The organism is Streptomyces olindensis, from assembly GCF_040645895.1.
Lineage (GTDB): Bacteria > Actinomycetota > Actinomycetes > Streptomycetales > Streptomycetaceae > Streptomyces > Streptomyces olindensis.
Genome location: NZ_JBEYZD010000020.1, coordinates 1 through 111,233, shown reverse-complemented (window position 1 = coordinate 111,233; position 111,233 = coordinate 1). Strand labels below are relative to the sequence as shown.

Below are 111,233 nucleotides of genomic sequence, written 5' to 3'. Positions count from 1 at the left end.
ATCGGTTCCAACGCCGAGGTGACCAGGATGACGCCGTCCGAGGCGCGGGCCCGGAGGTTGCGCATCCATTCGCGGGCGTCGCCCGACCGTCCGTGGATGGCCGACACCACCGTGCCGACCCCGGCGGCGTGCGCGACCTCCTCCACCCCGCGGATGATCTCCACGGCCCAGGGGCTGTCCAGGTTGTTGAAGACCAGGTCGAGCAGGGCGGCGCGGGTGCCGGAGGACGCGGGGCGCTTGCGGTAGCCGTGCCGGCGCAGCAGGTCCTCGACCCGGGCCCGGGTCTGCGGCGACACGTCCGACCGGCCGTTGACGACGCGGGACACGGTCGGGACGGACACGCCGGCCTGCCGGGCGATCTCCGTGATCGTGACCCTGCCCTCCGCGTCGGCCTCACGTGCTGCCACTTGCCCCACCTTCCGTCGACGGTGACCGCGAAGCTTCCAGGAGTCTTCCGGAAAACGGGCACCCGTGGGAAGGCGCACGAGCGGTGAACGGGGCGTCGCGGGCGATGACGGGGAGTGACGGTGCCCGGACACGCGTCGGGGCCGGTGCGCAGGAGGTCCTGCGGCCGGCCCCTCATGTCTGCGGGCGGAGCGTCAGCGTCACCCCGCCCACGGCCCTCAGGCCGCCGTGACCACCTGGCTGTCGGCCGGCGGGCGGTGCGGGGCGATGATCCGGCCGTCCGGCAGGAGCTCACCGGTGTCCTCGAAGAGCACCACGCCGTTGCACAGCAGGCTCCACCCCTGCTCCGGGTGGTGCGCCACGAGGCGGGCGGATTCCCGGTCGGCGGAGTCGGCGGAAGGGCACGGTGTCTGGTGCTGGCACATGGTGGGGATCTCTCGGTCTGTCGTCGTGGATGAGGTGACTGAGTCTGCTGTCGTGTTCGTTCCGCGGCTGGAAGTCTCGTTCATGGCCGCCCCCCGTGATAAGTCGTCGGAACCCAGTGTTGCCCCACGGGCGTCGATCCGCAGGGATTTCGCAGCACCGCTACTCACTGGTTCAGGACGCGTCACCCGCGCGGACGGTTCATCCCAACTGGACTGTCTCTTCGGGTGGTTCTCGGTGGCCGGATGGGGCTAGTCCAGTCGGGGTGACCACCTCATCGGGCTCGTACGAGCTATTAGGTGCTCTTTCGAGCGAGAAATAAGACGGCCCCGCCGCCGGGAATTCCGGCGGCGGGGCGCAGGGGGACTTCGCGACGTTTCAGGCGGGTGAGCCGAGCAGGCGCGTGGGAGTCGCCCGGTGGGTCAGCACCGGGAGGAGTTCGGCGACGCGGTGCGGGCGGTGGGCCGCGATGCCGGGAGGCGCGGGGGCCAGCGGGACGAGCAGGTCGGTGGCGGCGGGGTGGCCGACGGCGCCGTCGGCGGTGCAGTCCTCGTGCAGCCAGAGCGTCAGCATGTACAGGCCGGGCACCGACAGCAGGCGGGGCTGGTAGGGCTGCGCCATCGTCTCGGCCTGGCGCAGGGCGCGCTCGGTCGAGGTGATGTACGGGCCCTCGAAGAAGTGGGAGAAGGCCCAGCCGTCGGCGGTCAGCATGGTCTCCGCCGCGGCCAGGGCACGGTCGCCGCAGCGGATCAGGAAGCGCCACCCGGCCAGCCGCGTGACCGGCACGCCCTCGGCCGTGACCGCGTCGAGGACGTGGACGGGCAGGGGCAGCTCGGGCGTGGCGGGCCCCTGGGCGCCGAGCAGGGCGGGAGTTCGGGCTTCGCGGACCGCGGTGGGAGAGGAGAGCGCAGTCAGGACGGAACGGAGTGCGGGCGCGGGAGCCGGGGGGACATGCAGCGGCATGGTGGGTCGCCTCTCATTCAAAGGCACGGTGGCGCGAGGGCGGGGGCGGACGGCGCTGTCTGCTCACGGGAGGTCAGAGAGGCAGGGGCCGGGGTCTTGAGAACGAGAGGGGGGTGGAGTCCGCCGTACATCGCCTTGACGGCATGACCCATCGACCGTGGGCGCCAACCTTCTGCCTTGTTCGCGGAGTTTATACGACACGGGTTCAGACTGTGTTTCGTCTAGCCGTTTCCGGTGAGTAGAACAAGGGTACATTCGGTCGGCGATACGCGAGAATTATCCCGATTCCATGCGGGGGTGTGTGGCGGTGACCTCGGCGCATGTCCGCGACCCGGTCGGCCCATTCTCGTCGGCGTTTTTCACGAGTGTCCGCACCACCCGAAACCGGTGCCTCGCTTCATGTCGAGGGAATGTGCCACCGGTCACACATGACCAGCGTAGCGGCCGACGGGCCCGTCCGGGACGTTATCGATCGCTTTCGCTGGGCATCCTCCACCTGACCGGGACCCCGGCGGCCGGGTCTTCGGCCCGCATCATCCGAGGAGGGACGCATCGATGGGGGAGAAGGTCGTGGCAGGCCGGTTCGACCTGTCCGATCGCCAGCGCTACCGCGACAAGCTCCGCCGGTGCCTGACGGGCTTGGAGCGACTCCTGGCGGAGAAGCGGTTCGATCGCCCGAAGAACCTCATGGGGCTGGAGATCGAATTGAATCTCGCGGGCGCCGACGGCCTGCCGAAAATGTTGAATGGGCAAGTCCTGGAACGCATCGCGAGCCGCGACTTCCAAACAGAACTCGCCATGTTCAACCTGGAAGTCAACATTCCTCCACATCGGCTGGGTGGCCGGGTATTCGATCGGCTCGCGGAGGAACTCCGTACGTCACTGGCATATGCCGACCGAAAAGCCGGTGAAGTCGACGCGGGAATCGTGATGATCGGCATTCTGCCGACGCTCGACCGTGACGACCTGGTGTCGTCGAACCTCTCCGACGTCGACCGGTACACCCTCCTCAACGACCAGATCGTGGCCGCCCGCGGTGAGGAGTTCACCCTCGACATCGCCGGCGTGGAGCACCTCTCCTGCACCTCGAAGTCCATCGCCCCGGAGGCCGCCTGCACCTCCGTGCAGCTGCACCTCCAGGTCACCCCGGCCCGGTTCGCCGACGTGTGGAACGCGGCCCAGGCGGTCGCCGCCGCGCAGATCGCCGTCGGCGCCAACTCGCCCTTCCTGTTCGGCCGCGAGCTGTGGCGCGAGTCGCGGCCCCCGCTCTTCCAGCAGTCCACCGACACCCGCCCGCCCGAACTCCAGGCCCAGGGCGTCCGGCCCCGCACCTGGTTCGGGGAGCGCTGGGTGACCTCGGCGTACGACCTCTTCGAGGAGAACCTGCGCTACTACCCGGCGCTGCTGCCGATCTGCGACGACGAGGACCCGATCGAGGTGCTCGACCGGGGCGGCACCCCGACGCTCGCCGAGCTCGTGCTGCACAACGGCACGATCTACCGCTGGAACCGCCCGGTCTACGGCATCGCCGACGGCGTCCCGCACCTGCGCGTGGAGAACCGCGTCCTGCCCGCCGGGCCCACCGTCACCGACGTCATCGCCAACGCGGCGTTCTACTACGGCGTCGTCCGCGCCCTCGCCGAGGAGGCCAGGCCGGTCTGGACCCGGCTGCCGTTCGAGGCGGCGGCCGCCAACTTCGACGCCGCGTGCAAGGACGGCATCGACGCCCGCTTCACCTGGCCCCGGCGCGGCCGGTACGGCGGCACCGTCCAGGTCGACGCGGTGAACCTGATCCGCGACGAACTCCTCCCGCTCGCCGAGGCCGGACTGGACGCCTGGGGCGTCGAGCCCGCCGACCGCGACCTGTACCTGGGCGTGATCGAGGAACGCTGCCGGCGCAGGGTGAACGGGGCGAGCTGGCAGGCCGCCACCTTCCACAAGGCCCTGGACACGGGCCTCACCAGGGAAGAGGCGCTGGCTGCCACGACCCGGCGCTACCGCGAGCTGATGCACAAGGGGGATCCGGTGCACAGCTGGCCGGTGGGGCTGCCGGAGCCGGTGTCGCTGGGCTGAGGCCCCTGTGGGACGGCCGGCCGCTGCCGCCATACTGATCCAACACGTCGGTGAAGTGGAGGCAGGTGTGCAGGCGGAGGCGAGCCCGGCGGGCGATCCCATTCCCCAGCAGGGGCTCTCACGGCGGATGCTCCGCAACGAGACGCTGCTCGTCCTCGCGCTGTCGCTGGGGGCGAGCGGGGTGTCCGCGCTGATCAGCTTCATCGGATCGGTCACCAAGCCGGGCGGGCTCAAGGACCAGGCGGCCACGATGAACGCCTCGGCCGCGCCCGGTCGCCCCTGGCTCGACCTGGCCTGGCAGCTCTTCGGCATCGCCACGGCGCTGGTGCCCGTCCTGCTCGTCGCGCACTTCCTGCTGCGCGAGGGCGCGAGCCTGCGCACCCTCGGCTTCGACCGCACCCGCCCCTGGCCCGACCTCGGCCGGGGAGCGGCGATCGCGGCGGTCATCGGCAGCACGGGCATCGCCTTCTACCTGGCGGCCCGCGGCCTCGGCTTCAACCTCACCGTGGTGCCCGAGGCGCTGCCCGGCGTGTGGTGGAAGTACCCGGTGCTGATCCTCTCGGCGATCCAGAACGCCGTACTGGAGGAAGTGATCGTCGTCGGCTACCTGCTGCGCCGCATGGGGCAGCTGGGCTGGACGCCGACGGCCGCGCTGGTGGGCAGCTCCGTACTGCGCGGCTCGTACCACCTCTACCAGGGCATCGGCGGCTTCATCGGCAACATGGTCATGGGCGTCGTCTTCGTCTACCTCTACCGCCGCTGGGGCCGCGTCGGCCCGCTCGTGGTGGCCCACTCGCTGCTCGACATCGGGGCGTTCGTGGGCTACGCGCTGCTGGCGGGCAAGGTGGGGTGGCTGCCGACGGCCTGACGCGACAGGGGTGGGCGTACGGACGAGACAGGGCGAGGGGCGTACGGCGGTGTCGTACGCCCCTGCGTCCGTTCTCAGGCGAGCAGCTCGCCCTCGATGACCGTGACCGCCCTGCCGGCCAGCAGGGTGCGGTCGCCGCGCAGCTCCGTGCGGACACGGCCGGAGCGGGACGAGGCCTGGAGACCGGTGAGCCCGGGGCGCCCCAGGCGCTCGGACCAGAACGGGGCGAGGGCGGTGTGGGCGCTGCCGGTCACCGGGTCCTCGTCGATGCCGACGTTCGGGAAGAAGCAGCGGGAGACGAAGTCGTAGCCCCGGGCCGGGTCCTCGGCGCGGGCGGTGGCGATGACGCCGCGCTCGGAGTGGGCGGCGAGGGCCTTCAGGTCGGGGCGCAGGGCGTGCACCGTCTTCTCGTCGGCGACCTCGACCAGCAGGTCGCCGACGTTCGGGCCGGTGTCGAGGACCGTCAGCGGTTCGGTGCCCAGGGCCTCGGCGAGGCCGGCGGGCGGGTCGACCGGGGTGAGCGGGGCGGTCGGGAAGTCCAGCGTGACGGAGCCGTCGGCGGCGGGCGTGGCGACGAGGACGCCGCTGCGGGTGGCGAAGCGCACCGGGCCCTCGTGGACGCCGGTGGTGTGCAGGACGTGGGCGGTGGCCAGGGTCGCGTGGCCGCACATCGCGACCTCGGTGGCCGGGGTGAACCAGCGCAGGGCCCAGTCGGCCTCGCCGCCCTCGGGGAGGGGGTGGGCGAAGGCCGTCTCGGCGTGGTTGACCTCCAGGGCGACGTTCTGCAGCCAGGTGTCGTCCGGGAAGGCGTCCGCGCCGTTCAGGAGGAGGACACCGGCCGGGTTGCCGGAGAAGGGGCGATCGGTGAAGGCGTCGACGATTCGGATCCGCATGCCCCGACGCTAGGGGCTCCACGGAGCCGTGAACCAAGGCCAATTCACGAGTGCTGGCCCGATTCCGCCCGCGTCAGCCCTGTTCCGGCGTCCCGATGACGAGGCCGATCGCGGAGGCGACGTCGTCGGCGACATAGGTGGGGCGGTAGGCGTCCTGGGTCCAGGCGCGTCCGTCCGCCACCCACACGCTCTGGAGCCCGAGCGCGCCGGCGCCCGCGATGTCGGCGTGGGGGGAATCCCCGATGACCCACGCGCCCGGGAGGGGGACACCGACGGCATCGGCGGCCGCCCGGAAGATCTCCGGGGCCGGCTTCTTGTGGCCGACGGCTTCGGAGACGACCCAGCCCCGGACGAGTCGGTCGAGCCCGGTGACGCGGATCTTCGCTTCCTGCTGGGTGACACGGCCGTTGGTGACGATGACGCACGTCCAGCCGCCCGCCCGGGCCGCGCCCAGTGCCTCACGGGTGGCGGGCGCCAGGACGACGTACTCGGCGGCGCCGCGGTCGAGGAAGGCACGGATCGCCGCGGCGGGCACCTTGTCGCCGTACCGGTCGGTCAGGGCCTCGGCCACGTCCTGTCGCGGGGTGTAGCCGCTCGCGTCGATCTCCATCACCGGTGCCAGGTCGGAGGCGGGCAGGCCGTGTTCGGCGAGGAAGGCGGCGACGGCGGTGCGGAAGGCCGCGTCACGGTCGACGAGGGTGTTGTCGAGGTCGAGCAGCAGCAACGGCATGACCGGCAGTACATCACGGACGGGAAGGGCCTTGTCACGCGAACTGTTCCGATATATCGTTGAAGCATCGCGACAGATCAACGATGGAATGGAGAGTGGTTGCGATGCGTACCCATGGTTTCGAGCACGGACACGGCCACGGTGGACCGCGGCACGGTCGGGGCGGCTTCGAGGGGCTGCGGGCGGCCTTCGGTCCCTTCGGCCCGGGCGGCCCCGGCTGGGGCGGGCCCGGTGGTCCCGGCTTCGGTCCGGGCCCCTGGGGTGGACGAGGGCGCGGTGGGCCCAGGGGAAGGGCGCGGCGCGGTGACGTACGGGCCTCGATCCTGGCCCTGCTGAAGGACCGGCCGATGCACGGCTACGAGATGATCCAGGAGATCGCCGAGCGCAGCGGCGGGGCGTGGAAGCCCAGCCCCGGCTCGGTGTACCCGACCCTCCAGTTGCTGGAGGACGAAGGCCTGATCGCGAGTGAGTCCGAGGGCGGCAAGAAGCTGTTCTCGCTCACCGAGGCGGGCCGTGCCGCGGCCGACGAGGGGCCCGAGGCGCCCTGGGAGGAGGCCTCCCGGGGGGTCGACTGGGAGGCCCTCGGCGAGATCCGCCAGGCCGGCTTCGGTCTGATGGAGGCCTTCGGCCAGGTCTGGAAGACCGGCAGCAAGGAGCAGCGGGAGAAGGCGCTCGGCGTCATCAACGAAGCGCGCAAGAAGCTGTACCTGATCCTCGCCGACGAGGACTGAGGGTCCGGCTGCCGGACGCACGGGCGCCCCTCGGAGTGATCCGGGGGGCGCTCCGGCGTTCTCGGGCGTCAGGCGTCAGGCGTCAGGCGTCAGGCGTCAGGCGTCAGGCGTCAAGCGTCAGGTATCAGGCGTTAGGTGTCAGGCGTCAGGTCACGAGCCCGTCCAGCCTGCGCAGCGACTCCTCGAGGGCCGCCGTGGCCGAGTCCTTGAGTTTGCCCGCCATCAGGGACACCGTCGCGCCCGTGAACGTGCCGTCGATCCGGACCCTCGTCGCGTCGCCCTCGGGGGTGAGCGTGTACCGCGTCGTCACGGTCACGGCCATCGGGCCCTTGCCGCGGATGGCGAGGACCCGGGCCGGTTCCAGCTCCTCGACGGTCCAGTCCACCTCGGCCGGGAAGTTCATCAGCCGCATGGTCTCCCGGAAGGTCGCGCCCACTTCGAGGGGCTCGGGGCCGCCCGACGGGAAACCGGTGTGGGTCGTGTTCCACTCGCCGTACCCGGACCAGTCCGTGAGCCGGGCCCACACCTTCTCGGCCGGCGCCCCGATGCGTGACTCCGCGCTGACTTCGGTCATGCGACCACCTCTTCGAGTCGGGCTGGATGTCGCGGAACGTAGCCGGGGCGGCCGCAATGTTCAATGCTGACGAACTGTCAGAACCGGTGCGTCCTCCGTACGAAACAGCCTGATGTCCTCCGCAAGGAGGAGATTCCGGTCGGCGGAGTCCACTTCCCGTGGGACGCGAAGATGCTCCGCTCCGAGGATGACCCGGGCGCGCGGGACTGATGGGGTAGGGGATGTGCAACCCCGTATCCCCCGGCAGTCGGCCCATGAGCACGGCGTCCACCGCGCAGAGCACGATGCCGGGCTCAGTGACGAGCTGGCCTCGATGGTCGCCGGTGCCCGCCGCAGGGCGGTCCGGGACGGGGACCGGCAGATCGACACGGCCCATCTGCTCCACTCGCTGCTGGAGTCCGACCCCGAGGTGCGCGCCGCCCTCGGTGACGGACCGCGCATCGCGCGACTGCTCGGCTACCTCGTCCAGCGCAGCATCGGCTACGGCCTGCGCTGGCAGAGCGGTGTCGAGGACTCCGGCGCCGTCCCCGTGGTCACGGAGGCCACGGGCTTCTCGCCGCTGGCCGCGGCGTCGATGAAGTACGCCCGCGCACGCGCCGTGCGGCACGGCGGACCGGCCCGCGGTGCCGACCTGCTCGCGGCGATCGTCGTCGACCCGCAGGCGCGGGCGGTCGAGGTGCTCGAACGCGCCGGGATCGACGCGCACGAGGTGCTCGCCCGGCTCGACCGGCGCTCCGGCCGGCCCCAGGAGTGCGTCGGCGGCGGCGAAACCGCCCTGTGACCGGCCACTGTGTCCCGTCCAGGCAGTGAGACAGGTGCCAAAGGGGGTGACGCTCCTGTCGGGGCCTGACATCATGTGCCGGTGCGTACGTCTGACAGCAGTCCGAGCAGGCGCGGCAAGGGCGTGGGGCTCGGCCTCGCGATCCTGTCCGCGGTCGCCTTCGGCGGATCCGGGGTCGCCGCCAAACCGCTGATCGAGGCCGGCCTGGACCCGCTGCACGTGGTGTGGCTGAGGGTGGCCGGGGCGGCCCTGGTGATGCTGCCGCTCGCCGTCCGCCACCGCGCGCTGCTGCGCCGCCGCCCCGGACTGCTCGCCGGATTCGGCCTGCTGGCCGTCGCCGGTGTCCAGGCCTGCTACTTCGCCGCGCTCTCCCGCATCCCCGTCGGCGTGGCCCTGCTCATCGAGTACCTGGCTCCCGCCCTCGTGCTCGGCTGGGTACGGTTCGTGCAGCGGCGGCCCGTGACGCGTGCGGCGGCCGTCGGCGTCGTGCTCGCCGTCGGCGGACTCGCGTGTGTCGTCGAGGTGTGGTCGGGCCTCGGCTTCGATGCCCTGGGGCTGCTGCTCGCGCTCGGCGCGGCCTGCTGCCAGGTCGGCTACTTCGTCCTGTCCGACCAGGGCAGCGACGCCGGCGAGGAGGCGCCCGACCCGCTCGGCGTGATCGCCTACGGCCTGCTCGTCGGCGCGGGCGTGCTGACCGTCGTCGCCCGGCCCTGGACCATGGACTGGTCGGTCCTCAAGGGGACCGCGCACCTGGACGGCACGCCCGTCGCGGCCGTCGTCCTGCTGGCGTGGATCGTCCTCGTCGCCACGGTCGTCGCGTACGTCACCGGCGTGCTCGCCGTGCGCCGGCTCTCCCCGCAGGTCGCCGGAGTGGTGGCCTGCCTCGAAGCGGTCATCGCCACCGTCCTGGCCTGGGTCCTGCTCGGCGAACACCTGTCGGCGCCGCAGATCGCCGGTGGCGTGATCGTGCTGCTGGGCGCGTTCATCGCGCAGTCCTCGACGCCCGCGAAGGGCTCCGACCGGCCGGTGGCCGGCGGCGGCCCGGAAAGGGAATTGTCGACCCCCGGAACGACCGCATAGGGTGCCGATCATGCCTTCGAACGCGCTCGTTCTTCCGCCTCCGGCCGCCTGAGGCGGGCCCTCCGGAAACCGCGCCCGGCGCTGTCGTCGCCGGGCCGAACGGTGCTGCCCGCAGACGAAGTCCGTGGCCCCCGCTGATCCCTGCTGATCCGGGGCCCTTCCCGAACTTCCGCGCACCCGCCGACGCCTTCGGGCGCGGTACGTCGTGCGCGTCTGCGGAGAGAACACGTGTCGAACACCGCCTCCGGCCTGCCCATCGGGCGAGGCCTCCTCTGTCTGATCGTCGCCGGTGCCGCCTGGGGCACCGCGGGCGCGGCCGCCTCCCTGGTCTACCAGGCCAGTGACCTCGGGCCGATCGCCCTGTCCTTCTGGCGCTGCGCCGCCGGTCTGGTCCTGCTGCTCGGCGTGCGCCTGCTGCGGTCACGCGCCGGCGGCCCCGCCCGCGAGCCGTTCCGCCGCAGGGCGCTGCGCGCCGGGGTCACCGGGCTGGGCCTCGCCGTCTTCCAGACCGCCTACTTCGCGGCCGTCTCGGCCACCGGCCTCGCCGTGGCCACCGTCGTCACGCTGGGCGCCGGGCCCGTGCTCATCGCGCTCGGCGCGCGACTGACGCTGGCCGAACGTCTGGGCCGGGGCGGGGCGGTCGCTGTCCTGGGCGCCCTCGCCGGGCTCGCCGTGCTCGTCCTCGGCGGCGGGGGGACGGCGGTACGCCCCTCGGGCGTGCTGCTGGCGCTGCTGTCCGCGGCCGGGTACAGCGCGATGACGCTGCTCACTCGGCGCTGGGGGCGCGACGGCGGGGCCGACGCCTCCCGTACGTCCGTCGAGGCGTTCGCCGTCACGAGCCTGTGCCTGTTGCCGTTCGCGCTGGCCGAGGGGATCCTGCCGCACACCGGGGAACCGGTCCGGCTCCTGGTCCTGCTGGCGTACGTCGCCGCTGTCCCGACCGCCCTCGCCTACAGCCTCTACTTCGCGGGGGCGGCCGTCGTACGGTCCGCCACCGTCTCGGTGATCATGCTGCTGGAGCCGGTGAGTGCGGCGGTGCTGGCCGTCGTACTGCTCGGTGAGCGGCTGACGGTGGCGACGGTGGCCGGAACCCTGTTGCTGCTGGGGTCGGTGGCGGGACTCGCCGTGGGGGAGGCGCGGACGCCCAGGGCGCGGGTGGTGCGCGTACGACGGCGGCCGCGGGCTGTCGTCGGCTGGTCGCGCAGTTCCCCGCGCCCGTAAGGGGCCCAGAGGGCCCAGAGGGCCCAGAGGGCCTAGAGGGCCTAGGGGTCACCTGCCCTGGAGGTAGTCGGGAAGGGCCGTGTCCGCGGCCAGAGCGGGGTCGGGGACCGGGGTGCCGTAGGTCTTCCGGACCGGCACGACTCCGGCCCAGTGCGGAAGGGCGAGGTCCTCCGGCTCGTCGTTGACACCGCCGGTGCGCAGCTTGGCGGAGACCTCGTCCAGGTCCAGGCGGAGCACGGCCGTGGCGGCCAGTTCCTTCTTGTTGGCCGGCCGGGAGTCGGCGGCACGGCCCGGTACGACGTGGTCGACCAGCGCGTCCAGGGCCTGCCGCTTCTCCTCGGGGTCCGTCACGTCACGGGCGACGCCGTGCACCACCACCGAGCGGTAGTTGATCGAGTGGTGGAAGGCGGAGCGGGCCAGGACCAGACCGTCGACGTGCGTGACGGTCAGGCAGACCGGCAGGCCCGGGTCGGCCCCGCCGGCCGCCCGCAGCGGGCGCGAGCCCGTCGAGCCGTGCACGTAGAGCCGCTCGCCGACCCGGGCGTACAGCGTGGGCAGCACCACCGGCGCGCCGTCGCGGACGAAGCCGAGGTGGCAGACGTAGGCCTCGTCGAGTATCGCGTGCACCAGCTCCCTGTCGTACGAGGCCCGGTCCGGCGAGCGCGTGGGGACGGTGCGGTCGGTCGGCGTATAGGCGGTGGCGGGCTGCGACGGCGTCCGCGTGCTCCCCTGCATAGCGCTCTCCATTGCACTAGTGCATAATTGGCTTTGTGCTAGGAGAGTATCCGATCAGTGGGCGTCGCGCAGCGGACATTTCCGCGAGCATCGAGCGGGCGGTGGGCGCCGGTGAGCTGCGGCCGGGTCAACTGCTGCCACCGATGCGGGAGTTGGCGGAGCATCTGGGAGTGAATCCGAACACGGTCGCGGCCGCGTACCGGACCCTGCGCGAGCGCGGGGTCATCGAGACCGCAGGCCGGCGCGGCAGTCGCGTGCGGCCGGCGCCGGCGACGACCGGGCGGGACCACATCCGGGTGGACGTCCCCGAAGGCGTGCGTGACGTGGCGAACGGCAACCCGGACCCGGCGCTGCTGCCGCCGCTCGCGGGCGCGTTCGCGGCGGCCGCCGCCGAGGGCGACCGGGCGCCCGTGATGTACGGGGAGACTCCGGTGGAGCCGCAGCTGGCGCGGATCGCCCGCGCCGGTCTCGACGCCGACGGGGTGCCGGACGGGCCGCTCGCCGTGGTCTCCGGGGCGCTCGACGCCGTCGAGCGGGTGCTGGCGGCCCATCTCAAGCCCGGCGACACCGTCGCGGTGGAGGACCCCGGCTGGGGCCGCACCCTGGACCTCGTGCCGGCGCTCGGCCTGCGGACCGTCCCCGTCGGCGTCGACGACGAGGGCCCGTACGCCGAGGACCTGCGCCGGGCGCTGGCGGCCGGGGCACGCGCCGTGATCGTCACGGACCGGGCGCAGAACCCGACCGGTGCCGCGGTGAGCGCCGCACGCGCGCGTGCCCTGCGGTCCGTGCTCCGCGAGCACCCGGATGCCCTGCTGATCGAGGACGACCACGGCCACGGCATCGTCGACGTGCCGCTGCACCCGCTGGCCGGGGCGACCCGGCACTGGGCCTTCGTCCGCTCGGCCGCCAAGGCCTACGGACCCGATCTGCGCCTCGCCCTGCTCACAGGGGACGCGGTCACCGTCGACCGGGTCCGCGGCCGGCAGCGCCTCGGGCCCGGCTGGGTGAGCCGGCTGACGCAGCGGGCCCTGGTGCGGCTGTGGGCCGACGGCGCGGTGGACACGGCCGAGGTGGCGGCGGCGTACGGGCGGCGCCGGGACGCGCTGATCGGCGCGCTCGAACGGCGCGGTGTCGCGGCGCACGGACGCAGCGGCATGAACGTCTGGGTGCCCGTGCCGGACGAGACCGGTGCCGTCGCCCGGCTGCTGCACGCCGGCTGGGCCGTCGCCCCCGGCGCCCGCTTCCGCATGAGCGCGCCGCCCGGCATCCGCGTCACCGTCTCGACGCTCACCGAGGGCGAGACCGAGGCGCTGGCCGACGCGATCGCCTCGGCCCTCGGCCCGGCCCCGGCGCGCGGTTACGTCTGAGGTGACCGCCGGGGCTTCGGCCGCACCTGCGTGAGCGCCGCCCCCGTCAGCACGATCACCGCGCCGACCGGTGTCGACCAGGTGAGCGACTCGCCGAGGAGCGCGACGCCCGCGGCCGTGGCGATGACCGGGATGAAGTACGTGACCATCTGCGCGGTCGTCGGGCCGACCTCGGCGACCAGGCCGTACTGGAGGAGCACGGCGAGACCCGTGCCCAGGGCGCCCAGGGCGGCGATCGCCAGCAGCGGCACGACGGACACCCGGGTGGGCAGGGTCGTGAACAGCGGTGTGACGACGGCCAGCTGGACCGTCGCGAGCAGCAGCTGCGCGCCGGTCATGGACAGGTGCGAACCGCCGGTGCCGGCCAGGGTGCGGCGGACGTAGATCCAGCCGACGGGGTAGCTGAGGGACGCGAGCAGGGCCAGCGCCGTGCCCGTGGCGTCCAGGCCGTGGAAGCCCTGCCAGGCGCCCAGCACCGTGAGCACCCCGAGGAAGCCCAGCCCGAGCCCGGCGACCCGCACCCGCGTCGGGCGGTCCTCCGACAGGGCGACCAGGGACAGCGCCATGCCCCACAGCGGCGAGGTCGCGTTGCAGATGCCCGCCAGCGTGGACGGGATGGTCAGCTCGGCGTAGGCGAACAGCGAGAACGGCAGGGCGTTGAGCAGGAACGCGGCGACCGTCAGATGCCCCCAGGTGCGCGCCCCGCGCGGCAGTCGCTCACGGCGCACCGCCATCGCGGCGGCCAGCACCGCCGTGCCGAACACCAGGCGGCCGAGCGTGACCTGGAACGGCGCGTACCCCTCGGTGCCCACCTTGATGAGCAGGAAGCTGAAGCCCCAGATCAGCGAGAGGGCGGCGAACCGGAGCCGCCAGTCGAGGCGGGGCCGGGGGCGGTCGGGTGAGGCGGGGGTGATCCGGCCGGAGGTGATGGTGGCGGTGCTCATGGACGCCACCATGCTGGAGAAGAACCTCGTAGCACAATCGAGATTTCGCACCCGGTATTGCGTAGCATTGCTTACGTGTTGAATCTGGAGCGCCTGCGCACCCTCGACGCCCTGGCCCGGCACGGCTCGGTCAGCGGCGCCGCCGAGGGGCTGCACATCACGACGTCCGCCGTCTCGCAGCAGATGTCCAAGCTGGAGCGGGAGGTGGGCCAGCAGCTCCTCGCCAAGAACGGCCGGGGCGTGCGGCTCACCGACGCCGGGCGGCTGCTCGCCGAGCACGCCGCGCGCATCCTCTCCCAGGTCGAGCTCGCCCAGTCCGACCTGGAGGCGCAGCGCGGTCAGGTCGTCGGCGAGCTCAGACTGTCGGCGTTCCCGACGGCCGCGCGCGGGCTGTTCCCGCACGCGCTGTCCGCCCTGCGCGAGGCGCACCCGGCGCTCCGGCTGCGCTCCTGCGAGCTGGAACCGGAGGACGGCATCGCCGGGGTCGTGCGCGGTGACCTCGACCTCGCCGTGGTGCTCGACTGGTACAACAAGCCGATGGCGCTGCCCGACGGCCTGGTCAAGGCGTCGATCCTGGACGACCCGGCCGAGGTCGCGATGCCGGTGGACCACCGGCTGGCCGGGCGCGACGAAGTGGACCTCACCGAGTTCGCCGAGGACGAGTGGATCACCTGGGGCGAGGGCGAGTTCTGCCACGAGTGGCTCATGTTCACGCTCCGCTCCAAGGGCGTCGAGCCGATCGTCGGCCACCGCGCCGCCGAGAACCACACGCAGCTCGCGCTGGTCGCCGCGGGGCTCGGGGTGTGCATCGCCCCGCTGCTCGGCCGCCATCCCGTGCCGGCCGGAGTCGTGACCGTCCCCCTCACGCAGCGGGTGCGGCGGCACGTCTACGTCGTCTGGCGCGCGGACGCGGACCGCCGCCCGTCGATCCGGGCAGCGGTGAGGGCCCTGCGGGCGGCGGGGGAGAGCGTGGGCTGAGGCCCTGGGACGACAGTGGACCTCCGGGCCGCCGCCTCCTGGCGGGAGACGGCCTCCCGGTTGTCGCCGGGCGAGACGGCCTCCCGGTTGTCGCCGGGCGAGACGGCCTCTCGACCATCGCCGGGCGGGACGGCCTCCCGGCCGCGACCGGACGGCAGTCGGCCTTCCGGTCGCCGCCTCCCGGCTGCTCCCGGCGAGGGAGAGCGTGGGCTGATGCCCCTGAGCGACAGCCGGCCTCCTGGGGCCCCCGGCCTCCCGGCGGCCCCCGGCCTTCCGGTGACCCCCGGTTTCCAGGGGCCCCGGCCTCCCGACGGCCCCTGGCCTCCGGTTGCCTCGGCTTGCCGGTTGCCGCGGCTTCCGGTGCCCCGGCCTTCCGGCGACCCCTGGCCTCCGGTTGCCCCGGCTTCTCGACGACCCTCGGCTTCCGGCCGCCCCGACCTCCCGTCACCCCCAGCCGCCTGCCGGACCACCCAGCGGGAGAGGCTCTCCGGGCCTACTGTGCCCCGAGCTTGCGGAAGTCCCAGGAGACGATCTTCTGTGGTGTCAGCCGTACCCAGGCGTGCCGGCCGTCGTGCGGCATCTCCTCCAGGCCGAAGTTCTTCCGGGCGAACAGCGTCTCCGGCACGTCGAGTTCGGCGCGCAGTTCGCCCGTGCGCGGGATCTCGCCCACGAACTCGACGGTGCCCGACAGCTCGGCACCGCGCAGCTCGTCGTACTCCTCGCCGGTGTCGACCACGATCGCCACGCGCGGGTCGCGCCGCAGGTCGGTCCACCGCTTGCTGCGCACGACCGAGTACAGCCACATCGAGGTGCCGTCCCAGGCGAACCACAGAGTGCTCACGTGCGGAGCGCCGCCCGTCGAGACCGTGGCGACCCGGCAGGTGCGCTGCGTGGTCAGGAAATCGTCCAGCTCGCCCGGCGTCATCATGATCTTCCGGCCCCGGCGCTGCTGCGTGACGGTCATGCTCCCCCTCTTTCTTCTCCCACGTCGTGTCAGAGGAGATCCTCTGACATCACGTCAGAAAAGAATGGGTTCTCTTCCGTCCGTGCGCAACGCTTCCGTCCGTGCGCGCAGGTGGCTACGCTCGCCCGCCCGGCCGCCGGCGCGCAGGGGGAAGCCATGCCCTCACACGAAGAGCTCAGCGAACTCCTCGATCCGGACACCACCGTGCTGCTCACCGTCGAGTGCCAGGAGGGCGTCGTCGGGAAGGACAGCGCACTGCCCGAACTCGCCGAAGAGGCGCGCTCCAGCGGGATGCTGGCCCGCGTGGCCCGCCTCGTGGCCGCCGCCCACCGGGGCGGTGTCCAGGTCGTGCACGCCGTCGCCGAGCGCCGGCCCGACGGCCGCGGTTCCAGCCGCAACGCCCGTCTCTTCCGCGCCGCCGCACGCCTGCCCGTCCAGCAGCTGACCGGCACACCGGCGGTGCGGGTCGCCGCCCCGATCGAGGTCGCCGAGGAGGACCTCGTGGTACGGCGCCTGCACGGGCTGTCGCCCCTCCAGGGCACCGACGTCGACCCGCTGCTGCGCAACCTGGGCTGCCGCACGCTGATCGTCACCGGCGTCTCGGCCAACGTGGCGATACCCAACGCCGTGTTCGACGCCGTGAACCACGGCTACACCGTCGTCGTTCCGGCCGACGCCATCGCGGGGGTGCCCTCCGACTACACCCCCGCGATCATCCGCCACACCCTCGCGTTGGTCGCCACGGTCGCGACCACGGACGAGGTGCTGGCGTGCCTGACGCGTCCGCGTGACGAGCTCAGGCGAGCGTGATCGAGTCCCCGTCGACGGTGATCTTCATCTCGGGCAGCGGCTTGGTCGCCGGACCGCTCTTCACGCTGCCGTCGGTGATCGAGAAGTTGCTGTTGTGGCAGGGGCAGTTGATGACGCCGTCGGCGATGCTCTTCACCGCGCAGCCCTGGTGGGTGCAGGTGGCCGAGAACGCCTTGAACTCGCCCGCGGTCGGCTGCGTCACGACCACCTTCTGCTCGGCGAAGACCTTGCCGCCGCCCTCGGGGATGTCCGCGGTCGACGCGAGTGCGTTGCCGGCGGCGTCACCCCCGCCGCTCGACGGGGTGCTGCCCGCCCCCTGGTCGCCCTGGGCGGTGCCGGAGGAGTCGGCGGAGCCGGACGACCCGTCGTCCGAGCCTCCGCACGCGGTCAGCGCGACGGCGAGACCCGCCGCTCCGGCCGCCGCCACGACGGTACGGCGGGCGGGACCCGATGCGGGCTGGAGCGATGCGCTGGTCATACTGGCTTTCCCTTCGGGAGGGTTTCGATGATCTGCCGGGAGGTACGGTCCCGGCGGACCGCCTGTTCAGACGGTGTCGAAATCCTGACCCGTCCCGAGGCGGCTGTGCACCAAACCTCGCTGTCGGTTCGCTGTCGGTTTCCCGCCCACCGCAGCGGTGCCGGTGCGGAAGCCGGCCGACGCGTCAGTAACCTGGGGCGATGCTCAAGGAAGTGATCGCGACCCGGTTCATCGCGCCCCTGCGCGAGGGCGGTTCGCTGCCGGGTCTGGTCGAGGCCGACGACTTCGGCACGTACGTCCTGAAGTTCACCGGCGCGGGGCAGGGCCGCAAGACCCTCGTCGCCGAGGTGGTCTGCGGGGAACTGGCCCGCCGGCTGGGACTGCGCGTGCCGCGCCTGGTCACGGTCGAGCTCGACGCGGAGCTGGGACTCGGCGAGCCCGACGAGCAGGTCCAGGGCCTGCTCAGGTCCAGCGGCGGCACCAACCTCGGCATGGACTTCCTCTCCGGCGCGCTCGGCTTCGACCCGCTCGCCTTCCGGGTGAGCCCCGAGGAGGCCGGGCGGATCGTCTGGTTCGACGCGCTGGTCAACAACGTCGACCGGTCCTGGCGCAACCCCAACCTGCTGATGTGGCGGGGCGAGCTGTGGCTCGTCGACCACGGCGCGACCATGATCTGGCACCACAACTGGCGTGGCGCGCAGGCCTCGGCGGTCCGCCCCTACGACGCCTCCGACCACGCGCTGGCGCCCTTCGCGCCCGACATCGCCGCCGCGGCGGCCGAGCTGGCACCCCGGATCACCGAGCAGCTCCTCGCCGACGTCACCGCCCGGATCCCCGAGGCCTGGCTGACGGACGAGCCCGGCTTCGACACCGCGGACGACCTGAGGCAGGCCTACGCGCGGCCGCTGCTCGCCCGGGCCGCCGTCATCCACGACCGCATCCAGGGGATCAAGTGAGCGACCGGCACATCATCAAGGGCGGCCCCCGGGACCGCCAGATCTACGAGTACGCCCTCCTGCGCGTGGTCCCGCGCGTCGAGCGCGGCGAGTGCATCAACGCCGGGGTGCTCCTCTACTGCCGCGCCGAGGCCTACGTCGGCGCGCGCACCCACCTGGACGAGACACGCCTGCTGGCCCTCGACCCGCGGGCGGACGTGGCCGGCGTCCGGGCGGCCCTCGGTGCCGTGGAGCGGCTCTGCGCGGGCGGCACCGCGGCCGGCCAGGCCGCGGCCGACGACCCCGGACGCCGCTTCCGCTGGCTGGTCGCCCCCCGCTCCACGATCGTCCAGCCCGGCCCCGTCCACACCGGCCTGACGAGAAATCCGGCGGCGGAGACGGAGAGGCTGCTGGACCTCCTGGTGCGATAGCCGCCACGGGCCCTACTCGGCCCGTCAGCGCCGACGGCGCCTGAGCATGTGACCGACCATGAGGGAGGCGCCCGCAGTGAACGCCAGGCCCAGGGCTACGTCCCAATCGCTTGGCCCAGAGGCCGTCGCGCCTCCCGCCCCGCCGCGGACTCCTCGGGACGGGGTCGTGGTGGGCCCGGTGGTCATACCCGGTGCGCTGGACGTGGGCGTCGGGGTGACGGACGCGGACGGCCGGGCGGAGATCGTGGGGGAGATGACGCCCGCGCCACGGCGCGGCAGCGCCTCACAGGCGATTCCGCCGTCCGGGCCCTGGTCCTCGTCCAGCCGATTCGGGTCCCGTGGATCCGCCTCGAACACCGCCTGAGCGTCCTCTTGGAAGGCGAAATCGCGGCAGTCCCTGTCGGGCTGGGCATGAGCTGGGTAGGCCAAGGGCACAATCGCGGCGATCGCGAAGAGCGTGCCGATGACTCCGGTGAGACGGCGCATGGTGCGCCTCCTTTCCGGCCACGAGTGGCTCACGCTCCGACGGTAGGTAGGGGTGGGCGGCGGCCACCTGCGGTCCTGGGCCGTTCGGGTGTGTTCCTCACTGCCTGGCCGGGCAGTCGGCGCGGGTGATGGATCACATGGCCGAGCAGGCCGTTGACACCGCGTGCCAGGGCTTCTAGCGTCACACCCACTGAAGGTACTAAGCGGTCGCTCACCTGAGGAGAAGCAGCCATGTCCACCACTGAGCAGCGGGTCGCCGTCGTCACCGGTGCCGCGCGCGGCATCGGCGCCGCCACCGCCGTACGTCTGGCCGCCGAGGGCCGCGCGGTCGCCGTGCTCGACCTCGACGAAGCCGCCTGCAAGGACACAGTCGAGAAGATCACCGCCGCCGGTGGCAAGGCCGTCGCGGTCGGCTGCGACGTCTCGGACGAGGGGCAGGTCGAGGCGGCCGTCGCGCGGATCGTCGAGGAGCTCGGCGCGCCGACGATCCTGGTCAACAACGCGGGCGTGCTGCGCGACAACCTGCTGTTCAAAATGAGCGTCTCCGACTGGGACACCGTCATGAACGTGCACCTGCGCGGCGCCTTCCTGATGTCCAAGGCCTGCCAGAAGCACATGGTGGACGCGGGCTTCGGCCGGATCGTCAACCTCTCGTCCTCCTCGGCGCTCGGCAACCGCGGTCAGGTGAACTACTCGGCCGCCAAGGCGGGCCTCCAGGGCTTCACCAAGACGCTCGCCAAGGAGCTCGGCAAGTTCGGCGTCACCGCCAACGCCGTCGCCCCGGGCTTCATCGCCACCGAGATGACCAAGGCCACCGCCGACCGCGTCGGCATGGGCTTCGAGGACTTCAAGGCCGCCGCCGCCACGCAGATCCCGGTGGCCCGCGTCGGTGAGCCGGAGGACATCGCCAACGCCATCGCCTTCTTCACGGGCGAGGCGGCCGGGTTCGTCTCCGGCCAGGTGCTGTACGTGGCCGGCGGACCGCTCGACTAAAGGACGAAGAACATGACTTCCGTGGAACTCTCCGGCAAGGTCGCCCTCGTCACGGGCGCCAGCCGCGGCATCGGCTACGGCGTCGCCGAGGCGCTGGTCGCGCGCGGCGACCGCGTCGTGATCACCGGCCGCAACGAGGACGCCCTCAAGGAGGCCGTCGAGCAGCTCGGCGCCGACCGCGCGATCCACGTCGCCGGCAAGGCGCACGACGAGGCCCACCAGGCCGTCGCCGTCGAGCGCGCGATGGAGGCCTTCGGCCGCATCGACTTCCTGGTCAACAACGCGGGCACCAACCCGGTGTTCGGGCCGATCGCCGACCTCGACCTGAACGTCGCGCGCAAGGTCTTCGAGACCAACGTCGTCTCGGCGCTCGGCTTCGCCCAGAAGACCTGGCACGCCTGGCAGAAGGACAACGGCGGCGCGATCGTCAACATCGCCTCCGTCGCCGGCCTGTCGCCCTCGCCGTTCATCGGGGCGTACGGCATCAGCAAGGCGGCGATGATCAACCTGACCGTGCAGCTCGCCCACGAGTTCGCGCCCAAGGTGCGGGTCAACGCCATCGCCCCGGCGGTCGTGAAGACCAAGTTCGCCCAGGCCCTGTACGAGGGCCGGGAGGAGGAGGCCGCGGCGGCCTACCCGCTCGGCCGGCTCGGCGTGCCCTCCGACATCGGCGGCGCGGCCGCGTTCCTCACCTCCGAGCAGTCCGACTGGGTCACCGGCCAGACGCTCGTCGTGGACGGCGGCATCTTCCTCAACGCCGGCACCGGCTGACACCGGCGTACGGACCACGTGACACGGGCGCTCCTCCACGCGAGGGGCGCCCGTGCCGGCGTAAAGGCATCGCAAAGGGCTATGACAACGTAGTCAAAGGTTTATCGATCAAGGAGTCATGTCCGGGGGAGGGTCAGCGGCCACGGCACTGCGGTATGGTCTGCCGACCCTTGGTATGGCAGATCGAGGAGCGTGCGCGTGTTCAACCGGAACCGATGCCTGCGGCGGGTGGCGGCCATCGCGTCCATATCGTCCCTGATGACCGGGTGCGGAGTGCTGTCGTCCGACACCCCGGAGGACGAAGGGCCGATCGTCGTCGGCACCACCAGTGCGCCCAGTACGCTCGATCCTGCCGCCTCCTGGGACAGCTCCTGGGAGCTGTTCCGCAACATCTACCAGACGCTCCTGAGCTATCCGACCGGCGCGACCGAGCCCCAGCCGGACGCCGCCGAGAGCTGCGGCTTCAGCGACTCCTCGAACCAGGTCTACCGCTGCGAACTGCGCGAGGGCCTGAAGTTCTCCAACGGGGACGCGCTCGACGCCCGGGCCGTCAAGTACTCGTTCGACCGGATCCGCGAGATCAAGGTCAACGGCGGCCCCGCCGGTCTGCTGGGCAGCCTCGAACGGGTCCAGGCGCCGAACGACCGCGAGGTGATCTTCCACCTCAACAAGCCCGACGCCACGTTCCCCTTCGTGCTCGCCACGCCCGCCATGTCGATCGTCTCCCCGGAGGCCTACCCGGAGGGGTCCCTGCGCGAGGGCGAGGACGTCGTCGGCTCCGGGCCCTACCGGCTCGAGTCCTACGATGACGGCAAGGAGGCCGTCCTCGTCCGCAACGACTCCTACAAGGGCTACGCGGAGCGCCGGAACGACGCGGTGACCATCCGCTACTTCCAGGACTCGGCCACCATGGTCAAGGCCCTGCGCGACCGGCGGATCGACGTCACCTACCGCGGTCTGGCCGCCGGCGACGTCGTCGACCTCCAGAGCAAGACCTCCAAGGAGGAGGAGATCCAGCTCGTCGAGGGCACCGGCACCGACATCAACTACCTGGTGTTCAACCCGAAGGACTCCTGGGCCAACAAGAAGGCCGTGCGCCAGGCCATCGCCCAGGTCGTCGACCGGGCCGCGATCGCCCACAAGGTCTACAAGGACACCGTCGACCCGCTGTACTCCATGGTCCCCAAGGGCCTCACCGGCCACACCACGGGCTTCTTCGACGACTACGGCGACCCGGACGTGGCCAAGGCCCGCAAGATCCTCACCGAGGCCGGCATCAACCAGAGGGTCCCGCTCACCTTCTGGTACACCAGCGACCGCTACGGCTCCGAGACCGCCGCGGAGTTCAAGGAGCTGGAGCGCCAGCTGGAGGACTCGGGCCTGTTCACGATCACCCTCAAGAGCCGCCCCTGGAAGACCTACGTCGAGGGCTACCAGAACGGTGAGTACCCGGTGTTCGGGCGTGGCTGGTTCCCCGACTTCCCGGACGCCGAGAACTTCATCGCGCCGTTCGTCGGTGAGCAGAACGCCCTCGGCACGCCCTACCCGGCCCCCGAGATCACCGGCGAGCTGCTGCCCCGGTCGCGCCGGGAGAGCGACCGCGCGAGCGTGGAGAGGGAGTTCGAGGAGGCCCAGCGGATCCTCGTGGACGACGCGCGGCTGCTGCCGCTGTGGCAGGGCCGGCAGTACGTGGCGGCCAGCCGGGACGTCTCGGGCGCCGAGCGGGCCCTGGACCCGTCGACGATCATGATGCTGTGGGAGCTGCACCGCAAGACCGCCTGGTAGGCAGCGGCGGACGTCCGGCTTCCCGGGGCGCGTTGTCAGTGGTCGCCTGTAGGTTCTGAGGCCTGAAGTGACCGCACATCGTGAGGACGTTGACGTGACCGACATCGCCATGCTGCCCGAGTCCTGGCGCGGGGTTCTGGGTGACGAGCTGCAGCAGCCCTACTTCAAGGAGCTGACGGAGTTCGTCGAGGAGGAGCGGGCGAACGGTCCCGTCCACCCGCCGCGCGAGGAGGTCTTCGCGGCGCTGGACGCCACGCCGTTCGAGGAGGTCAAGGTTCTGATCCTCGGCCAGGACCCGTACCACGGCGAGGGCCAGGGACACGGCCTGTGCTTCTCGGTCCGGCCCGGCGTGCGCGTCCCCCCGTCCCTGCGCAACATCTACAAGGAGATGCACGAGGAGCTGGGCACCCCGATCCCGGACAACGGCTACCTGATGCCCTGGGCGCGCCAGGGCGTGCTGCTGCTCAACGCGGTGCTCACGGTCCGCGGCGGTGAGGCCAACTCGCACAAGAACCGGGGCTGGGAGAGGTTCACCGACGCGGTGATCCGCGCGGTGGCCGGGCGGCCGGACCCGGCGGTGTTCGTGCTGTGGGGGAACTACGCGCAGAAGAAGCTCCCGCTGATCGACGAGTCGCGGCACGCGGTGGTCAAGGGCGCGCACCCCTCGCCCCTGTCGGCGAAGAAGTTCTTCGGCTCCCGGCCGTTCACGCAGATCAACGCGGCGGTGGCGGCGCAGGGGCACGAGCCGATCGACTGGACGATCCCGGACCTGGGCTGACGCGACGCCCGGCGGCCGGTGCGTTCGGGCACCGGCCGTACGTCCCCGAACAGCCCGGTGGCGCGCGGAGCGGCCTGAGCCGGATCGCCCCCGCCTGCGGTTAGCGTCGGGGCAACAGCGGGCGAGGGCGCGGAGGGCGTGGTGGTCGAGCGACAGGGGCAGGCGGCGCCGGACGCCGTGCTCACGCGGATCGGGCAGGTCGTGATGCTGCACCACGCTGGGGACCGGGAGGAGGCCCGGCACCGGTTCCTGGACCTGTGGGCGGAGATCGGGGAGCACGGCGACCCGCTGCACCGCTGCACCCTCGCCCACTACCTGGCCGACACCCAGGACGACCCGGCGGACGAACTGGCCTGGGACCTGCGCGCGCTGACGGCGGCGGAGGAGATCACCGAGGACGGGCTCGCCGCCCGGGAAGGGACGGTCGCGGTGCGCGCCCTCTACCCCTCCCTGCACGTGAGCCTGGCGGCCGACTACGCCGGGCTCGGCGACCGCGACGCCGCCCGTACCCATCTGCGGCGGGCCAGGGGAGCGGCCGCCGCCCTCACCGACGACCGTTACGCGGCGGGCGTGTGGGCGGCCATCCGGCGGCTGGAGTCCCGGCTGGGCGAAGGCGGAGGGGAGACCGGCGGAGGGCCGTGGGGGAGGCCGCCGAGGCAGCGGCCCTGACGGAGGCCGCCCAGGCAGCGGCCCTGACGGAGCCGGTCACCGCCCGTAGGTGTCCTGGCAGATGGTGGCCTCCGGGCTGTCGGCCCGCCATCCCCCGTAGCGTCGGCCCAGCGCGCACACGTCCGTGCCGCCCGGGACGTTCCGGTGGACGTCCTGCCGTACCGACTCCGAGACGTCGGGGAGGCCGGGGCGTGGCCGCTGCGGGCCGCGCGGGGCCGGCTCCGGGTGGTCCGGGCGTTCCGGGCGGGCGGGGCGCGGACGGACGTCGCGGGTGCCGGCCGGCGGCCGGTCCTGTGGCGGCGTGTCCGCCGCCGGGGTGGTGAGGCGGGACGCGGAGGGGGCCGGCCGGGGGCGGCGGGACTCCTCGATGAGCTGCAGGGCCTCGCGCGCCGGCGACTGCACGATCTGCGTCTCCGTCCCCCCTGTCTGCTGCGGCGCCGACGGCCGGGGCGGTCCCGTCGGCGGCCCGGGGACGGGGCGATGCTGGACCGTCACACACCCGGAGAGGGCCGAGACGGCCACGGTCACCAGGAGCGTCGCGGTGGTGGTCGTTCGATGCACCCGCGCCACTCTGGTCCGTCCGGGCCGGGGCGGTACGGCGGACGGGCGGAGGATGCCCCGCACGGGTGATGTCCCGCCCCGTACGGAGGGCCTCGATGGGTCGGGGGTGACGTCAGTCGCCGGTCGAGCCGTCGATGCGCTCGCGGATCAGGTCGGCATGGCCGTTGTGCCGGGCGTACTCCTCGATCATGTGGGTGTAGATCCAGCGCAGGTTGAACTTTTCGCCGGTGCGCCGGTGCGCGCCCTCGGAGAGGTCGTCCAGGCCGAAGCGGGCCGCGATGCTCCGGGCGGCCCCGATCTCGGACTGCCAGGCGCGGTACGCCTCCTGGTAGGTGTCCGCGTCGGTCAGGTGGAACTCGCCGTCGCGGTCCTCGTCGCTCCAGTAGAGGGGCGCCGCGTCCTCGTTCGCCAGCACCCTGCGGAACCAGCTCCGCTCCACGTCCGCCATGTGCCGCACCAGGCCCATGAGGGACAGGTCGGAGGGCTCCACCGCGGCGGACCTGAGCTGCTCGTCGCTCAGGCCCTCGCACTTCCAGGCGAGGGTCTGCCGGTGGAACTCCAGCCAGCCCTCCAGCATGGTGCGTTCGTCGGCGGTGGTGGCGGGCATGTGGCGTTCGGTCGTCATGGACACAATCCTTTCCGAACATCCCCGGCCGGACCACGGGTTTTCGAAGGCCGGGCCCGCGCTGTTCCCGCGGAGCTCCGACGGCATCGCCGACCGGTGTCCGCCGCAGCCCCCGTATGCTTCCGAGCAGACCCCGGCAGGCAACCGCTAGAGGAGCGCACCACGTGAAGGTCGGCTGCATCGGACTCGGTGACATCGCGCAGAAGGCCTACCTTCCGGTCCTCGCCTTCAAGCCGGGGGTCGAGCTGCACCTGCAGACCCGCACCCCCGAAACGCTCGACCGGGTCGCCGACGGGCTCCACCTCCCGCCGGAGCGGCGGCACACCACCCTCGACTCCCTCCTCTCGGCCGGCCTCGACGCCGCCTTCGTGCACGCGCCCACCCTCGTCCACCCGGAGATCGTGACGCGGCTGCTCGAGGCGGGCGTCCCGACGTACGTCGACAAGCCGCTCGCCTACGAACTCGACGACTCGGCGCGGCTGGTGGCACTCGCCGAGGAACGCGACGTGAGCCTGGCCGTCGGCTTCAACCGGCGCTTCGCCCCCGGCTACACGCAGTGCGCCGACCATCCGCGCGAGCTGATCCTGATGCAGAAGAACCGCATCGGGCTGCCGGAGGAACCGCGCGCGATGATCCTCGACGACTTCATCCACGTCGTCGACACCCTGCGGTTCCTGGCGCCCGGCGAGGTCGACGACGTCACCGTGCGCGCCCGCGTCCGGGACGGCCTGCTGCACCACATCGTGCTCCAGCTCTCCGGGGACGGCTTCACCGCGCTCGGCGTGATGAACCGGCTCAGCGGTTCGGCCGAGGAGATCCTGGAGGTGTCCGGGCAGGACACCAAGCGGCAGGTCGTCAACCTCGCCGAGGTGATCGACCACAAGGGCCAGCCGACCGTGCGGCGGCGCGGGGACTGGGTGCCGGTGGCCCGGCAGCGCGGGATCGAGCAGGCGGTGCTGGCGTTCCTGGACGCCGTGCGGGCGGGCAAGGTGCTCAGCGCCCGGGACGCGCTGGAGACCCATGAGCTGTGCGAGCGGGTCGTACGCGCGGTGCGGGAGCGGACCGCCTGAGCCGCAGGGTCCGTACGCCCTCGCCGGCGGCCCAGGCGGCGAGGATCAGCAGGGCCGCGTGCACGGTCCAGTCGCCGAGGCGGACGTAGGGCGTGGTGCCGTGGGCGAGGGGGATCTCGTAGACCTGCGCGGCGGACGTGTCCGTCCCGAGCCACGGGCCGACGCGCTGCCCGCTCGGGCCGTAGACCGCGGAGACGCCCGTGAGCGTCGAGTGCACCATCGGGCGGCCGGTCTCGGCGGCGCGCAGCGCGGCGAGCGTGGCGTGCTGCTCGGGCGCCCAGCTGCCCTGGAACGTGGACGTCGACGACTGGCCGATCAGCACGTCGACGCCCTCCTTGGTGAGGTGGCGGGTCATGTCGGGGAAGGCGGTCTCGAAGCACACCATGGGGCCGGTGCGCAGGCCGCTGCCGCCCACGTTCATCACGACCGGCTGGGAGCCGCGGCGGCGGTCCTCGCCGGCGGCCTTGCCGACCGACGTGGCCCAGCCGAGCAGGGAGCGGGCCGGGACGTACTCGCCGAAGGGCACGAGCCGCATCTTGTCGTAGCGCTGACCGGTCAGGCCGTCCGGCCCCACCAGGACGGAGCTCTTGTAGATGCCGGGCTTGTCGGAGCGCCGGGCGTCGACGTTGACCAGGATGTCGGCGTTCGTCGCGCGGGACAGGTCCGCGAGCCGCCGGGCGAGGTCGGGGCGGTCCCCGAGGTCGAAACCGACGCTGCTCTCCCCCCAGACGATCAGGTCGACGTCCTGGCCGGCGAGCCGCCGGGTGAGCTGCTCCTCGCGTGCGAACCGGCGGTCCGCGCTGTCCGCGCCGCCGATGACGCCGGGCTGGACGACGGCGATCCTGACCCGGCCGTCGACGGCGGGGCGGGGCGCGAGCGTCCAGGCGGCGGAGGTGGCGACGGCCGTGACGGCGAGACCGGCCACGGCGGGCACGCGGGCCCGGGGGACCGCGACGAGGACGGCGACCGCGACGTTGAGGGCCACCAGCAGGAAACTGAGCAGCCACACCCCGCCGACGGAGGCGAGCCGCAGCGCCGGTTCGACCTGCCACTGACTGCTGCCGAGCATGCCCCAGGGCCCGCCCAGGCCCTGCCAGGAGCGGATCAGCTCGACGGCCAGCCAGCCCGACGGGAGCACCACGAGGGCGGCCGCGACCCGGCTCCGCGAGGGCACCCCGGCCAGCAGACGGCGCACCAGCCAGCCCCAGGGGCCCCACAGCGCTCCGAGCAGCGCGGCGATGACGAACGTGAACACGTGCAGGAACGGCATCAGCCAGTGGTGCATGGCCAGCATGAAGCCGAAGCCGCCGCACCAGCCCTCGTACAGCGCCCGTTTCCCGCTCGGGGCCGTCCGCAGCAGCAGGAGCCACGGCACCAGGGCGACGTAGGCCCACCACCACAGGGACGGGGCGGGGAAGGCAAGGACGGGCAGGGCGCCCGCGACCGCCGCGGCGGCCGAGCGCCGCCAGGGGGAGGCGAGCCAGTGGCCGAGCGTCTTCATAGGCGCCTCCTACCCGCGGATGCCTCCAGTGTGCGTCCTGCGGACGATCTAGGACAGAGGACGCCGGGTCAGTTGACCACAGGTGCCGCCCGCCGCTCGGGAAGGCGTCGCCACTTCTCCCGGACGACCACCTCGCTCAGCCGCCAGCCGGCGTCCGTGCGCAGCAGGGCGAAGGCGTACCGGCCGCCGCACACGAAGTCGGGCGCGGGCCCTTCGGTGGCCATGGGGTTGACGTAGTCGGCCTGGACCTGGGCGGTGTCGCCGGTGTCGTGCTCCCAGACTCCGAACCGGACCCGCCGGTTGACGATCAGGTGCTGCCGCATCGGGAACAGCCGCATGCTCTCGGCGAGCCAGGCGGCGACGGCCCCGGCCTCCCCCTCGATGCCGCCCGCCGACCGGTAGTCCGCCCGCCCCTCGGGGGTGAACAGCCCCCGGTAGGCCTCCCAGTCCCCGTCGTCGACCGCCACCGCGTAGTCGGTGATCAGTCCGTCGACGGCGAGCCGGTCCCTCACGGTGGCGAGCTCCACGCGCTGCGTCATCGGCTCAGTGTTGGGCATGGGAGGGGCCGAGTGAAGAGCCGTGCGGTGATATTCGGTGGCCGTCGAGGGGCTCCGGGGCCGAGCCTGTCCCTCGTGAACGATCAGAACGAACCGAGATTCCGGGTCCGCGCCCGCCACACCGAGTCCACGCTCACCGTGTACCAGGCCTACCGCCCGGGGATCGGCGGCCCCGCGGCCCGCGACGGCCGCTTCCCGTCGACCTGGAAGCGGGAGCGCATGACGTGGATCAAGCCGTCGTTCCTGTGGATGATGTACCGCTGCGGCTGGGGCACGAAGGAGGGCCAGGAGACGGTCCTGGCGATCGAGATCACCCGCGAGGGCTTCCACTGGGCGCTGCGCAACGCCTGCCTGTCCCACCATGTGCCCGCCCTGCACGGCGACCGGGCCGACTGGCAGCGGCAGTTGAGGCGGGCGCCGGCCCGGGTGCAGTGGGATCCGGAGCGGAATCTGCGTCTCGAACCGCTGCCGCACCGCTCGCTCCAGCTGGGGCTCGCGGGGGAGGCGGCGGCCCGGTACGCGGACGAGTGGATCGTGGGGATCGAGGACGTCACGCCGCTCGCGGCGGAGGTGCACCGTCGCGTGCGGGCGGGTGAACTCGACGCGGCCGCCGGGCTGTTGCCCGAGGAGCGGCCGTATCCGGTCGACGACGAGGTGCTGGCGCGCCTGCGCGCCTGACGGCCGGAATGGCGGCTGCTGAGGGCCGGGGCGGTGGCCGCCGGCTGAGGGTCGGAGCGGCGGCCGCCGGGGGTTGCCGGTCAGGCCGCCTTGACGACGCCGCCGCGGATCGCGGCGGCCCACTCGACGACCAGCAGTTCGTACTCCGCGCGCTCCTCGGCGGACAGGGTGCCGCCCGTGCGCTGCCAGAGCGCACGGATCTCCTCGTTCACCTCGGCAGCGGACCGCACGGAACCAGGGGTCACGGAATCGGGGGACATGCGGACAAGCCTAGGCGCAGCCACTGACAGGCCGCTACCGGACGGCTACCGGATCGCTATGCGGTTGGTCACGAGATGCGGGTCACACGGGCCGCGTCAGTGCGCCGGCTCCCCGGCGTGCGGGCTGAGTTCCCCCATGCCGACCAGGGCGATGATGACGATGCCGAGCGCGATGCGGTACCAGACGAACGGCATGAAGCTCTTGGTCGAGATGAACTTCATGAACCACGCGATCACGGCGTACCCGACGCCGAAGGCGATGACCGTGGCGAAGATCGTCGGGCCCCAGGAGACGTGGCCGCCCTCCGTCGCGTCCTTGAGCTCGAACAGGCCGGAGGCGAGCACCGCGGGGATGGCGAGCAGGAAGGAGTAGCGGGCCGCGGCCTCGCGCCTGTAGCCCATGAACAGGCCGCCGCTGATGGTGGCGCCGGAGCGGGAGACGCCCGGGATGAGCGCCATGGCCTGGCAGAGGCCGTAGATCAGGCCGTCGCGGACGCCCAGGTCCTCCAGGGCCTTGCGCTGCTTGGGCGCGCGGTGCTTGCCGCCGCTCTCGTCGCGTGCCGCGAGCCGGTCGGCGATGCCCAGGACGATGCCCATGCCGATCAGCATCGTCGCGGTGATCCGCAGGTCACGGAAGGGCCCCTCGATCTGGTCCTTCAGCGTCACGCCGAGCACACCGATCGGGATCGAGCCGACGATGACGAGCCAGCCCATCCGCGCGTCGGGGTCGCTGCGCAGCGCCTTGTTCGTGAGCGAGCGCGTCCAGGCCGAGATGATCCGTCCGATGTCCTTGCGGAAGTAGATCAGCACGGCGGCCTCGGTGCCGATCTGCGTGATCGCCGTGAAGGCCGCGCCCGGGTCCTCCCAGCCCGAGAAGGCCGCCGTCAGGCGCAGGTGCGCGCTCGAGGAGACGGGGAGGAACTCGGTCAGCCCCTGGACGAGTCCGAGGATGAGTGATTCGAACCAAGACATGAGGTAGCGGAGTCCAAGTGCCGATCGTGGGACGGACGACGGGCGCACCGGGCCGCCGTCGTGGGGAACGGGGGATCATGTGTGCCGAGGGGGAAGCGTAGCGCCCCTCGGCGGCCGCCCCGACACAGGGGTTTGGAAGCGGCCACGCGGCAGTGGGGATCAGGCCGCCGTCGGTCCGGTGACCGTCCAGCCGGGCGCCTGGGGGCGGGCCGTGAGGTCCTCGTGGCGCACCTCGTCGCCACAGGCCCGGCAGGTGACGGCCGGGGCGAGCGGCCTGCCGCAGGAGTGCTCCACGACCATCGGGCGGTCGCCGTCCGCGCGGAGGTGGCGGTCCCCCCAGGCCATGAGGGTCAGCAGCACCGGCTCCAGCTCCAGGCCCGCCCGCGTGGGCAGGTACTCGAAGCGCTGCGGGCGCTCGCTGTAGGGCCGCTTGGTCAGGATCCCGGCGTCCACGAGCCGGCGCAGCCGCGTGGCGAGGATGTCGCGCGGAGCGCCGATGTTGCGCACCAGCTGGTCGAACCGGCCGTTGCCGAGGCACACCTCCCGCAGCACGAGCAGGGAGTACTTCTCCCCGACGAGCGCGAGGGTGTCGGCGATGGAGCAGGGGCGCGGGTCTTTGCTGGCGGCCATGGCGCCCAGTCTAGGAGAGGGTTGGATTTTCCAACTCTGCGGGATACCGTGAGTTCGGATTTCCTACTCACCAGTAGTCGTGGAGGCCCGCACATGCGTGACGCAGTGATCGTCGAAGCCGTACGCACCCCGATCGGCAAGGGCAAGCCGGGCGGCGCCCTCGCGCACGTCCACCCCGTGGAGCTGCTCGCCCACACCCTGCGCACGCTGGTCGAGCGCTCCGGCGTCGACCCGGCGCTGATCGACGACGTCATCGGCGGCACCGTCGACCAGGTCGGCGAGCAGGCCATGAACACCACCCGCTACGCCGTCCTGTCCGCGGGCTTCCCGGAGTCGGTGCCCGCGACCACCGTGGACCGCCAGTGCGGCTCCTCCCAGCAGGCCGTGCACTTCGCGGCCCAGGGCGTCCTCTCGGGCGCGTACGACCTCGTCGTGGCCTGTGGAGTGGAGTCGATGAGCCGGGTGCCGATGTGGTCGAACGTCCCGGAAGGCAAGGACCCCTTCGGGCCCGGGGTGGCCGGGCGCTACCCGGAGGGGCTCGTTCCGCAGGGCGTCAGTGCCGAGTTGATCGCCGCCAAGTGGTCGATCGGCCGCGAGCGGATGGACGCCTTCGCGGTCTCCTCGCACCACAAAGCCGCCGCGGCCTGGGAGGCGGGGCACTTCGACGCCGAGGTCGCGCCCCTGGAGGGCGTCACGCGCGACGAGTGCGTCCGCCCGGGCAGCACCACGGAGGTCCTCGCCGGGCTCAAGCCCGCCTACTACGACCCCGCCTTCGCCGAGCGCTTCCCGCAGATCGAGTGGAACGTCACGCCCGGCAACGCCAGCCCGATCAACGACGGCGCCTCGGCGGTGCTCATCACGTCGAGCGAGACGGCGGCCCGGCTCGGCCTGCGCCCGCTCGCCCGGCTGCACAGCTTCGCCGTCACCGGCTCCGACCCGCTGCTGATGCTCACGGGTGTCGTCCCGGCGACCGAGAAGGTGCTGCGCCGGGCGTCACTGACCCTCGACGACATCGACCTGTTCGAGGTCAACGAGGCGTTCTCCAGCGTCGTCCTGGCCTGGCAGCAGGAGACCGGCGCCGACCTCGGCCGGGTCAACGTGCACGGCGGCGCCATCGCCCTCGGCCATCCGCTGGGCGCGAGCGGCACCCGGCTGACGACGACGCTCGTGCACGCCATGCGGGAACGGGGCGCCCGGTACGCGCTCCAGACCATGTGCGAGGCCGGCGGGCTCGCCAACGCCATGGTCCTGGAACGGGTGTGAGCGGGGGCGGACGTCACGGTTCGTGAGCGAGGGGGAGCGAGGGGCGGGCGTATCGGCTCGGGGGCGAGGGACGGATGTAACGGTTCGTCAGAGCCCGCGCAGCCGGTGCCGCTTGCGCCAGGCCACCACCACGCCCGCCAGCGCCGGCAGGGCGATGCAGGCCAGGGCGATCAGGAAGGCCGGTGACGTCGGCGTCGAGGCACGGGCGCCGGCGACCACGTAGGCAGCGGTGTTCGGGATCGAACCGAGGCCGGTGGCCAGCAGGAAGGGCAGCAGGCCCATGCGGGAGACGGCAGCGCAGTAGTTCGCGGCCCAGAACGGCACCCCGGGGAACAGCCGCACCGCCAGCATCGAGCGGAAGCCGTGCCGGCTGAGCTGACCGTCCGCGGCCTTCAGCCAGCGCCCGCGCAGCAGCGGCCGCAGGGCCTCCTGGCCCAGCGCCCGGCCCAGGCAGAAGGCGATCCCGGCGCCGAGCACCGTGCCGGCCAGACTGACGCCGAGGCCCACCTGTGAACCGAACAGCGCACCCGCCGCCAGATTCAGCAGCGGCCTCGGCACGAACGCCACCGTGCACACGCCGTACGCCACCGCGAACACCGCCGCCGCCGCGGCTCCACCGAGCTGCGGCGGCCAGCCCTGGGTCAGCAGCCGCTGCGGCTCGAACAGCAGCACGCCGCACGCGCCCGCGGCGAGCAGGGCGACGAGCAGCGACAGCCGCGACCACGGGGAGAGCAGAACTCTCGTGCAGCGGGCGGTGAAACCGGTGGGTGGAACGGGCGAGGCGGTCGTTGCCGGGGAAGCGGCGACGGCGAGCTCCGCGGTGGCGGCCCGGGGAGAGGCCGTGGCGGTGCCCCCAGAGCGGGTGGTGGCATCGAGCATCCGGTGACACTAACCGACAAATGTGTGTGATCGCCGTATGGTTCGTCTCACGAGCGTCACAGGAACCCGGCCGCAGGCTTGTACGCAGGCCGGACGAAAACCATTCGACGCCGGGTAAAGCGTCGGCAATGATCGACGTCATGTTCCGGCACGCCTTCGCCCTCGCAGCATCCGTGGTCACGGATGCCCCGAAGGCTGCCGTCGTCGTTCTCACGGCCGTCGCGGACGGCGCCCGAAGCTGACCCTCTCCGGTTCGTCCGGCGGACCCCGCAAGGGGAGGGTCGGGCAGTTCCTCGGGGTCCCACTTCTTCTTCGCCACCAGACGCTTCGAGGTACAGCCATGTCCAAGACGGCCTATGTCCGTACGAAACCGCACCTCAACATCGGCACGATGGGTCATGTCGACCACGGCAAGACCACCCTGACCGCCGCCATCACCAAGGTCCTCGCCGACCGCGGCACCGGCGCGTTCGTGCCGTTCGACCGGATCGACCGGGCGCCCGAGGAGGCGGCCCGGGGCATCACCATCAACATCGCGCACGTCGAGTACGAGACCGACACCCGGCACTACGCGCACGTCGACATGCCGGGCCATGCCGACTACGTCAAGAACATGGTCACCGGCGCCGCGCAGCTGGACGGGGCGATCCTCGTCGTCTCCGCGCTCGACGGGATCATGCCGCAGACCGCCGAACACGTCCTGCTCGCCCGGCAGGTGGGCGTCGACCACATCGTGGTCGCCCTCAACAAGGCCGACGCGGGCGACGAGGAGCTGACCGACCTGGTCGAGCTGGAGGTGCGCGACCTGCTCACCGCGCACGGCTACGGCGGCGACTCCGTACCCGTCGTGCGCGTCTCCGGGCTGAAGGCGCTGGAGGGGGACCCGCGGTGGACGGCGTCGGTCGAGGCGCTGCTCGACGCGGTGGACACGTACGTGCCGATGCCGGAGCGGTATCTGGACGCGCCGTTCCTGCTGCCGGTGGAGAACGTGCTGACCATCACCGGACGGGGGACCGTGGTCACCGGCGCGGTGGAGCGGGGCGTGGTGCGGGTCGGGGACAAGGTCGAGGTGCTCGGGGCCTGCGTCGAGACGGTGGTCACGGGTCTTGAGACCTTCGGCAAGCCGATGGAGGAGGCGCAGGCCGGGGACAACGTGGCGTTGCTGCTGCGGGGCGTTCCCCGGGACGCCGTCCGGCGGGGGCACGTGGTGGCCGCGCCGGGGAGCGTCGTGCCCAGTCGTCGCTTCACCGCGCAGGTGTACGTGCTCTCCGCGCGTGAGGGCGGTCGTACGACGGCCGTCTCCACCGGGTACCGGCCGCAGTTCTACATCCGTACGGCGGATGTGGTGGGGGTCGTCGACCTCGGGGAGGCCGCTGTCGCGCGGCCCGGGGACACCGTCGTCATGACCGTGGAGCTGGGGCGGGACGTGCCGCTGGAGGCGGGGCTCGGGTTCGCCATCCGTGAGGGTGGCAGGACCGTGGGGGCGGGGACCGTGACCGCCGTCGTGTGAGCGTGGTTCGTCGCGTGGGGGACTGCGGGCCGTCTGTGGCCGGTCGCGCAGTTCCCCGCGCCCCTCCGGGGCGTCGCCCTACCGCACAATGGAGAAGTGAGCGAGCCCATCCCCGTGACCCGCGTCGTCGATCACGGCACCGCCAAGCTGATGCCCGACATCGACCGGGAACGCGCCTGGCTGCTCACCGTCGACGGGGCGCCGCAGTCGTACGTCGACCTGGACGATCCCACGCATCTGGAGTTCGAGTACGCGCGGCGGCTCGGGCACGTGCTGGACGTGCTGGCGGAGCCGGGGGTCGCGCTGGACGTGGTGCATCTCGGGGGCGGGGCGCTCACCCTGCCCCGGTACGTGGCCGTGACGCGGCCGGGGTCCCGGCAGGAGGTCGTGGAGGCCGACCGGGGGCTGCTGGAGCTGGTGGCCGGGCATCTGCCGCTGCCCGAGGGGGCCCGGGTCGCGCTGCACGCGGCGGACGCGCGGAGGTGGCTGGAGGACGCCGCCGGGGACTCGGCCGACGTGATCGTCGCCGATGTGTTCGGCGGCTCCCGGGTCCCGGCGCACCTCACGTCCGTCGCCTATGTGCGGGAAGCCGCGCGGGTGCTGCGGGAGAGCGGGGTCTACCTCGCCAATCTGCCCGACGCGGCGCCGTTCGGCTTCCTGCGGTCCCAGCTCGCCACGCTGGCCACCGCCTTCGAGGAGCTCGCGCTGATCGCCGAGCCGGGGGTGCTGCGGGGGCGGCGGTTCGGCAACGCCGTGCTCGTCGCCGGGCACCGGCCCGTCGACATCGCCGCGCTGGTCCGGCTCACCGCCGCCGACGCCTTCCCGGCCCGGGTCGAACACGGTGCCGCGCTGCGGGAGTTCACCGGTGGCGCGCGGGCGGTGCGGGACGAGGACGCCGTGCCCTCACCCGAGCCCCCCGACGGGGCGTTCGGCATCGGCTGAGGGGCGCTCGGCGACGCCCTTCGCCACCGGGGTGGTCCTGCGCCGCAGATTGCGCACGTCCGGGACGCACAGCACGGCCGCCGTGACCAGGACCACCAGTCCGGCACAGCCCCACAGGGCCGCCGTACGGCCGAAGACGTCCTCCGCCGGGCCGGCCGCCGCCGTGGCGAGGGGCACGAACGCCACGGAGCCGAACCAGTCGTAGGCCGAGACGCGGGAGAGCTTGGCCTCGGGGATCTCCTGGTGCAGGGCCGTCATCCAGGAGACGCCGAACACCTCGACCGTCGCACCCGCCAGGAACATCACCGCGCACAGGACGCCGATCGGCACCGGGACGGCCAGTGCGGCCGAGGGCAGGGCCAGCGGGAACACGCAGAGGGTGCCGGCGAAGAGCAGGCGGCGGGGCTTCCAGCGGGTCATCAGCACGGCCCCGGCGACCGTGCCCGCCCCGAACGCGCCCAGGGCGAGACCCCAGGGGCCCGCGCCGCCGAGGTGGTCGCGGGCCACGAGCGGGCCGTACACCGCGTCCGCGGCGGCGACCACCGCGTTGGCGATGGAGAACTGGACGACGATGCCCCACAGCCACGGGCGGCCGGCGAACTCGCGCCAGCCGTCCCGCAGATCGGCGAGCAGACCGCCGCCCGGCGCCCGGGGCGGGATGTGGCCGACGTCGAGGAAGGCCCGCAGCGCCCCGGCGACCGCGAAGGCCGCCGCGTCAGCGGCGAGCACCCAGCCGGGGCCGAACGCGGCGACCAGGGCACCACCGAGCGCGGCACCGCCCAGGGCCGCGCCCTGCATCGCCATCCGGAACACCGCGAACGCGCGGCCCGCCTGCTCGCCCTCGACCGAGGACATCAGCATGCCCTCGGCGGCCGGGCCGAAGAATGCCTGTCCGGTGCCGCCGAGAGCGGAGAGCAGCATCATCTGCCACAGCAGGGGTTCCCCGGCCAGCACGAGGAGGGCGAAGGCGGCCTGCGAGAGGCAGTTCAGGACGTTGGCCGCGACCATCACGTGGTGCCGGGGCAGCCGGTCCGCCACCGCCCCGCCGATCAGCAGGAAGAGCACCAGCGGGAGCGTCCGCGCCGCCGCCACCAGGCCGACGTCGCCGCCGTCACCGCCCGTCTCGAGCACGGCGAACGCCGACGCGACCAGGGCGCCCTGGCTGCCCAGGCTGGTCACGACCGCGGCGGCGGTCAGCAGGGAGTAGTTGCGGCCCGCCCAGGCGGGTCTGCGGGGGCTCCGGGAGGAGGCGGTGGGGGACGTCACCGGCCGACTATCGCCGCCGAGGCCCCGTCCTGCCAAACCATTTCGACCGGCCGCGGCCGCCTTCCGGGTCAGCGGCCGGCCGCCTTCCGGGTCAGCCGCCGGTCGGCTCCCCGTGCAGCCGGACCGTGCTGAGGATCTTCAGGATGGTCTCCTTGGGCACTTCCTCCTTGACGCCCTTGGCGCCGAAGAAGCTCCACGCGACGAAGTCACCGGCCGAGTTCTTGAAGCCGAAGGTCACCGCCTTGCCGTCGCTCGCGCACTTGCCCTTGTCGGGCGTGTTCTCCGACCAGGCCCAGGCGACACTGCCCTTCACGCCCGAGGCGGTGGTGTAGGGCTTGGCCTTCTCGTCGGTCTTGACGCTCTTCTTGTCCGGCTGCGTGTAACCGCCGTACACCCACCAGGCAACCTGGTTGACCGCGACCTCGTCGGTGTTCTTGGCTCCGTCGGCCCCCTTGGTGCCCGCGCCGGCCAGGGCCTCGGTCTCGGTCCTGCCATCCTTGTCGTCGTCGCTCGTGCACCACTTGGACTTGTAGAACGCCGGTGCCGACATGAGGATGAGCGGCTTGCCGTCGTCGGACTTCTCGTCCTCGAAGAAGACCGACGACTTCGGGGACGCCACCTCCCAGTCCGCCGGGACGTCGAAGGCCGTGCCCCACTTGGGGTTGACGACGACCTTCCAGCCCTTGACCGTGGGCTGCTCCTCCTCGCCGCCACGCGGGTTGTCGCCCGTGGCGGGCGCGCTCGGCTCCGGGGCCGAGGGAGTCGCCGACGCCTTGCCGTTCCTGCTGCCGCCGTCCGCGCTGTCGTCCTTGTCCCCGCCCAGCACCAGGAAGCCCGTGACACCGGCCGCCACGACCACCGCCGTGGCGGCGACGATCGCGACCAGCTTCGTCCGGTTGCCGCCGCCTCCGCCCTGCGGGGGCTGCGGCGCGCCGGCCGGCGCGGGGGCGCCCCACTGCGGCTGCGGCGGTTGCTGCCCATAGGGGTTGGGCTGCTGGTACCCCGGCTGCTGATACGGATTCGGCTGCTGGTACCCCGGCTGCTGGTACGGGTTGTTCGCTTGCGGGTTCTGCTCGCCCCCGGGCGGCTGCTGTCCTGGCCACATGGGCAGCAACCCTAGCCGCGCCTCGGACACGATTCGGTCACCGCCCGTGGACGGGGAGGTAGCAACACGGGGGACGGCCGGGAGCGGACCGGTGCGCGGCGGGCCGGTGCGGCGGTCGTCACACGGGCCTGGTCAGCCCTCTCTACTCGTGAGTAACATGCGGCCATGAGCGCAGACCAGATGTCCATCGGCGAGATGCTCGCCGCCACGGTGCCCATGGCCCGGACCCTGAACCTCGAGTTCCTCGAGACCACGCCGGAGCGGGCCGTGGTGTCGCTGCCGGACCAGAGCGAGTACCACAACCACGTGGGCGGCCCGCACGCCGGTGCGATGTTCACGCTCGGCGAGTCCGCGAGCGGGGCGATCGTGCTGGCCGCGTTCGGGGACCAGCTCTCGCGTGCCGTGCCGCTCGCGGTCAGCGCCGAGATCGCCTACAAGAAGCTGGCGATGGGCGCCGTCACCGCCACCGCCACCCTCGGTCGCCCGGCCGCCGAGGTCGTCGCGGAACTGGACGCCGGTGAGCGGCCGGAGTTCCCGGTGGCCGTCGCCATCCAGCGCGCCGACGGTGCCGTGACCGGCGAGATGACGGTGGTGTGGACCCTGCGCCCCAACGGCTGATCCGCTGTCGCGGACGCGGAGCCCCGGCCGGCTGCCGGGGCTTGTCGCGTCTCAGGCCGCGTTGTCCCGCCGGGCGGGCCGTGTCTCGTCCAGCCCGGCGGCGAATTCCTTGAGCCAGGCCGTGAACTCCGGCCCCAGATCGGGCCGTTCGCAGGCCAGCCGGACCACCGTGCGCAGATAGTCGGCCTTGTCTCCGGTGTCGTAGCGCTGCCCGGTGAAGACGACCCCGTGCACCGCGCCGTCCGCGGCCAGGTCCTGGAGGGCGTCGGTCAGCTGGATCTCGCCGCCCCGGCCCGGGGGTGTGCGTTCCAGGACGCCGAAGACGTCCGGGTCGAGGACGTAGCGCCCGATGACGGCGTAGCGGCTGGGCGCGCTGTGCGGGGACGGTTTCTCCACCAAGCCGGTGACGCGGACGACGTCCTCCTCGCCGGCCGGCTCGACGGCGGCGCAGCCGTAGAGGTGGATCTGCTCCGGCGGGACCTCCATCAACGCGACCACGCTGCCGCCCCGGCCGTCGCGGACGTCGAGCATGCGGCTCAGCAGTGTCTCGCGCGGGTCGATCAGGTCGTCGCCGAGGAGGACCGCGAAGGGCTCGTCGCCGACGTGCCGGCGGGCGCACAGCACGGCGTGGCCGAGACCGAGCGGGTCGCCCTGCCGGATGTGGTGGATGCTCGCCAGCCGCGCCGGGTCGCGCACCGCGTCCAGCCGCACGGTGTCGCCCTTCGTCGCGAGGGCCTGTTCCAGTTCGAAGGCGTGGTCGAAGTGGTCCTCGATGGCCCGTTTGTGCCGGCCGGTGACCATCAGGACGTCGTCGAGTCCCGCGGCCGCCGCCTCCTCGACGACGTACTGGATGGCCGGCTTGTCGACGACCGGCAGCATCTCCTTGGGGGTGGCCTTCGTGGCCGGCAGGAAGCGGGTGCCGAGACCGGCGGCCGGGACGACCGCCTTGCGGACGCGGCGAGCGGGGACGGCGGGTGCGGAAGAGTCGGAAGGGTGGGGGGCACTCATGCGGCTCATGCTGGCGCGCGGAGATGAGAGCGCGCCGAGAGGCGCCTGGGAGAGGGCTGTGGGAGGGGGAGATTTCGTGGACCACTCGCCCTTGCGCGCACACAACTCGACGCGCTGACCGGCGGCGTTATCGAAAGCCGGTGCGGATACCGGCGGTAACATATCTGAATTCGCTGCGTTTTGAACTTACGTCATCCGAACTCCTTGTTACCTGTCAGTCGTATGTGCGAAAGTGAGCCGCCTCACAGTCAAGTCCGCAGCTGACGCGGCACAGGTATGCACCAATCACGCACCTGCTTTCCGACGGACGCGCAATTCGCATGCCGTCCTGCGGCTGGAAGGAAATGGTTCCGTGCAATCCCCCTACCCCCCACGCCCGCCGTACCCGCCGCGCCCCGGAGCGCGGCCCGCGGAGTCCGACCGCAATCTCCTCGCCCGGGTGGGCGAACCCGGTGAAGGCCCGCGCGCCGTCGCGCTGTTGCTGGCGCGGCACTGGCGCCCGGTCTACGAGTACGCCGTCATCTGTCTGGCCTCATCGGCGGATTCGGCGTCGATGGCGGCCGCCGCCGCGTTCCGCCGGGAACTCGCCCTGCCGGGCGGCGGAGCCCTGCGCCCGCGTCTGCTGGCGGCCGTGCGGGACACGGTCGGGGAGTGGGCGGCCGACGACGGCATTTCCCAAGTGCTGCCGGAACTCCGCAAAACCGTCGGCGCCCGCGGTCTGCGCGCCGCCCGGTCCGTGACACCCGAAAGGCGGCGCCTCGCCGAGCGCGCATTCCGGACCCTTCCGGGGGCATCCCAATGCCTGCTCTGGCACACGGAGGTGGAGGCCGAGCCCATATCCGTACCGGCCGGTCTGCTGGGGGTGGACGCGGGTACCGCGGCGGCCGCGCTGGAGCAGGCCCGTGAGCAATTCCGGGCGGGCTGTGTGCGGGCGCACCGGGAACTCGCGCCGACGCGGGAATGCCGCTACTACAACCGCCTGCTGGACGTTCCGATGCGCCGCGGCGGGGCCTTGCTGACGGATGTGCAACGCCATCTCATGGCGTGCCGCTACTGCCGGCACGCCGCCGAGCAACTCAGCCATTTCGAAGGCGGTCTGGAGGACCTGCTCGTCGAGACCGTGCTCGGCTGGGGAGCCCGCCGCTACCTCTCGTCACGGCCGGGCCGCGACGGGGGCCAGGGTGCCCTGGCGGCCGGTGGCCGCCATCGCCTGCGGGATCGTGCCCTGCCGGCGGGCGGGCGCCCCGGGACGCCGAAACGGCACACGAAGGCCCTGGCGGCCGCGATCGGGGTGACCTCCCTCGTCCTGCTCGCGACGCTGCTCACCGCTCGGGGCTGGTCCGAGGAGGGCGGCACGGCCGGCTCCCAGGCGACCTGGGGAGTGGTCAGCGGCCATTCGGTCGACCCGGACGCCGGGGGAGCCACGCCCGCGGAGCCGTCCTCGGCCGACGCCCCCTCGGCCGCCTCCGCGGGCAGCCCCGCCGAAGTGGCCCGTGGGCGGCTGCGCAACCTCGACGCCGGGCTGTGCCTCGACGTCCGGGGCGGCCTGGGCCGCGCCGACGCCCGCATCATGCTGGCCGCCTGCTCCGCCGGGTCACCGCAGTGGTCGTACCAGGACGACGGCCTGCTGCGCAGCACCGCCGACCCCACCCGCTGCCTCGACTCCGACCCGGCCGAGGGTTCGGTCGTCCTGGCCGGCTGCCTGGTGCACGCCGGAGTGGTGCGCTACGACCTGACCGTGCGCGGTGAACTGCTGCCCCGGGCCGGCAAGGGCCTGGCCGTCGCTCCCGGCAAGGGCCGGAGCGTGATCGTCACCGGGCGCGACGGCTCCGCCGCCCAACGCTGGGCGCTGGAACCGGCGATCGCCCCCGAGGACACGGGACCGTCCCGGGAGAAGCGCGCTCAGGACGCGCCTCGGGAGAACCGGCGGGAGCAGGGCCACCCGTACGGCGGCGCCCCGCCCGCGCGGCGTCCCGAGCCGCCGCGGACCACGTCCGAGGATCTCGCGCCCGAGCGGTACGAGCGGTACGAGCGGTACGGGACGCGGTTCGCGCAGGTGGGGTGCTGCGACGAGGCGGAGCCGGAACCGGCCCCCGACACCACGGGCGCATCCGGCACCGGCGTCCTCGGCGCGGCACCCGCCACCACCCTGACCGACGCGGTGACGGCACTGCACTCGGCTGTGGTGCCGTAGGGCGGGGCGTGCCGGGGCGTCCCGGTGGGGTGACCCGACGGGGCCCGGCCTCCGGCACTCCTGTGCGGTGGGGGCCGGCCCGGGCCCCCGCTCACCCGTCCGGGTGAGGCGGCATCCGTGCCCGCGGAGAGGTTCACCCGCCCCGCCGGTGGTGTCCGGCGGGGCGCCGAGCCGGCCTGGCCCATAGTGCGTTCCATGACCGACACCGTCCCCCGATTTCCCCGGCGGTCCGCCCTGCGTCTGCTCGGCGGTGCGATCGCCGTCGCCGCGGCGGCCACCGGTGGTCCCACCGCGCCGGCCCGTGCCCACGCGCGGGACGGCGGCGCCCCGGGCGCCCGCGTCGACGCGCTGCTCGCCCGTCTCACCCTCGACGAGAAGATCTCCCTGCTGCACGGCGCCACCGACCCGAGCCCGCTCGGCCAGGCCGGCCACGTGCCCGGGGTGGAACGCCTCGGCATCCCGCCGCTGCGCCTCGCCGACGGACCGGCCGGTGTCCGCGTCACCCGGCCCGCCACGGCCCTGCCCGCCCCCGTGCTGCTGGCCTCCGCCTTCGACCCCGACCTGGCCCGGCGCTACGGCCAGGTCATCGGACGGGAGGGCCGCGCCCTCGGTCAGGACGTACTGCTGTCCCCGATGGTCAATCTCATCCGCACCCCGTACGCCGGGCGCAACTTCGAGACCTTCAGCGAGGACCCGCTGCTCTCCGCCCACCTGGTCGCCGCCGAGATCCAGGGCATCCAGGGCGAGGGACTCATCGCGACCGTCAAGCACTTCGCGCTGAACAACCAGGAGCACGACCGCATGTCGGTCGACGTGCGCGTGGACGAACGGACCCTGCACGAGACGGAGCTGCGCGGCTTCGAGGCGGCCGTCGCGGCCGGCGCCGGTGCGGTGATGGGCGCGTACAACAAGGTCAACGGCACCTTCGCCTGCGAGAACGCGGCACTGCTCACCGGCGTCCTGCGCGAGCGGTGGGGCTTCACCGGCTGGGTGATGAGCGACTGGTCCGCCGTCCACAGCACACGCGAGGCCCTCCTGGCGGGCCTCGACATGGAGATGCCCGACGGCACCCACTTCGGCACGCCGCTCGCCTCGGCCGTCCGCGACGGCGGCGTGCCCGCGACGTACGTGGACCGGGCCGTGCGCCGCGTCCTGGGCGTCATGGACCGCTTCGGCCTGCTCGACGGCACCGCCCCGCGACGCCCGGACCGCGACGCCAGGGCGGGCGCGGCCGTCGCACGCGAGGTCGCCGAGGCGGGTGCCATCCTCCTGCGCAACGAGCGCGGCACCCTGCCCCTGGCCGACGGCGGAAGCGTGGCGGTGATCGGGCCGACCGGCGCCCGCCCCCTGGTCGGCGGCGGAGGCAGCGCCCACGTCGTGCCCGAGCACGCCGACAGCCCCCTGGACGCCCTCCGGCCCCGCGCCGCACGGGTGACCCACGCGCTCGGCGAGGACGTCTTCGGCAAACCGTTCCCCGCCGGCGCGCTCGACCCCGGCTTCGACACCGAGGCGCAGCGCGTCGAGCCCGGCCGGACCTGGACGTACGACGGCACCCTCACCGTCACGGACCCCGAGGACTGGACCTTCGTCCTGCACTACTCGGGCACACCTCCGCTCCGCCCCGAGGTCCTCCTCGACGGCGAGAACCTGTTCCCGCTGATGCCGGGCTGGAACGAGTACTTCACGGGCGGCCTGCTCACCCACGCCGACGACGGCCTGTCCGTGCGCCGCAAGGCCCTGAGGCTCAGCAAGGGCGCACACCGGCTGACGATCACCGCCCGGGGCGGAGACACCGGCTCGCTGTTCCGGCTGCGCCGCATCACCACCGCGACCCGGGCCGACGACGTCGCCGAAGCCGTACGGGCCGCCCGCGCCGCCCGGGACGTCGTCCTGTTCGCCTACGAGGACGCCATCGAGGGCCAGGACCGCACGACCATCGCCCTGCCCGGCAACCAGGAGCGGCTGATCGAGGCCGTGACGGCGGCCAACCCGCGCACCACCGTCGTCCTCAACACCTCGTCGGCCACATCGATGCCGTGGCTGGAGCGCACCGGCGCCGTGCTCCAGATGTACTACCCCGGCCAGGAGGGCGCCGCCGCCACCGCCGCCGTCCTGTACGGGGACCGCGACCCCGGCGGCCGCCTCACCCAGAGCTTCCCGGCCGACGACGACCACCACCCGGTGGCCGGCGACCCGCGCCGCTACCCGGGCGTCGACGGCACCGAGACCTACGCGGAGGGCGTCCACGTCGGCCACCGCTGGTACGACGCCGAGGACGTGCGGCCGCTGTTCCCCTTCGGCCACGGACTGTCGTACACGTCCTTCACCTACGCGGATCCGGACGCGCGCTGGACGGGCGACGGCCTCGACGTCTCCTTCACGGTCCGCAACACCGGGCGGCGCGACGGCGTGGACGTGCCGCAGGTGTACGCGGGGCCCTCCCCGGACCTCCCGCTCGACCAGCCCGTACGCGTGCTGGCCGGGTACCGGCGGCTCTCGCTGCGGGCGGGGGAGGAGCGGCGCGTCGGCGTACGCGTCGAGCCGCGCACCCTGTCCTCCTGGGACGCCGGGGTCCACGACTGGGTGCTCGGCACGGGAGTGCGCACCCTGTGGATCGGGGCGTCGTCCCGGGACCTGCGGTTGCGCACGAGCGCACGGGTGGGCGGCTGACCCGGCAGGCGCCGAACAGCCGCACGGCGCATGGCCGAGAGGCGCCTGGCATCGAACCGGAACAGACTGGTACTCCTCCTGAGGCCGTCGCAGAACCCAGGGAGTCAGCCATGCCCGAGGCCCCGCGCCAGCACAGCCCGACCGCACCGACCGACGAGGAACTGCGCACGCTGGACGCGCACTGGCGGGCCGCCAACTTCCTGGCGGCCGGTCAGATCTACCTGCTGGCGAACCCCCTGCTCACCGAGTCGCTGCGGCCCGAGCACATCAAGCCGCGGCTGCTCGGGCACTGGGGCACCTCGCCCGGGCTCAACCTCGTGTACACGCACCTCAACCGGGTGATCAGGAACCGGGGGCTGGACGCCCTGTGCATCTGGGGCCCGGGGCACGGCGGGCCGTCGGTGCTGGCCAACTCCTGGCTGGAGGGCAGCTACAGCGAGAGGTACCCCGACGTGTCGCGGGACGCCCAGGGCATGGAACTGCTGTTCCGCCAGTTCTCGTTCCCCGGCGGGGTGCCGAGCCACGTCGCGCCCGAGGTCCCGGGCTCGATCCACGAGGGCGGCGAACTCGGCTACTCCCTCGCCCACGCCTACGGCGCCGCCCTGGACAACCCCGGCCTGCTGGTGGCCTGCGTGATCGGCGACGGCGAGGCGGAGACCGGCCCGCTCGCCGGGTCCTGGCACGCCAACAAGTTCCTCGACCCCGTCCACGACGGCGCCGTCCTGCCCATCCTGCACCTGAACGGCTACAAGATCGCCAACCCGACCGTGCTGTCCCGCTTGCCCGAGGAGGAACTCGACGCGCTGCTGCGCGGCTACGGCCACGAGCCGGTCCACGTCACCGGCGACGACCCCGCGCAGGTGCACCGCGCCATGGCCCGGGCGATGGACACCGCGCTCGACCACATCGCCGAGACGCAGCGCGCGGCCCGCGAGGAGGGCGTGGCCGAGCGCCCGCGCTGGCCGGTGATCGTGCTGCGCACCCCGAAGGGCTGGACCGGCCCCGTCGAGGTGGACGGGCAGCCGGTGGAGAACACCTGGCGCTCCCACCAGGTGCCGCTCGCCGGAGTACGCGACAACCCGGACCATCTGCGGCAGCTGGAGGCCTGGCTGCGCTCGTACCGGCCCGAGGAGCTGTTCGACGCCCGGGGCCGCCCGGTCGCCGACGTCCTGGCGACGATCCCCGAGGGCACGCGCAGGCTCGGCGCCACGCCGCACGCCAACGGCGGACTGCTCGTGCGCGACCTGCCGGTGCCGTCCCTGGACGACTTCGCCGTCCCCGTCGACAAGCCGGGCACGACCCTGCACGAACCCACCCGCGTCCTGGGCGACCTGCTGGCCCGGGTCATGCGGGACACCGCCGACCGCCGCGACTTCCGCCTGGTCGGCCCCGACGAGACCGCCTCCAACCGGCTCCAGGCCGTCTTCGACGCCAGCGGCAAGACCTGGCAGGCCGGGACCCTGCCGGTGGACGAGCACCTGGACCGGCACGGCCGTGTGATGGAGGTCCTGTCCGAACACCTCTGCCAGGGCTGGCTGGAGGGCTACCTCCTGACGGGCCGGCACGGGCTGTTCTCCTGCTACGAGGCGTTCGTGCACATCGTCGACTCCATGGTCAACCAGCACATCAAGTGGCTGCGCACCTCCCGCAGGCTGCCCTGGCGCGCCCCCATCGCCTCCCTGAACTACCTGCTGACCTCCCACGTGTGGCGGCAGGACCACAACGGCTTCTCCCACCAGGACCCCGGCTTCGTCGACCACGTCCTCAACAAGAGCCCCGAGGTCGTCCGCGTCTACCTGCCGCCGGACGCCAACACGCTGCTGTCGGTGGCGGACCACGCCCTGCGCAGCCGCGACTACGTCAACGTGATCGTGGCCGGCAAGCAGCCCTGCTTCGACTGGCTGTCCATGGACGAGGCCCGGGTGCACTGCGCCCGCGGCGCCGGCATCTGGGAATGGGCCGGCACCGAGGACGGCGGCGAGCCCGACGTCGTCCTGGCCTGCGCCGGCGACGTGCCCACCCAGGAGACCCTGGCCGCCGCCCATCTGCTCCGCCGCCACCTGCCCGAGCTGGCGGTGCGCGTGGTGAACGTCGTCGACCTGGCCCGGCTGCTGCCCCGCGAGGAGCACCCGCACGGCATGAACGACTTCGAGTACGACGGCCTGTTCACCACCGACAAGCCGGTGATCTTCGCCTACCACGGCTACCCCTGGCTGATCCACCGCCTCGCCTACCGCCGCGCAGGCCACCAGCACCTGCACGTGCGCGGCTACAAGGAGGCCGGCACCACCACCACGCCCTTCGACATGGTCGTCCGCAACGACCTGGACCGCTACCGCCTGGTCATGGACGTCATCGACCGCGTCCCGGGCCTGGCGGTGCGGGCCACGGCCGTACGCCAGCGCATGGCCGACGCCCGCACCCGCCACCACGCCTGGATCCGGGAACACGGCACCGACCTGCCCGAGGTCGCCGAATGGAGCTGGAACGCCTGAGCCACGAGGGACGTCCTATGAGCCGGTAGGCTTCCCGGGGCACGCAGGGAAGCACAGCGAAAGGATCCGGCGTTGCACGTCCAGGAGTGGCTCGAAACCGTACCCGCCGTCGCCGTCTACGCACTGGTGGGAGTGGTCATCGGCCTGGAGAGTCTGGGCATCCCACTGCCGGGCGAGATCATCCTCGTCTCCTCCGCGCTGCTCGCCTCCCAGCACGGCGACATCGACCCGGTCGTCCTGGGCGCCAGCGCCACGGCCGGCGCGATCATCGGCGACTCCATCGGCTACGCCATCGGCCGCAAGGGCGGGCGGCCCCTGCTGGCCTGGCTGGGCGGGAAGTTCCCCAAGCACTTCAGCGAGGGCCACATCGCCACCGCCGAGCGCTCCTTCGAGAAGTGGGGCATGTGGGCCGTCTTCTTCGGCCGCTTCGTCGCCCTGCTCCGCATCTTCGCCGGCCCCCTCGCCGGTGTGCTGCGCATGCCGTACTGGAAGTTCCTCATCGCCAACGTCCTCGGCGGCATCCTCTGGGCCGGCGGCACGACAGCGGTCATCTACTACGTCGGCATCGTCGCCGAGTCCTGGCTGAAGCGCTTCTCGTGGCTCGGCCTGGTGGCGGCGGTCCTCGTCGGCGTCACGTCCATGCTGGTGATCAAGCGCAGGGCGAAGAGGGCGGGCCAGACGTTGGAAGCGACGGAGGCCTAAGTCCCCAGGGGCGCGGGGCTGTATCCATATGCGGCTCCGCCGCGTGGGCGCGACCAGCCACACACAACCCGCACCCGCCGAACAACCTACGCATGCACCTCCCGATGCGCCTTCGCCAGTTCGGCGTACATCGTGCCGTTGAGGGTGACCCCCTGCCGCTCCTCCTCCGACAGCTCCCGCCGGACCTTCGCCGGCACGCCCGCCACCAGTGACCCGGGCGGTACGACCATCCCCTGCGGCACCAGCGCCTGCGCGGCGACCAGCGACCCGGCTCCGATCACGGCCCCGTTCAGGACGGTCGCCCCCATGCCGATGAGGCAGTCGTCCTCGACCGTCGCCCCGTGCACCACCGCGTTGTGCCCGATGGACACCCGCTCGCCCACCGCCACGGGGAAACCCGGGTCGGCATGGAGCGTGCAGTTGTCCTGCACGTTGCTGCTCGCCCCGACGGAGATCGACTCGACGTCGCCGCGCAGCACCGCCCCGTACCAGACGCTCGCGCCGGCGCCCAGTGTCACGCTCCCGATCACCGACGCCGTGGGCGCCACGAACGCCGTCTCGTCGATCTCCGGCTCACGGCCGCCGATCCCCGTGATCATCGCCCGCTGACCCATGTCCGCCTCCAGAAACGTCGTCGACAACGCGCACACCGTACGCCACTCGATGGGGCGAAGATCACAGGCCTCCGACGCCGCGGGGTGAGCTACCGCTGAGTACGGTGAGCGGGTGCCGAAGCGCAAGAACACGTTCTCATCCTGGCGACGGGGCCTCGCGCAGCGTGCCGTCCACGCCGGCTGGGCTTGGCTGCAGCGGACGGGGTCCGTCACGGCCGAGCACCCCGGGCGCTACCGGTTCGGCGCGATGGGAACAGGTACCAGGCTCGCCTTCCCGCTCGGCACGGTCTTCGGCGAACCCTGGATCCACCTCGGCTCCCACTGCATCATCGGCGAGCAGGTCACGCTCACCGCGGGCCTGATGCCCGACCTCGACCTCGGCCCGGACCCGATCCTGCGCCTCGGCGACGGCGTCGTCCTCGGCCGCGGCAGCCACGTCATCGCCGACACCACGGTCACCATCGGCAGCGACTGCTACTTCGGCCCGTACGTCTACGTCACGTCGACGAACCACTCCTACGACGATCCCCACGAGCCGATCGGCAAGCAGTGGCCGCGGATGGAGCCGGTCGAGATCGGGCCCGGCTGCTGGATCGGCACCGGCGCGGTGATCCTGCCGGGTGCCCGGATCGGGCGGAACGTGGTGGTGGCCGCGGGCGCGGTCGTCCGGGGCGCGGTGCCCGACCACGCCGTGGTGGCGGGCGCGCCGGCGCGCGTCGTCCGCCGCTGGACCCCGGCCGACGGCTGGCAGCCGCCGCTGCGCACCCCGCCGCCGGTCCCGATCCCGGAGGGCGTCACCCCGGAGCAGCTGCGCGCGCTGTCCGAGCTGGACGAGGAGACGGCGGCGCGGCTCGCCGAGCTGGACGGGGAGGCGGCGGCCCGGCTCGCGGAGCTGGAACCCGGGTCCTGAACCCCCGGGTTCAGCCCAACGGCCCCCGGGTTCAGCCCGACAACCCCCGGGTTCAGCCCGACAGCCCCCGGGTTCAGCCCGACGCCAGCAGCACCGTCCCGACCAGGGCCAGTCCCGCCCCCGCCGCCTGCACCGCGCGGAGCCGTTCGCGCAGGACGCCGCGCGCGGCCACGGCCGTCACCACCGGGTAGAGGGAGGCGAGCACGGCGGCGACGGTGACCGGGCCGTGCTGCGCGGCGATCGAGTACGTGCCGTTCGCGGCGACGTCCGCCAGGCCGACGAAGGCGAGTGCGGGCAGGGAGCGCCACGGGAAGCCGTCCGCGGGCAGTGCGGGGGCCCCGCGCCGCACCGACACGTACAGAGCGAGTCCGCCGGCCGCCACGTTCGTCACCCGCTGCACGAACAGCGCGAGGAAGAGTCCCGTCAGCGTCGTCGACGCCTCGGCGATCAGCGCCATCACCGCGCCGAAGCCGAACGCCGCGAGGAGCGTCAGGACGACGGCCTGGCGCTGGACGGGCGCGCCGCGGAACTGCGGGCCGCCGGCGAGGCAGACACCGGCCACGGCGACCAGGATGCCGACGAACTGCAGCAGCCCGGGGCGCTCGCCCAGCACCAGGCCCACCCCGACGGGCACGGCCACGCCGATCGAGCCCAGCGGCGAGACCACGCCCATCGGCCCCAGCGCGAGCGCCTTGTAGAACGCCAGCATCGCCACCGGCCCGACGAGGCCCGCGGCCACCGCGAACCACAGCTGCGGTCCGGCCTCGCTCCAGCCGCCGGTCGCCACCACGACCGCGCCGAGCACGACCACCGCGATCGACTGCGAGACCACGACCACCGTCAGCGCGGGCGTGCGCCGGGTCAGCAGTCCGCCGCCGAAGTCGGCCAGCCCCCACAACAGGCTGGTGGCCAGGGCGAAGAGCGCTGTCATGGGGTGGATGCCTCGCAGTACAGTTCAGTGAACGATCGGGTCAACCACACCATAGTGCGTTCTGTTGCACTATGTCATACAGAATATTGGACGGAATGTGTCGGACCTCGACCTGCTGACCCAGTCCCTGGCGCGCAGCGTCAAGCACTGGCGCGCGGTGCGCGGCTTCACCCTGGACGTGCTCGCCGCCCGGGCGGGCGTCAGCCGCGGCATGCTCATCCAGATCGAGCAGGCCCGCACCAACCCCAGCCTCGGCACCGTCGTCAAGATCGGCGACGCCCTCGGCGTCAGCATCACCACCCTGCTCGACTACGAACAGGGCCCGAACGTCCACATCGTCCCCGCCGACCAGGCCGTACGGCTGTGGCACACCGACGCCGGCAGCTACAACCGGCTCCTCGCGGGCACGGAGGCGCCCGGCCCGCTGGAGATGTGGGACTGGCGGCTCATGCCCGGCGAGTCCAGCGCGTCCGACCCGCACCCCGCCGGCACGACCGAGCTGCTGCACGTCACGGCGGGGGAACTGACCCTCACCGTCGACGGGGTGGAGCACCGCGTCCCGGCGGGCGCGAGCGTCCACTTCGAGGCCAACGTCCCGCACACGTACGGCAACACGGGCGAGGTGCCGATGGAGATGGTCATGGCCGTCTCGGTGCCGCCCGTGCCCTGAGACGCCCGGCCCGGGGGCGGCCCCGAGTTGTTAGCGTGCGGTCATGCGCGCACCCATCGGACACTTCGGCGACGCCCGTCCCGCCCCCGACTGCCTCGGCGAACTCACCGGCCCGGTCGCCGACGCCGTACGCCACTGGGCGGGCAGCGTCCCCGCCGACCAGATCGTCTACGTCGACACCGAGCCGGAGTGGGCCGACACCGCGACGTTCCTGGAGCACTACGGCCCGGAACTGCTGGAGCAGTCGGCGAACTGCGTGGTGGTCGCGGGCAAGCGCGCCGGTGAGACCACGCTCGCCGCGTGCGTCGTGCTGTCCGCCACCCGGGTCGACGTGAACGGCGTCGTCCGCCGTCACCTCGGCGTCCGCAAGGCCTCGTTCGCCTCGATGGACACGGCGACCGGCGAGACCGGCATGGAGTACGGCGGGATCACCCCGCTCGGACTGCCCGGCGACTGGCCCGTCCTGGTGGACGCGGCCGTCACCGACCTGCCCTACGTCCTCGTCGGCAGCGGCCGGCGGCGCGGCAAGCTCCTGGTCCCGGGCAAGGCCTTCGCGGAACTGCCGGGCGCGGTGGTGCTGGAGGGGCTCGGAGTCGCCTGAGCTACGCCGCCGCGTGGTGGGCCAGCGGCAGATGCGGGTCGGCCTCGCCGGGGGACGGTTCCGGATCGGCGTGGACCAGGGCCGCGGTCAGCCGCGGTACGGCGTGCAGCAACGCGTGCTCGGCGTCGACGGCGATGCGGTGGGCCTCGCGCACCGTCGCCTCCCCGTCCACCACGACGGCCACCTCGGCGCGCAGCCGGTGCCCGATCCAGCGCAGTCGCAGCTCACCCACCCCGCGCACTCCCGGGACCTCGGACAGGGCCCGCTCGGCCCGGTCCACCAGGGCCGGGTCGACCGCGTCCAGCACCCGCCGGAACACCTCCCGGGCCGCGTCCCGCAGTACCAGGGCGATCGCCGCGGTGATCGCCAGGCCGACGATCGGGTCCGCCAGTTGCCACCCCAGCGCGGACCCGCCCGCGCCCAGCAGCACGGCCAGTGAGGTGAAACCGTCGGTGCGCGCGTGCAGCCCGTCGGCGACCAGCGCCGCCGAGCCGATCGCACGGCCGACCCGGATGCGGTAGCGGGCCACCCACTCGTTGCCCGCGAACCCCACGAGCGCGGCCACGGCGACCGCCGGGACGTGCGCGACCGGCCGCGGGTCGAGGAGGCGGTCGATCGCCGCCCACCCCGCGAAGGCCGCCGACGCGGCGATGGTCAGCACGATCACCAGACCCGCGAGATCCTCGGCCCGCCCGTAGCCGTACGTGAAGCGACGGGTCGCCGCGCGCCGGCCCAGCACGAAGGCGATCCCCAGCGGCACGGCGGTCAGCGCGTCCGCCGCGTTGTGCACCGTGTCCCCGAGCAGCGCCACCGAGCCGGAGACGGCCACCACGACCGCCTGCGCCAGCGCCGTCACGCCGAGCACGGCGAGCGAGACCCAGAGCGCCCGCATCCCGCGGGCCGAGGACTCCAGCGCGGAGTCGACCTTGTCGGCCGTCTCGTGCGAGTGCGGGGTGAGGAGGTGGGCCAGCCGATGGCGCAGGCCGTGCCGACGGCCGTGGGAGTGCTCGTGCCGGGGGTGCTCGTGCCGGGGGTGCTCGTGCCGGGAGTGCTCGTGCCGGTGGTCGCTCACGTGGATCCCCTTCCGGTGCGCGGAGTGGACGCGCGCACGCCCACGGCGCCATTATGTGCGTATGAGCGCACGCATGCACCTGTCATCTGCGCACGATGCGCACCCGCGCAACCCCGGCGAGGAGCAGTTCGCGCTCGCCGCGGAACTCCTCGCCCTGCTCGGCGACCGCACCCGGCTCGCCCTGCTGCACGCCCTGGCGGGGGGAGAGGCCGACGTCACGACCCTCACGGAGGCGTGCGGCGCCGCACGGCCGGCCGTCAGCCAGCACCTCGCGCGCCTGCGCCTCGCCGGTCTGGTGAACACGCGCAAGGAGGGCCGCCGGGTGATCTACTCACTCCGCGACGGCCATCTGCGCCGGCTCGTCGACGAGGCACTGAACGTGGCCGACCACCGGCTGAGCGACCGGCCTCCGCACGACTGAGGCCGAGCGACAGCACCCGGCACGACTGAGGCCGGGCGACAGCCCCCAGGCACGACTGGGTCAGTAGCGCGCGGCCGTCCCGAGGTACTGCTCGGCGAAGGCGGCCGCCGCCGCGCGCGAGGTGAACAGCCGGCGCAGCCGGGCCAGCGTGGTGCCCGCGCGGAACGGGTCGCCCGACGCCGTGCCGTGGTACACCTCCGACAGCCACTGCGAGAACTCCTGGTAGTCCCACACGCGCCGCAGACACGCCTGCGCGTAGCCGGCCAGGCCGCCTTCGTCACCCGTGGTCAGGCGGGCCACCAGGGCGTCGCCGAGCAGGAAGGCGTCGTGCAGGGCGAGGTTCATGCCCTTGGCGGCGATGGGCGCGACCAGATGGGCGGCGTCGCCCGCGAGGAAGAGCCGGCCGTGCACCATGGGCTCGACCACGTAGTCGTGCATGTCCAGCACGCGCTTCTCGATCAGCCGCCCCTCCGTCAGCGGCGGCACACCGGCCGCCCCGAGGCGCTCCTGCAGCTCCGCCCAGACGCGCTCGTGCGGCCAGTTCTCCGGGTCGTCGCCCGGCGGGCACTGGAGGTAGTAGCGGGTCACCTCCGGGCTGCGGGGCATCTGACCGGCGAACCCGCGCGCATGGCAGCCGAACAGCACGCAGTCCGCGGACGGCGGCGCCTCGGCGAGCAGCGCCAGCCAGCCGATGCCGTAGTCGTGCCGCGCGATCCGGACCCGCTCCGGCGGCAGCGAGGCCCGGGTCACCCCGCGCGCCCCGTCGCAGCCGGCGACGAAGTCGCAGTGCACGACCTGCCGTTCACCCGTGTCCGGGCAGAGGTACGACACCGAGGGCCGGTCGGTGCCCAGATCGTGCAGCCGTACGTCCCGGACGCCGAAGCGGATGTGGCCGCCGCGCACGTCGGCGTACTCGCGCACCAGGTCCGTCACCAGCAGCGGCTGCGGGTAGACGAAGTGGTGGCTGCCCGTCAGCTCGCCGTAGGGGAACCGGTACCGCTCCCCGTCGAAGCGGAACTCGCACGCCGTGTGCAGCTCGGCGCGGTCCAGCAGGTTCCGGGCGAGGCCCCGCTTCTCCAGGCCCCGCACGGCCCATTCCTCGATGACGCCGGCCCGGGGCCGCTGTTCGATGAACTCCCGCGTCTCCGTCTCCAGCACCAGGCAGTCCACCGAGGCGGCCCGCAGGATGTTGCCGGTGGTCAGCCCCGCGGGACCGGCGCCCACGACAACGACTGGGAAGCGTTGCGGGGCGCCGGAGTTCGCGGGTGGGGAGGCGTGGGTCATGCGGTCATTATGGAGGCGGGGGCGTCAGTGGGCGGGCACCTCCGTGACGGCCAGTTCCTCGATGCTCCGCTCGATCTCCTCGGGCCGGGACGCCGAGGCCCGTGCCCAGTAGTAGATCGCCAGCGAGAACACGGCGATGACCACCATGTCCCACCACAGCCCGATGTGCCCCTGGCCCCCGAATCCGCCCTGCCAGGAGATGACACCCATGCCCAGCAGGTAGACGGGCAGCCACTGTGCGGCCTTCCAGTCGAGCCGGGGCGCGTCCGGCAGGCCCCTGCGCGTGGCGTACCAGGCGTAACCGCCGAGCAGGACGTAACCGAGGACGATGGCCACCCCGAGCCGCCACAGCGTGTCCCAGGTGGACCAGTAGATGATGAGGTTGGCCACCACGAACGACAGCGGGGACAGGACCTTCCCGCCGGGCAGCCGGTAGGGGCGCCCGCGGTCCGGCAGCCGGTCGGCGAAGACCCCGTAGGCCAGCGGGGCGCCCGCGTACATCAGCACGCTCGCCGAGGTGATGAAGCTGACCAGCTGCTGCCAGCTCGGGAACGGCAGGAAGCAGACCACGCCGGTCACGAAGGAGACGACCAGCCCGAACCACGGCACACCGCGCGCGTCGGTGCGCGTGAAGATCTTCGGCGCGTAGCCGTTGCGGGCCAGGCCGTAGGAGATGCGGGAGGTGGCCGTCGTGTAGATCAGGCCGGTGCCGCCGGGGGAGACCACCGCGTCCAGGTACAGCACCACGCTCAGCCAGCCGAGCCCCAGCAGGGTGGCCAGACCCGCCCAGGGGCCGCTGATGCCGGGGTAGTCGAGCTTGGTCCAGCCGTGTGCGAACGACGCCAGGGGCAGGGCGGCGATGAAGACGACCTGGAGCAGGAGGTAGACGACCGCGCCGATGGCGACCGAGCCGATCGTCGCGCGCGGCAGGTCCCGCGCCGGGTCGCGGCTCTCGCCCGCGAGCTGGATCGCCTGCTCGAAGCCGAGCAGGGCGAAGATGATGCCGCTGGAACTGACGGCGCTCAGCACGCCGTGGGCGCCGAACGGGGCGAAGCCGTGCTCGGTGAAGTTGCCCGGGTGGAAGTTGCCGGCCGCGATGATGAAGATCGCTGCCAGCGGGACGGCCACCTTCCACCACGTGGCGGCGCTGTTGGTGTGCGCCAGGAGCCGCACACCGAGGAAGTTGATCACGACGAACACGGCCATGAGGACCACGGCGACGACGAACCCGGCGGCCGTCAGCGTCCCGTCCGCGGCGTGCTGGAAGCCCTGCGCCCAGTGCCAGTGCCCCGCGTACCCGATCATGGCCTCGACCTCGATCGGTGCCACCGTCGCGGCCTGGAGCCAGGAGAACCAGCCGAAGGACATGCCCGCCAGTCCGCCGAACGCGTAGTGCGGATAGCGGGCCGTGCCGCCCGCGACCGGGAACATGCCGCCCAGTTCCGCGTGCACCAGCGCCAGCAGCACGATCGCCACCGCGCCGATGAGCCAGGACAGGATCGCCGCGGGACCGGCCGCCACGACCGCCTTCTCGGCGCCGTACAGCCAACCGGATCCGATGATGGACCCGACCGACGCCCACATGAGCCCGATCAGTCCGACGTCCCTGCGCAGTCCGCCCGGGCTTCTGTCCACCCCCACTGCCACCTGGTCGACGCTTGCCATTCAAGGGGCCTCTCATCAACGAACTCGGAGAGTTCAGCGAGCAAGAGGCCTCAGGCTAGGAACCGGTCACCGGCGGCAGAAAGACGAGTTGTACGCCCTTGACCGGGCAGGGGCGTTTCCTGGCAATCGCTTCAGGAATCCGCTACGCGGCGATGGGGAAGTCGTGGGATCTCGATGGCCGGGCAGCGGTCCATCACCATCTCCAGGCCCGCCGCGCGAGTCCGGTCGTACGCCGCCTCGTCGACGACGCCGAGCTGGAACCACACGGCCTGCGCGCCCTTCGCGACCGCCTCGTCCGCGACGGCCCCGGCGAGGTCGCTGTTCACGAAGACGTCCACGACGTCCACGTCGAAGGGGATGTCCGCCAGGCTCGCGTACCCCTGCTCGCCGTGCACCGACTCCGCCTTCGGGTGCACGGGCACGACGCGCTTGCCGAAGCGCTGGAGCACCTCGGCGACGCCGTACGCCGCGCGCTGCCGGTTCGACGACAGGCCCACCACGGCCCAGGTGTCGCCGAGCTCGGTGAGGATCCTGCGGACCGTTGCCTCGTCGCCGTACACCGGCGGCCTCCTCGAACGTCGCGGAAGAACTGCTGCCCGCACAACGAAGCAGGGTGCGCGGTGATTCCCCGGCACCCCGTGATAGCTTGCCGAGGCCAGTCGAACCCATGTACGTGGGTCAGGGAATCCGGTGCGAATCCGGAACTGACGCGCAGCGGTGAGGGGGACGGGCGGGGCCTCGGCCACTGGACTGTCGTGCGGACGTCCGGGAAGGCGCCCCGATCCGGGTGAACCCGAGTCCGAAGACCTGCTGGCGGCCCCCGCGGCCGCGCGCGGCGGGGGAGCACCGTACGACCGGGCCCCGCGATCGGGCCCTCGACGCCTGAGGACTGGTTTTCCGTGCCCCTCGCCCGACCCGCCCGTGCCGCCGTGCTGCTCGCGGCCGGCTCCCTGCTCCTGACCGGCTGCGGCGACGCACGCCCCGCCCCCGCGAAGGCCGCCGCCGTCACCCTCGACAACTGCGGCCACGAGGTACGCGTCGCGGCCCCGCCCCGGCGCGCCGTCTCCCTCAACCAGGGCACCACCGAGATCCTGCTCTCCCTCGGCCTCGCCGACCGCCTCGCGGGCACGGCCACCTGGACCGACCCCGTGATGAAGGGGCTGGAGAAGGCCAACGCCCGGGTGCCGCGCATCGCCGACAACAACCCCTCCTTCGAACGGGTCCTGGACGAGGACCCCGACTTCGTCGCCGCGTCCTTCGTCTCCACCCTCGGCAAGGGCGGCGTCGCCACCCGCGAGCAGTTCGAGAAGCTCGGCGTGCCCACGTACGTCTCCCCGTCCGACTGCGCCGGCAAGGACAACTCGGGGGGCGGCGACGGCGCGCGCGACAAGGCGCTCGGCATCGACACCGTCTACGGCGAGGTGCGCGACCTCGCCGCCGTGTTCGGGGCGAAGCAACGCGGCGACGAGCTCGTGGCCTCCCTCCAGCGACGCATGAAGAAGGCCACCTCGGGCATCGACGCCTCCGACGTCACCCTCCTGTACTGGTTCGCCAACTCCGAGTCCCCCTACGTGGCGGGCTGTTGCGGAGCGCCCGGCATCATCACCCGGGCCCTCGGCGCGAACAACGTCTTCGACGACACGCACCAGGAGTGGCCGCAGGTCAACTGGGAGACGGTCGCCGACCGCGACCCGGACGTCCTCGTCATCGGCGACCTGACCCGCAGGTCGCAGACCGCCGAGTCCGCCGCGAAGAAGATCGCCTTCCTGGAGTCCGACCCGGCCACGAGGAACATGGACGCGGTCCGGCACAAGCGGTACGTGCTGCTCAGCGGGCAGGCCATGAACCCGACCATCCGCACCGTCGAGGGCGTGGAGCAGGTCGCCGCCGCGCTGCGCGCGTTCGGGCTCGCGAAGTGACCGCGCGCGCCCTGGGACTCGGCGCCGCGGGGACCCTGCTGCTGGTCGTCTCCCTGGCGCTGGCGATCACCATCGGCCCGGCCGACATCCGGGTCGCGGACGTCTGGTCCGTCGTAGCGGCCCACCTGGGGCTCGGCACCTCGGACCTGACGCCGATCCGGGACGGGATCGTCTGGCAGCTGCGGCTGCCGCGCACCCTCCTCGCGGCCGTGTGCGGGGCCGGACTCGCCGTCTGCGGGGCCGTCATGCAGTCGCTGCTGCGCAACCCGCTCGCCGACCCGTTCGTGCTCGGGGTGTCCTCGGGCGCCTCCACCGGCGCGGTCCTGGTCGTCGTGCTGGGCGTGGGCGGCGGGGTCGTCCCGGTGTCCGCCGGGGCGTTCGCCGGTGCCCTGCTCTCCTTCGCGCTCGTGCTGCTGCTCAGCCACACCCTCGGCGGCACCACCGACCGGGTCGTCCTGGCGGGCGTCGCCGCCATGCAGCTCTTCTCCGCGCTCACCTCCTTCATCGTGCTGACCGCCGCCGACGCCGAGACCACCAAGGGCGTGCTGTTCTGGCTGCTCGGCTCGCTCGGCGGCGCGGGCTGGACCGACGTCCGGCTCTGCCTGGCCGTCCTGGCGGTGGCACTCGTGGTGTGCCTGTCCCACGCCCGTACGCTCGACGCCTTCGCCTTCGGGCAGGACGCGGCGGCCGCCCTCGGGGTGTCCGTGGCCCGCACCCGCCTGGTGCTGCTGTGCGTCACGGCCCTGCTCACGGCCGCGCTCGTCAGCTCGGCCGGGGCGATCGGCTTCGTCGGGCTGGTCCTGCCGCACGCCGCCCGGGCCCTGGCCGGCCCCGGCCACGCCCGGCTGCTGCCGGTCACGGCCCTCGCCGGCGCGGTCTTCCTGGTGTGGGTCGACACCCTCGCCCGGACCGTCCTCGATCCCCAGGAGGTGCCGGTGGGAGTCGTGACGTCGCTGATCGGGGTGCCGGCGTTCGTGGCGGTGCTGTACCGGACGCGGAGGGCGCGATGAGCGAAGCGACCCGAGGGATCGCGCCGGAACCCGGGCTGCGCGCCGACCGGGTGTGCCGCCGGGCCGACGGGCGCCTCATCCTCGACGGCGTCGTCCTCGCGCCTGAGCCAGGCTCCACCGTCGGCGTCCTCGGACCCAACGGCTCCGGCAAGTCGACGCTGCTGCGGCTGCTGGCCGGGCTGCTCACCCCGACGGCCGGGGTCGTCACCCTCGACGGCACGCCGCTGGGCGGCCTGCCCCGCCGTACGGTCGCCCGCCGCCTCGCCGTCGTCGAGCAGCAGTCGGACCCGCAGGTCGAGTTGACCGTCGAGGACGTCGTACGGCTCGGCCGGGTGCCGCACCGCCGTGCCTGGACCCCCGCCTCGGCCGACGACGAGCGGGCCGTGCGGGCCGCGCTGGAGCGCACCGGCCTCGCCGACCGGGCCGGCCGGCTCTGGCACACCCTCTCGGGCGGCGAGCGCCAGCGGGCGCAGATCGCCCGCGCGCTCGCGCAGGAACCCCGCGAACTCCTCCTGGACGAGCCGACCAACCACCTCGACATCCACCACCAGCTCGACCTGCTCGCCCTGGTCAGGAGCCTGCCCGTCACCACCGTCGTCGCCCTGCACGACCTCAACCTCGCGGCGATGTACTGCGACCGGGTCGTCGTCCTGAGCGCGGGGCGGGTCGTGGCGAGCGGTGCTCCGGGTGACGTCCTCACCGAGGGGCTCATCGCGGAGGTGTACGGGGTGCGGGCGGCCGTCAGCCGCGACGGGCACGAGGGGCGGCCCCACGTGCGGTTCCTGGGGACGCTGGGGTGAGGGGCGGACGCCACCGCGACAGCGCCGTCCCGCACGCCCTTGGTGCGGCGATTTCGCCACGGTGACCGAAAAAAGCCGAGCGGGCCTGCGCGTATCCGTCCGCCCGCCTAGGCTCGCATCGTGCTGCGCATCATCGACGCCCGTACCGGCGAGCCGGTCGACGCCGCCCCCGCCCGCCGGGGACTGACCCGTGTCGAAGTCCACGCGTCCGACTCCGACACGACGGACCTGCGAGTGCTGCTCGTCGCGGACCTGCTCGTCCGGGCACTGGAGCTCGGCGGCACCCCCGTGTGGGCGATGCTGACCGGCGGACGCCGGCAGGCGGAGCTGCGGGCGACCGCCGCGACGCTCGGCATCCGCCCCCTCGAGGACAGCCCCGACGTCGGCGCGGGCCTGGGCGAGTCCCAGGTCATCCATGTCGCGGCGGAGGCCGGTGCACCACCGGACGGGGTACGGATCGCCGTCGCGCCCGTGCGACGGGGGAACCTGGGCGCGCGGGTCGGTGGGCCGGGGGGATCGGGCGCGCGGGTCGGTGGGCCGGGGGGATCGGGCGCGCCGGTCACCGGGTCGGGGGAATCGGGTGCTCCGGTGACCGGGCCGGGGGAATCGCGTGCGCCGGTCACCGGGTCGAGGGGACCCGGCGCGGGCGCCGGTGGGCCGGGAGCCCCCGGGGCGTCGGCCGGTGAGCGGCCGAGCGGGGGCGGCCCGGCCGGTGAACGGCCGGACACGGGCGGCCGGGCCGGGGGCTCACCGGAACCCGGGGAACCGGGCGCGAGGAGCGGAGAGCCGTCGCACGCCCGGCCGGCGGAACGAACCCCGTACGGCGGCCGGTCGGCGGAACGAACCCCGTACGGCGGCCGGTCGGCGACATCGACCGCCCCGCTGCAGACGGTCGCCGACCCCGCGGTCCTGCGTCTCGCCCTGCTCGCCCGGCACCACAGCGCTCCCGTCCGACTGGAGCCGGCCGGTCTCGACGACGCCGGTGTCACCCTCGCCCGCTGGCGGGGCGCTGTCGCCCGCTGGGCCCGGCGGCCCTCGCGGCCGGTGCCCGACGACGTGCGCGGGCGGCTGCGCGCGGCCTGGGAGGACGACCTGGACGTGCCCGGGGTGCTGGACGTCCTGCGCCACGTCGAGACCGCCCCGGACCTGCCGGACGGCGCCCGCTTCGAGACGTACGCCTACGCCGACCGGCTCCTCGGCCTCGAACTCACCCGCGACCTGGGAGCCCCGTCATGATCGAGCGTGCCGGAGCCGGCCCCCTGCGCCGACTGGTCGTGCTGCGGCACGCCAAGTCCGCCTGGCCCGTGGACGTCGCCGACCACGAACGCCCCCTCGCCCCGCGCGGACGCCGGGACGCCCCCGCCGCGGGCCGGGCCCTGGCCGAGGCCGACTGCCTGCCGGACCTCGCCCTGTGCTCCACCGCCGTACGCGCCCGCCGGACCTGGGACCTGGCCGCCGCCGAGTGGGGCACGCCCCCGCGGGTCCGGTTCGACCGGCGCCTGTACGCCGCCGCTGCCCCCGGCCTCCTGACCGTCGTGCACGAGGTGCCCGCCGAAGTGGAGACGCTGCTGCTCATCGGGCACAACCCGGGCCTGGAGGAACTGGTCCTGGCGCTCGCAGGCGACGGCCTCGACGACACCGTGGAGCAGGTCCGCACCAAGTTCCCCACTTCGGCGATCGCCGTCCTGTCCTGGCGCGGCACCACCTGGCGGGCCCTCGCCCCCGGCGCGGCGCTGCTCACGTCCGTGACCGTGCCCCGGGGTGCGAGGAAGTAGCCCCGGGGCCCGCGCATAGGCTGGCCGGATGCAGGACGAATACCGCACGGTCGCCCACGCGGGCGTGCACGAGACCGAGGTCAACCGCTCACGCTTCCTGTGCGCCCTCGCACCGGCGGCCACCGAGCAGGAGGCCCAGGCGTTCATCGCCACGGTCCGCAAGGAGCACGCCGACGCCACCCACAACTGCTGGGCCTACGTCATCGGCGCCGACGCCTCCGTGCAGAAGGCGAGCGACGACGGCGAACCCGGCGGCACCGCGGGCGTCCCCATGCTCCAGATGCTGCTGCGCCGCGACATGCGGTACGTCGTCGCCGTCGTCACCCGCTACTACGGCGGGGTCAAGCTCGGCGCGGGCGGGCTCATCCGCGCGTACGGCGGGGCCGTGGGCGAAGCCTTGGACACCCTGGGCACGCGAACCCGCCGCAGGTACCGCCTCGCCACGATCACCGTCGACCACCAGCGGGCCGGCAAGCTGGAGAACGACCTGCGCACCACCGGACGCGAGGTACGGGACGTGCGCTACGGGGAGGCGGTCACGATCGAGATCGCGCTGCCGGACGCCGACGTGGACGCCGTTCGCGCCTGGCTCGCGGACGTGACCTCCGGCACGGCCCGCTTCGAACCGGGCGGGGAGGCCTACGGCGACGCCTGACACGCGGTCAGCACAGACACCGCGGCCGGGAGGCGGCCCGGCGGGCCCCAACGCCGGTGGAGCGGGACGGTGGCCCGCGGCGCAGCACGGCGGCCGTCGCCGACCCGAACCCGCTGCGCCCCCTCGGCCGGACCGGCGAGGGGGCGTCCCCGGCGGGCGCCGGACCGTCCGCCGGGGACGGTGGCTATCGGTCGGTGTCGGCGGCGGGCTCCTCCGTCTGTACGGCGGAGCGCTGGGCGTCGGCACGCCCCTGCGGTGGCCGGTCGCCCTCGACACGCGCACTCCCCGCGGCTTCCCCGCTCACGGGGACGCGGCCCAGCCGGACGGCGAGCAGTGCCGTGCCGACGGCGACCGCCGCGAGGACGCAGGCGGTGAGGTCGAAGGCGTCGGCGAAGTCGCCGATGCCGGTGTCCGGACCCGGCGCCTGGGGGTTGGTGCCCAGGAAGCCGCGGTACAGGGCCCCGATGACGGCCACCCCGAAGGCCATGCCCGCCTGCGTGACGGTGTTCAGCACACCCGATCCGGCGCCCGCGTCGTCCGGGTGGACCCGGGAGAGGACGGTGTCCACCAGGGGCGCGACGACCAGGCCCTGCCCGAATCCGGAGACTCCCATCACCGCCGCGAGCCCGATCGCCTGGCTCGTGCTCTCCAGGCCGGTGACGGCGGGCACGGCGGCGAGACCGGCCGCCATGACCAGGCCGCCCGCCACCGACACTCCGATGCCGAACCGGGCGGCGAGCCTGCGGCAGCCCGCGGAGGCGGCGATGAAGCCGAGGCCGAGCGGCACGAAGACCATGCTCGCGGCCAGCGGCGTCAGCCGCAGGCCCGACTGGAGGTGGTAGGTGAGCACCAGGAAGAGCCCGGCGTTGCCGGAGAAGAACAGCAGCACCGTGCCCATGCTGAGCGGGAAGCCCTTGGCCCGCAGCAGCCGGCTCGGCAGCAGCGGGTCGTTGCCGCGCGATTCCGTACGGCGCTCCCACCGCAGGAAGACCATGGCGCCGATCCCGCTGAGGGCGAAGCAGACGTACGTCCACCAGGGCCAGCCGTGCTCACCGCCGAGGATCAGCGGGACGAGCACCAGGGGCAGCAGCACGGCGGTGAACACGGCGCCGGCGATGTCGAGCCGCGGCAGATCGTCGCTGCGGCTCTCGGCGACGGCGAGCACGGCCGCACCCAGGATCGCGGCACCGATCGGCAGGTTGATCAGGAAGATCATGCGCCAGCCGAGACCGGCCACATCCAGGTCCAGCAGCAGGCCGCCGCCGACGAGTCCGGCGATGACGCCCGCGCCGATGGCGGCACCGTAGGCGCCGACGGCACGGGCGCGGTCGCGTTCGTGCACGAAGACGGCCCGGATCAGCGAGAGCACCTGCGGGGTCATCACCGCGGCCGACAACCCCTGGAGCACCCGGGCCGCGATCAGCGTGGCCGGGCTGGGCGCGAGCGCGCACAGCAGGGACGTCAGGGTGAAGGCGGCCACGCCGTACAGGAAGGTGCGCTTGCGGCCGAACCGGTCGCCGAGGCGGCCGCCGGTCACCATGCCCGCCGCGTAGGCGATGACGTATCCGTCGATCACGAACTGGAGTTGGCCGAACCCGGCGTTCAGATCCGCCTGGATGGCCGGAGCCGCGACGTTCACGATGAACATGTCGATCTGGCTCATGAACATCGCGAGCAGGACCACGGTGAGCCCCGCCCAGTCCCGCCCGGTGGCTCGGGGAGGGCCCGTGGCGGTGACGGCACCCGCTTCGGCTCCTGTCTTCTTGCTCGCCTTCCGTGTCTCTGTGCCCATATCACCACTCGGTTCCGACGTGCGCCGAGCACCCCCGGCGCTCGTTTAGTGCTAAATTCAGACCTAAATGTAGCAGGCGTGCGAGAAGGGGAGCCCATGGCGGCGGACGAAAGCGATCACTGGCCGACGGGAGGGGACGCGGCGGACGCCATCGCGGCCGCCTGGAGCCGGGAGCGGCCCCGGACCCCGGTGGCCTCCATCGGCGTGGTGACGAGAATCTGGCAGCTCGCCAAGCACTTCGGCGACGACCGCCGGCGGGTCCTCGCCGAGGCGGGAGTGGACCCGGCCACGCTCGACCTGCTCAGCGTGCTGCGTCGCAGCGGGCCGCCCTACACCCTGAGCACCCGGGACCTCGCCGCGCACTCGCTGGTCACCGCGGGGGCCATCTCTCAGCGGGTCGCGCGCGCCGAGCGCGACAACCTGGTCACGCGCCGCCCCGCCCCCGGCCGCCGCCGTGCGGTCCTCGTGGAACTGACCCCGTCGGGGCACGAGTTGGTGGAGCGCACGGTGGACCGCGTGCTCACCCGCGAGGCACGGCTGCTGGAACGCCTGGGCCCGGAACGACGCGAAACGCTCGCCGAGTTGCTGCGCGAACTGCTGGACGACGTGCAGGACCAATTGAACGTGCGCGGGGTTTCCCATGTCGGGCACGAAGGCTTCGACCACACGGGGCAGGGCTGAACTCGGCGTTCCATGGCACAGGTGGGGACAATTGTGGTGAATCGGTGGACGACGGGTGGGGTATCCCGAGGTTCGTGAGGGACCAGGTGCCGGCACGGGTTAGCGTGGTGGGTGCTGACAGCGAGCCGTGCCGGCTCGTGCGGATCATGGAACGGCAACAGGGGGAGACATGCAGGTCGGAGCGGCGTCGTGAGACTGCTGCACACGTCCGACTGGCACCTCGGCCGGGCGTTTCACCGGGTGAACATGCTCGGGGCCCAGGCCGAGTTCATCGCCCACCTCGTCGCCACCGTGCGGGAGCGGGCCGTGGACGCGGTGGTGGTGTCGGGGGACGTGTACGACCGGGCGGTGCCGCCGCTCGCCGCGGTCGAGCTGTTCGACGACGCCCTGCACCGCCTCGCCGACATCGGCGTGCCGACCGTCATGATCTCCGGGAACCACGACTCGGCCCGCCGTCTCGGCGTCGGAGCGGGCCTGATCGGGCGGGCCGGCATCCATCTGCGGACCGAGCCGGCGGCGGCCGGGATCCCGGTGGTGCTGCCCGACGCCCACGGGGACGTCGCCTTCTACGGACTGCCGTACCTCGAACCGGCCCTGGTGAAGGACGAGTTCGGCGTCGAGAAGCCCGGGCACGAGGCCGTGCTCGCGGCCGCCATGGACCGGGTCCGCGCCGACCTCGCCGCCCGCGCGCCCGGCACGCGCTCCGTCGTCCTCGCGCACGCCTTCGTCACCGGCGGCGAACCCAGCGACAGCGAGCGGGACATCACCGTCGGCGGCGTCGCCGCGGTGCCCGCCGGCGTGTTCGACGGCGTCGACTACGTGGCGCTCGGGCACCTGCACGGCTGCCAGACTCTCACCGACCGGGTCCGCTACTCCGGCTCCCCGCTGCCGTACTCCTTCTCCGAGGCCGCCCACCGCAAGAGCATGTGGCTCGTCGACCTGGCCGCCGACGGCTCCATCGACGCCGAGCGCGTCGACTGCCCGGTGCCGCGCCCCCTGGCCCGGATCCGCGGCACGCTGGAGGACCTGCTCGCCGACCCGGAGCTGGCCCGCCACGAGGAGGCGTGGGTCGAGGCCACGCTCACCGACCCCGTCCGCCCGGCCGACCCGATGGCCCGGCTCACCGAGCGCTTCCCGCACACGCTCAGCCTCCTCTTCGACCCCGACCGGGACCGGGAGGAGACCGAGGTGTCGTACGCCCGCCGTCTCGCCGGGCGCAGCGACCAGCAGATCGCGGAGGACTTCGTCACCCATGTGCGCGGCGCCGGACCCGACGCCCGCGAACAGGGCGTGCTGCGGGACGCGTTCGACGCCGTGCGGGCCGACGAGACGGTGCGGGAGGTGGCCCGGTGAGGCTCCACCGGCTCACGCTCACCGCCTTCGGGCCCTTCGGAGGCACCCAGAGCGTCGACTTCGACGAGCTGTCGGCGGCCGGGCTGTTCCTGCTGCACGGCCCGACCGGCGCGGGCAAGACGTCCGTCCTCGACGCCGTGTGCTACGCGCTGTACGGCTCGGTGCCGGGCGCCCGGCAGAGCGGCGGACAGGGCGCGACACTGCGCAGCGACCACGCCGCCCCCGCGGTCCGCACCGAGGTCACCCTCGATCTCACCGTCGCCGGGCGCCGGCTGGAGATCACCCGGCAGCCGCCCTGGGAGCGCCCCAAGAAACGCGGGACCGGCACGACGCTGGACAAGGCGCAGACCTGGCTCCGCGCGTACGACGCGACGGCCGGCACCTGGAAGGACCTCAGCCGCTCCCATCAGGAGATCGGCGAGGAGATCACCCAGCTGCTCGGCATGAGCCGCGAGCAGTTCTGCCAGGTCGTGCTGCTGCCGCAGGGCGACTTCGCCCGGTTCCTGCGCGCCGACGCCGAAGCCCGCGGCAAGCTGCTCGGCCGCCTGTTCGACACCCGCCGCTTCGCCGACGTCGAGAAGCGCCTCGCCGAGCGCCGCCGCGCCACCGAGGCCCAGGTGCGGGACGGCGACGCCGAGCTGCTGGCCGACGCCCACCGCATGCAGCAGGCCGCCGGCGACGCCATGGAGCTGCCGGACCTCGCCCCGGGCGAACCAGGGCTCGCCGAGGCCGTGCTGAGCGCGGCCGCCGTCGCCCGCGGCACCGCCCGGGAACAGCTCACCGTCGCCGGGTGCGGGCTCGCCGCCGCCGAGTCCGCGCACGCCGCGGCCGCCCGCGCCCTGGACGACGCACGCGAACTCGCCCGGCTCCAGCGGCGCTTCACCGAGGCCCGGGAACGGGCCGCCCGGCTGGAGGAGGGCGCCGCCGCGTACCGGGAGGCGCAGGCCCTCATGGAGCGGGCCCGCAAGGCCGAGGCGGTCGCACCCGCCCTGGAGCTGCGCGAGTCCGCCGACGCCGAACACCGGCGGACGGCCGCCGCCGAGGCACGCGCGCGTGCCCGGCTGCCCGAGAGCCTCGCCGACGCGGGCGCGGCCGGACTCGCCACGGCCGCCCGCCGCGCCGCGGAGGAACTGGGCGGACTGGACTCGGCCCGCCGCGCCGAACGGCGCCTGGCCGAACTCCTCGACGAGCGCGCAGGACTGGACCGGCAGGAGCGCGCCGACGCCGACCTCCTGCACGAGGCCGAGGCCTGGCTCGACGGCTGGGAGGAGACGCGCACCGCCCTCCAGGCCCGTGTCGACACCGCGCAGCAGGCCGCCTCCCTGGCCGAGCAGCTCGCCGTGCAGCGCGAGCCCGCGCAGCAACGGCTCAAGGCGGCCCGGCTGCGCGACCAGCTCGCCCGCGACACGGACGAAGCCGTCGAGCAGGTCCGCACCGCGCGGGAACAGGCGCTGAGCGCCAAGCAGCACTGGCTCGACCTCAAGGAGCAGCGCCTGACCGGCATCGCCGCCGAGCTGGCCGCGCACCTCACCGACGGCGAGCCCTGCGCCGTCTGCGGCGCCACCGAGCATCCGGCACCCGCCCGCAAGGTCGCCGGGCACGTCGACCGCGAGGCGGAGGAACAGGCCCTCGCCGCCCACCAGCGGGCCGAAGAACAGCGCGCCGAGGCCGAGCGGCGCCTCGGCGTCGTACGGGAGGCGCTGGCCGCAGCCACCGCCGAGGCCGGTGACACCCCCACCGACCGGCTCGCCGCCGAGGTCGAGGAGCTTCAGGAGCGGTACGCGCACGCCCGCGGCGCCGCCGCCGAGCTGCACTCCGCGCAGGAGCGGCTGCGGCAGGCGGGGCAGGAACACGAACGGCGTGCCGCCGCCCGGCAGGAGGCCGCCGTGCGGACCGCCTCCCGGGTCGGCCTCCGGGAGCGGCTGGACCGTGAACGGGCCGTCCTCGAAGAGGAGCTGGACCAGGCGCGGGGCGCCCTGGACAGCGTCGCCGCGCGGGCCGCGCAACTGCAGCGGCAGGCCGCGCTGCTCACGGACGCCGCCGACGCCGCCCGTGCCGCCGAGGACGCGGCACAGCGGCTCAAGGACGCCGACGCCCGGCTCGCCGACGCCGCCTTCCGCGCCGGCTTCGACACCCCGCAGGCCGCGGCCGCCGCCCTCCTCGACGCCGCCGCCCACCGGGAGCTGCAACGGCGTCTGGACGCCTGGCAGAACGAGGAGGCCGCCGTGCGCGCCGTCCTCGCCGAGGCCGACACCGCGACCGCCGCCCGGCAACGGCCCGCGGACGTCGACTCGGCCCGGCGGGCCGCCGACGACGCCGCCCGCCGCCTGCGCGACGCCGCCTCCGCCCACGACGCCGCCGTCCGGCGCTGCGCCGAACTCGACCGGCTGTCCGCCCGGGCGACCGCCGCCGTGCGCCGGCTGGCGCCGCTGCGCGAGGAGTACGACCGGGTCGCCCGCCTGGCCGGCCTCACCGCCGGCACCTCGGCGGACAACGAACGCCGGATGCGCCTGGAGTCGTACGTGCTGGCCGCCCGGCTGGAGCAGGTCGCCGCCGCCGCGACGGTCCGGCTGCGGCGCATGTCCTCCGGCCGCTACACCCTCGTCCACTCCGACGACCGCACCGGACGCGGCCGCAGCGGGCTCGGACTGCACGTCGTCGACGCCTGGACCGGTCGCGAACGCGACACGGCGACGCTGTCGGGCGGCGAGACGTTCTTCGCCTCGCTCGCCCTGGCCCTCGGTCTCGCGGACGTCGTCACGGACGAGGCGGGCGGGGTGCGGCTGGACACCCTCTTCATCGACGAGGGCTTCGGCAGCCTCGACGACCAGACCCTCGACGAGGTCCTCGACGTCCTCGACTCCCTGCGCGAACGGGACCGCAGCGTCGGCATCGTCAGCCACGTGCCCGACCTGCGACGGCGGATCCACGCCCAGCTGGAGGTCGTCAAGGGCAGGTCGGGATCGACGCTCCGGCAGCGGGGCACCGGCTGAGGGACCTCGGACTCGATCACCTCCGGCGAGCCGCTAGGATCACGGCATGGTTACGGCTTGGTCGCCCTGGCGCATCGTCAGGACCCGCTCGGCTGCGGGTCCGCTGCTGCGCGTGCTGGCCCTGGCCGTGCTCCTGGCCGGCGTCCTCGTCACGCACGGCGTGCATGTGGACAGCGTGACGGGACACCTCTCCACGAGCGCGACGGCCGTCACCGCACCGTCGGACGGCGGCCTCCGTCATGCGGCCGTCGAGCCCGCGGTGCTGTCCGCCGCGGACACCGACGATCACCACGAGGGCCACGGGCCCGCACATCCCGGCGAGCACTGCGTGTCCGGGCAGCCCCAGCAGGCTCCCGCCCTGGCTTCGCCCTGCTGTGCCGCGTCGGTGCGCGAATCGACCGGTCCCTACGACGCCTCGACCGTTCGAGGGCCGGCCGCCGGCGGGCCCATGGACGGTGAGCCTCCCGTGGCGCTCCGCGCGGCCTCCGTGGTGCACCGGGTCTAGAGGTACGCGGTTCCGTTCGTCGAATCCGTCCTGCCCCCACCCATGCCTGCCGCTCGCTCCGCGCTTGCCGGAGACGTGGCAGCAGCGCGGAGGACCCGTGTCGCCCCCTTCCCGTACACCCGCGCACGCCCCACCGGCGCCATGCGGCTCATCACCGTCCGGCCGCATGGCTGCGGCGATCCGCGGCGTCCTCGTGATGGCGCTCGTGCTCTGCGCCGTCCTGCACGGCGTGACCGAGGAGACGCACGAGCCGGTGTCCGTGCCCGCCGCGTTCTCGGCGATGGCCGCGGACCAGGACCCCCATGGACCCCACGCTCCCCACGGGGGCGAGGAGTGCGCGGCGGCCATGATCGTGCGCGCCGCGGCCCAGCCGGCCGAGGAACGTGCCCTCGGCGCGACGGCCGTCGTGCTCCTCGCCGTGTCCGTGGTGGCCGCGAGGCCCCTCGTACGGCGTGAACGCCGGAGACGTCGCAGCGCACGCACCGGGCGCGTGGCGCTCGCAGTCACGTCGCGGTGGCGGATCTAGACCACTCGCTCGCAGCCGACCGACGTCACGGCTGCCGCGTGCCCGGGGCCCGAGCGCGGACGCACGGTCCGCCTCATGGCCAGGACGCGCGAGACGAACCCGCACCGGTACGCATCGAGCGAGAGTGAACACATAGACATGCAGTCATCGACCAAGGCCGCGACCCTCTCCGGCCGGCCCGCCCTGTCCGGGCTGGTGGGCAACACCCCGCTGCTGCGGGTGTCGGAGCCGCCGGCCCCGCCCGGACGTGGCTTCTGGGCGAAGCTCGAAGGCTTCAACCCCGGCGGCATCAAGGACCGTCCGGGGCTGCACATGGTGGAGCGGGCCCGGGCCCGTGGCGACCTGCGGCCCGGCGGGCGGATCATCGAGTCCACCAGCGGCACCCTCGGACTGGGGCTGGCACTGGCCGGGATGGTGTACGGCCACCCGGTCACCCTGGTCACCGATCCGGGGCTGGAGTTGTCCATGACCCGGCTGCTGACCGCGTACGGCGCCCAGGTCAACGTCGTCTCCGAGCCGCATCCCACCGGCGGCTGGCAGCAGGCCCGCCGCGACCGCGTACAGCGGCTGCTGGAGCAGCACCCCGGCTCCTGGTGCCCCGACCAGTACGGCAACCCCGACAACGTCGCCGCCTACACCCCGCTGGCCCTCGAACTCGCCTCCGGGATGGGCCACATGGACGTGCTGGTGTGCAGCGTCGGCACCGGCGGCCACTCGGCCGGCGTCTCCCGCGTGCTGCGCCAGCTCTACCCCGAGCTGGCCGTCGTCGGCGTGGACACCATCGGCTCCACGATCTTCGGCCAGCCCGCCCGGCCCCGGCTGATGCGCGGACTCGGCTCCAGCATCCACCCTCGCAACGTCGCCTACGAGAACTTCTCCGAGGTCCACTGGGTCGCCCCGCACGAGGCCGTGTGGACGTGCCGTCAACTGGCCGCCTCCCACTACGCCACCGGCGGCTGGAGCGTCGGCGCGGTCGCGCTGGTGGCCGGCTGGCTGGCCCGCACGATGCCGGCGGACGCCCGGATCGTCGCGATCTTCCCCGACGGTCCGCAGCGCTACCTGGGGACCGTCTACGACGACGACTACTGCGCCGCCCACGGCCTGCTGGAGTCACCACCGGCACCCGAACCGGCGCTGCTCGGCCGCCCGGACGAGAAGGAGGTCACCCGCTGGACCCGGTGCACCACCGTCGTCGACCCCCTCACCCTGCCGGCCGCTCAGGGCGCATCGGACGTCGAGCCCGACGCCTCGGAGGAGGACCGGTGAAGGGGCTCTACACCCAGGTCCGGTCGTACGAAGGCAGCGTCCAGCTGTTGATGGTCAACCAGTTCACCATCAACCTGGGCTTCTACATGCTGATGCCCTATCTGGCCGCCCACCTCTCCGGAACGCTCGGACTGGCCGGCTGGATCGTCGGACTCGTCCTCGGCGTACGCAACTTCAGCCAGCAGGGCATGTTCCTGGTCGGGGGCACACTCGCCGACCGGCTCGGCTACAAGCCGCTGATCGTCGCCGGATGCGTGCTGCGCACCCTCGGCTTCGCGACGCTCGGCCTGGTCGACTCCCTGCCCGCCCTGCTCGCCGCCTCGGCGGCCACCGGGCTGGCCGGGGCGCTGTTCAACCCGGCCGTACGGGCGTACCTCGCGGCCGACGCGGGGGAGCGCAGGGTCGAGGCGTTCGCCCTCTTCAACGTGTTCTACCAGGCGGGCATCCTGCTGGGCCCGTTGGCCGGCATGGTGCTGACCGGCGTGGACTTCCGCGTCACCTGCCTGGTGTCGGCCGGGATCTTCGCGCTGCTGAGCGTCGTGCAGATCCGCGCGCTGCCCGCCAGGAGGTCACCGGACGCCGAGCGGCAGGACGCTCACGCCGGTGAGGGTGTGCTCGCCCAGTGGCGCGGCATCCTCGCCAACCGGCCGTTCCTGCTCTTCTCCCTCGCCATGATCGGTTCGTACGTCCTGTCCTTCCAGGTGTACCTGGCGCTGCCGCTGGAGGTGCGACGGCTGGGCGGCGACGGCGAGTTCGGCACGGCGGCGGTGGCGATGCTCTTCGCCGTGTCCGGGCTGACCACGATCCTCGGCCAGACGCGGGTGACGGCGTGGTGCAAGGCGCGGTACGAGCCGGGACAGGCGCTCGTGCGCGGGCTCGCGGCCATGGGGCTGGCCTTCGTGCCCCTGCTGCTCGCCACCGCCGTGCCGGTACCGGCTTCCGGGCTCGGGCTGTGGCTGCTGGCGGCGGTTCCGCCGACGCTCGCGGCGCTGCTGCTGGCCATCGGCACGATGATCGCCTACCCGTTCGAGATGGACACCATCGTCCGTCTCTCCGGTGACCGTCTCGTCGCCACCCACTACGGGCTGTACAACACGATCTGCGGCATCGGCATCACCGTCGGAAATCTCGGCACGGGCGCCGCGCTCGACGCCGCCCGCGCGGCCGGACTGCCCGCGCTGCCCTGGATCACGCTGTGCGTGCTCGGCCTGGCCTGCGCGGCCGCCCTGTACGGCCTGCACCGCACCGGCCGACTGGCGCCGCCGGCCTCCGAGCCGCTCGCCGCGACCGCCTGACCCACCGGCCCACCGGCCCACCGGCCCAGGGGCGGGGCACCACATGGTGCCCCGCCCCCCGCGGTGCGACCGCGCTGCCGAACCCCCGATTTTTTGCCGCGAGTTGAACCTGTAGGTTCTTGCGCCATGGTGCGATACGCGGAGCCGGGCGTCGTGGAGTGGGTGGAGTCGGGCGGCGGGCCGCTGATAGCGGTACCCGAGACCGTCCTGCCGTTCTGGGCGGGCGCCGACGGCGAGGAGACGGCGTCGGACTACGACCGGGCCTGCGAGGTGGACGGCCACGTCGGACTCCTCCCGGTCGGCGACTGCACGGCCCTGGTCCTGGGGGAGGAACCCGCCTCCACCGCCTACCTGCCCGACCACGGTGCCTTCGTCCGGTGGTGCGCCGGCAACTCCGAGGACGAACTGCTGGCGAGCGTCCCCGCGGCGATCCGGACCGCGGAGTGGGGGACCGAGGTGAGCTGGGACGTACCCGGCACGGTCCTCCTGTTCGACGCGGCCTGGCCCGGTAGGGACACCTCCGGGACCGACCACGTACGGGTCGCCCTGGAGCCCGGCCGGTACGCGGTGCGCGCGGCCCGGGTCCGGCCGGGCCCCGAGACCTGGCTCGACCTGGTCCATCTCCGCCTGCTGGCACCGCGGTAGCCGCCCCAGGCGCCGAGGGGCGCCGCAGGGCGGGTGCGGGCGTGCTGTGGTCTGCCCCATCCCTGAGGGGAAAAGCAGGTGCGTCGGGCAGTGGGTCCCCCGCACGATGAAGTCATGCCCCGTCACCCTCACCCCACCCCCGAAGAACTGCGCCGCGACCCCCTGCCCCTGCGCGGCCGGACCGCGTTGGTCACCGGCGCCAGCCGCCGCGGCGGTATCGGACACGCCGTCGCCCGCCGCCTCGCCGCCTACGGGGCGAGCGTCTACCTGCACCACCACGTGCCGCACGACGCCGGCCAACCCTGGGGCGCGGACCGCCCCGAGGACGTCCTCGCCTCGGTGCGCGACGCACTCGGCGATCCCGGGGCCCGGGTCGTCGCCGGCCCCGGCGACCTGGCCGACCCGACCGTGCCCGCCGCTCTCGTCGCCAGGGCCGCCGACGCGCTCGGGGGACGCCTCGACATCCTCGTCGCCAACCACGCGCAGAGCGGGTTCGACGGCGCCCTGGCCGAGATCGACACGGCGATGCTCGACACGCACTGGGCGGTCGACACCCGCTCCGTGATCCTGCTCGTCCAGGCCTACGCCCGGCTGCGGGCGGCACTGCCGCCCCGCACCCCGGGCGGACGCGTGATGATGATGACGTCCGGGCAGGACATCGCGGGTGGCATGCCCTGGGAACTCGCCTACGCCCTCCAGAAGGGCGCCCTCGCCTCCGTCACACGGTCCCTCGCGACGGCGCTCGCCGAACACGCGGTGACCGTGAACACCGTCAATCCCGGCCCCGTCGACACGGATTACATGACCGGCGAGGACTACGAGGCCGTCGCCGCCCGCTTCCCCGCCGGGAGGTGGGGCATGCCCGACGACCCGGCCCGCCTCATCGCGTGGCTCGCCACGGACGAGGGGGAGTGGGTCACCGGGCAGGTCATCGATTCGGAGGGCGGCTTCCGGCGCTGATCAGAGGGCGGACAGCTCGTCCACCAGATCGTCCAGGCCCAGGGAGCCCTGGGACAGCGCCGCCATGTGCCAGGCCTTCGGGTCGAAGGCGTCCCCGTGCCGGGCGCGGGCCTTCTCGCGGCCCAGCAGCCAGGCCCGCTCGCCCAGCTTGTAGCCGATGGCCTGCCCCGGCATCGACAGGTAGCGGGTCAGCTCGCTCTCCACGAAGTCCGACGGCCGGCTGCTGTGCGCGCCGAAGAACTCCTGCGCCAGCGCGGGCGTCCAGCGCTCGCCCGGGTGGAAGGGCGAGTCGTCCGGGATCGTCAGCTCCAGGTGCATGCCGATGTCGATGATCACGCGCACGGCCCGCATCATCTGGGCGTCCAGGTAGCCGAGCCGCCGCTCGGCGTCCGTCAGGAAGCCCAGCTCGTCCATCAGCCGCTCCGCGTACAGGGCCCAGCCCTCGGCGTTGGCGCTCACCATGCCGACGCTCGCCTGGTAGCGCGAGAGGTCCTTCGCCACGTGCTTCCACTGGGCCAGCTGGAGGTGGTGGCCGGGCACGCCCTCGTGGTACCAGGTCGACACCAGGTCGTAGACCGGGAAGCGGTCCAGGCCCATGGTCGGCAGCCAGGTGCAGCCCGGGCGGGAGAAGTCGTCCGACGGCGGCGTGTAGTACGGGGCCGCGGCGCTGCCCGGAGGCGCGATGCGCGACTCGACCCGGCGCACCCGCTCGGCCAGGTCGAAGTGGGTGCCGTCGAGCGCGTCCATCGCCTCGTCCATCAGGCCCTGCAGCCAGTCGCGGACCTCGTCGACGCCCTCGATGTGCGTCCCGTGCTCGTCGAGGTGCGCCAGCGCCACCCACGGCGTGGCCGCGCCCGGCAGGATCTTCTCGGCCTCGGCCTTCATCTCGCCGAGGAGACGGTGGTACTCGGACCAGCCGTAGGCGTACGCCTCGTCCAGGTCGAGGTCCGTGCCGTTGAAGTAGCGGACCCAGCGCGCGTACCGCTCCCGCCCCACCACGTCCGGGGCGCCCTCGATCGCCGGCGCGTACACGTCCCGCATCCAGTCCCGCAGCCGCACCACGGCCTCGGTGGCCCCACGGGCCGCCGAGTCCAGCTCCGACCGCAGCGACTCCGGACCGGCGGCCGCGTACTGCTCGAACCAGCCGTGCCCCTGCCCGTCCGCGTCGGCCCACTCGCCGAGCTGCTCCACGAACGTGGCCGTCGCGCGGGGCCCGGCGTACAGCTTCCGCTCCAGACCGAGCGCCAGCGACTCCCGGTAGCCCTCCAGAGCGGCCGGGACCGCGCGCAGCCGCTCGGCGATCGCCGTCCAGTCCTCCTCCGACTGCGCCGGCGTCACCGTGAACACCTGCCGCACCGCGTGCGCGATGGAGCTCAGGTTGCTGACGGAGCGCAGGCTCTCGTCGGCCTCGTGCACGGCGAGTTCGGCGGTGAGCCGCTCGCGCAGCAGCCGGCCGCAGCGGCGTTCGATGTCGCTGTCCGCGCCGGGCTGCCGCTCGGCCTCGTCCAGCCGGGCCAGCGTCCGGCGCGCCAGCTCCGCGAACGCCTCCTGGCCCGCGGGCGAGGTGTCGGGCAGCCTGCTCGAACTCTCCTTCACGCCGAGGAACGTGCCGGTGATCGGGTCGAGGGCGATGAGCTCGTCGACGTAGGCGTCGGCGACCTCGCGGGGCAGCGGGCTCTTGATCTCAGACATGCGGCCATCCTCGTACGAGGGGCCGCACACGTCACGCGGATTGAGCCGAGGGCGAAGGCGGCAGCAGCGGCCCGCACTCCCACTGCTGGAAGATCAGCCGGGTCTCCACCCGGGCCACCTCCCGCCGGGCCGTGAACTCGTCCAGCACGAGCCTCTGGAGATCGGCCATGTCGGCGACCGCCACGTGGACCAGATAGTCGTCCGGCCCGGTCAGATGGAAGACGGTCCGCGACTCCGGCAGCGCCCGGATCCGCTCCACGAACGGCCCGACCAGCTCCCGCCGGTGCGGCCTGACCTGCACCGACAGCAGCGCCTCCAGGCCGCGCCCCAGCTTGGCCGGATCCAGCTCCAGCCGGTGCCCGAGGATCACCCCGGAGCGGCGCAGCCGGGCCACCCGGTCCAGACAGGTCGACGGCGCCACCCCGACCTGCGCGGCGAGATCCCGGTAGGTCGTCCGGGCGTCGTTCTGCAACAGCCGCAGCAGATGGAGATCCACCGGGTCCAGTACGACGGATTCGGTCATCGGCCGAACGTAGCACGGGGTTCACCCCCACAGCCCCGGCCGGTGTTCACCCTACGGTCATGGACACAGCGAGCATGGGCGCCCACGACGACGTACGCACCGCACCGCGAGCACTCGCCACCGAGGCCGTGCACGCCGGGCGGGACGACCTGGCCCGGCAGGGGCTGCACGCCCCGCCGATCGACCTGTCCACCACCTACCCCTCGTACGACAGCCGCGGCGAGGCGGCCCGGATCGACGCGTTCGCCGCCACCGGCGCCGAGCCGGACGGCCCGCCCGTGTACGGACGCCTGGGCAATCCGACCGTCGCCCGCTTCGAGACCGCGCTGGCCCGCCTGGAGGGCACCGAGGCGGCGGTCGCGTTCGCCAGCGGCATGGCCGCGCTGAGCGCCGTCCTCCTCGCCCGCGCCTCCATGGGCCTGCGTCACGTCGTCGCCGTGCGTCCCCTGTACGGCTGCAGCGACCACCTGCTGACCGCCGGTCTGCTCGGCTCGGACGTGACCTGGACCGACCCGGCCGGAGTCGCCGACGCGCTGCGCCCGGACACCGGCCTGGTCATGGTCGAGTCCCCGGCCAACCCCACCCTCGCCGAGGTCGACCTGCGGGCCGTGGCACACGCCTGCGGCTCGGTGCCGCTGCTGGTCGACAACACCTTCGCCACTCCGGTCCTGCAGCGCCCCGCCGAGCAGGGGGCGCGGCTGGTGCTGCACAGCGCCACCAAGTACCTCGGCGGGCACGGGGACGTGCTGGCGGGCGTGGTCGCGTGCGACGAGGAGTTCGCGGGCCGGCTGCGCCAGGTGCGCTTCGCGACGGGCGGGGTCCTGCACCCGCTGGCCGGCTATCTGCTGCTGCGGGGCCTGTCCACGCTGCCCGTCCGGGTCCGGGCCGCCTCCGCCACGGCGGCCGAACTCGCCCGCCGCCTCGCCGCCGACCCGCGCGTGGCCCGCGTCCACTACCCCCGCATCGGCGGCGCCATGGTCTCCTTCGAGGTCCACGGCGACCCCCACGAGGTCATCGCCGGGGTACGCCTGATCACCCCGGCGGTGAGCCTCGGCAGCGTCGACACCCTGATCCAGCACCCGGCGTCCATCAGCCACCGCATCGTGGAGGCGGAGGACCGCAGGGGAGCGGGGATCGGCGATCGGCTGTTGCGCATGTCCGTGGGCCTGGAGGACGTGGAGGACCTGTGGCAGGACCTCGCCCGGGCGCTGCGTTCCGAAAAGGGCGCGGGGCTGTACTGATGTGCGGCTCCGCCGCGTGTGCGCGAACAACCACAGCGCACCCGCACCCGCCTACGGTCATGACGTCCTACGGTGCGGAGGCGCTCCCCAACTCCTCCGCACCGGTCGTCACCGCGGACTCAGCCAGCCGCGCCGTGATGACCAGCGTCCCCTCCTCGACCTGGTAGTCGAGCGGCAACCCCAGCCCCCGCATCGCCGCGACCATCCCCGTGTTGGACGCCTGCGTCACGGCATACACACTCGTGCACCCGGCCTCACGGGCCATCGCCACCAGCCGCCGCAGCAACTCGGCGCCGATGCCACGCCGCTGCCACTCGTCCTCGACGAGCAGCGCGACCTCGGTCTCGTCGCCGTCCCACAGCAGATGACCGAGCCCGGCGAGCCGCCCGGAGGCCGTCTGCACGGCCAGCGTGCGCCCGAACCGCGGGCTGAGCAGGTGGTTGAGGTACCGGTCCGCGTCGCCGACCGGCCCGTGGTAGCGCAGCTTCAGCGTGCGCGGCGAGCACCGCTCGTGCATCGCCCGCGCGGCCTGGAGGTCACGTGTGTCGGCCCGCCGCACGGTGATGTCGCTGCCCTCGGCGAGGGTCAGCACGTCCCTGCCGTGCGGGATGCGCGGACCGAGCCGGGCGTCCAGTTCCACCAGCGCCCTGGCGCGGGCGAACTCGGTCGGGGTGAACGGCAGGTACGGCCGCTCCACGGTGATCACTCCGCCTTCCGGGGCGCGCAGCCGCATCACCGTGTCGTCGAGGGCGCCCTCCACCGGAAGGCCCCCCGGCACGCGGCCGCCGCCGGCCGGCGCGGGCTGCGAGCGGATGGTGCACCGGCCCAGCAACTGGCGCAGCGCCAGCGGGAGTTCCGCCGCGTCCAGGGCGGTGCGGGCGGCGAGTGAGAGGACCCGGGTCGGCGCGTCCACCAGGTCGTGCGCGTCGGCCCGTTCGATCCAGGTGTCGGATCCGCCGGCCGACCGGACGGCCGTGGTGATCGCCGACGCCGACAGCTCGCAGGGGGCCCGCAGCAGGAACTCGTCCACCGTGCCCTCGGCGAGCGGGTGCGTCTGGAGGCTGAGGATGTCGACCCGCTGACCGGCGAGGGCCGTGCACAGCGCCGCCAGCGACCCCGGCTCGTCCTTCACCGTGGTCCGCATCCGCCACAGTGTGTTCGCCCCCGGCACCGGCTCCGGTGCCGGGGACCCGGTATCGCCCGTCGGCGGCGCGTGTTCGTGGCGTCGTGTTCGCCAGGCCCGGAACGCCGCCGAGAGCCGCTGCCGACGGCCCGCCCGGCCGCCGTCGTCCAGATGCTTCACTTCCGTCACTTCTCGCTTCATGCACCCACTGTGACGGAATGGTGTTGCGTGATCACGAACGCCTTGTGACTGGCGGGTAAAAAGGGCATCGTGCCCTCTTTATCACTCCTTCAAACGTTGCGCTCCGTACCTACTGGCCGACCCGGCCCGGCTGGAGCACCTGGGTGAAGAGCACGGTGCCGTCCTGCTCGCGCAGACGCACCGTCAGCTCGCCGCTGCCGCCGTCGATGTCGACCTCGCCGAAGAACTGGTAGCCGCCCGCGGGCGAGACGTTGGCCGTGGCCGGGGCCTTCACGAAGACGCGCTCCGGGCCGAAGGTGCCGTCGAGCGTGTTCGCCGGGAAGGCCCCGGCGTTGAGCGGGCCGGACACGAACTCCCAGAACGGCTCGAAGTCGGTGAAGGCGGCCCGCGACGGCTGGTAGTGCTGCGCCGAGGTGTAGTGCACGTCGGCCGTCAGCCACACCGTGCCCGTGATCCGCCGGTGCTTGACGAACCGCAGCAGCTCGGCGATCTGCAGCTCGCGCCCGAGCGGCGCGCCGGGGTCGCCCTGGGCGACGGCCTCGATGTTCGGCTTGCCGTCGCCGGTGTCCGGGACGACCAGGCCGAGCGGCATGTCGGAGGCGATCACCTTCCACACCGCCCGGGAGCGGGACAGTTCGCGCTTGAGCCACTCCAGCTGCTCGCGGCCCAGGATGCCCTGCGCGTCGGCGGGCTGGTCGTCCGGGGAGTTGGCGTTGCGGTAGGTGCGCATGTCCAGGACGAAGACGTCCAGCAGCGGGCCGTGGCGCTGCACGCGGTAGACGCGGCCGTCGGGGCGGCGCAGCGTCGAGATCGGGAAGTACTCGGAGAACGCCTGGCGGGCGCGGGCGGCGAGCACGTCGACGTTCTTCTCGGTGTACCGGGTGTCGCCGAGGATCTCGCCCGGGTACCAGTTGTTGGTGACCTCGTGGTCGTCCCACTGGATGATCGAGGGGACCTGGGCGTTGAAGGCGCGCAGGTTCTCGTCCAGGAGGTTGTAGCGGAAGTTGCCGCGGAACTCCGCGAGCGTCTCGGCGACCTTGGCCTTCTCCTCGGTGGTGACGTTCCGCCAGGTGCGGCCGTCGGGCAGGGTCACGGTCGGGGCGATCGGGCCGTCGGCGTAGATGTTGTCGCCGCTGCAGAGGAAGAAGTCCGGGTCCAGAGCGGCCATCGACCGGTAGATCCGGTAGCCGCCGAGGTCCGGGTTGATGCCCCAGCCCTGTCCGGCCAGGTCGCCGGACCAGACGAACCGCACGCCGTCGCGGCGTTTCGCGGACGCGGTGCGGAAGGTGCCGGTGACCGGCTCGCCGGTGCGGCGCGGGTCGTCCGGGTCGGCGAGCAGCACGCGGTAGTGGATCTGCTCGCCGGGCGGCAGGCCGCGCAGCGGGGTCGTGCCGGTGAAGTCCGTGCCCGGGCCCAGCAGCGGGCCGCGCCATCTGCGCGGGTTGCGGAACGACTCGGTCGCCGACGTCTCGACGATCATCCGGGCCGGCCGGTCGGAGCGCACCCACACCAGCCCGGAGTCGCAGGTCACGTCTCCGGCCTGCACACCCCACCGCGCCTGGGGGCGCCCGGACCGCGCGAAGGCCGGCGCCGCGCCGAGCGCGGTGGGCAGGGAGAGGGCCGCCGACGCGGCGAGGGAGCCGCGCAGGACGCTACGGCGCCCGGGGAACGGACGGTGGGACATGGATACGCCTCCAGGGACGGGATCCGGCCAGTGTGCAGAGCCACAACTACTGGCACGCCGCAGCGCACACACGAACCCCAAGTGAACAACTGACCGCGGGGTGAGGGAACCGGGCGAGCACGCCGGGTCACCCGGAGGCCGCCTCCGCCATCAGGCGGATCCCCTCGGCGATCCGGGCCGGAGGGACGTGCGCGTAGCCCAGGACGAGCCGCACCTCCTTCGCCTCGGCGTCCCCGGTCCGCGCGTGGGTGCAGGAGGACAGCGGGCGCAGGGCCACCCCGGCCGCGGCCGCGCGCGCGAGGAACCGCTCCTCGGGGCCGTACCGCTCCGGCAGCGTGGCGATCACGTGCAGGCCCGCGGCGATCCCGGACACCTCCGCGCCCGGGAAGTGTTCCTCCAGGGCGGCGACCAGCACGTCACGCCGCTCGCGGTAGGCGCGCTGGCAGCGGCGCAACTGCCGGTCGTAGTCGCCGCGTTCCAGGAAGCGGGCGAACAGGGCCTGGTCGAGGGCCGGGTGGCCGAGATCCATGGTGCGTTTGCGTTCGACGATCTCCGCCGCCCAGGACTCCGGCACCAGCAGCCAGCCCAGGCGCAGGCCCGGGGCGAGGGACTTGCTGACGGATCCCGTGTAGGCGACGCGGTCGGGGTCGAGACCCTGGAGCGCGCCGACCGGGGCGCGGTCGTAGCGGAAGTCGCCGTCGTAGTCGTCCTCCAGGACGATGCCGTCCACGGACCGCGCCCAGTCGAGCAGTCCGGCGCGCCGGCGGGCCGAGTAGGCGAGGCCGGTGGGGAACTGGTGGGCGGGTGTCGTCACGACGGCCCGTATGCCCGACTCCCGAAGCGGCCGGAGGGCGATCCCCTCGTCGTCCAGAGGCAGCGGCACGGCCGTGACCCCGGCCGCGGCGTACAGGGCGTCGTGCTGGGGACTGCCGGGGTCCTCCACACCGACGGCACGCACTCCGCGCGCGTGCAGCGCGAAACCGAGCAGGGCCGTCGCCTGGGCCACCCCGGAGACGATCACGATCCGCTCCGGGTCGGCCACCACGCCCCGCCGCCGGGCGAGCAGCCCGGCCAGCGCGGTCCGCAGCCGGGGCAGTCCGCGCGGATCGGGGTAGCCCAGCTCCTGGTGCGGCAGGTCCGCCAGCACGGCGCGCTGTGCGGCGGCCCAGGCCGCGCGCGGGAACAGCGACAGGTCCGGCGTCCCGGGCACGAAGTCGGCGCGGGCGCCGGGCGTGCGCGGGGCGAGGTCGTGCGCACGCGGCCGGGCGGCCCGTGCGGCCGCGCCCACCCACGTCCCGGCGCCCCGGCCGCTGCGCAGATAGCCCTCCGCCGTCAGCTGCTCGTACGCCTCGGTGACCAGCCCCCGCGAGACCCCCAGGTCCGCCGCGAGGTCCCGGCTGGACGGCAGCCGCGTGCCCGGCGCCAGCCGGCCCGAGCGGACCGCCTCGCGCAGCGCCGCCTGGAGGGCGCGGCCACGCGCGCGTGCCGGCGCCGAGGCGGCCGGGAGCAGCACCTCCCAGGCGGCGGACACGGCATTCGTGCCCGGATCGCTCTGCGATGGCCTCATGGGGGAGACCTTAGAACGCCCCCGCCGGTGGCAGGAGTTCCGGTTCAGCGGCTGCCGTCGAGCACCACCCGGGCGACCAGCGCCGGGTCGTCGTTCATCGGGACGTGACCGCAGCCGGGCAGCCGGACCAGCCGGGCCTGGGGGATGACGCCCTTGGCGCGCACGCCCTGGCGGGGGATCAGGAGACGGTCGCGGTTGCCCCACGCCACGGTGACCGGCGTGCCCACGATGTCGTCCGTGAACTGCACGGTCCTGCCGGAGCGGAGCGTCTCGGAGAACCCCTGGGCCCGGGCCAGCGCCAGCGTCTCGGCGATCACGGCCTCGGGGGACCGCCGGCCGGGGCGGGCGTAGATGGTGCTGGTCAGCAGGGTGCGGCCGATCGCCGGTCGGGCCAGCCGCTCGACCACCGGCAGCGGCATCCGCTGGGCGATCTGCCGCATCGTCATCAGCACCGCGAAGGCGTAGCGGCGTTCGGCCGCGTTCCAGAACCCGGCGGGGGACAGGGCGGTGACGGAGCGGACGAGGCGCGCCCGGGCCAGGTCCAGGGCCAGCAGGCCGCCCAGTGAGTTGCCCGCCACGTGCGGGCGTTCCAGGTCCAGCGCCTCGCACAGGGCCGCGAGGACGGCGTTCATCGTCGGCAGGTCGTGGGCCATGCCGCCGGGGAGCGCCGGCGACTCACCGCATCCGGGCAGGTCCACGGCGATGACGTCCCGCTCGGCCGCCAGCGCGGGCATCACCGGGTCCCACACCTGCCGGTGGTGGCCGATGCCGTGCAGCAACAGCAGCGGGGCGCCCCTGCCCTCGCGCGTGTACGACAGGGTCACGTTCTGTTCGCCGCGCGGGGTGGCGACGTCGAAGGAGACGGTGGCGGCCATGGGGTGCTCCTCGGCTGTGCTGGCTGACGGACGCTGTAGACAGCTTGTCAGCAATTGCTACCCACGGGTAGCCCCAAGGTGTCGCCGCGTTCCCCGCCGTGCCGCCGCTTTCCTCCTCCTACCGGGCCGCTCAACGGGCCCGGCGCACCTCCAGGTTGAACTCCGCGTGCCCGAACTTCCGCAGCAGGCCGACCCACAGGGGCAGCCACATCTCCACGGCCCGGGCGGCCCGGATGCCGCCGAGGTCGAGCACGCGATCAGCCGGCCAGCCGAACTCCCCGAGCAGCGCCGTCACCTGCTCCTTCGCCTCCGGGTCGTCCCCGCAGACGAAGACGTGGTGCCCGCCCGGCACCCGCGCCGGCTCCACCATCACCCGGCAGTTGACCGTGTTGAGCGTCTTCACCACGCGCGCGTGCGGAAAAGCCCGCTGGATCTGCTCGCCCACGCTGTCCGACTCGACGGGGGAGAGCCGCAGCTCGCCCTCCTCGAACGCCAGCGGGTTGGAGACGTCCACCAGCACCTTCCCGCCCAGGTTCGCCGCCCCCGCCGCCTCCAGCGCGGCCAGTGCCACCCGCCCGCCCACCGCGTTCACCACCACTTCGCCGAACGCCGCCGCGTCCGCGAACGTCCCCGCGTGCGCCCCGGAACCCGCCGCGGCGGCCCACTCCACCGCGGCCGGGTTGTCCCGCGTCCGCGAGCCGAGCGTCACCTCGTGTCCCAGCTCCACCAGCCGGCCGCCCAGCGTGCGTCCGACCTCCCCCGTCCCCAGCACCGCGTACCGCATGGCCACCTCCGGGAGCCGCGCCGCCGATCACCGGCGTCCTGTCGGCCATTGTGTCCGGCGCGGGGCGATTCCGCCTGGACAGCGCCCCACCGGTGGGCTGGGATGGAGCCGTGACCACCGAGACCGCGACCGACGTCTTCGAGACCCACCGACCCGTCCTGCTGGGCGTCGCCTACCGGATGCTGGGACGCGTCGCCGACGCGGAGGACGTGGTCCAGGAGGCCTGGCTGCGCTGGTCCGGAGCCACCCGCGCGGACGTGCGCGAACCGCGCGGCTACCTGGTGCGGATCACCACCCGCCTCGCGATCGACCGGCTGCGCCAGATCAAGTCCCGCGGCGAGACGTACGTCGGCCCCTGGCTGCCCGAGCCGTACGTCACCGACTTCGGGGACACCGTGCCGGACACCGCCGAGCGGGCCGTGCTCGCCGACTCCGTCTCCCTCGCCGTCCTCGTCGTGCTGGAGTCGCTGTCACCGCTGGAACGGGCGGTGTTCGTGCTGCGCGAGGCCTTCGGCTTCCCGTACGGCGACATCGCCGCCATGCTCGACCGCGGCGAACCGGCGGTGCGCCAACTGGCCGGCCGGGCCCGCAAGCACGTGGAGGAGCGGCGGCCGCGCTACGAGGTCGACCCCGCCCAGCGCCGCGACCTCACCGAGCGGTTCCTCGCCGCCGCGGCCGACGGCGACCTGGAGGGCCTGATGGCCCTGCTCGCCCCGGACGTCCGGCTCGTCGGCGACAGCGGCGGCAAGGCGCGGGCGCCGCTGCGGGTCCTGCAGACCGCCGACAAGGTGGGCCGCTTCCTCGTCGGTGCCGCCCAGAAGAGCCTCCCGGACCTGTCCGTCCGCCTCCTGGAGCTCAACGGCGGCCCCGCCGTGCTGGTCCTGTCCGGCGACCGGCCCGACGCCGTCTTCCAGCTCGACGTCGCCGACGGCCGCGTCCAGGCGGTCTACGTCATCAGGAACCCCGACAAGCTGCGGTCGCTGACCGCCCTCTAGACACCGCCGAGCGGTGCGGCCGCGAGGCCGTACACCTGTCCCGTGAACGTTCCCGGCCATTGGTCTTGACCAAGGATCAGGGCCGCCCTATGGTCGCAGAGAAGTGCAACAACCTTTAATAAACAAGGGCGCTAAAAAGCCGCCGACCACGGCGATTGCGGAGGACAGGGTGGGGACCACGCAGCTGGAATCGGTGCCGGAACCGAAGTACTGGCATCTCAAGACCGTGCTCAGTCAAGCGCTCGACTCGGAGTTCTCCGTGGGCGAGATCCTGCCCAACGAGCGCGACCTCGCGGCCCGCTTCGGCGTCGCCCGCGCCACGCTCCGCCAGGCCCTGGAGCAGCTCGAACTGGAAGGCAGGCTGCAGCGCCGCCGCGGTGTCGGCACGACCGTCGCGCCGCCCCGCATGGGCGTCTCCCTCGGCACCGGCCCGCACACGTGGCCGGGCGGCCCCGAGGACGCCTGGCAGCCCGTCGACTGCTCGGCGGCGGTGCCGCCCGCGGCCGTCGCCGACGCGCTGGGGACCGGCGGCGACGAACCCGTGCACATCGTGCGCCGCTCCCGCGTCTCGCACGGCCGGCCGGTGGCCGCCGAGCTGCTGTACGTCCCGCTGTCCTCGGTGCCGGAGCTCTCCGCGATCGACGCGCCGTCCGGAGCGGCACGCGCGCGTGCGGTGCTCCGAGAACTGCAGCGCGTGGAGCTGGAGCGGCAGGAGAACGCGGTGGAACTCGGCTCCGCCGGGGCCGACGACGCGAAGGAGCTGGACCGGCTGCCCGGGGCGCCCGTGCTGGTGGTGACGACGCGGTTCGTCGCCGCCGGGCATACGGCTGCGCTGTCGGTTGCCACGTATCGCGCTGACACGTGCCGGTTGACCTTCGGGGACGCGGGGGGCGTGGAGATCGATGCCGGGCCGCAGCGGAGGGCGTCCTGACCTCGGCACCGTAGGGGTGCGGTGCGTGACGGGCTGCGGGTGGTGTGTGGCCGGTCGCGCAGTTCCCCGCGCCCCTTAAGGAGTCGTTGTCCTGCCCTCCACAGTGAACAGCTGTTCCTCCACGTGGTCCAAGGCCAGGCGCAGGGCGCCCGTCGCCACTGCCGCGTCGCCCAGGCGGGAGAGCGTCACCTGCGGAGGGCGCAGGCAGTAGCGGGCGAGTTCCCGGCGGAGCGGATCCAGGACGCCGTCCAGGCCCGCGGCCCAGCCGCCGATGACGACCAGCTCCGGGTCGAGCGCGAGGGCGAGGGCCGCCACGTCGTGGACCAGGCGCTGGATGAAGCGGTCCACGGCGGCGCGGGCCCGCTGGTCGCCCTCACGGGCCTGCGCGAAGACCTCGGCCACCGCCTGCTCGTCCAGGGGGTGCAGGGGCTCGTCCGTGGTGGACAGGAGCGTCTCGGGCGTCACCTCCCGGCCCAGCAGGTGCAGCGCCCCGATCTCACCGGCCGCTCCGCCGTAGCCCCGGTGCAGCCGCCCCCCGATCAGCGCACCGGCGCCCGGGCTGAGCCCCGCCAGCACGAACACCACGTCGTCCGACTCGCCGGCCGCGCCCTTCCAGTGCTCGGCGACGGCCGCCGCGTTGGCGTCGTTCTCGACCAGCACCGGGCACTTGAACGACCGGCTCAGCCGCTCGCCCAGCCGCAGTCCCGTCCAGCCGGGCAGCGCCGTGCCCAGCCGGACCGTGCCGTCCGCCTCGACGATGCCGGGCGTCGCCACCCCGACGGCCCGCAGCGAGCCGCGTGCGACCCCGGCCCGCCGCAGCAGCTCGGCCACCGTCCCCCGCACCCGCTCCAGCCGCTCGTCGGCCCCCGCCGTCTCCGCCACGTCCCTGGCCTGGGAACCGATCACCCGGCCGTCCAGATCGGCCAGCAGCGCCGCCACCCGGTGCGCGCCGATCTCCACGCCCAGCAGATGCCCGGCCTCCGCCCGGAACCGGAACCGCCGCGCCGGACGGCCCTGCCGCCGGGCCGCACCCTCCTCGGCCGCCTTCTCGACGACGAGCCCCGCCTCGATGAGCCCCTCGACGACGCCCTCGACGGTCGGCCGGGACAACCCCGTCACCCTGGTGATCTCGGTCAGCGTCGCGCAGTCCGTGGCACGCAGCGCGTGCAGCACCACCGCGGAGTTGATCCTGCGCAGCAGCGAGGGATCCCCGCCGGTCAGCCGCCCCACCGTCCGTCCTCCCAGGTCGTGCGCGTGTTGGCCGGATCGTACTTCGGCACGGAGCGCCACGGCGAGGGGCAGGGCGGCGCACCACGGCGGGAGGCAGGACCGGCCCCGCCCCTCAGCCCGGCGCCACGAACCCCGACTCGTAGGCGGCGATCACCGCCTGGGTGCGGTCCCGCGCCCCCAGCTTCGCCAGCACGGAGCTGACATGCGACTTCACGGTCTCCGTCCCGACGACCAGCCGGGCCGCGATCTCCGCGTTCGACAAGCCCCGGGCCATCAGCCGCAGCACCTCCGCCTCGCGCTCGGTCAGCTGGGCCCGTTCCATCGCGGCCCGCGCCGCACGGTTGCCGCCGCCCTCGCCGTACTCGGCGGCGAGCTGCCGCACCGAGGCCGGGAACAGCAGCGACTCGCCCTCGGCGATCAGCCGCACCGCGTGCACGATCTCGGCCGGCCGGGCCCGCTTCAGCAGAAAACCGTCGGCACCCGCGCGCAGCGCCTCGTACACGTACTCGTCGTTCTCGAACGTCGTCACCACGAGGATCCGCGGCGGCTCGTCGACCGTGCGCAGCAGTGCCCGGGTGGCCTCGATGCCGTCGAGCAGCGGCATCCGGACGTCCATGGCGACCACGTCCGGCCGCAGCCGCCGCACCAGCGGGATCACCGCCGCCCCGTCCGCGGCCTCCCCGACGACCTCGATGTCGGGCTGCGCCTCCAGCACGGCCCGCAGACCCGCGCGCACGAGGGGTTCGTCGTCGACGAGGAGAACGGTGACCGGCATCGGCCCAGCGTAGATCAACTCAGCGGCAGCTCGACATGCACCTGCCAGTCACCCTCGTCGGGGCCGGTCCGGGCCCGCCCGCCCAGCAGGGCCGCGCGCTCGCGTATCCCGCGCAGGCCGCTGCCGCGTCCCGGGCCCGGTATCGCGGCCGGGAGCGGATTGCGTATCGCGAGGACGAGGGTGCCGTCGCCGGCGTGCACGCGCACGCGCACCGGGACCGCGCCCGCGTGCCGCAGCACATTGGTCAGCGCTTCCTGGAGGATCCGGTAGCCCTCCCGGGACACCGGCCCGGGCACGGAGTCCACCGGGCCGGTCACCTCGGCGTCGACCTTCGCCCCGGAGGCGCGCGCGGACTCCAGCAGCCGGTCGGCGTCCGCGAGAGTCGGCCTGCCGCTCACCGGCTTCCCGGACTCGCGCAGCACGCCGAGCACCCGCTCCAGGTCCTCCAGGGCGGTCCGCCCGGTCTCCTCGATGGCGCTCAGCGCCCGGTCCGTGAAGGCCGGGTCGCCCGCCGCCCGCGCGGCCCCCGCCTGCACGACGGCGACCGTGAGCGCGTGACCGATGGAGTCGTGCAGCTCGCGGGCGATCCGCGTGCGTTCCAGCAGTTGTTCGGTGCGTTCCTCGAGTGCGGCCATCCGCTCGGCGCGTGACGGCCCGAGGAGCTGTCCGGCCAGCGCGGTGGCAAGGTGACCCGACCACACCACGACCACCAGGGACAGGGCCAACGGCACGGGTGCGAGCACGGCGTGCCACCAGTGGTTCTCCTCGACGGTCACGAACCCGTCGGCGGCGGGCCCGAAACCGAGCCCCGTCGTCAGCAGGTCGACCGCGAGGAACGGCAACTGGACGGTGAGGTTGGTGACGACCCAGCCGAGGCACAGTCGCGCCTCCAGCCACACCACCGTCCGCCCGCGATCGGCCCACGTGCCCGACGGGGTGGTCACGATGTCCGCGCTCTCACCGTCCTGCCGGCGGCCGGTGAGCAGCAGCCTGGCCTGAAACCCCTCCACGACCCGGGTGGCGGGCACGAGTCCGGCGAGTCCGAGCAGCACGGCGGCCGTGACCTGCGTCCACCACGCCTCATCGATGAACAGCCACAGCGTCGGCCACACCGTGGCCACCGCCAGGTGCAGCCACCGCGTGTACGTCACCGCCCGCGTCAACGGGCGCAGCATGCGGACCATTGCGCCATCGTGCCAGCCACCACCGACAACGAGCCTCCCCCGCACGGGGGAGCCGATCTCCACCGCCGGGGGAGGCCAGGGCACCGCACCGACGGGCACGCTGCTGCCATGACCAGCATCGACATCCAGGACCTCACCAAGGAGTTCGGCGGCCGGCGAGCCGTGGACCACCTCACCGTCCGCGTGCTGCCCGGCCGCGTCACCGGCTTCCTCGGCCCCAACGGCGCGGGGAAGTCCACCACCATGCGGCTGGTGCTCGGCCTCGACCGTCCGACGGCCGGCCGCGCCACGCTCGGCGGCCGCGCCTACGCGACCCTGCGCGAACCCCTGCGCCACGTGGGCGCCCTGCTCGACGCGCAGGCCGCGCACGGCTCCCGCACCGCCCGCGACCACCTCCGGGTGCTGGCCGCGAGCAACCGCATCCCGGACCGGCGGGTCGACGAGGTGCTGGAGGAGACCGGCCTGGCGCCCGTGGCCCGCCGCCGCGTGCGGACGTACTCCCTGGGCATGCGCCAGCGGCTCGGCATCGCCGCCGCCCTGCTGGGCGACCCCGAGGTCGTCATGCTGGACGAGCCGTCCAACGGCCTCGACCCCGAAGGGATCGTGTGGATCCGGCAGGTGCTGCGCCGGCTCGCGGAAGAGGGCCGCACGGTCCTGGTCTCCAGCCACCTCATGAACGAGACCGCGTCCTTCGCCGACCACCTCGTGGTGCTCGGCCGGGGGCGGCTGCTGGCCGACACCCCGATGCGGGACTTCATCCACGCGCGCGTGCGGCCCCGCGTCCGGGTCCGCACGACCGACCCCGTCGCCCTCAAGAGCGCACTCGCCCGGCACGGCCACGACGCCGTGGAACACGAGGACGGTCACTGGACCGTGGACCACGCGCGCGTGGACGACATCGGCCGCATCGCCTCCGCCGCGGGCGTGCCGGTCCTGGAACTCGCCGCCGAGGAGGCCACGTTGGAGCAGGCCTACTTCGACCTCACCGGTGCCGAGACCGAGTTCGCCGCCCAGCCCCAGGAGGCCTGACCATGGAATTCACGCCCGTACTCCGCTCCGAGTGGCTCAAGATCCGCACGCTCCGCTCGCTGCCGGGCGCGCTGCTGGCCCTGTTCGCGGCGACCACGGCGTTCTCCGCGATCGCCGGTGTCTCCGAGACGTCCGACCCGGACTTCGACCCGCTGTTCACGGCGCTGTCCGGTGTCATACCGGGGCAGATCGCGGCCGTCGCCTTCGGGGCCGTGGCGGTGTCGACGGAGTTCCACTCGGGCGCGCTCCGGCTCACGCTGGCCGCGGTCCCGCGGCGCGGCCGGTGGTTCGCGGCCAAGGCGGCCGTCATCGCCGTACCGGCCCTGCTGACGGGGTGGTTGACGGCACTCACCGCCCTCCTGCTGGCGCGGGCGGGGCTCGGCACGGCGGCCGACGGGCTGAGCACCGGTGAGCAGGTGCGCGGGGTCGTGGGCTGCGGTGTCTACCTCATGCTGATGGCCCTGTTCGCCGCCGGGCTCGCCGCCCTGCTGCGCAGCGGCGTGGCCACGCTGTCGCTGATGGTCCCGTTCATCCTCGTCGTGTCGTTCGTGATCGGCGACGCGACGGGCACCGTCGCCGACTTCCTGCCCGACAAGGCGGGACAGCTGGTCCTCCACGAGACGCACGAGGGAACCCTCGGTCCGTGGTCGGGGCTCGCGGTGACCGCGCTCTGGACCGCCGCCGCCCTGCTGGTGGGAGCGTGGCGCCTGCGCCGCCGGGACGCCTGACCGGGACCCGGCTGATGCCCCGCCAAGTGTCAGTGGCGGCGGGTTTACTGGATCCATGAACATCGCACAGCACATCGCCCTCATCGACGAGCTGTGCTACCGCCCCTTTCCGGCGGAGCACGGCCCGTCGGACGTCGGCGCCTCGGGGCCCGGCCACCACGTCGCGGTATTAGCGGCCGCGACGGACAGCGACCCGGCGCAGTGGGCGGTGGTGGTCGACCAGTACGAGAAGGACCGGGACGCGGTCTACGAGCTGCTCGCCTCCCGCTGGGGCGACACCCCGCCCTACAACCTGCAGACCGTCCTCCTGCGCACCGAGCGCGAGGAGATACCCCGGCCGTGGGCCGAGTTGAGCGAGCGCGCGAACGTCGCCCATCTGTGGGAGGTGGAGGGCACCGGCCGCTGGGTCGCCGTGGCGGTCACCGACCGGGACCCGTGGCGGGAGCTCCGACTGCTGGCCCTGGTGACGGAGATCGCCCCGCCATGAGGGACCGGTAGCGTCGCTCCGCCGTGAGCGACCGGCGGCGTCGATGACCGCTCGCCGTGCCCGACGACCGCTCGCCGTGTCCGATCAGCCCTCGGCGGCTTCCCGCAGCCGCGCGAACTCCTCGGCCATCGTCTCGGCCGTCCAGTGGGCGTTCAGCCCGCTCGGGTTGGGCAGCACCCACACGCGCGTGTCCCCGATCGTCCGCGACTGCGGCCCGACCTGTGCCTTCCGGTCGTCGAACGCGGCCCGGTACGCGGTCACGCCCACCACGGCCAGCCAGCGCGGCCGCAGCCGCCCGACCTTCAGCGCGAGCAGCCGCCCGCCCTCCCGGTACTCCTCGGCGCTCAACTCGTCGGCCCGGGCGGTCGCCCGCTCCACGACGTTGGTGATGCCGAGCCCGTACGACAGCAGTTCCCGCTGCTCGGACGGCTTCAGCAGCCGCGGCGTGAACCCGGAGCGGTGCAGCACCGGCCAGAAGCGGTTGCCCGGGCGGGCGAAGTGATGGCCCGTCGCGGCGGTCATGAGCCCGGGGTTTATCCCGCAGAACAGCACCCGCAGACCGTCCGCGACCACGTCCGGTACGACACGGTCGCGGGCGGCCGCCAGCTCCTCGGGGGTGAATCGGGGCATCGTCCGCGGCGCGTCAGAGGATCGCGCCGGGCGTGTAGCCCGCGGCCCGGGGGTGCTGCTTGACGATCTCCTCGACCCGGGCGACGACGGCGGCCACCTGGTCGCCCGCGGCACCCGTGAAGGACAGCTTGTCGGCCATCAGCGCGTCCAGCTCGGCGCGGTCCAGCGGGATGCGCGCGTCGGCCGCGAGCTTGTCGAGCAGTTCGTTGCGCTCGGCGCCCTGCTCGCGCATGGCGAGCGCGGAGGCGACGGCGTTCTCCTTGATCGCCTCGTGCGCCAGCTCCCGGCCGACACCGGCGCGCACGGCGCCCATGAGGACCTTGGTGGTGGCGAGGAACGGCAGGTAGCGGTCCAGCTCCCGGGCGACGACCGCCGGGAACGCGCCGAACTCGTCGAGCACCGTCAGGAACGTCTCCAGCAGGCCGTCCAGCGCGAAGAACGCGTCCGGCAGCGCGACCCGGCGCACCACCGAGCAGGACACGTCGCCCTCGTTCCACTGGTCGCCCGCCAGCTCGCCGGTCATCGAGGCGTAGCCGCGCAGGATGACCATCAGGCCGCCCACGCGCTCGCAGGAGCGGGTGTTCATCTTGTGCGGCATGGCGGAGGAGCCGACCTGGCCGGGCTTGAAGCCCTCGGTGACCAGCTCGTGCCCGGCCATCAGCCGGATCGTCTTCGCCAGCGACGACGGCGCCGCCGCCAGCTGCACCAGCGCGGTGACGACCTCGTAGTCCAGCGAGCGCGGGTAGACCTGGCCGACCGAGGTGAACGCCTGCGAGAAGCCCAGGTGCGCGGCGATCCGCTGCTCCAGGTCCGCGAGCTTCGCGGCGTCCCCGCCGAGCAGGTCCAGCATGTCCTGGGCCGTGCCGACCGGGCCCTTGATGCCGCGCAGCGGGTAGCGGCCCAGCAGCTCCTCGACGCGGCCGTACGCGACGAGCAGCTCGTCGGCGGCGGTCGCGAAACGCTTGCCGAGGGTGGTGGCCTGCGCGGCCACGTTGTGCGAGCGGCCGGCCATGACCAGCTCGCCGTACTCGCCGGCCAGCTTGCCCAGGCGCGCCAGGACCGCCACCGTGCGGTCGCGCATCAGCTCCAGGGAGAGCCGGATCTGCAGCTGCTCGACGTTCTCGGTGAGGTCGCGGGAGGTCATGCCCTTGTGCACGTGCTCGTGCCCGGCGAGGTCGTTGAACTCCTCGATCCGCGCCTTCACGTCGTGCCGCGTGACCTTCTCGCGCTCGGCGATGGAGGCCAGGTCGACGGTGTCGAGGACACGCTCGTAGTCGGCGAGGGCCGCGTCCGGCACCTCGATCCCGAGGTCCTTCTGGGCACGCAGCACGGCGAGCCAGAGCTGCCGCTCCAGCCTCACCTTCTGCTCGGGCGACCAGAGCGTGGCGAGCTCGGCGGAGGCGTAGCGTCCGGCGAGGACGTTCGGGATGCGGGGCTTGGCGGGAGCGGAAGTCACGTGGACGGATTCTACTGGCGATTCGTGCAGGCCAGCGCAACGGGTGGGTTCGTCGGAACCTACGAGAGCGTCCCGAGGGCGACCACCTGCGGCTACGCCAGGTCCTCGTACGGCAGCAGCTCCGGCCGCTTCGGCGGCAGCCCGTCCCCCGAGGAGCGGCCCGTCAGGCGGCGGCCGATCCACGGCAGCAGGTGCTGCCGGGCGAACCGTACGTCCGCCGCGCGCCGCATGACCCAGCCCGGCGGCAGGGTCGCCGGCATCGGCGTGCGCCACTCGGGGTCCTCCGGCTCGTGACCGAGCTCCTGCCAGACGGCCTCGGCGACCCGGCGGTGGCCCTCGGCCGTCAGGTGCAGCCGGTCCACGTCCCACATCCGCGGATCGGCGAGCGACGGGGCGCCGTACAGGTCGACGACGATCGCGCCGTGCCGCGCCGCCAGCTCGTCGACGCAGGCGAACAGCTCCTCCATGCGCGGCCGGAACCGCTCCAGGACGGGGCCCTGCCGGCCCGGGCTGCGCATCAGCACGAGCTGCTTGCACGAGGGGGCCAGCTTCCCCACGGCCTCCTCCAGGAGCCCGCGCACCCGGCCCATGTCGCACTTGGGGCGCAGGGTGTCGTTGAGGCCGCCGACCAGGGTGACGACGTCGGCCTGCATGGCCGCCGCCACGTCCACCTGCTCGTCGACGATCTGCCGGATCAGCTTGCCGCGCACGGCGAGGTTGGCGTACCGGAAGCCGGGGGTACGGGCCGCCATCCGCGCGGCGAGCAGGTCGGCCCAGCCCCGGTAGGTGCCGTCGGGCAGGAGGTCCGACATGCCCTCGGTGAAGGAGTCGCCGACCGCGACCAGGCTGCTGTAGGTGGGGTTCGTGTCCATGGCGGCGGAAATAGTATCCCGTGCACATACCCAGCAGTCGGTCACCCGTCCGGGAGCATCGGCGACCGGTTCCTCACGCCCTCTGGCCGAACAGCTCCCGCAGCACGTCCTCCATCGTCACCAGCCCGGCCAGCCGCCCGTCCGACCCCAGGACCGCCGCGAGGTGCGTACGGCTGCCCCGCATCGCCGTGAGGACGTCGTCCAGCGGCGTGCCCTCCCGCACGCGCGCGATGGGCCGCATGTCCCGCAGCCGGAACGGCACCTCGCGTCCGGCGGCGTCCAGGGCGTCCTTCACGTGCAGATAGCCGACGATCCGCCGCCCCTCGTCCACCACCGGGAACCGTGAGAACCCGGACTCCGCCGACAGCCGCTCCAACTGGTCCGGCGTGACGCCCACGCGCGCGTACACCACGCGCTCCAGCGGCAGCACCACGTCGCGCACCGGGCGGCGGCCCAGCTCCAGGGCGTCGTGCAGCCGTTCCTGGGCGCGATCGTCGATGAGCCCGGCCTCGCTGGAGTCCTTCACGATCTGCGCTATCTCCGCGTCCGAGTAGGAGGCGGCCACCTCCTCCCGGGCCTCCACCCGCAGCAGCTTCAGCAGCGTGTTCGCGAAGGCGTTCACCGTGAAGATCACCGGCCGCAGCGCCCGGGACAGCGCCACCAGCGGCGGCCCGAGCGTCAGCGCGCTGCGCACCGGCTCGGCGAGCGCGATGTTCTTCGGCACCATCTCGCCGAGCAGCATGTGCAGATACGTCGCCAGGGACAGCGCGATCACGAAGGACACCGCGTGCCCGGCGCCCTCGGGCACGCCCATGGCGTGGAACGCCGGCTCCAGCAGGTGCGCGATCGCCGGCTCGGCCACCACGCCCAGCACCAGCGTGCACAGCGTGATGCCGAGCTGCGCGGCCGCCATCAGTGCGGACACGTGCTCCAGGCCCCACAGCACGCTCTTGGCACGCCGGTCGCCCTGGTCGGCGTACGGCTCGATCTGGCTGCGGCGCACGGAGATCAGCGCGAACTCGGCGCCGACGAAGAAGGCGTTGACGACCAGGGTCGCCAGACCGATCAGCAGCTGTACGGCGGTCACAGCTCGACCCCCTTCTCGTCGGGCTTCTCGTTGTCGAGGGGCGCCTGCAGCAGGACGCGGGCCGCCCGGCGGCCCGTGGCGTCGAGGACCTCCATCCGCCAGCCGGCGACCTCGAGCCGGTCACCGGCGGCCGGTATCCGGCCGAGCACCGTCGCCACCAGCCCGGCGAGCGTCTCGTAGGGCCCCTCCGGCGCGCGCAGCCCGACGCGCTCCAGGTGGTCCACGCGCGCGGAGCCGTCCGCCGAGTACAGGGCGTGGCCGGACTCGTCCGTGCCGGCCGGCGCGAGGTCCGGCAGCTCGTGCGGGTCGTGCTCGTCGCGCACCTCGCCGACGACCTCCTCGACGATGTCCTCCAGGGTGGCGACGCCCGCGGTGCCGCCGTACTCGTCGATCACCACGGCCATCGTGCGCTTGCCGGAGAGCCGGTCCAGGAGGCGGTCGACGGTGAGCGTCTCGGGGACCAGCAGCGGCTCGCGCATCAGCTCGGAGACGAAGATCCGGGTCCGGCGCTCGGCCGGGACCGCCAGCACGTCCTTGACGTGGGCGGTGCCGACGACCGAGTCGAGCGTGCCGCGGTAGACGGGGAACCGGGACAGGCCGGTGGCCCGGGTCGCGTTCGCCACGTCCTCCAGGGTCGCCTGCACCTCCAGGGCGACGACCTGCACACGCGGTGTCATCACGTTCTCCGCGGTCAGGTCGGCGAGGTTCAGCGTCCGCACGAACAGCTCGGCGGTGTCGGCCTCCAGCGCGCCCTCCTTGGCGGAGTGCCGGGCGAGCGCCGCCAGCTCCTGCGGCCCGCGCGCCGAGGCCAGCTCCTCGGCGGGCTCCACACCGATCCGGCGCACCACCCGGTTCGCCGTGTTGTTGAGGTGGGTGATGAAGGGCCGGAACGCGGCGCTGAACCAGCGCTGCGCGTTGCCCACCGTCTTGGCGACGGTCAGCGGCGAGGAGATCGCCCAGTTCTTCGGCACCAGCTCGCCGACGACCATCAGGAACACCGTCGACAGCGCCGTGCCCAGCACCAGCGCGAGGCTGTGCGAGGCCGAGCGCGGGACGCCGAGGTCCTCCAGCGGCCCGGCGATCAGCGCGGCGATCGACGGCTCGGCGAGCATGCCGACCACCAGGTTCGTGACGGTGATGCCGAGCTGAGCCCCGGAGAGCTGGAACGTCAGGTTCCGTACGGCCTTCAGCGCGCCCTGCGCGCCCCGCTCGCCGCGCTCCACCGCCCGTTCCAGCTCGGCGCGCTCGACCGTGGTGAGGGAGAACTCCGCCGCCACGAAGGCGCCGCAGGCGAGCGAGAGCAGGATCGCCGCGAGGAGCAGGAGCACTTCGGTCATCGGTTCACCCCCGTTCCATGGTTCTCCAGGACGGGGCGGGACGCGCGGTGTCGCGGACTGGGAGGCTCGCCCATGGGCGGACGCTCACGACCTTTCATACAGAACCGAGTGGCCATCCAAGAGTAAAGGATGGGCAAAGACCTCCTGCGGGGTGCACACCGACGGGCGCCGAGAGCCGGCACGGTGTCAGTCGGTCAGCGGCTTCACCCAGCGTCGCCACTGCTCCTGGGGCGCGTACCCGGCGGCGCCCCACGCATGGTGCGCGGTCTCGTTGCGGGTGAGCACCACCGCGTCCGCCCGCCGCCCGCCGAGCCGTACGAAGCGCTCCTCGGCGGCGGCCAGCAGCGCGGACGCGACCCCCTGGCGGCGCCGGTCCGGGTGCACGGCCAGCCGGTACAGATGGCAGCGCCAGCCGTCGAACCCCGCGATCACCGTGCCGGCCAGCTCACCCGCCCGCTCGGCGAGGAGCAGCGCCTCCGGATCGCGCTCCACGAGCCTCTCCACGCCGGCCCGGTCGTCGCTGATGCTCGTGCCTTCGGCGGCGACCTTCCAGAACGCCAGCACGGTGTCGAGGTCCTCGGGCGTCGCGGCCCGGATGCGCAGCTCCGTCATGCCGTGATCACATCACGCAGGGGCGGCCGGGACAGGTCGTTCCACCATGCGGACGTCAGGCCGCGCGCACCCGTTCCATGACCGGCGCGAACGCCTCCATGTAGGGCTCCAGGACCGTGAAGTAGGTGAAGCCGTAACGCTTCCGCCGGGCCAGGACCTGCTCCGCCAGCTCCTGCGGCGTGCCGACCAGAGAGACGGGAAGGTCCAGTACCTGCTCCACCGTCATGTCGGGCACGAGTTCCAGGAACGGCTGGACGGCGGCCTCCCGGTCCTCCGTGCCGATCACCAGCTGCAGCAGCAGGTTGAGCTCGGGCGGCTCCTCGCGGTGCTCCGCGAACTTCAGACACCGCGCCACGCGCTCGTCGAGCTCCTCCGCGGTGATCGGCGTCAGCTGCCCGGTCGTGCTGCCCGGCGCCGTACGCGCCCCGGTGAACGCCGCGATGTCGGCGTGCTCGGCGCTCAGCCGCAGCATGCGGTCGCCGTTCCCGCCGATCAGCAGCGGCACCCGGGGCCGCTGCGCCGCCTGCGGCTGGTGCTCCTGAGAGCCCAGCAACCGCCCCAACTCCTCGACGGTGCGCCGCACATGGTCCACCCGCTCGCCCGGCGAGCCGAACGGCAGCCCGGCCGACTCGTGCTCCGCCCGCACGTAGCCGGTGCCCAGGCCCAGCTCCAGGCGACCGCCCGTCAGCGCGTCCGTCGTCGCCACCTCGCGGGCCAGCAGCGCCGGGTTCCAGAAGCCCGCGTTGAGCGTGAAGGTGCCCAGCCTCGGACGCTCGGTGGCCTCGGCGGCCGCCACGAGCGCGGGGAAGGGCGCGGGCATGCCCAGGTGGTCGGGGACCAGGATCACGTCGTACCCCAGCTCCTCCGCCCGGCGGCACTTGGCGCGCCACTCCCCGGCGGACGCGGGTTGCAGCAGGTTGACCCCGAAGCGGAACGGACGCGACATGAACTCTCCTCACACGGCAGCGACTTGAGTACCCGCCGCGATTCCATCACTCGTGCGCGATGGCCGCCAGTACGTTCATGCGGGAGGCGCGCAACGCCGGCAGCAGCGCCGCCACGACCCCGATCACCGCCGAACCGATCACCACGGCGACGATCGTGACCCACGGGATCGCCAGGGCCGTCATCCCCTGGAGCGCGAGGACCTGCTGCGTGCACACCCCCCACACCAGCCCCAGCGCGAGCCCCAGGACCGCGCCGAACACGGCGATCACCACCGACTCCAGCCGGATCATCCGCCGCAACTGGCGCCGGGCCAGGCCGATCGCCCGCAGCAGCCCGATCTCCCGGGTGCGCTCGACGACCGACAGCGCGAGGGTGTTGACCACGCCGAGCACCGCGATGATGATCGCCAGCCCCAGCAGCGCGTAGACGAGGTACAGCAGGACGGCGATCTGGTCGTGGACGAGCTGCTTGTAGTCGGCCAGGTCCCGCACCTGCACCTGCGGATACGGGTCCAGGGTCGCCTCCAGCCCCGCGCGCAGCTCGTCGTCGCTCGTGCCCGGGGCCGCGTTGACGTACAGCGCGGAGTCCTGCCCGCCCGGCGCGTACCGCTCCAGGGTGCCGAGACCGAAGTAGAGCCCGCCCTGGGTGCCGAACCCCTCGGCGGAGTCCTGGTCGGTGAGGGCGCCGACCGTCAGCTCGGCCGAGCGTCCGCCCTGGAACTCCACCGGGACGGTGCCGCCCACCCGTACGCCGTGGTCGCGGGCGAAGTCCCGGTCCATGGCCAGGCGCCCGTCCGCGAGCGCGGCCGCCGAGTCCCCTTGTGTGTAGGTGATGTTGGCGACCTCGTCGAGCCGCGGATCGTAGCCCGCCGCGGTCGTCTCCACCCGGTCGCCGTCCGGCAGCCGCACCGCCACCGGCGTGAACCGCCCCCGTACGACGAGGCCCACGCCCTCGGTGTCGCGCACCGCGTCGGTGACCTCCTTCGGGAACGGCAGGAAGTTGGTGTTCTGGATGACGAAGTCGGCACCCAGCGTCCTGTCGATCTGCCGGTCGAACGACGCGGTCATCGACTCGCTCGCCACCGACATGCCGCCGACCAGGGCGAGGCCGACCATCAGGGCGGCCGCGGTGGCTCCGGTACGGCGCGGATTGCGCAGGGCGTTGCGCTGGCTCATCCGGCCGATCGACCCGAACAGCGCGGGGAAGGCCCCGCCCAGCACGCGGATCACCGGGCGCACCAGCAGCGGACCGGCGATCACCGTCGCGATCAGGGTCAGCACGACACCGAGGCCCAGCAGGGACGCCGCCGACGCCGTCCGCCCGGACACCGCGCACCCCACGAGCGCCGCCGCCCCGGCCGCCCCGACGACCGCGCCCGCCGCCGCGCGCACCCGCAGCGGCCGGCCCACCCCGGCGACCTCGGCGTCCGACAGCGCGGCCATCGGCGAGACGGCCGCGGCCCGCCGCGCCGGGAGGTACGCGGCGACGAAGGTGACGCCGAGACCGACGACGTACGCCGCCACGGGCGTCACCCAGCCGATGACCATCTCGTCGGCGTCGATGTTCATGCCGAGCAGGCCCATCAGCTCGATGAGCCCGGCCGCGAGCCCGATGCCCGCGGCGAGCCCCAGCGTGGAGCCGACCAGGCCGAGCAGGAGGGCCTCGGTGAGCACCGAGCGGCGCACCTGCCGCCGGTCGGCGCCGAGGGCGCGCAGCAGCCCCAGCTCCCGGGTGCGCTGCGCGATGAGCATGGAGAAGGTGTTGACGATCAGGAACACGCCGACCAGCACGGCGATCCCGGCGAAACCGAGCATCACGTACTTGATGACGTCGAGGAACCCGCCCAGCTGCTCGACGTCGGACTCGGCCTGCTCGTCGGCCGTGCGGAAGTCGTAGGTGTGCGCGCCGAGCGCGGCGGCCACGCGCTGCTTGAGCCGCTCGTCGTCGACGCCCTGCGCCGCGTCGACCGCGATGCCGGTGGCGGCCCGCGGATCGCCCAGCAGCTTCGTCCGCGCGGTGGACGGGTCGAGGAAGACCAGTGCGGAACCGGGGTTGGTGGTGGTGAACGTGACGATGCCGACGACGCGGACCTGGAACGACCCGGGCGGCGCGATCACGGTCAGGGTGTCACCGATGCGCACGTCCTTGCGGTCGGCGGTCTCCGAGTCGAGCAGCGCCTGGCCGGACCCGCGCGGGGCGTGACCGGAGGTCAGCTCCACGGGGCTGCGCTCGTTCGGGTTCCAGGCGTTGCCGAGCGTGGGCGCCCCGGTGGTCGGGCCGACCGGTTCGTTGTTCTCGTCGACGACCGTGAGGCCGTTGACGTCCACCTCGGCGCGTGCCGCCGCGACACCGTCGATCCGCCGCACGCGTTCGGCCAGCGCGGCCGGCAGGGTCGCCGTCCGGCCGGAGGGCACCGCCTCGTCGAGGCCCTCCTTCGGGCTGACCGTGACGTCGGCCGCCGTGGAGGCGAACAGCCGGTCGAAGGTGCGGCTGACGGTGTCCGAGAAGATCAGGCTCCCCGTGACGAACGCGACGGACAGCAGGACGGCGAGCGCGGAGAGCAGCAGCCGCCCCTTGTGCGCCAGGAAGCTCCTCAGGGTCGCCTTGAGCACGGGGTCAGTTCTCCTCGAACCGCGTGCGGATCACGTCGAACCTCTTCATGCGTTCGAGGACGGCTTCCGCCGTGGGCCGCGGCATCTCGTCGACGATCCGGCCGTCGCCGAGGAAGAGCACCAGGTCCGAGTGGGCGGCGGCCCCCGGGTCGTGGGTGACCATGACGACCGTCTGGCCGAGCCGGTCCACCGCCTCGCGCAGGAAGCCGAGCACCTCCAGACCGGCGCGCGAGTCGAGGTTGCCGGTCGGCTCGTCCGCGAAGATCAGCTCGGGCCGCGCGGCCAGCGCCCGCGCACAGGCCACACGCTGCTGCTGCCCGCCGGAGAGCTGGGAGGGCCGGTGCCTGAGCCGGTCCCGCAGACCGAGCGTGTCGATCACCTGGTCCAGCCACGTCCCGTCGGGCCTCTTTCCCGCGATGTCCATGGGCAGGGTGATGTTCTCCAGCGCGTTCAGGGTCGGGATGAGGTTGAACGACTGGAACATGAACCCGATCCGGTCCCGGCGCAGCCGGGTCAGCTCGCGCTCCCGCAGCCCGGTGATCTCGGTGTCGCCGATCCACACCCGGCCGGCCGAGACGGTGTCCAGCCCCGCCAGACAGTGCATCAGCGTGGACTTCCCCGAGCCCGACGGCCCCATGACCGCGGTGAACCGGCCGCGCACGACGTCCACGTCCACCGAGTCGAGGGCCAGCACGGTCGTCTCACCCGCGCCGTACGCCTTGGTCAGACCGCGGGCGCGGGCCGCGATCCCGTCGGCCGGCGCGAGGCCGGGGGCGTGCTCCGCAGCAGGCGTGGACAAGGCCGCCTCCTCAGGGTGTACGTCGGACCTCCTGACTCTGCCCGAGCGTAATGTGACCCGGCCCACACTCGGTATCCTCCGCGGGTCGGACTCCCGCCCTTGCCGGTGCTAGCGTCCCCGCGCTAGCGTCGAGGTATGGCGAAGACCCAGCTGAACGTGCGAGTCGACGAGGGCACCGCCCGCGCCGCCCGCGAACGCGCCCTGGCCCGCGGGATGAGCGTCAACCGCTACATCGAGGAGCTGGTCAGACAGGACACCGGCGAGGTGGGCCACACGTTCGTGGAGGCCGCCGCCGACTTCATGAAGCAGTACGAGTCCGTCTTCGCCGAGGAGTTCGGCCCGGACCGTGAGGGCACGCGCGAAGGTCGCCACTGAACCGTTGAACAACCTCGAGATCGACCTCGCCTGGCTGCTGATGCTCGCCGAGCAGAAGACCCCCGGGGACCCCCAGGTCACCGACTGGGGAGCCCTCGTCGCCGCCGTCGCACGCCACCAGGCCCGGATATTCGACGTCCCCGTCTACGACAGCCCGCACGCCCGCGCCGCCGCGCTGCTCCAGCTCCTCATCCACGTCCCCGCGCTGGAACGCTCCAACGCCCTGTTCGCCTCCGCCGTCGCCTACGCCTACCTCGTCGCCAGCGGCGCCAAGGTCGTCACCTCGCCCGAGCAGGTCCGTGACCTCGCCCGGCTCGTCAAGAGCGGCGAGGCGTCCGTACGGGACATCGAGCGGGAGCTGCGCCAGTGGAGCCTGTGACTACGCGCTGACCGGCGGACGCCACGCCGTGCCCAGCACGCAGTACGAGGTGGGCAGCACCGGCCCCTGCTCCGGCATCATCACCCGCCGGTAGGGGCCGAGCTCGAACCCGGCGTCCCGCAGCGCCCGCACGGGCTCCCGCGACAGGTGGCAGCCGCCGCTCACCACCGGCCACAGGGTCCGGTCCAGCGCCTGCTGCGCGCAGGTCATCGCCCGGCCGCCGCCCCGGCCGTGCTCGAAGAACCGCACCTCGCCGCCCGGCCGCAGCACCCGCCGCAGCTCCCCGAGCGCCCGCGGCACGTCCCGCACACTGCACAGCACCAGCGACACCACGGCCGCGTCGAAGCCCTCGCTCTTGACCGGCAGCGCCTCGGCCGCCCCCGGCACCACGTCCACCGGCACCTCGGCGCGCAGGGCGGCCTCCACGGCCAGCCGCCGCAACAGCCGCTCCGGTTCGATGGCCACGACCTCCGAGACGGTGCCCGGGTAGTGCGCGAAGTTCAGCCCGTTGCCCGCGCCGATCTCGATCACCCGCCCGGACAGCCCGCCGAGCAGTCTCTCGCGCACCCGGGCCATGCCCATCCGGGTCTCGGCGCGCACGCTGGCCCGGGCGTAGCAGCGGGCGAACAGCGGGTGGTGCACGGCGTCCCGCGGCACCTTGCCGGAACGGAGCGGCATGGGGGACCTCCCTGACGAGGCGGGCCTACCGCGATTCTCCCCCGCGGGAGACCGGCGCACCCCTGCCCGCGGGCGCCGCCGGCGGACCAGGTGTGTCCGAGACGGCCCGCCTCGTCGGCCGGCTAGGGTCTGTCGTTTGGATCAGGTCGCAGGAAAGCGACGGTGCTGTTCGGTGCCGGTGAGCGGGGTCTGGTGCGTGCAGCTGCAAGGCGGAGGAGGGAGTCGACGCGGAGCGTCGGCGAGTGACGACAACGCGGCAGGTGTGCGTGCCAGGCCCCGCGTCTGCGGCGTGATCCAAACGACAGGCCCTAGACGAGTTCCGATGCCAGCAGTTCCGCCGTCCTGGCCACCAGGGGGTTGTCGGCCGGGGCGTCCTCCTCCGGCTGGGTGGTCAGCACGGACATCACGATCGGGGGACCGTCCGGCGGCCAGGTGATGCCCACGTCGTGGTTGCCGCCGTACCGTCCGCCGCCGGTCTTGTCGGCGATCAGCCAGTCGGCCGGCAGGGCCTTGCGGAACTTCTCGACGCTCGTGGTGTTGCGGAGCAGCCAGTCCGTCAGCCGGGCCCGGTCCCGCGGCTCCAGCGCGTCGCCGAGCACCAGACGGGCGTAGGTCCGGCCGATGGCGCGCGGGGAGGTCGTGTCGGTCACCCGCCAGGGTTCCGCGCTGTTGAGCTCGGGCTCCCAGCGGTCGAGCCGGGTGACCCCGTCACCGATCGAGCGGGCGAACCGCGTGATCGCGGTCGGTCCGCCCAGCTCCTTCAGCAGCAGGTTGCCCGCGGCGTTGTCGCTGAAGCGGATCGTGGCGTCGCAGAGTTCGGCGACGGTCATGCCGGTCGCGACGTGGTCCTCGGTGATGGGGGAGTACCCGGAGTCCGTGACGTACTGCTGGGTGTAGTGGATGCGCCGGGCCAGGAACTCGCCGTCGCGGTCGAGGTCGCGCAGGACGGCCGCGGCGGCCAGCGTCTTGAAGACGGAGGCCATGGGGAAGAGCTCGTCGGCCCGGTACGCCACCGTCCGGCCGGTGCGCAGGTTGCGGGCGTAGACCCCCAGGCGGGCGGTGTGTTCCCGCTCCAGCTTCCGCAGCCGTGCGGTGACGCCGCCGGTGCCCGGTAAGGCGTGGGCCGTGCCGCCGCCCAGCGAGAGGGCGGCGGCCGCGCCCAGCGCGAGGGCCGTGCGGCGGGACGGGCGTGGGTGTGGGATGTGCACGGTGTTCCCTTCCGAGGTGATCACGTACGTAGCTCAATACGCGATCACGTCCTCGCCGGTTTCACCGCACGGCCGCGGAACGCTCAGAAGGCCGCGGGCGCCTCACGCACCCGGAACGCCTCCGCGTCCCACGTGCCGTCCAGGCGGGGTGCCAGCCAGTGCGGCGCGGCCGCCCGGAAGGCGGTGGGGGAGAGGGCCCCGGACCCGGCGGGCACCGACCCCAGCAGCGGCGCCCCGGCCACGTCCGGCAGGTCCACGAGATTGCAGCGCGCGGCGAGATCCGGCTCCGAGGGCCAGCTCCCGATCACCACGCCCGCCTGCTCCAGCCCTCGGGAGCGGAGTTCGCGGGCCGTCAGCTCCGTCGTGTTCAGCGTGCCGAGCCCGGCCTGCGCCACGACCAGCACCGGCGCCGACAGCAGCCCGGCCGCGTCCGCCAGCGTGCCGCCGGCCGCGTCGAACCGTACGAGCAGTCCGCCCGCCCCCTCCACCAGCACCAGGTCGTGCTCGGTGGCCAGCTTGGCGGCGGCCTCCGCGACCTCGTGTGGGTGCACCGGCGTACGACCGGCCCGGCGCGCTGCCGTGGCCGGGGCCAACGGATCCGGATAACGGGCGAGTTCGGCCGTCGTCACCGGGCCCGCGAGGCGCGCGACCTCCGCTGCGTCCCCCGGCTCGTCCGGCCGCACGCCCGTCTGCGCGGCCTTCAGCACGGCCACCGAACGGCCGGCCGCCAGAGCCGTGGCGGCGACGGCGGCGGTCACGACCGTCTTGCCGACCTCCGTGCCCGTGCCCGTGATCACCAGTACCGGCATGTCAACACCCCGCTCATCCCTCTCGCGCCGCCGCGCACACCGCCCGCGCGATCCGCGCCAGGTCCGCGTCGCCCGTGACGTACGGCGGCATGGTGTAGATCAGATCGCGGAACGGCCGCAGCCACACGCCCTCGCGCACGGCCGCCGCCGTCGCCGCCTCCATGTCCACCGCGTGGTCCAGCTGCACGACCCCGATGGCGCCGAGGACCCGTACGTCCGTCACCCCCGGCAGGTCCGAGGCCGCCGCGAGCCCCTCGCGCAGTCCCGCCTCGATGCGCTTGACCTCGGCGAGCCAGTCCTGGCCGAGCAGCAGCCCGATCGAGGCGCAGGCCACGGCCGCCGCCAGCGGGTTGCCCATGAAGGTCGGGCCGTGGGCGAGCACGGGGACCTCGCCCCGCGAGATGCCGTCGGCGACCCGCGCGGTGCACAGCGTCGCCGCCATCGTCAGATAGCCGCCGGTCAGCGCCTTGCCCACGCACATCACGTCCGGCGTCACCGCCGCGTGCTCCGCCGCGAACAGGGCGCCCGTGCGGCCGAAGCCGGTGGCGATCTCGTCGAACACCAGCAGCACGCCGTGCGCGTCGCACGCCTCGCGCAGCACCCGCAGATACGCGGGGGAGTGGAAGCGCATGCCGCCCGCGCCCTGCACCACCGGTTCGACGATCACCGCGGCCAGCTCGTCGGCGTGCCGCTCGATCAGCGACCGCAGGTGCTCGGCGTACGTCTCGTCGAACTCCGCCGGGGGCGGATCCGCGAACACCTGGCGCTGGAGCACCCCGCTCCACAGTTCGTGCATCCCGCCCTCGGGGTCGCACACCGACATCGGCTGCCAGGTGTCGCCGTGGTAGCCGCCGCGCCAGGTCAGCAGCCGCTGTTTGCCGGGGCGGCCCAGCGAACGCCAGTACTGCAGACACATCTTGACCGCGACCTCGACCGACACCGACCCGGAGTCGGCGAGGAAGACGTGCTCCAGCCCCTCGGGCGACATGTCGACAAGGAGCTTCGCCAGCCGTACGGCGGGCTCGTGGGTGAGCCCGCCGAACATCACATGGCTCATCCGCCCGAGCTGCTCCCGCGCGGCCTCGTTCAGCACCGGGTGGTTGTAGCCGTGGATCGCCGACCACCAGGACGACATGCCGTCGACCAGGTCCCCCGAACCGTCCGCGAGCCGCAGCCGCACCCCGCTCGCCGACTCCACGACGAGCGGTTCCCGGCGGCCGGGCATCGGCCCGTACGGGTGCCACACATGCCGCCGGTCGAGCTCCAGCAGCTCGGGCACCGTCAGCTCAGGCATTGGGCGCGAGGTCCGTCCCGGCGCCCCGGCGGCGCACGGCGACCAGGTCGGTACGGGGCTCACCGGCCGGCGCGGCGGGTGCGGAGCCGCACGCGCCCTTCCCCTCGGACCTCTCGGACCCCTCGGAACCGCAGCCGCCATCGCTTCCGCAGCCGCCGGCGGCGCGGTGCTCCGGCAGCGTCACCTGGCCGGTGCCCTCCACCTCGAACCCGGCGTCCGCGATCATCTCCAGGTCGGCCTTGCCCGCCTGGCCCTCACTGGTCAGGTAGTCGCCGAGGAAGATCGAGTTGGCCAGGTGCAGGGCGAGCGGCTGCATCGTGCGCAGATGGACCTCGCGCCCGCCCGCGATGCGCACCTCCACGTCCGGGCAGACGAACCGGGTCATCGCCAGGATCCGCAGGCACCGCTGCGGCGTCAGGTTCCACTCCTTGCCCAGCGGCGTGCCCTCGAACGGGATGAGGAAGTTGACCGGAACCGAGTCCGGGTCCAGCTCGCGCAGCGAGAAGACGACGTCCACCAGGTCCTCGTCCGTCTCGCCCATGCCGGCGATCAGCCCCGAGCAGGCGGACAGGCCCGCCGCGTGCGCCTTGTTGACCGTGTCGACACGGTCGGCGTAGGTGTGCGTGGTGGTGATCTCGCCGTACGTCGCCTCGGAGGTGTTGAGGTTGTGGTTGTAGGCGTCGGCGCCGGCCTCGCGCAGCCGCTCGGCCTGGCCGTCGGAGAGCAGTCCGAGGCAGGCGCACACCTCGACGCCCTCGTTGTTCTCCTTGATCGCCTTGATCGTCTCGGAGACCCGGGCCACGTCCCGGTCGGTGGGGCCGCGCCCGCTGGCCACCAGGCACACCCGCTTGGCGCCGCCCGCCACACCGGCCGCCGCCGCGTCGGAGGCCTGGTCGGGTTTGAGCCAGGTGTACTTGAGGATCCCGGCCTCGGAGCCGAGCCGCTGCGAACAGTAGGAGCAGTCCTCGGGGCACAGGCCGGACTTCAGGTTGACGAGATAGTTGAGTTTCACCCGTCGGCCGAACCAGTGCCGGCGCACCTTCCCGGCCGCGGCCACCACATCGAGCAGGTCGTCGTCGGACGTCGCGAGGACGGCCAGTGCCTCGTCACGGGTCGGCAGCTCGCGCCGAAGCCCCTTCTCCACCAGCGTGTTCAGCAGGTCCATGAGAGCCGATCCTGTCCTACGGAGCCGCCCGCGGCCAAGGAGAGTTCGCACAACAGAGTCGCTTCGAGGTGTGGGTATTGCCACACACTGACCTGCTGGTCGTCCCGCTAGTGTCTGTGCACTGCCTACAAATTCCCCGGAGGACCACCCATGGCGTTCGGCTGGATCGACGAGCAGGCGCGGCTGCGCCGCCGCGCCGGACTCGTACGGACCCTGCGCCCCCGTCCGGCCGACTCGCCGCTCCTGGACCTGGCGAGCAACGACTACCTGGGACTCGCCCGCCACCCGGAGGTCACCGGGGGCGCGGCCCGCGCCGCGAGGAGCTGGGGCGGCGGCTCGACCGGCTCCCGGCTCGTCACCGGCAGCACCGAACTCCACGCGGAGCTGGAACGGGAGCTGGCCGATTTCTGCGGTGCCGAGGCGGCCCTGGTCTTCTCCTCCGGCTACGCGGCCAACCTCGCGGCGGTCACCGCGCTGGCCCCGCACGGTTCGCTGATCGTCTCCGACGCGGGCAACCACGCCTCGCTCATCGACGGCTGCCGACTGGCCCGCGGCACGACCCAGGTCGTGGCGCACGCCGAGCCCGAGGCCGTGCGCAAGGCGCTGGCGGGCCACGAGGGTCCGGCGGTCGCCGTGTCCGACACGGTCTTCTCGGTCGACGGCGACGCGGCCCCGCTCGCCGCGCTGGCCGAGGCCTGCCGGGAGCACGGCGCGGGACTGGTCGTCGACGACGCCCACGGCCTGGGCGTCCTCGGCGACGGCGGCCGAGGCGCCCCGCACGCGGCGGGACTCGCGGGCGCCGACGACGTCGTCGTGACGGTCACGCTGTCCAAGTCGCTCGGCAGTCAGGGCGGAGCCGTCATCGGCCCGGCCCGGGTCATCGACCACCTGGTCAACGCGGCACGGACGTTCATCTTCGACACGGGACTCGCCCCCGCCGCGGCGGGGGCGGCCCTGGCGGCCCTGCGGCTGCTGCGCCGCGAGCCGGAGCGGGCGGCGCGGGCCCGCGCGGTGGCGGGCGAGCTCCACGCCGGCCTGACCGCCGCGGGTCTGGAAGCGGTGCGTCCGGACGCCGCGGTGGTCTCGGTGCGGGCGCCCTCTCCCGAGGACGCCGTGCGCTGGGCGGCCGAGTGCCGGGCGGCCGGCCTGGCCGTGGGCTGTTTCCGTCCTCCTTCCGTGCCGGACGGCATCTCACGGCTCAGGCTGACCGCCCGCGCGGACCTGACCGGTCAGCAGATCGAACGCGCTGTACGGCTGATCGGCGAGACGCGGCCATGAGTCGGCGTGACACGGCCGTGCGTCGCTCGACGGCGGGCTGATCGGACGGGGTTCACATACGGTCCACCGCGGCCGTGAACTCCGCCCAGCTCCCGGAGGAGAAGAGGAGCGCGGGCCCGGCCGGGGCCTTGGAGTCGCGCACCGCGAGGAGTCCGGCCCAGGGAGGGGTGTCCGGACACGCGGTCTCGACACAGTTGTTCGCGCCGGTGCTGTAGCTGCTGCGCAGCCATCGCACACCGTGCAGTTCGGTGCTTGAGGGGACATGACGAGGCAGTGCACGCATGGTGCCTCCTTACGCGCCGGCGGCTGTCCCGGCGATGTAATCCAACGAGTCCTCGGGCGAAAGGGCGTGGATCTGAAGGGCGTTGAAGGCCTCCGTGTAGGCCCGGAGGTCTTCTTTCCGTTCGAGATAGAGGCTACTCGTCAAGTGGTCGAGAACAACCACATCCAGATCAGAAGTGCTCGAAAATGAGAAGATAACGAAAGGGCCGGTGACGCCGATGTGCGCCCCGGCGGCGAACGGCAGCACCTGGAGCCGCACTTGCGGCAGCCGCGCCGCCTCCACCAGGCGTTCCAGCTGCCGGGCCATGACCCCGGGCCCGCCCACCTCGCGGCGCAGCACCGCCTCGTCCAGGACGGCACTCAGTTCCAGCGGCGGATCCGCACGCAGCACGTCCTGCCTGGCCAGCCGCACTTCGACGAGGGTGTCGAGCCGGTCCTCCGACAGCCCCTCCACCGCGGCGCTCGTCACCGCACGCGCGTACTCGGGCGTCTGGAGCAGGCCTGGGACGACGGTGGTCTCCAGGGTGCGCATCGCGCTGGCCTGGGACTCCAGGCTGATGAAATCCCGGTAGGTCGGGGGCAGCACCCCGCGGTAGGCGTGCCACCAGTGGTGCCGGCCGTCGCTGTCCTCGGACCCCGCCAACACCAGGAGCAACTCGCGAAGTTGGGATTCTGCCACACCGTAGGCGTCGAGGAGTAACCGCACATCGGCCGGTTTCACCCCACTCGTGCCCGTCTCGATCCGGCTGACCTTGGACTGGTGCCAGCCCACCAGCCGGGCCGCCTCGCCACTGGTGAGCCCCGCCGAGGTGCGCAGCGCACGCAGTTCGGCGCCCAGTTTCCGGCGGCGCACCGCGGGACCGTGCTGCATGGGCTTCTCCTTACTCCTTCCGAGCCACCCAAATACGGTCTCGCGTCGCAGAGTTCACCGCTTTGAGCGACAGATATATGCATATCTTGGTGGATCGCCGTCCTTCATGGGTGTTCTGGTGGCAGTCTGGCGACGAAGCACCAGTCCGGGACCGTACTCGAACCTTCCGCTCCGTGTCGGACTGCGGTCCCGTGGGAAAGGGACGACGTCGCCATGGCAGACCATTTGGAAGCCTCCGTCACTCTGCCGAGCGATCCCGCCTCGGTCTCCGCAGCGCGTGCCTACGTGGTGGGCACGCTGGCGGAGTGGGGCCTGCCGGCGGACACGGAAGTGTCCGACACCATCCGGCTCATCATCTCCGAACTCGCCACCAACGCCGTCCAGCACACCTTCGGTCAGTCGCCCACGTTCACCGTGGACGTCACCCTCGACCGCGACGAGCACCTGCGCGTCGGTGTCACGGACAGCCATCCGCGCTTCCCCAGACGGCTCCCCGCCGCGGTCCAGCAGGACAACGGCCGTGGGCTGGCCATCATCCGCTGGCTGACCGCGGAATGCGGCGGCAGGCTCCGCATCCGCCCCACCCGCGAGGGCGGCAAGACCATCTCCGTCGAACTCCCGTGGACGGTCCCGGCCCAGCCCGTGACGGCGGCGGGACAGCAGGAGCCGTAACGTCACAGCGGCGAGGCAGGCGACCGGAACCTACGACGCGGCCCGCCCGCGCAGCACCCCGGACTGCCCGCGTACAACGGGCGCGACCCCGGGCGTCGTGACCACGGAAGGGCCGGCCAGAGAACACCCCTCGGCTGACACCCGCCGACGCCGACACGACGCCGCCCCGATCCGCCGACGCCGATGCTGACACGACGTCGCCCCGATCGGCTGACGTCGATACTCGCTGACCCGGCGCTTGCCGCCCCGGTACTTGCCGCCCCGGCACTCGCCGCCCCGGCACTCGCCGGCCCGGCACTCGCCGGCCGCCGACTCCCGCCGATCCCGTGGCTCGTCGGCCAGGCCAGCCCTCTCCGACCCGGCGGCCCTCTCCGATCCACCCCCTACGGCCCGGCCCCCGGCCGCCGACCCGCGTGTCACCGGCGTCGTGCCGACGCCTCCCCGCGCGGTGTCGTTCCCCGAAGCGCCGACGGCTGCCTGACGGTGTCCCGCAGCTGTGCCGGGACCTGGACGGGGGCAGAGCGGGCCGGTGCCGGTTCCTCGGCCGTCCCGGCCGTCTCGTCGCGCAGGCCCGCCCGCCGCACCAGTTGCGGGAGCAGCCCCCACAGGCCGACGCAGACCAGGAAGGTCGCGGCGCTCGCGGCGATACCGCCGGCCCGGCCGGTCGTCACGTCGACCACCAGCAGGACGGAACCGCTGAACGCGAACACGAGTACGACCAGGCCGGTGGTGGCCAGACGCGAGGAGACCTGCACGATGCGCGGCTTGGCGCCCTGCTGGAAGAGCGAGCGGTGCAGCGCGGCCGGCGCGGTGAACAGCGCCGCGGCCAGGACCGCCAGCAGCAGCGTGATGACGTAGGTGACGCGCTGGACCGTGTCGAGGTCCTCGAAGCGCGAGGTGAAGGCGAGCGACAGCAGGAAGGCGAAGAGGATCTGTACGCCCGTCTGGGTGACGCGGAGTTCCTGGAGCAGCTCGACGAAGTTGCGGTCGGCGCGCTGCAGCGGCGTCTCGTTGCGTGCGGTGCAGGGACGGTGCTCGGCCATGGGGTGACGGGTAACCACCTGAGCCGGTATCACGCTCCGGCGTGCGGCGGCGCGTCAGGACG

At 73.3% G+C, this 111,233-nt stretch carries 109 protein-coding genes, 2 pseudogenes and 1 riboswitch (1 of these 112 running past the window's edge); of the genes and pseudogenes, 56 read left to right on the top strand and 55 right to left on the bottom strand.

From position 1 onward, the window contains the following. The 3 genes from ABZ948_RS15685 to ABZ948_RS15675 all read right to left on the bottom strand — a co-directional run. Window positions 1–407: the 5' portion of a LacI family DNA-binding transcriptional regulator gene (locus ABZ948_RS15685; RefSeq protein WP_359759819.1), read on the bottom strand. 628 nt of this gene lie to the left of the window's left edge; 407 of the gene's 1,035 nt are visible here — the first part of the coding sequence; the start codon lies at window positions 405–407; the stop codon falls past the left edge of the window. Between the two features lie 216 nt (window positions 408–623). Beyond that, window positions 624–830, bottom strand: a complete 207-nt coding sequence (locus ABZ948_RS15680) for a DUF5999 family protein (protein ID WP_359759817.1) — start codon at window positions 828–830, stop codon at window positions 624–626. A gap of 376 nt (window positions 831–1,206) precedes the next feature. After that, a complete protein-coding gene (locus ABZ948_RS15675) occupies window positions 1,207–1,791 on the bottom strand; it encodes a hypothetical protein (RefSeq protein ID WP_037768402.1) in 585 nt (194 codons plus the stop codon). 555 nt (window positions 1,792–2,346) lie between these two features. On the opposite strand from ABZ948_RS15675, the gene ABZ948_RS15670 reads away from it, so the two are divergent. Next, window positions 2,347–3,864, top strand: coding sequence for a glutamate-cysteine ligase family protein (locus ABZ948_RS15670; protein WP_359759815.1), 1,518 nt, complete (start codon window positions 2,347–2,349; stop codon window positions 3,862–3,864). Between the two features lie 127 nt (window positions 3,865–3,991). After that, window positions 3,992–4,732, top strand: a complete 741-nt coding sequence (locus tag ABZ948_RS15665) for a CPBP family intramembrane glutamic endopeptidase (RefSeq protein ID WP_359759813.1) — start codon at window positions 3,992–3,994, stop codon at window positions 4,730–4,732. Window positions 4,733–4,806: 74 nt separating this feature from the next. Here ABZ948_RS15665 and ABZ948_RS15660 read toward each other — a convergent pair whose 3' ends face one another. After that, window positions 4,807–5,625, bottom strand: coding sequence for a PhzF family phenazine biosynthesis protein (locus ABZ948_RS15660; RefSeq protein WP_359759811.1), 819 nt, complete (start codon window positions 5,623–5,625; stop codon window positions 4,807–4,809). A 73-nt stretch (window positions 5,626–5,698) separates the two neighbouring features. Beyond that, window positions 5,699–6,355, bottom strand: coding sequence for an HAD family hydrolase (locus ABZ948_RS15655; protein ID WP_359759809.1), 657 nt, complete (start codon window positions 6,353–6,355; stop codon window positions 5,699–5,701). Window positions 6,356–6,459: 104 nt separating this feature from the next. Here ABZ948_RS15655 and ABZ948_RS15650 point away from each other — a divergent pair, with 104 nt between their 5' ends. Continuing rightward, window positions 6,460–7,086 (top strand): PadR family transcriptional regulator, encoded by a 627-nt coding sequence (locus ABZ948_RS15650; protein WP_359759807.1) that lies wholly within the window; start codon window positions 6,460–6,462, stop codon window positions 7,084–7,086. Between the two features lie 145 nt (window positions 7,087–7,231). On the opposite strand, the gene ABZ948_RS15645 is transcribed toward ABZ948_RS15650, so the two are convergent. Continuing rightward, window positions 7,232–7,660: a type II toxin-antitoxin system Rv0910 family toxin gene (locus ABZ948_RS15645; RefSeq protein WP_359759806.1), complete on the bottom strand. Its 429-nt coding sequence runs from the start codon at window positions 7,658–7,660 to the stop codon at window positions 7,232–7,234. Between the two features lie 223 nt (window positions 7,661–7,883). Here ABZ948_RS15645 and ABZ948_RS15640 point away from each other — a divergent pair, with 223 nt between their 5' ends. The 3 genes from ABZ948_RS15640 to ABZ948_RS15630 all read left to right on the top strand — a co-directional run bounded on the left by ABZ948_RS15640 (window position 7,884) and on the right by ABZ948_RS15630 (window position 10,742). Next, window positions 7,884–8,441: a Clp protease N-terminal domain-containing protein gene (locus ABZ948_RS15640; protein ID WP_359759804.1), complete on the top strand. Its 558-nt coding sequence runs from the start codon at window positions 7,884–7,886 to the stop codon at window positions 8,439–8,441. Window positions 8,442–8,516: 75 nt separating this feature from the next. Beyond that, window positions 8,517–9,521, top strand: coding sequence for an EamA family transporter (locus ABZ948_RS15635; protein ID WP_359759802.1), 1,005 nt, complete (start codon window positions 8,517–8,519; stop codon window positions 9,519–9,521). 228 nt (window positions 9,522–9,749) lie between these two features. Further along, entirely contained in the window at window positions 9,750–10,742 is a 993-nt protein-coding gene (locus ABZ948_RS15630; protein ID WP_359759800.1) for a DMT family transporter, read from the top strand. 48 nt (window positions 10,743–10,790) lie between these two features. On the opposite strand, the gene ABZ948_RS15625 is transcribed toward ABZ948_RS15630, so the two are convergent. After that, window positions 10,791–11,477, bottom strand: coding sequence for a pyridoxamine 5'-phosphate oxidase family protein (locus ABZ948_RS15625; RefSeq protein WP_359759798.1), 687 nt, complete (start codon window positions 11,475–11,477; stop codon window positions 10,791–10,793). A gap of 35 nt (window positions 11,478–11,512) precedes the next feature. Here ABZ948_RS15625 and ABZ948_RS15620 point away from each other — a divergent pair, with 35 nt between their 5' ends. Further along, window positions 11,513–12,844 carry an aminotransferase class I/II-fold pyridoxal phosphate-dependent enzyme gene (locus ABZ948_RS15620; RefSeq protein ID WP_359759796.1) on the top strand — a complete coding sequence of 444 codons (1,332 nt, stop codon included), beginning with the start codon at window positions 11,513–11,515 and terminating at the stop codon, window positions 12,842–12,844. Here ABZ948_RS15620 and ABZ948_RS15615 read toward each other — a convergent pair. Then, entirely contained in the window at window positions 12,835–13,788 is a 954-nt protein-coding gene (locus ABZ948_RS15615; RefSeq protein ID WP_359759794.1) for a DMT family transporter, read from the bottom strand. The genes ABZ948_RS15620 and ABZ948_RS15615 overlap by 10 nt on opposite strands. Before the next feature lie 75 nt (window positions 13,789–13,863). Between ABZ948_RS15615 and ABZ948_RS15610 the strand changes: the two genes are divergently transcribed. After that, the gene (locus tag ABZ948_RS15610; RefSeq protein WP_359759792.1) at window positions 13,864–14,766 is read left to right on the top strand and encodes a LysR family transcriptional regulator; all 903 of its coding nucleotides are present in this window, start codon (window positions 13,864–13,866) and stop codon (window positions 14,764–14,766) included. 493 nt (window positions 14,767–15,259) lie between these two features. Here the strand turns inward: ABZ948_RS15610 and ABZ948_RS15605 are convergent, their stop codons facing one another. Then, window positions 15,260–15,730, bottom strand: a complete 471-nt coding sequence (locus tag ABZ948_RS15605; protein ID WP_359759791.1) for a pyridoxamine 5'-phosphate oxidase family protein — start codon at window positions 15,728–15,730, stop codon at window positions 15,260–15,262. 156 nt (window positions 15,731–15,886) lie between these two features. Here ABZ948_RS15605 and ABZ948_RS15600 point away from each other — a divergent pair, with 156 nt between their 5' ends. Next, a complete protein-coding gene (locus ABZ948_RS15600) occupies window positions 15,887–16,540 on the top strand; it encodes a cysteine hydrolase family protein (protein ID WP_359759789.1) in 654 nt (217 codons plus the stop codon). Here the strand turns inward: ABZ948_RS15600 and ABZ948_RS15595 are convergent. Next, window positions 16,527–17,018 (bottom strand): Rieske (2Fe-2S) protein, encoded by a 492-nt coding sequence (locus tag ABZ948_RS15595; RefSeq protein WP_359759787.1) that lies wholly within the window; start codon window positions 17,016–17,018, stop codon window positions 16,527–16,529. The genes ABZ948_RS15600 and ABZ948_RS15595 overlap by 14 nt on opposite strands. 200 nt (window positions 17,019–17,218) lie before the next feature. On the opposite strand from ABZ948_RS15595, the gene ABZ948_RS15590 reads away from it, so the two are divergent. From ABZ948_RS15590 to ABZ948_RS15560, 7 genes are all read left to right on the top strand, one after another. After that, complete coding sequence (locus ABZ948_RS15590) at window positions 17,219–17,974, top strand: HipA family kinase (protein ID WP_359759785.1); 756 nt, start codon at window positions 17,219–17,221, stop codon at window positions 17,972–17,974. Continuing rightward, a complete protein-coding gene (locus tag ABZ948_RS15585; protein WP_359759783.1) occupies window positions 17,971–18,384 on the top strand; it encodes a DUF3037 domain-containing protein in 414 nt (137 codons plus the stop codon). Before ABZ948_RS15590 ends, ABZ948_RS15585 begins: the two co-directional genes overlap by 4 nt. Before the next feature lie 717 nt (window positions 18,385–19,101). Continuing rightward, window positions 19,102–19,863 carry a 3-oxoacyl-ACP reductase FabG gene (fabG, locus tag ABZ948_RS15580; RefSeq protein WP_359759781.1) on the top strand — a complete coding sequence of 254 codons (762 nt, stop codon included), beginning with the start codon at window positions 19,102–19,104 and terminating at the stop codon, window positions 19,861–19,863. 12 nt (window positions 19,864–19,875) lie between these two features. Further along, window positions 19,876–20,634 (top strand): SDR family oxidoreductase, encoded by a 759-nt coding sequence (locus ABZ948_RS15575; RefSeq protein WP_359759779.1) that lies wholly within the window; start codon window positions 19,876–19,878, stop codon window positions 20,632–20,634. A 198-nt stretch (window positions 20,635–20,832) separates the two neighbouring features. After that, window positions 20,833–22,419 carry an ABC transporter substrate-binding protein gene (locus ABZ948_RS15570; RefSeq protein ID WP_359759777.1) on the top strand — a complete coding sequence of 529 codons (1,587 nt, stop codon included), beginning with the start codon at window positions 20,833–20,835 and terminating at the stop codon, window positions 22,417–22,419. A gap of 94 nt (window positions 22,420–22,513) precedes the next feature. Then, window positions 22,514–23,197 carry a uracil-DNA glycosylase gene (locus ABZ948_RS15565; protein WP_359759776.1) on the top strand — a complete coding sequence of 228 codons (684 nt, stop codon included), beginning with the start codon at window positions 22,514–22,516 and terminating at the stop codon, window positions 23,195–23,197. A gap of 141 nt (window positions 23,198–23,338) precedes the next feature. Further along, on the top strand, window positions 23,339–23,866 hold the full coding sequence (locus ABZ948_RS15560; RefSeq protein WP_359759774.1) for a hypothetical protein: 528 nt from the start codon (window positions 23,339–23,341) through the stop codon (window positions 23,864–23,866). A 36-nt stretch (window positions 23,867–23,902) separates the two neighbouring features. On the opposite strand, the gene ABZ948_RS15555 is transcribed toward ABZ948_RS15560, so the two are convergent. Beyond that, window positions 23,903–24,436, bottom strand: coding sequence for a hypothetical protein (locus ABZ948_RS15555; protein ID WP_435857508.1), 534 nt, complete (start codon window positions 24,434–24,436; stop codon window positions 23,903–23,905). A gap of 103 nt (window positions 24,437–24,539) precedes the next feature. Continuing rightward, a complete protein-coding gene (locus ABZ948_RS15550; RefSeq protein ID WP_359759770.1) occupies window positions 24,540–25,052 on the bottom strand; it encodes a DinB family protein in 513 nt (170 codons plus the stop codon). A 164-nt stretch (window positions 25,053–25,216) separates the two neighbouring features. Here ABZ948_RS15550 and ABZ948_RS15545 point away from each other — a divergent pair, with 164 nt between their 5' ends. After that, window positions 25,217–26,122 carry a Gfo/Idh/MocA family protein gene (locus tag ABZ948_RS15545; RefSeq protein ID WP_359759768.1) on the top strand — a complete coding sequence of 302 codons (906 nt, stop codon included), beginning with the start codon at window positions 25,217–25,219 and terminating at the stop codon, window positions 26,120–26,122. Here ABZ948_RS15545 and lnt read toward each other — a convergent pair. Further along, complete coding sequence (lnt, locus tag ABZ948_RS15540) at window positions 26,046–27,623, bottom strand: apolipoprotein N-acyltransferase (RefSeq protein ID WP_359759766.1); 1,578 nt, start codon at window positions 27,621–27,623, stop codon at window positions 26,046–26,048. The genes ABZ948_RS15545 and lnt overlap by 77 nt on opposite strands. 68 nt (window positions 27,624–27,691) lie before the next feature. Then, window positions 27,692–28,162, bottom strand: coding sequence for a nuclear transport factor 2 family protein (locus ABZ948_RS15535; RefSeq protein ID WP_359759764.1), 471 nt, complete (start codon window positions 28,160–28,162; stop codon window positions 27,692–27,694). Window positions 28,163–28,255: 93 nt separating this feature from the next. Between ABZ948_RS15535 and ABZ948_RS15530 the strand changes: the two genes are divergently transcribed. Then, window positions 28,256–28,858, top strand: a complete 603-nt coding sequence (locus ABZ948_RS15530; protein ID WP_359759762.1) for a DUF4291 domain-containing protein — start codon at window positions 28,256–28,258, stop codon at window positions 28,856–28,858. A gap of 80 nt (window positions 28,859–28,938) precedes the next feature. Here ABZ948_RS15530 and ABZ948_RS15525 read toward each other — a convergent pair whose 3' ends face one another. The 3 genes from ABZ948_RS15525 to ABZ948_RS15515 form a co-directional block, all read right to left on the bottom strand. After that, on the bottom strand, window positions 28,939–29,118 hold the full coding sequence (locus ABZ948_RS15525) for a hypothetical protein (protein WP_359759760.1): 180 nt from the start codon (window positions 29,116–29,118) through the stop codon (window positions 28,939–28,941). A 96-nt stretch (window positions 29,119–29,214) separates the two neighbouring features. Then, the gene (locus ABZ948_RS15520; RefSeq protein ID WP_359759758.1) at window positions 29,215–30,090 is read right to left on the bottom strand and encodes an undecaprenyl-diphosphate phosphatase; all 876 of its coding nucleotides are present in this window, start codon (window positions 30,088–30,090) and stop codon (window positions 29,215–29,217) included. Between the two features lie 159 nt (window positions 30,091–30,249). Next, the gene (locus ABZ948_RS15515; RefSeq protein ID WP_359759756.1) at window positions 30,250–30,720 is read right to left on the bottom strand and encodes a winged helix-turn-helix transcriptional regulator; all 471 of its coding nucleotides are present in this window, start codon (window positions 30,718–30,720) and stop codon (window positions 30,250–30,252) included. A gap of 93 nt (window positions 30,721–30,813) precedes the next feature. Between ABZ948_RS15515 and ABZ948_RS15510 the strand changes: the two genes are divergently transcribed. Continuing rightward, window positions 30,814–31,983 (top strand): thiolase family protein, encoded by a 1,170-nt coding sequence (locus ABZ948_RS15510; protein WP_359759754.1) that lies wholly within the window; start codon window positions 30,814–30,816, stop codon window positions 31,981–31,983. Between the two features lie 87 nt (window positions 31,984–32,070). On the opposite strand, the gene ABZ948_RS15505 is transcribed toward ABZ948_RS15510, so the two are convergent. Continuing rightward, complete coding sequence (locus ABZ948_RS15505) at window positions 32,071–32,862, bottom strand: TVP38/TMEM64 family protein (RefSeq protein WP_359759752.1); 792 nt, start codon at window positions 32,860–32,862, stop codon at window positions 32,071–32,073. A gap of 340 nt (window positions 32,863–33,202) precedes the next feature. Here ABZ948_RS15505 and tuf point away from each other — a divergent pair, with 340 nt between their 5' ends. Continuing rightward, window positions 33,203–34,372, top strand: a complete 1,170-nt coding sequence (gene tuf, locus ABZ948_RS15500) for an elongation factor Tu (RefSeq protein ID WP_359759750.1) — start codon at window positions 33,203–33,205, stop codon at window positions 34,370–34,372. Between the two features lie 96 nt (window positions 34,373–34,468). Further along, entirely contained in the window at window positions 34,469–35,314 is an 846-nt protein-coding gene (locus tag ABZ948_RS15495) for a spermidine synthase (protein WP_359759748.1), read from the top strand. On the opposite strand, the gene ABZ948_RS15490 is transcribed toward ABZ948_RS15495, so the two are convergent. Together ABZ948_RS15490 and ABZ948_RS15485 are read right to left on the bottom strand one after the other, a co-directional pair. Next, window positions 35,276–36,580, bottom strand: coding sequence for an MFS transporter (locus ABZ948_RS15490; protein WP_359759746.1), 1,305 nt, complete (start codon window positions 36,578–36,580; stop codon window positions 35,276–35,278). The two genes, ABZ948_RS15495 and ABZ948_RS15490, sit on opposite strands and share 39 nt — an antisense overlap. 91 nt (window positions 36,581–36,671) lie before the next feature. Next, the gene (locus ABZ948_RS15485) at window positions 36,672–37,685 is read right to left on the bottom strand and encodes a DUF8017 domain-containing protein (RefSeq protein ID WP_359759745.1); all 1,014 of its coding nucleotides are present in this window, start codon (window positions 37,683–37,685) and stop codon (window positions 36,672–36,674) included. Between the two features lie 165 nt (window positions 37,686–37,850). Between ABZ948_RS15485 and ABZ948_RS15480 the strand changes: the two genes are divergently transcribed. Next, a complete protein-coding gene (locus ABZ948_RS15480) occupies window positions 37,851–38,303 on the top strand; it encodes a DUF4442 domain-containing protein (protein WP_232840413.1) in 453 nt (150 codons plus the stop codon). Window positions 38,304–38,354: 51 nt separating this feature from the next. Here the strand turns inward: ABZ948_RS15480 and galU are convergent, their stop codons facing one another. Next, on the bottom strand, window positions 38,355–39,311 hold the full coding sequence (galU, locus tag ABZ948_RS15475; protein ID WP_359759742.1) for a UTP--glucose-1-phosphate uridylyltransferase GalU: 957 nt from the start codon (window positions 39,309–39,311) through the stop codon (window positions 38,355–38,357). A gap of 352 nt (window positions 39,312–39,663) precedes the next feature. Here galU and ABZ948_RS15470 point away from each other — a divergent pair, with 352 nt between their 5' ends. From ABZ948_RS15470 to ABZ948_RS15455, 4 genes are all read left to right on the top strand, one after another. Beyond that, window positions 39,664–41,505, top strand: a complete 1,842-nt coding sequence (locus tag ABZ948_RS15470) for an RICIN domain-containing protein (protein ID WP_359759740.1) — start codon at window positions 39,664–39,666, stop codon at window positions 41,503–41,505. A 195-nt stretch (window positions 41,506–41,700) separates the two neighbouring features. Next, a complete protein-coding gene (locus ABZ948_RS15465; protein WP_359759738.1) occupies window positions 41,701–44,175 on the top strand; it encodes a beta-glucosidase family protein in 2,475 nt (824 codons plus the stop codon). Between the two features lie 110 nt (window positions 44,176–44,285). Next, window positions 44,286–46,670: a phosphoketolase family protein gene (locus tag ABZ948_RS15460; RefSeq protein WP_359759736.1), complete on the top strand. Its 2,385-nt coding sequence runs from the start codon at window positions 44,286–44,288 to the stop codon at window positions 46,668–46,670. A gap of 72 nt (window positions 46,671–46,742) precedes the next feature. Continuing rightward, window positions 46,743–47,372, top strand: coding sequence for a DedA family protein (locus ABZ948_RS15455; protein WP_359759734.1), 630 nt, complete (start codon window positions 46,743–46,745; stop codon window positions 47,370–47,372). 86 nt (window positions 47,373–47,458) lie between these two features. Here the strand turns inward: ABZ948_RS15455 and ABZ948_RS15450 are convergent, their stop codons facing one another. Then, entirely contained in the window at window positions 47,459–47,986 is a 528-nt protein-coding gene (locus ABZ948_RS15450) for a gamma carbonic anhydrase family protein (RefSeq protein ID WP_359759849.1), read from the bottom strand. 112 nt (window positions 47,987–48,098) lie between these two features. On the opposite strand from ABZ948_RS15450, the gene ABZ948_RS15445 reads away from it, so the two are divergent. Beyond that, window positions 48,099–48,896: an acyltransferase gene (locus tag ABZ948_RS15445; protein WP_359759732.1), complete on the top strand. Its 798-nt coding sequence runs from the start codon at window positions 48,099–48,101 to the stop codon at window positions 48,894–48,896. A gap of 73 nt (window positions 48,897–48,969) precedes the next feature. On the opposite strand, the gene ABZ948_RS15440 is transcribed toward ABZ948_RS15445, so the two are convergent. Continuing rightward, complete coding sequence (locus ABZ948_RS15440; protein ID WP_359759730.1) at window positions 48,970–49,827, bottom strand: EamA family transporter; 858 nt, start codon at window positions 49,825–49,827, stop codon at window positions 48,970–48,972. A gap of 97 nt (window positions 49,828–49,924) precedes the next feature. Here ABZ948_RS15440 and ABZ948_RS15435 point away from each other — a divergent pair, with 97 nt between their 5' ends. Further along, window positions 49,925–50,497, top strand: a complete 573-nt coding sequence (locus ABZ948_RS15435; protein ID WP_359759728.1) for a helix-turn-helix domain-containing protein — start codon at window positions 49,925–49,927, stop codon at window positions 50,495–50,497. A gap of 43 nt (window positions 50,498–50,540) precedes the next feature. Further along, window positions 50,541–51,098 (top strand): YbaK/EbsC family protein, encoded by a 558-nt coding sequence (locus ABZ948_RS15430; protein ID WP_359759726.1) that lies wholly within the window; start codon window positions 50,541–50,543, stop codon window positions 51,096–51,098. Between the two features lies 1 nt (window position 51,099). Here ABZ948_RS15430 and ABZ948_RS15425 read toward each other — a convergent pair whose 3' ends face one another. Continuing rightward, window positions 51,100–52,170 carry a cation diffusion facilitator family transporter gene (locus ABZ948_RS15425; protein WP_359759724.1) on the bottom strand — a complete coding sequence of 357 codons (1,071 nt, stop codon included), beginning with the start codon at window positions 52,168–52,170 and terminating at the stop codon, window positions 51,100–51,102. A gap of 61 nt (window positions 52,171–52,231) precedes the next feature. Here ABZ948_RS15425 and ABZ948_RS15420 point away from each other — a divergent pair, with 61 nt between their 5' ends. Beyond that, complete coding sequence (locus ABZ948_RS15420; RefSeq protein WP_359759722.1) at window positions 52,232–52,591, top strand: ArsR/SmtB family transcription factor; 360 nt, start codon at window positions 52,232–52,234, stop codon at window positions 52,589–52,591. Between the two features lie 60 nt (window positions 52,592–52,651). Here ABZ948_RS15420 and ABZ948_RS15415 read toward each other — a convergent pair whose 3' ends face one another. The 3 genes from ABZ948_RS15415 to ABZ948_RS15405 form a co-directional block, all read right to left on the bottom strand. After that, on the bottom strand, window positions 52,652–53,875 hold the full coding sequence (locus tag ABZ948_RS15415; RefSeq protein WP_359759720.1) for a 4-hydroxybenzoate 3-monooxygenase: 1,224 nt from the start codon (window positions 53,873–53,875) through the stop codon (window positions 52,652–52,654). A 24-nt stretch (window positions 53,876–53,899) separates the two neighbouring features. Further along, on the bottom strand, window positions 53,900–55,540 hold the full coding sequence (locus tag ABZ948_RS15410) for an APC family permease (RefSeq protein ID WP_359759718.1): 1,641 nt from the start codon (window positions 55,538–55,540) through the stop codon (window positions 53,900–53,902). Between the two features lie 131 nt (window positions 55,541–55,671). Further along, entirely contained in the window at window positions 55,672–56,100 is a 429-nt protein-coding gene (locus ABZ948_RS15405; protein WP_359759716.1) for a CoA-binding protein, read from the bottom strand. A 94-nt stretch (window positions 56,101–56,194) separates the two neighbouring features. Next, window positions 56,195–56,355: riboswitch (cobalamin riboswitch) on the top strand. Window positions 56,356–56,439: 84 nt separating this feature from the next. On the opposite strand from ABZ948_RS15405, the gene ABZ948_RS15400 reads away from it, so the two are divergent. The 7 genes and pseudogenes from ABZ948_RS15400 to ABZ948_RS15370 all read left to right on the top strand — a co-directional run bounded on the left by ABZ948_RS15400 (window position 56,440) and on the right by ABZ948_RS15370 (window position 61,699). Continuing rightward, complete coding sequence (locus ABZ948_RS15400; protein ID WP_359759714.1) at window positions 56,440–57,459, top strand: ABC transporter substrate-binding protein; 1,020 nt, start codon at window positions 56,440–56,442, stop codon at window positions 57,457–57,459. Further along, a complete protein-coding gene (locus ABZ948_RS15395; RefSeq protein WP_359759712.1) occupies window positions 57,456–58,469 on the top strand; it encodes a FecCD family ABC transporter permease in 1,014 nt (337 codons plus the stop codon). Before ABZ948_RS15400 ends, ABZ948_RS15395 begins: the two co-directional genes overlap by 4 nt. Beyond that, on the top strand, window positions 58,466–59,269 hold the full coding sequence (locus tag ABZ948_RS15390) for an ABC transporter ATP-binding protein (protein ID WP_359759710.1): 804 nt from the start codon (window positions 58,466–58,468) through the stop codon (window positions 59,267–59,269). The genes ABZ948_RS15395 and ABZ948_RS15390 overlap by 4 nt, the downstream gene beginning before the upstream one ends. 120 nt (window positions 59,270–59,389) lie before the next feature. After that, a pseudogene (locus ABZ948_RS15385) lies at window positions 59,390–59,743 on the top strand (hypothetical protein); the annotation flags it as partial. A gap of 423 nt (window positions 59,744–60,166) precedes the next feature. Continuing rightward, window positions 60,167–60,505, top strand: a pseudogene (locus tag ABZ948_RS15380) (hypothetical protein); the annotation flags it as partial. Then, window positions 60,502–61,044 (top strand): SixA phosphatase family protein, encoded by a 543-nt coding sequence (locus tag ABZ948_RS15375; RefSeq protein WP_359759708.1) that lies wholly within the window; start codon window positions 60,502–60,504, stop codon window positions 61,042–61,044. The pseudogene ABZ948_RS15380 and the gene ABZ948_RS15375, both read left to right, overlap by 4 nt. Before the next feature lie 28 nt (window positions 61,045–61,072). Next, window positions 61,073–61,699: a YigZ family protein gene (locus ABZ948_RS15370; RefSeq protein ID WP_359759706.1), complete on the top strand. Its 627-nt coding sequence runs from the start codon at window positions 61,073–61,075 to the stop codon at window positions 61,697–61,699. A 184-nt stretch (window positions 61,700–61,883) separates the two neighbouring features. Here ABZ948_RS15370 and ABZ948_RS15365 read toward each other — a convergent pair whose 3' ends face one another. Next, a complete protein-coding gene (locus ABZ948_RS15365) occupies window positions 61,884–63,491 on the bottom strand; it encodes an MFS transporter (RefSeq protein ID WP_359759704.1) in 1,608 nt (535 codons plus the stop codon). Between the two features lie 96 nt (window positions 63,492–63,587). Here ABZ948_RS15365 and ABZ948_RS15360 point away from each other — a divergent pair, with 96 nt between their 5' ends. The 9 genes from ABZ948_RS15360 (at window position 63,588) to ABZ948_RS15320 (ending at window position 73,715) form a co-directional block, all read left to right on the top strand. Then, the gene (locus tag ABZ948_RS15360) at window positions 63,588–64,172 is read left to right on the top strand and encodes a MarR family winged helix-turn-helix transcriptional regulator (protein ID WP_359759702.1); all 585 of its coding nucleotides are present in this window, start codon (window positions 63,588–63,590) and stop codon (window positions 64,170–64,172) included. Window positions 64,173–64,361: 189 nt separating this feature from the next. Further along, the gene (locus ABZ948_RS15355; protein ID WP_359759700.1) at window positions 64,362–65,525 is read left to right on the top strand and encodes an exonuclease SbcCD subunit D; all 1,164 of its coding nucleotides are present in this window, start codon (window positions 64,362–64,364) and stop codon (window positions 65,523–65,525) included. Further along, on the top strand, window positions 65,522–68,518 hold the full coding sequence (locus ABZ948_RS15350; protein ID WP_359759699.1) for an AAA family ATPase: 2,997 nt from the start codon (window positions 65,522–65,524) through the stop codon (window positions 68,516–68,518). The genes ABZ948_RS15355 and ABZ948_RS15350 overlap by 4 nt, the downstream gene beginning before the upstream one ends. A gap of 46 nt (window positions 68,519–68,564) precedes the next feature. After that, window positions 68,565–69,023, top strand: coding sequence for a hypothetical protein (locus tag ABZ948_RS15345; protein WP_359759697.1), 459 nt, complete (start codon window positions 68,565–68,567; stop codon window positions 69,021–69,023). 166 nt (window positions 69,024–69,189) lie between these two features. Continuing rightward, a complete protein-coding gene (locus ABZ948_RS15340; protein WP_359759695.1) occupies window positions 69,190–69,549 on the top strand; it encodes a hypothetical protein in 360 nt (119 codons plus the stop codon). A gap of 138 nt (window positions 69,550–69,687) precedes the next feature. Then, a complete protein-coding gene (locus ABZ948_RS15335; protein ID WP_359759848.1) occupies window positions 69,688–70,815 on the top strand; it encodes a PLP-dependent cysteine synthase family protein in 1,128 nt (375 codons plus the stop codon). Further along, window positions 70,812–72,110, top strand: coding sequence for an MFS transporter (locus ABZ948_RS15330; protein WP_359759693.1), 1,299 nt, complete (start codon window positions 70,812–70,814; stop codon window positions 72,108–72,110). The genes ABZ948_RS15335 and ABZ948_RS15330 overlap by 4 nt, the downstream gene beginning before the upstream one ends. A 126-nt stretch (window positions 72,111–72,236) precedes the next feature. Beyond that, window positions 72,237–72,755, top strand: a complete 519-nt coding sequence (locus ABZ948_RS15325; protein ID WP_359759691.1) for an immunity 21 family protein — start codon at window positions 72,237–72,239, stop codon at window positions 72,753–72,755. 114 nt (window positions 72,756–72,869) lie between these two features. Beyond that, the gene (locus ABZ948_RS15320; protein WP_359759689.1) at window positions 72,870–73,715 is read left to right on the top strand and encodes an SDR family oxidoreductase; all 846 of its coding nucleotides are present in this window, start codon (window positions 72,870–72,872) and stop codon (window positions 73,713–73,715) included. On the opposite strand, the gene ABZ948_RS15315 is transcribed toward ABZ948_RS15320, so the two are convergent. Then, window positions 73,716–75,407 carry a DUF885 domain-containing protein gene (locus tag ABZ948_RS15315; RefSeq protein WP_359759687.1) on the bottom strand — a complete coding sequence of 564 codons (1,692 nt, stop codon included), beginning with the start codon at window positions 75,405–75,407 and terminating at the stop codon, window positions 73,716–73,718. A 31-nt stretch (window positions 75,408–75,438) separates the two neighbouring features. Continuing rightward, window positions 75,439–75,930, bottom strand: a complete 492-nt coding sequence (locus tag ABZ948_RS15310; protein ID WP_359759685.1) for an Lrp/AsnC family transcriptional regulator — start codon at window positions 75,928–75,930, stop codon at window positions 75,439–75,441. A gap of 59 nt (window positions 75,931–75,989) precedes the next feature. On the opposite strand from ABZ948_RS15310, the gene ABZ948_RS15305 reads away from it, so the two are divergent. Further along, window positions 75,990–77,171: a trans-sulfuration enzyme family protein gene (locus tag ABZ948_RS15305; RefSeq protein WP_359759683.1), complete on the top strand. Its 1,182-nt coding sequence runs from the start codon at window positions 75,990–75,992 to the stop codon at window positions 77,169–77,171. Between the two features lie 67 nt (window positions 77,172–77,238). On the opposite strand, the gene ABZ948_RS15300 is transcribed toward ABZ948_RS15305, so the two are convergent. From ABZ948_RS15300 to ABZ948_RS15280, 5 genes are all read right to left on the bottom strand, one after another. After that, the gene (locus ABZ948_RS15300) at window positions 77,239–78,495 is read right to left on the bottom strand and encodes a GNAT family N-acetyltransferase (RefSeq protein WP_359759682.1); all 1,257 of its coding nucleotides are present in this window, start codon (window positions 78,493–78,495) and stop codon (window positions 77,239–77,241) included. A 109-nt stretch (window positions 78,496–78,604) separates the two neighbouring features. Continuing rightward, on the bottom strand, window positions 78,605–80,179 hold the full coding sequence (locus tag ABZ948_RS15295; protein ID WP_359759680.1) for an alkaline phosphatase D family protein: 1,575 nt from the start codon (window positions 80,177–80,179) through the stop codon (window positions 78,605–78,607). 127 nt (window positions 80,180–80,306) lie between these two features. Continuing rightward, window positions 80,307–81,746 carry a MocR-like pyridoxine biosynthesis transcription factor PdxR gene (pdxR, locus tag ABZ948_RS15290; protein WP_359759678.1) on the bottom strand — a complete coding sequence of 480 codons (1,440 nt, stop codon included), beginning with the start codon at window positions 81,744–81,746 and terminating at the stop codon, window positions 80,307–80,309. Window positions 81,747–81,790: 44 nt separating this feature from the next. Continuing rightward, on the bottom strand, window positions 81,791–82,621 hold the full coding sequence (locus tag ABZ948_RS15285; RefSeq protein ID WP_359759677.1) for an alpha/beta fold hydrolase: 831 nt from the start codon (window positions 82,619–82,621) through the stop codon (window positions 81,791–81,793). 130 nt (window positions 82,622–82,751) lie between these two features. Next, window positions 82,752–83,405, bottom strand: a complete 654-nt coding sequence (locus ABZ948_RS15280) for an NADPH-dependent F420 reductase (RefSeq protein ID WP_359759675.1) — start codon at window positions 83,403–83,405, stop codon at window positions 82,752–82,754. Window positions 83,406–83,515: 110 nt separating this feature from the next. Between ABZ948_RS15280 and ABZ948_RS15275 the strand changes: the two genes are divergently transcribed. After that, window positions 83,516–84,400, top strand: a complete 885-nt coding sequence (locus tag ABZ948_RS15275) for an RNA polymerase sigma-70 factor (protein WP_359759673.1) — start codon at window positions 83,516–83,518, stop codon at window positions 84,398–84,400. 169 nt (window positions 84,401–84,569) lie between these two features. After that, window positions 84,570–85,331 (top strand): GntR family transcriptional regulator, encoded by a 762-nt coding sequence (locus ABZ948_RS15270; protein ID WP_359759671.1) that lies wholly within the window; start codon window positions 84,570–84,572, stop codon window positions 85,329–85,331. A gap of 75 nt (window positions 85,332–85,406) precedes the next feature. On the opposite strand, the gene ABZ948_RS15265 is transcribed toward ABZ948_RS15270, so the two are convergent. The 3 genes from ABZ948_RS15265 to ABZ948_RS15255 form a co-directional block, all read right to left on the bottom strand. Next, window positions 85,407–86,561 (bottom strand): ROK family transcriptional regulator, encoded by a 1,155-nt coding sequence (locus ABZ948_RS15265; protein WP_359759669.1) that lies wholly within the window; start codon window positions 86,559–86,561, stop codon window positions 85,407–85,409. 112 nt (window positions 86,562–86,673) lie between these two features. Beyond that, a complete protein-coding gene (locus ABZ948_RS15260) occupies window positions 86,674–87,336 on the bottom strand; it encodes a response regulator transcription factor (protein ID WP_037765530.1) in 663 nt (220 codons plus the stop codon). 14 nt (window positions 87,337–87,350) lie between these two features. Continuing rightward, window positions 87,351–88,520, bottom strand: a complete 1,170-nt coding sequence (locus ABZ948_RS15255) for a sensor histidine kinase (RefSeq protein ID WP_359759667.1) — start codon at window positions 88,518–88,520, stop codon at window positions 87,351–87,353. A 108-nt stretch (window positions 88,521–88,628) separates the two neighbouring features. On the opposite strand from ABZ948_RS15255, the gene ABZ948_RS15250 reads away from it, so the two are divergent. From ABZ948_RS15250 to ABZ948_RS15240, 3 genes are read left to right on the top strand one after another with little or no spacing between them, the layout of a single operon-like run. Beyond that, a complete protein-coding gene (locus ABZ948_RS15250; RefSeq protein ID WP_359759665.1) occupies window positions 88,629–89,549 on the top strand; it encodes an ABC transporter ATP-binding protein in 921 nt (306 codons plus the stop codon). Window positions 89,550–89,551: 2 nt separating this feature from the next. Continuing rightward, window positions 89,552–90,277 (top strand): ABC transporter permease, encoded by a 726-nt coding sequence (locus tag ABZ948_RS15245; RefSeq protein ID WP_359759663.1) that lies wholly within the window; start codon window positions 89,552–89,554, stop codon window positions 90,275–90,277. 55 nt (window positions 90,278–90,332) lie between these two features. Then, window positions 90,333–90,764 carry a hypothetical protein gene (locus tag ABZ948_RS15240; RefSeq protein ID WP_359759661.1) on the top strand — a complete coding sequence of 144 codons (432 nt, stop codon included), beginning with the start codon at window positions 90,333–90,335 and terminating at the stop codon, window positions 90,762–90,764. 84 nt (window positions 90,765–90,848) lie between these two features. Here the strand turns inward: ABZ948_RS15240 and mug are convergent, their stop codons facing one another. The 9 genes from mug to ABZ948_RS15195 form a co-directional block, all read right to left on the bottom strand. Further along, window positions 90,849–91,394, bottom strand: a complete 546-nt coding sequence (mug, locus tag ABZ948_RS15235; RefSeq protein ID WP_359759659.1) for a G/U mismatch-specific DNA glycosylase — start codon at window positions 91,392–91,394, stop codon at window positions 90,849–90,851. Between the two features lie 13 nt (window positions 91,395–91,407). Beyond that, window positions 91,408–92,850: an adenylosuccinate lyase gene (gene purB, locus ABZ948_RS15230; protein ID WP_359759657.1), complete on the bottom strand. Its 1,443-nt coding sequence runs from the start codon at window positions 92,848–92,850 to the stop codon at window positions 91,408–91,410. A 92-nt stretch (window positions 92,851–92,942) separates the two neighbouring features. After that, window positions 92,943–93,722 carry an SGNH/GDSL hydrolase family protein gene (locus ABZ948_RS15225; RefSeq protein ID WP_359759655.1) on the bottom strand — a complete coding sequence of 260 codons (780 nt, stop codon included), beginning with the start codon at window positions 93,720–93,722 and terminating at the stop codon, window positions 92,943–92,945. 73 nt (window positions 93,723–93,795) lie between these two features. After that, a complete protein-coding gene (locus ABZ948_RS15220) occupies window positions 93,796–94,809 on the bottom strand; it encodes a hemolysin family protein (RefSeq protein WP_359759653.1) in 1,014 nt (337 codons plus the stop codon). Next, a complete protein-coding gene (locus tag ABZ948_RS15215; RefSeq protein WP_359759651.1) occupies window positions 94,806–96,146 on the bottom strand; it encodes a hemolysin family protein in 1,341 nt (446 codons plus the stop codon). The genes ABZ948_RS15220 and ABZ948_RS15215 overlap by 4 nt, the downstream gene beginning before the upstream one ends. 186 nt (window positions 96,147–96,332) lie before the next feature. Next, on the bottom strand, window positions 96,333–96,758 hold the full coding sequence (locus ABZ948_RS15210; RefSeq protein WP_359759649.1) for a GNAT family N-acetyltransferase: 426 nt from the start codon (window positions 96,756–96,758) through the stop codon (window positions 96,333–96,335). 55 nt (window positions 96,759–96,813) lie between these two features. Then, the gene (locus ABZ948_RS15205; protein ID WP_359759647.1) at window positions 96,814–97,704 is read right to left on the bottom strand and encodes an LLM class F420-dependent oxidoreductase; all 891 of its coding nucleotides are present in this window, start codon (window positions 97,702–97,704) and stop codon (window positions 96,814–96,816) included. A gap of 46 nt (window positions 97,705–97,750) precedes the next feature. Next, window positions 97,751–100,318: an ABC transporter permease gene (locus ABZ948_RS15200; protein WP_359759645.1), complete on the bottom strand. Its 2,568-nt coding sequence runs from the start codon at window positions 100,316–100,318 to the stop codon at window positions 97,751–97,753. 4 nt (window positions 100,319–100,322) lie between these two features. Next, window positions 100,323–101,117: an ABC transporter ATP-binding protein gene (locus tag ABZ948_RS15195; protein WP_359759643.1), complete on the bottom strand. Its 795-nt coding sequence runs from the start codon at window positions 101,115–101,117 to the stop codon at window positions 100,323–100,325. 135 nt (window positions 101,118–101,252) lie between these two features. Between ABZ948_RS15195 and ABZ948_RS15190 the strand changes: the two genes are divergently transcribed. Both ABZ948_RS15190 and ABZ948_RS15185 read left to right on the top strand, forming a co-directional pair. Continuing rightward, a complete protein-coding gene (locus tag ABZ948_RS15190; protein ID WP_003988727.1) occupies window positions 101,253–101,492 on the top strand; it encodes a hypothetical protein in 240 nt (79 codons plus the stop codon). Between the two features lie 4 nt (window positions 101,493–101,496). Continuing rightward, entirely contained in the window at window positions 101,497–101,871 is a 375-nt protein-coding gene (locus tag ABZ948_RS15185; protein ID WP_359759641.1) for a fic family toxin-antitoxin system, toxin component, read from the top strand. Here ABZ948_RS15185 and ABZ948_RS15180 read toward each other — a convergent pair whose 3' ends face one another. From ABZ948_RS15180 to bioB, 5 genes are all read right to left on the bottom strand, one after another. Then, entirely contained in the window at window positions 101,872–102,549 is a 678-nt protein-coding gene (locus ABZ948_RS15180) for a class I SAM-dependent methyltransferase (RefSeq protein ID WP_359759639.1), read from the bottom strand. Window positions 102,550–102,857: 308 nt separating this feature from the next. Then, a complete protein-coding gene (bla, locus tag ABZ948_RS15175; RefSeq protein WP_359759637.1) occupies window positions 102,858–103,757 on the bottom strand; it encodes a class A beta-lactamase in 900 nt (299 codons plus the stop codon). A gap of 83 nt (window positions 103,758–103,840) precedes the next feature. Further along, on the bottom strand, window positions 103,841–104,566 hold the full coding sequence (gene bioD, locus ABZ948_RS15170; protein WP_359759635.1) for a dethiobiotin synthase: 726 nt from the start codon (window positions 104,564–104,566) through the stop codon (window positions 103,841–103,843). A 13-nt stretch (window positions 104,567–104,579) separates the two neighbouring features. Further along, on the bottom strand, window positions 104,580–105,860 hold the full coding sequence (locus ABZ948_RS15165) for an adenosylmethionine--8-amino-7-oxononanoate transaminase (protein WP_359759633.1): 1,281 nt from the start codon (window positions 105,858–105,860) through the stop codon (window positions 104,580–104,582). Then, complete coding sequence (bioB, locus tag ABZ948_RS15160; protein WP_359759631.1) at window positions 105,853–107,025, bottom strand: biotin synthase BioB; 1,173 nt, start codon at window positions 107,023–107,025, stop codon at window positions 105,853–105,855. Before bioB ends, ABZ948_RS15165 begins: the two co-directional genes overlap by 8 nt. Before the next feature lie 150 nt (window positions 107,026–107,175). On the opposite strand from bioB, the gene ABZ948_RS15155 reads away from it, so the two are divergent. Continuing rightward, window positions 107,176–108,303 carry an 8-amino-7-oxononanoate synthase gene (locus tag ABZ948_RS15155; protein ID WP_359759629.1) on the top strand — a complete coding sequence of 376 codons (1,128 nt, stop codon included), beginning with the start codon at window positions 107,176–107,178 and terminating at the stop codon, window positions 108,301–108,303. Between the two features lie 52 nt (window positions 108,304–108,355). On the opposite strand, the gene ABZ948_RS15150 is transcribed toward ABZ948_RS15155, so the two are convergent. Beyond that, complete coding sequence (locus ABZ948_RS15150; RefSeq protein WP_359759627.1) at window positions 108,356–108,586, bottom strand: DUF397 domain-containing protein; 231 nt, start codon at window positions 108,584–108,586, stop codon at window positions 108,356–108,358. Window positions 108,587–108,595: 9 nt separating this feature from the next. Beyond that, window positions 108,596–109,456: a helix-turn-helix domain-containing protein gene (locus ABZ948_RS15145; RefSeq protein WP_359759625.1), complete on the bottom strand. Its 861-nt coding sequence runs from the start codon at window positions 109,454–109,456 to the stop codon at window positions 108,596–108,598. A gap of 213 nt (window positions 109,457–109,669) precedes the next feature. On the opposite strand from ABZ948_RS15145, the gene ABZ948_RS15140 reads away from it, so the two are divergent. Continuing rightward, window positions 109,670–110,128, top strand: a complete 459-nt coding sequence (locus ABZ948_RS15140) for an ATP-binding protein (protein ID WP_359759624.1) — start codon at window positions 109,670–109,672, stop codon at window positions 110,126–110,128. 416 nt (window positions 110,129–110,544) lie between these two features. Here ABZ948_RS15140 and ABZ948_RS15135 read toward each other — a convergent pair whose 3' ends face one another. Continuing rightward, on the bottom strand, window positions 110,545–111,171 hold the full coding sequence (locus ABZ948_RS15135) for a DUF6328 family protein (protein WP_359759622.1): 627 nt from the start codon (window positions 111,169–111,171) through the stop codon (window positions 110,545–110,547). Window positions 111,172–111,233 lie beyond the last annotated feature (62 nt).

Coding starts and splice junctions, on each gene's coding strand:
- ABZ948_RS15210 (WP_359759649.1), bottom strand. CDS start 96,758: ATGACGGAGCTGCGCATCCGGGCCGCGACGCCCGAGGACCTCGACACC.
- mug (WP_359759659.1), bottom strand. CDS start 91,394: ATGCCCCGATTCACCCCCGAGGAGCTGGCGGCCGCCCGCGACCGTGTC.
- ABZ948_RS15215 (WP_359759651.1), bottom strand. CDS start 96,146: ATGACCGAAGTGCTCCTGCTCCTCGCGGCGATCCTGCTCTCGCTCGCC.
- ABZ948_RS15430 (WP_359759726.1), top strand. CDS start 50,541: ATGCGCGCACCCATCGGACACTTCGGCGACGCCCGTCCCGCCCCCGAC.
- ABZ948_RS15675 (WP_037768402.1), bottom strand. CDS start 1,791: ATGCCGCTGCATGTCCCCCCGGCTCCCGCGCCCGCACTCCGTTCCGTC.
- bioB (WP_359759631.1), bottom strand. CDS start 107,025: ATGGACCTGCTGAACACGCTGGTGGAGAAGGGGCTTCGGCGCGAGCTG.
- ABZ948_RS15670 (WP_359759815.1), top strand. CDS start 2,347: ATGGGGGAGAAGGTCGTGGCAGGCCGGTTCGACCTGTCCGATCGCCAG.
- ABZ948_RS15440 (WP_359759730.1), bottom strand. CDS start 49,827: ATGACAGCGCTCTTCGCCCTGGCCACCAGCCTGTTGTGGGGGCTGGCC.
- ABZ948_RS15505 (WP_359759752.1), bottom strand. CDS start 32,862: ATGCTCGATGCCACCACCCGCTCTGGGGGCACCGCCACGGCCTCTCCC.
- ABZ948_RS15335 (WP_359759848.1), top strand. CDS start 69,688: ATGCAGTCATCGACCAAGGCCGCGACCCTCTCCGGCCGGCCCGCCCTG.
- ABZ948_RS15415 (WP_359759720.1), bottom strand. CDS start 53,875: ATGACCCACGCCTCCCCACCCGCGAACTCCGGCGCCCCGCAACGCTTC.
- ABZ948_RS15485 (WP_359759745.1), bottom strand. CDS start 37,685: ATGTGGCCAGGACAGCAGCCGCCCGGGGGCGAGCAGAACCCGCAAGCG.
- ABZ948_RS15420 (WP_359759722.1), top strand. CDS start 52,232: ATGAGCGCACGCATGCACCTGTCATCTGCGCACGATGCGCACCCGCGC.
- ABZ948_RS15155 (WP_359759629.1), top strand. CDS start 107,176: ATGGCGTTCGGCTGGATCGACGAGCAGGCGCGGCTGCGCCGCCGCGCC.
- ABZ948_RS15605 (WP_359759791.1), bottom strand. CDS start 15,730: ATGACCGTCACGCAGCAGCGCCGGGGCCGGAAGATCATGATGACGCCG.
- ABZ948_RS15615 (WP_359759794.1), bottom strand. CDS start 13,788: ATGAGCACCGCCACCATCACCTCCGGCCGGATCACCCCCGCCTCACCC.
- ABZ948_RS15590 (WP_359759785.1), top strand. CDS start 17,219: ATGCTCAAGGAAGTGATCGCGACCCGGTTCATCGCGCCCCTGCGCGAG.
- ABZ948_RS15375 (WP_359759708.1), top strand. CDS start 60,502: ATGATCGAGCGTGCCGGAGCCGGCCCCCTGCGCCGACTGGTCGTGCTG.
- ABZ948_RS15310 (WP_359759685.1), bottom strand. CDS start 75,930: ATGACCGAATCCGTCGTACTGGACCCGGTGGATCTCCATCTGCTGCGG.
- ABZ948_RS15480 (WP_232840413.1), top strand. CDS start 37,851: ATGAGCGCAGACCAGATGTCCATCGGCGAGATGCTCGCCGCCACGGTG.
- ABZ948_RS15510 (WP_359759754.1), top strand. CDS start 30,814: ATGCGTGACGCAGTGATCGTCGAAGCCGTACGCACCCCGATCGGCAAG.
- ABZ948_RS15550 (WP_359759770.1), bottom strand. CDS start 25,052: ATGACGACCGAACGCCACATGCCCGCCACCACCGCCGACGAACGCACC.
- ABZ948_RS15320 (WP_359759689.1), top strand. CDS start 72,870: ATGCCCCGTCACCCTCACCCCACCCCCGAAGAACTGCGCCGCGACCCC.
- ABZ948_RS15325 (WP_359759691.1), top strand. CDS start 72,237: ATGGTGCGATACGCGGAGCCGGGCGTCGTGGAGTGGGTGGAGTCGGGC.
- ABZ948_RS15535 (WP_359759764.1), bottom strand. CDS start 28,162: ATGACGCAGCGCGTGGAGCTCGCCACCGTGAGGGACCGGCTCGCCGTC.
- ABZ948_RS15280 (WP_359759675.1), bottom strand. CDS start 83,405: ATGCGGTACGCGGTGCTGGGGACGGGGGAGGTCGGACGCACGCTGGGC.
- fabG (WP_359759781.1), top strand. CDS start 19,102: ATGTCCACCACTGAGCAGCGGGTCGCCGTCGTCACCGGTGCCGCGCGC.
- ABZ948_RS15165 (WP_359759633.1), bottom strand. CDS start 105,860: ATGCCTGAGCTGACGGTGCCCGAGCTGCTGGAGCTCGACCGGCGGCAT.
- ABZ948_RS15460 (WP_359759736.1), top strand. CDS start 44,286: ATGCCCGAGGCCCCGCGCCAGCACAGCCCGACCGCACCGACCGACGAG.
- ABZ948_RS15240 (WP_359759661.1), top strand. CDS start 90,333: ATGAACATCGCACAGCACATCGCCCTCATCGACGAGCTGTGCTACCGC.
- ABZ948_RS15305 (WP_359759683.1), top strand. CDS start 75,990: ATGGACACAGCGAGCATGGGCGCCCACGACGACGTACGCACCGCACCG.
- ABZ948_RS15180 (WP_359759639.1), bottom strand. CDS start 102,549: ATGCCGCTCCGTTCCGGCAAGGTGCCGCGGGACGCCGTGCACCACCCG.
- ABZ948_RS15300 (WP_359759682.1), bottom strand. CDS start 78,495: ATGAAGCGAGAAGTGACGGAAGTGAAGCATCTGGACGACGGCGGCCGG.
- ABZ948_RS15295 (WP_359759680.1), bottom strand. CDS start 80,179: ATGTCCCACCGTCCGTTCCCCGGGCGCCGTAGCGTCCTGCGCGGCTCC.
- ABZ948_RS15680 (WP_359759817.1), bottom strand. CDS start 830: ATGTGCCAGCACCAGACACCGTGCCCTTCCGCCGACTCCGCCGACCGG.
- ABZ948_RS15410 (WP_359759718.1), bottom strand. CDS start 55,540: ATGGCAAGCGTCGACCAGGTGGCAGTGGGGGTGGACAGAAGCCCGGGC.
- ABZ948_RS15515 (WP_359759756.1), bottom strand. CDS start 30,720: ATGGCCGCCAGCAAAGACCCGCGCCCCTGCTCCATCGCCGACACCCTC.
- ABZ948_RS15140 (WP_359759624.1), top strand. CDS start 109,670: ATGGCAGACCATTTGGAAGCCTCCGTCACTCTGCCGAGCGATCCCGCC.
- ABZ948_RS15520 (WP_359759758.1), bottom strand. CDS start 30,090: ATGTCTTGGTTCGAATCACTCATCCTCGGACTCGTCCAGGGGCTGACC.
- ABZ948_RS15665 (WP_359759813.1), top strand. CDS start 3,992: ATGCTCCGCAACGAGACGCTGCTCGTCCTCGCGCTGTCGCTGGGGGCG.
- pdxR (WP_359759678.1), bottom strand. CDS start 81,746: ATGAGGCCATCGCAGAGCGATCCGGGCACGAATGCCGTGTCCGCCGCC.
- ABZ948_RS15245 (WP_359759663.1), top strand. CDS start 89,552: ATGGAATTCACGCCCGTACTCCGCTCCGAGTGGCTCAAGATCCGCACG.
- ABZ948_RS15145 (WP_359759625.1), bottom strand. CDS start 109,456: ATGCAGCACGGTCCCGCGGTGCGCCGCCGGAAACTGGGCGCCGAACTG.
- ABZ948_RS15255 (WP_359759667.1), bottom strand. CDS start 88,520: ATGGTCCGCATGCTGCGCCCGTTGACGCGGGCGGTGACGTACACGCGG.
- ABZ948_RS15190 (WP_003988727.1), top strand. CDS start 101,253: ATGGCGAAGACCCAGCTGAACGTGCGAGTCGACGAGGGCACCGCCCGC.
- ABZ948_RS15525 (WP_359759760.1), bottom strand. CDS start 29,118: ATGTCCCCCGATTCCGTGACCCCTGGTTCCGTGCGGTCCGCTGCCGAG.
- ABZ948_RS15625 (WP_359759798.1), bottom strand. CDS start 11,477: ATGCAGGGGAGCACGCGGACGCCGTCGCAGCCCGCCACCGCCTATACG.
- ABZ948_RS15345 (WP_359759697.1), top strand. CDS start 68,565: ATGGTTACGGCTTGGTCGCCCTGGCGCATCGTCAGGACCCGCTCGGCT.
- ABZ948_RS15655 (WP_359759809.1), bottom strand. CDS start 6,355: ATGCCGTTGCTGCTGCTCGACCTCGACAACACCCTCGTCGACCGTGAC.
- ABZ948_RS15150 (WP_359759627.1), bottom strand. CDS start 108,586: ATGCGTGCACTGCCTCGTCATGTCCCCTCAAGCACCGAACTGCACGGT.
- ABZ948_RS15250 (WP_359759665.1), top strand. CDS start 88,629: ATGACCAGCATCGACATCCAGGACCTCACCAAGGAGTTCGGCGGCCGG.
- tuf (WP_359759750.1), top strand. CDS start 33,203: ATGTCCAAGACGGCCTATGTCCGTACGAAACCGCACCTCAACATCGGC.
- ABZ948_RS15365 (WP_359759704.1), bottom strand. CDS start 63,491: ATGGGCACAGAGACACGGAAGGCGAGCAAGAAGACAGGAGCCGAAGCG.
- ABZ948_RS15370 (WP_359759706.1), top strand. CDS start 61,073: ATGCAGGACGAATACCGCACGGTCGCCCACGCGGGCGTGCACGAGACC.
- ABZ948_RS15315 (WP_359759687.1), bottom strand. CDS start 75,407: ATGTCTGAGATCAAGAGCCCGCTGCCCCGCGAGGTCGCCGACGCCTAC.
- ABZ948_RS15450 (WP_359759849.1), bottom strand. CDS start 47,986: ATGGGTCAGCGGGCGATGATCACGGGGATCGGCGGCCGTGAGCCGGAG.
- ABZ948_RS15225 (WP_359759655.1), bottom strand. CDS start 93,722: ATGGACACGAACCCCACCTACAGCAGCCTGGTCGCGGTCGGCGACTCC.
- ABZ948_RS15340 (WP_359759695.1), top strand. CDS start 69,190: ATGGCTGCGGCGATCCGCGGCGTCCTCGTGATGGCGCTCGTGCTCTGC.
- lnt (WP_359759766.1), bottom strand. CDS start 27,623: ATGAAGACGCTCGGCCACTGGCTCGCCTCCCCCTGGCGGCGCTCGGCC.
- ABZ948_RS15660 (WP_359759811.1), bottom strand. CDS start 5,625: ATGCGGATCCGAATCGTCGACGCCTTCACCGATCGCCCCTTCTCCGGC.
- galU (WP_359759742.1), bottom strand. CDS start 39,311: ATGAGTGCCCCCCACCCTTCCGACTCTTCCGCACCCGCCGTCCCCGCT.
- bioD (WP_359759635.1), bottom strand. CDS start 104,566: ATGCCGGTACTGGTGATCACGGGCACGGGCACGGAGGTCGGCAAGACG.
- ABZ948_RS15465 (WP_359759738.1), top strand. CDS start 41,701: ATGACCGACACCGTCCCCCGATTTCCCCGGCGGTCCGCCCTGCGTCTG.
- ABZ948_RS15595 (WP_359759787.1), bottom strand. CDS start 17,018: ATGACCAGCGCATCGCTCCAGCCCGCATCGGGTCCCGCCCGCCGTACC.
- ABZ948_RS15360 (WP_359759702.1), top strand. CDS start 63,588: ATGGCGGCGGACGAAAGCGATCACTGGCCGACGGGAGGGGACGCGGCG.
- ABZ948_RS15135 (WP_359759622.1), bottom strand. CDS start 111,171: ATGGCCGAGCACCGTCCCTGCACCGCACGCAACGAGACGCCGCTGCAG.
- ABZ948_RS15205 (WP_359759647.1), bottom strand. CDS start 97,704: ATGTCGCGTCCGTTCCGCTTCGGGGTCAACCTGCTGCAACCCGCGTCC.
- ABZ948_RS15390 (WP_359759710.1), top strand. CDS start 58,466: ATGAGCGAAGCGACCCGAGGGATCGCGCCGGAACCCGGGCTGCGCGCC.
- ABZ948_RS15600 (WP_359759789.1), top strand. CDS start 15,887: ATGCCCTCACACGAAGAGCTCAGCGAACTCCTCGATCCGGACACCACC.
- ABZ948_RS15650 (WP_359759807.1), top strand. CDS start 6,460: ATGCGTACCCATGGTTTCGAGCACGGACACGGCCACGGTGGACCGCGG.
- ABZ948_RS15285 (WP_359759677.1), bottom strand. CDS start 82,621: ATGGCCGCCACCGTCTCCTTCGACGTCGCCACCCCGCGCGGCGAACAG.
- ABZ948_RS15575 (WP_359759779.1), top strand. CDS start 19,876: ATGACTTCCGTGGAACTCTCCGGCAAGGTCGCCCTCGTCACGGGCGCC.
- ABZ948_RS15260 (WP_037765530.1), bottom strand. CDS start 87,336: ATGCCGGTCACCGTTCTCCTCGTCGACGACGAACCCCTCGTGCGCGCG.
- ABZ948_RS15645 (WP_359759806.1), bottom strand. CDS start 7,660: ATGACCGAAGTCAGCGCGGAGTCACGCATCGGGGCGCCGGCCGAGAAG.